This is a genomic window from Pseudomonas sp. PA15(2017) (genome assembly GCF_001945395.1).
Classification (GTDB): domain Bacteria; phylum Pseudomonadota; class Gammaproteobacteria; order Pseudomonadales; family Pseudomonadaceae; genus Aquipseudomonas.
The window spans coordinates 362,415-472,544 of record NZ_MSXV01000058.1 but is presented as its reverse complement, the minus strand read 5'-3'; the positions used below and the strand labels follow the sequence as shown (position 1 = coordinate 472,544).

92 protein-coding genes, 2 pseudogenes and 1 riboswitch are annotated in these 110,130 nt (G+C 61.5%); of the genes and pseudogenes, 58 read left to right on the top strand and 36 right to left on the bottom strand.

Translation table 11 applies throughout. The annotated features are described in order from the left end of the window. Positions 1 to 897 precede the first annotated feature (897 nt). The 3 genes from BVH03_RS23885 to BVH03_RS23875 form a co-directional block, all read right to left on the bottom strand. The gene (locus tag BVH03_RS23885; protein WP_075963495.1) at positions 898 to 2,280 is read right to left on the bottom strand and encodes an aspartate aminotransferase family protein; all 1,383 of its coding nucleotides are present in this window, start codon (positions 2,278 to 2,280) and stop codon (positions 898 to 900) included. Between the two features lie 53 nt (positions 2,281 to 2,333). After that, complete coding sequence (locus tag BVH03_RS23880; protein ID WP_075963571.1) at positions 2,334 to 3,695, bottom strand: APC family permease; 1,362 nt, start codon at positions 3,693 to 3,695, stop codon at positions 2,334 to 2,336. Between the two features lie 132 nt (positions 3,696 to 3,827). Next, on the bottom strand, positions 3,828 to 5,321 hold the full coding sequence (locus BVH03_RS23875) for an aldehyde dehydrogenase (RefSeq protein ID WP_075963494.1): 1,494 nt from the start codon (positions 5,319 to 5,321) through the stop codon (positions 3,828 to 3,830). 1,201 nt (positions 5,322 to 6,522) lie between these two features. On the opposite strand from BVH03_RS23875, the gene BVH03_RS23870 reads away from it, so the two are divergent. Beyond that, a complete protein-coding gene (locus BVH03_RS23870; protein ID WP_075963493.1) occupies positions 6,523 to 7,845 on the top strand; it encodes an OprD family porin in 1,323 nt (440 codons plus the stop codon). A 718-nt stretch (positions 7,846 to 8,563) separates the two neighbouring features. Here the strand turns inward: BVH03_RS23870 and BVH03_RS25775 are convergent. From BVH03_RS25775 to BVH03_RS23845, 4 genes and pseudogenes are all read right to left on the bottom strand, one after another. Then, a pseudogene (locus BVH03_RS25775) lies at positions 8,564 to 9,546 on the bottom strand (IS5 family transposase). A gap of 117 nt (positions 9,547 to 9,663) precedes the next feature. Next, on the bottom strand, positions 9,664 to 9,993 hold the full coding sequence (locus BVH03_RS23855) for a DUF2790 domain-containing protein (RefSeq protein ID WP_075963492.1): 330 nt from the start codon (positions 9,991 to 9,993) through the stop codon (positions 9,664 to 9,666). Between the two features lie 109 nt (positions 9,994 to 10,102). Beyond that, positions 10,103 to 11,482 (bottom strand): heavy metal sensor histidine kinase, encoded by a 1,380-nt coding sequence (locus tag BVH03_RS23850; protein WP_075963491.1) that lies wholly within the window; start codon positions 11,480 to 11,482, stop codon positions 10,103 to 10,105. Beyond that, the gene (locus BVH03_RS23845; protein ID WP_075963490.1) at positions 11,479 to 12,153 is read right to left on the bottom strand and encodes a heavy metal response regulator transcription factor; all 675 of its coding nucleotides are present in this window, start codon (positions 12,151 to 12,153) and stop codon (positions 11,479 to 11,481) included. Before BVH03_RS23845 ends, BVH03_RS23850 begins: the two co-directional genes overlap by 4 nt. A 466-nt stretch (positions 12,154 to 12,619) precedes the next feature. On the opposite strand from BVH03_RS23845, the gene BVH03_RS23840 reads away from it, so the two are divergent. From BVH03_RS23840 to BVH03_RS23830, 3 genes are all read left to right on the top strand, one after another. After that, positions 12,620 to 13,768 (top strand): TolC family protein, encoded by a 1,149-nt coding sequence (locus BVH03_RS23840; protein ID WP_143486053.1) that lies wholly within the window; start codon positions 12,620 to 12,622, stop codon positions 13,766 to 13,768. Positions 13,769 to 14,287: 519 nt separating this feature from the next. Then, positions 14,288 to 15,367, top strand: a complete 1,080-nt coding sequence (locus tag BVH03_RS23835; RefSeq protein ID WP_256574807.1) for an efflux RND transporter periplasmic adaptor subunit — start codon at positions 14,288 to 14,290, stop codon at positions 15,365 to 15,367. A gap of 12 nt (positions 15,368 to 15,379) precedes the next feature. Further along, a complete protein-coding gene (locus tag BVH03_RS23830; protein ID WP_075963488.1) occupies positions 15,380 to 18,553 on the top strand; it encodes a CusA/CzcA family heavy metal efflux RND transporter in 3,174 nt (1,057 codons plus the stop codon). Between the two features lie 62 nt (positions 18,554 to 18,615). On the opposite strand, the gene BVH03_RS23825 is transcribed toward BVH03_RS23830, so the two are convergent. The 11 genes from BVH03_RS23825 to miaB form a co-directional block, all read right to left on the bottom strand. Next, entirely contained in the window at positions 18,616 to 19,563 is a 948-nt protein-coding gene (locus tag BVH03_RS23825) for a cation diffusion facilitator family transporter (RefSeq protein WP_075963487.1), read from the bottom strand. Between the two features lie 27 nt (positions 19,564 to 19,590). After that, positions 19,591 to 20,964, bottom strand: coding sequence for a heavy metal sensor histidine kinase (locus BVH03_RS23820; protein WP_075963486.1), 1,374 nt, complete (start codon positions 20,962 to 20,964; stop codon positions 19,591 to 19,593). Continuing rightward, positions 20,961 to 21,635 carry a heavy metal response regulator transcription factor gene (locus tag BVH03_RS23815; protein ID WP_075963485.1) on the bottom strand — a complete coding sequence of 225 codons (675 nt, stop codon included), beginning with the start codon at positions 21,633 to 21,635 and terminating at the stop codon, positions 20,961 to 20,963. Before BVH03_RS23815 ends, BVH03_RS23820 begins: the two co-directional genes overlap by 4 nt. A gap of 256 nt (positions 21,636 to 21,891) precedes the next feature. Continuing rightward, positions 21,892 to 23,409 carry a PepSY domain-containing protein gene (locus BVH03_RS23810; RefSeq protein WP_075963484.1) on the bottom strand — a complete coding sequence of 506 codons (1,518 nt, stop codon included), beginning with the start codon at positions 23,407 to 23,409 and terminating at the stop codon, positions 21,892 to 21,894. A 5-nt stretch (positions 23,410 to 23,414) separates the two neighbouring features. Beyond that, positions 23,415 to 25,568: a TonB-dependent siderophore receptor gene (locus BVH03_RS23805; protein WP_075963483.1), complete on the bottom strand. Its 2,154-nt coding sequence runs from the start codon at positions 25,566 to 25,568 to the stop codon at positions 23,415 to 23,417. Positions 25,569 to 25,649: 81 nt separating this feature from the next. Next, a complete protein-coding gene (locus BVH03_RS23800; protein ID WP_075963482.1) occupies positions 25,650 to 26,048 on the bottom strand; it encodes a DUF2946 family protein in 399 nt (132 codons plus the stop codon). A 1,028-nt stretch (positions 26,049 to 27,076) separates the two neighbouring features. After that, positions 27,077 to 28,594: an apolipoprotein N-acyltransferase gene (gene lnt, locus BVH03_RS23795; protein ID WP_075963481.1), complete on the bottom strand. Its 1,518-nt coding sequence runs from the start codon at positions 28,592 to 28,594 to the stop codon at positions 27,077 to 27,079. Between the two features lie 55 nt (positions 28,595 to 28,649). After that, positions 28,650 to 29,486, bottom strand: a complete 837-nt coding sequence (locus BVH03_RS23790; RefSeq protein WP_075963480.1) for an HlyC/CorC family transporter — start codon at positions 29,484 to 29,486, stop codon at positions 28,650 to 28,652. 25 nt (positions 29,487 to 29,511) lie between these two features. After that, entirely contained in the window at positions 29,512 to 29,970 is a 459-nt protein-coding gene (ybeY, locus tag BVH03_RS23785; protein ID WP_075963479.1) for an rRNA maturation RNase YbeY, read from the bottom strand. A 2-nt stretch (positions 29,971 to 29,972) separates the two neighbouring features. Next, on the bottom strand, positions 29,973 to 30,986 hold the full coding sequence (locus BVH03_RS23780) for a PhoH family protein (RefSeq protein WP_075963478.1): 1,014 nt from the start codon (positions 30,984 to 30,986) through the stop codon (positions 29,973 to 29,975). A gap of 300 nt (positions 30,987 to 31,286) precedes the next feature. Further along, entirely contained in the window at positions 31,287 to 32,621 is a 1,335-nt protein-coding gene (gene miaB, locus BVH03_RS23775; RefSeq protein ID WP_075934434.1) for a tRNA (N6-isopentenyl adenosine(37)-C2)-methylthiotransferase MiaB, read from the bottom strand. Between the two features lie 150 nt (positions 32,622 to 32,771). Between miaB and BVH03_RS23770 the strand changes: the two genes are divergently transcribed. Further along, complete coding sequence (locus BVH03_RS23770; RefSeq protein WP_070884132.1) at positions 32,772 to 33,098, top strand: DUF1820 family protein; 327 nt, start codon at positions 32,772 to 32,774, stop codon at positions 33,096 to 33,098. A gap of 27 nt (positions 33,099 to 33,125) precedes the next feature. Here the strand turns inward: BVH03_RS23770 and BVH03_RS23765 are convergent, their stop codons facing one another. From BVH03_RS23765 to BVH03_RS23750, 4 genes are all read right to left on the bottom strand, one after another. After that, positions 33,126 to 33,674: a tetratricopeptide repeat protein gene (locus BVH03_RS23765; protein ID WP_075963477.1), complete on the bottom strand. Its 549-nt coding sequence runs from the start codon at positions 33,672 to 33,674 to the stop codon at positions 33,126 to 33,128. 244 nt (positions 33,675 to 33,918) lie between these two features. Continuing rightward, entirely contained in the window at positions 33,919 to 35,208 is a 1,290-nt protein-coding gene (hemL, locus tag BVH03_RS23760) for a glutamate-1-semialdehyde 2,1-aminomutase (protein ID WP_075963476.1), read from the bottom strand. A gap of 22 nt (positions 35,209 to 35,230) precedes the next feature. Continuing rightward, the gene (thiE, locus tag BVH03_RS23755) at positions 35,231 to 35,872 is read right to left on the bottom strand and encodes a thiamine phosphate synthase (RefSeq protein ID WP_075963475.1); all 642 of its coding nucleotides are present in this window, start codon (positions 35,870 to 35,872) and stop codon (positions 35,231 to 35,233) included. Then, on the bottom strand, positions 35,872 to 36,705 hold the full coding sequence (locus BVH03_RS23750) for a bifunctional hydroxymethylpyrimidine kinase/phosphomethylpyrimidine kinase (protein ID WP_075963474.1): 834 nt from the start codon (positions 36,703 to 36,705) through the stop codon (positions 35,872 to 35,874). Before BVH03_RS23750 ends, thiE begins: the two co-directional genes overlap by 1 nt. Before the next feature lie 214 nt (positions 36,706 to 36,919). On the opposite strand from BVH03_RS23750, the gene BVH03_RS23745 reads away from it, so the two are divergent. The 8 genes from BVH03_RS23745 (at position 36,920) to BVH03_RS23710 (ending at position 47,779) form a co-directional block, all read left to right on the top strand. Beyond that, a complete protein-coding gene (locus BVH03_RS23745; RefSeq protein ID WP_075963569.1) occupies positions 36,920 to 38,110 on the top strand; it encodes an MFS transporter in 1,191 nt (396 codons plus the stop codon). A gap of 89 nt (positions 38,111 to 38,199) precedes the next feature. Then, on the top strand, positions 38,200 to 38,958 hold the full coding sequence (locus BVH03_RS23740; RefSeq protein ID WP_075963473.1) for a siderophore ferric iron reductase: 759 nt from the start codon (positions 38,200 to 38,202) through the stop codon (positions 38,956 to 38,958). Continuing rightward, the gene (locus BVH03_RS23735) at positions 38,952 to 39,719 is read left to right on the top strand and encodes an ABC transporter ATP-binding protein (protein ID WP_075963472.1); all 768 of its coding nucleotides are present in this window, start codon (positions 38,952 to 38,954) and stop codon (positions 39,717 to 39,719) included. Before BVH03_RS23740 ends, BVH03_RS23735 begins: the two co-directional genes overlap by 7 nt. Before the next feature lie 2 nt (positions 39,720 to 39,721). Continuing rightward, positions 39,722 to 41,737 carry a Fe(3+)-hydroxamate ABC transporter permease FhuB gene (gene fhuB / locus BVH03_RS23730; RefSeq protein WP_075963471.1) on the top strand — a complete coding sequence of 672 codons (2,016 nt, stop codon included), beginning with the start codon at positions 39,722 to 39,724 and terminating at the stop codon, positions 41,735 to 41,737. Continuing rightward, positions 41,734 to 42,612, top strand: coding sequence for an iron-siderophore ABC transporter substrate-binding protein (locus BVH03_RS23725; RefSeq protein WP_256574798.1), 879 nt, complete (start codon positions 41,734 to 41,736; stop codon positions 42,610 to 42,612). Before fhuB ends, BVH03_RS23725 begins: the two co-directional genes overlap by 4 nt. A gap of 154 nt (positions 42,613 to 42,766) precedes the next feature. Then, positions 42,767 to 45,172, top strand: a complete 2,406-nt coding sequence (locus BVH03_RS23720; protein ID WP_075963470.1) for a hybrid sensor histidine kinase/response regulator — start codon at positions 42,767 to 42,769, stop codon at positions 45,170 to 45,172. A 256-nt stretch (positions 45,173 to 45,428) separates the two neighbouring features. Next, the gene (locus BVH03_RS23715; RefSeq protein ID WP_075963469.1) at positions 45,429 to 46,805 is read left to right on the top strand and encodes an iron-containing redox enzyme family protein; all 1,377 of its coding nucleotides are present in this window, start codon (positions 45,429 to 45,431) and stop codon (positions 46,803 to 46,805) included. Between the two features lie 17 nt (positions 46,806 to 46,822). After that, positions 46,823 to 47,779, top strand: coding sequence for a class I SAM-dependent methyltransferase (locus tag BVH03_RS23710; RefSeq protein ID WP_075963468.1), 957 nt, complete (start codon positions 46,823 to 46,825; stop codon positions 47,777 to 47,779). Between the two features lie 44 nt (positions 47,780 to 47,823). Here the strand turns inward: BVH03_RS23710 and dapC are convergent, their stop codons facing one another. Further along, positions 47,824 to 49,020: a succinyldiaminopimelate transaminase gene (dapC, locus tag BVH03_RS23705; RefSeq protein WP_075963467.1), complete on the bottom strand. Its 1,197-nt coding sequence runs from the start codon at positions 49,018 to 49,020 to the stop codon at positions 47,824 to 47,826. Between the two features lie 252 nt (positions 49,021 to 49,272). Here dapC and BVH03_RS27360 point away from each other — a divergent pair. Both BVH03_RS27360 and BVH03_RS27355 read left to right on the top strand, forming a co-directional pair. After that, a pseudogene (locus BVH03_RS27360) lies at positions 49,273 to 50,403 on the top strand (cache domain-containing protein); the annotation flags it as partial. Between the two features lie 90 nt (positions 50,404 to 50,493). After that, positions 50,494 to 51,258 carry a methyl-accepting chemotaxis protein gene (locus BVH03_RS27355; protein ID WP_371915390.1) on the top strand — a complete coding sequence of 255 codons (765 nt, stop codon included), beginning with the start codon at positions 50,494 to 50,496 and terminating at the stop codon, positions 51,256 to 51,258. A 39-nt stretch (positions 51,259 to 51,297) separates the two neighbouring features. Here BVH03_RS27355 and BVH03_RS23695 read toward each other — a convergent pair whose 3' ends face one another. Next, positions 51,298 to 53,991: a [protein-PII] uridylyltransferase gene (locus tag BVH03_RS23695; RefSeq protein ID WP_075963465.1), complete on the bottom strand. Its 2,694-nt coding sequence runs from the start codon at positions 53,989 to 53,991 to the stop codon at positions 51,298 to 51,300. A gap of 37 nt (positions 53,992 to 54,028) precedes the next feature. After that, on the bottom strand, positions 54,029 to 54,829 hold the full coding sequence (gene map, locus BVH03_RS23690) for a type I methionyl aminopeptidase (RefSeq protein ID WP_075963567.1): 801 nt from the start codon (positions 54,827 to 54,829) through the stop codon (positions 54,029 to 54,031). A 262-nt stretch (positions 54,830 to 55,091) separates the two neighbouring features. Here map and rpsB point away from each other — a divergent pair, with 262 nt between their 5' ends. The 18 genes from rpsB (at position 55,092) to tilS (ending at position 75,741) form a co-directional block, all read left to right on the top strand. Continuing rightward, positions 55,092 to 55,835 (top strand): 30S ribosomal protein S2, encoded by a 744-nt coding sequence (gene rpsB / locus BVH03_RS23685; protein ID WP_075929927.1) that lies wholly within the window; start codon positions 55,092 to 55,094, stop codon positions 55,833 to 55,835. A 128-nt stretch (positions 55,836 to 55,963) separates the two neighbouring features. After that, positions 55,964 to 56,827, top strand: a complete 864-nt coding sequence (gene tsf, locus BVH03_RS23680; RefSeq protein WP_070884114.1) for a translation elongation factor Ts — start codon at positions 55,964 to 55,966, stop codon at positions 56,825 to 56,827. Positions 56,828 to 57,063: 236 nt separating this feature from the next. Beyond that, positions 57,064 to 57,807: a UMP kinase gene (gene pyrH, locus BVH03_RS23675; protein WP_013792516.1), complete on the top strand. Its 744-nt coding sequence runs from the start codon at positions 57,064 to 57,066 to the stop codon at positions 57,805 to 57,807. Continuing rightward, entirely contained in the window at positions 57,804 to 58,361 is a 558-nt protein-coding gene (frr, locus tag BVH03_RS23670) for a ribosome recycling factor (protein WP_075963464.1), read from the top strand. The genes pyrH and frr overlap by 4 nt, the downstream gene beginning before the upstream one ends. 16 nt (positions 58,362 to 58,377) lie before the next feature. Then, the gene (uppS, locus tag BVH03_RS23665) at positions 58,378 to 59,142 is read left to right on the top strand and encodes a polyprenyl diphosphate synthase (RefSeq protein ID WP_075963463.1); all 765 of its coding nucleotides are present in this window, start codon (positions 58,378 to 58,380) and stop codon (positions 59,140 to 59,142) included. Then, complete coding sequence (locus BVH03_RS23660; protein ID WP_075963462.1) at positions 59,142 to 59,957, top strand: phosphatidate cytidylyltransferase; 816 nt, start codon at positions 59,142 to 59,144, stop codon at positions 59,955 to 59,957. Before uppS ends, BVH03_RS23660 begins: the two co-directional genes overlap by 1 nt. Then, positions 59,954 to 61,147 (top strand): 1-deoxy-D-xylulose-5-phosphate reductoisomerase, encoded by a 1,194-nt coding sequence (gene ispC / locus BVH03_RS23655; RefSeq protein ID WP_075963461.1) that lies wholly within the window; start codon positions 59,954 to 59,956, stop codon positions 61,145 to 61,147. Before BVH03_RS23660 ends, ispC begins: the two co-directional genes overlap by 4 nt. After that, on the top strand, positions 61,144 to 62,496 hold the full coding sequence (gene rseP / locus BVH03_RS23650) for a sigma E protease regulator RseP (protein WP_075963460.1): 1,353 nt from the start codon (positions 61,144 to 61,146) through the stop codon (positions 62,494 to 62,496). Before ispC ends, rseP begins: the two co-directional genes overlap by 4 nt. Before the next feature lie 73 nt (positions 62,497 to 62,569). Further along, positions 62,570 to 64,930 (top strand): outer membrane protein assembly factor BamA, encoded by a 2,361-nt coding sequence (gene bamA / locus BVH03_RS23645; RefSeq protein WP_075963459.1) that lies wholly within the window; start codon positions 62,570 to 62,572, stop codon positions 64,928 to 64,930. A gap of 48 nt (positions 64,931 to 64,978) precedes the next feature. Continuing rightward, on the top strand, positions 64,979 to 65,482 hold the full coding sequence (locus BVH03_RS23640) for an OmpH family outer membrane protein (RefSeq protein WP_075963458.1): 504 nt from the start codon (positions 64,979 to 64,981) through the stop codon (positions 65,480 to 65,482). Continuing rightward, positions 65,482 to 66,543, top strand: coding sequence for a UDP-3-O-(3-hydroxymyristoyl)glucosamine N-acyltransferase (lpxD, locus tag BVH03_RS23635; RefSeq protein WP_075963457.1), 1,062 nt, complete (start codon positions 65,482 to 65,484; stop codon positions 66,541 to 66,543). The genes BVH03_RS23640 and lpxD overlap by 1 nt, the downstream gene beginning before the upstream one ends. Positions 66,544 to 66,587: 44 nt before the next feature. Continuing rightward, entirely contained in the window at positions 66,588 to 67,028 is a 441-nt protein-coding gene (gene fabZ, locus BVH03_RS23630) for a 3-hydroxyacyl-ACP dehydratase FabZ (RefSeq protein ID WP_075963456.1), read from the top strand. Continuing rightward, on the top strand, positions 67,025 to 67,801 hold the full coding sequence (gene lpxA, locus BVH03_RS23625) for an acyl-ACP--UDP-N-acetylglucosamine O-acyltransferase (RefSeq protein WP_075929935.1): 777 nt from the start codon (positions 67,025 to 67,027) through the stop codon (positions 67,799 to 67,801). Before fabZ ends, lpxA begins: the two co-directional genes overlap by 4 nt. Before the next feature lie 3 nt (positions 67,802 to 67,804). Continuing rightward, on the top strand, positions 67,805 to 68,938 hold the full coding sequence (lpxB, locus tag BVH03_RS23620) for a lipid-A-disaccharide synthase (RefSeq protein WP_075963455.1): 1,134 nt from the start codon (positions 67,805 to 67,807) through the stop codon (positions 68,936 to 68,938). Further along, complete coding sequence (gene rnhB / locus BVH03_RS23615; protein WP_075963454.1) at positions 68,938 to 69,546, top strand: ribonuclease HII; 609 nt, start codon at positions 68,938 to 68,940, stop codon at positions 69,544 to 69,546. Before lpxB ends, rnhB begins: the two co-directional genes overlap by 1 nt. 77 nt (positions 69,547 to 69,623) lie before the next feature. Continuing rightward, positions 69,624 to 73,163 (top strand): DNA polymerase III subunit alpha, encoded by a 3,540-nt coding sequence (gene dnaE, locus BVH03_RS23610; protein WP_075963453.1) that lies wholly within the window; start codon positions 69,624 to 69,626, stop codon positions 73,161 to 73,163. Positions 73,164 to 73,404: 241 nt separating this feature from the next. Continuing rightward, positions 73,405 to 74,355 carry an acetyl-CoA carboxylase carboxyl transferase subunit alpha gene (locus tag BVH03_RS23605; RefSeq protein WP_075963452.1) on the top strand — a complete coding sequence of 317 codons (951 nt, stop codon included), beginning with the start codon at positions 73,405 to 73,407 and terminating at the stop codon, positions 74,353 to 74,355. 75 nt (positions 74,356 to 74,430) lie between these two features. Further along, positions 74,431 to 75,741, top strand: coding sequence for a tRNA lysidine(34) synthetase TilS (gene tilS, locus BVH03_RS23600; protein ID WP_075963451.1), 1,311 nt, complete (start codon positions 74,431 to 74,433; stop codon positions 75,739 to 75,741). Between the two features lie 222 nt (positions 75,742 to 75,963). Here tilS and BVH03_RS27055 read toward each other — a convergent pair whose 3' ends face one another. Further along, positions 75,964 to 76,149 (bottom strand): hypothetical protein, encoded by a 186-nt coding sequence (locus tag BVH03_RS27055; protein ID WP_236101343.1) that lies wholly within the window; start codon positions 76,147 to 76,149, stop codon positions 75,964 to 75,966. On the opposite strand from BVH03_RS27055, the gene BVH03_RS23595 reads away from it, so the two are divergent. From BVH03_RS23595 to ispD, 5 genes are all read left to right on the top strand, one after another. Further along, positions 76,076 to 77,665 carry a CTP synthase gene (locus BVH03_RS23595; protein ID WP_256574805.1) on the top strand — a complete coding sequence of 530 codons (1,590 nt, stop codon included), beginning with the start codon at positions 76,076 to 76,078 and terminating at the stop codon, positions 77,663 to 77,665. The genes BVH03_RS27055 and BVH03_RS23595 overlap by 74 nt on opposite strands. Positions 77,666 to 77,668: 3 nt before the next feature. Beyond that, entirely contained in the window at positions 77,669 to 78,514 is an 846-nt protein-coding gene (kdsA, locus tag BVH03_RS23590; protein ID WP_075963449.1) for a 3-deoxy-8-phosphooctulonate synthase, read from the top strand. 141 nt (positions 78,515 to 78,655) lie between these two features. After that, a complete protein-coding gene (eno, locus tag BVH03_RS23585; RefSeq protein WP_075963448.1) occupies positions 78,656 to 79,945 on the top strand; it encodes a phosphopyruvate hydratase in 1,290 nt (429 codons plus the stop codon). A gap of 157 nt (positions 79,946 to 80,102) precedes the next feature. After that, a complete protein-coding gene (gene ftsB / locus BVH03_RS23580; RefSeq protein WP_075963447.1) occupies positions 80,103 to 80,381 on the top strand; it encodes a cell division protein FtsB in 279 nt (92 codons plus the stop codon). Further along, positions 80,378 to 81,088 (top strand): 2-C-methyl-D-erythritol 4-phosphate cytidylyltransferase, encoded by a 711-nt coding sequence (gene ispD, locus BVH03_RS23575; RefSeq protein WP_075963446.1) that lies wholly within the window; start codon positions 80,378 to 80,380, stop codon positions 81,086 to 81,088. Before ftsB ends, ispD begins: the two co-directional genes overlap by 4 nt. A gap of 15 nt (positions 81,089 to 81,103) precedes the next feature. On the opposite strand, the gene BVH03_RS23570 is transcribed toward ispD, so the two are convergent. Continuing rightward, the gene (locus BVH03_RS23570) at positions 81,104 to 81,418 is read right to left on the bottom strand and encodes an HPF/RaiA family ribosome-associated protein (RefSeq protein WP_256574804.1); all 315 of its coding nucleotides are present in this window, start codon (positions 81,416 to 81,418) and stop codon (positions 81,104 to 81,106) included. 137 nt (positions 81,419 to 81,555) lie between these two features. Beyond that, the gene (locus BVH03_RS23565) at positions 81,556 to 82,443 is read right to left on the bottom strand and encodes a LysR substrate-binding domain-containing protein (protein ID WP_075963445.1); all 888 of its coding nucleotides are present in this window, start codon (positions 82,441 to 82,443) and stop codon (positions 81,556 to 81,558) included. A gap of 123 nt (positions 82,444 to 82,566) precedes the next feature. Between BVH03_RS23565 and BVH03_RS23560 the strand changes: the two genes are divergently transcribed. Both BVH03_RS23560 and fghA read left to right on the top strand, forming a co-directional pair. Further along, positions 82,567 to 83,679, top strand: coding sequence for an S-(hydroxymethyl)glutathione dehydrogenase/class III alcohol dehydrogenase (locus BVH03_RS23560; RefSeq protein WP_075963444.1), 1,113 nt, complete (start codon positions 82,567 to 82,569; stop codon positions 83,677 to 83,679). 59 nt (positions 83,680 to 83,738) lie between these two features. Then, entirely contained in the window at positions 83,739 to 84,584 is an 846-nt protein-coding gene (gene fghA, locus BVH03_RS23555; protein WP_075963443.1) for an S-formylglutathione hydrolase, read from the top strand. 174 nt (positions 84,585 to 84,758) lie between these two features. Here the strand turns inward: fghA and BVH03_RS23550 are convergent, their stop codons facing one another. Further along, positions 84,759 to 85,316, bottom strand: a complete 558-nt coding sequence (locus BVH03_RS23550) for a Dps family protein (protein ID WP_075963566.1) — start codon at positions 85,314 to 85,316, stop codon at positions 84,759 to 84,761. Between the two features lie 249 nt (positions 85,317 to 85,565). Between BVH03_RS23550 and ispF the strand changes: the two genes are divergently transcribed. The 7 genes from ispF to rpoS all read left to right on the top strand — a co-directional run bounded on the left by ispF (position 85,566) and on the right by rpoS (position 91,481). Continuing rightward, positions 85,566 to 86,039 carry a 2-C-methyl-D-erythritol 2,4-cyclodiphosphate synthase gene (ispF, locus tag BVH03_RS23545; RefSeq protein WP_075963442.1) on the top strand — a complete coding sequence of 158 codons (474 nt, stop codon included), beginning with the start codon at positions 85,566 to 85,568 and terminating at the stop codon, positions 86,037 to 86,039. After that, positions 86,036 to 87,094 (top strand): tRNA pseudouridine(13) synthase TruD, encoded by a 1,059-nt coding sequence (gene truD / locus BVH03_RS23540; RefSeq protein ID WP_075963441.1) that lies wholly within the window; start codon positions 86,036 to 86,038, stop codon positions 87,092 to 87,094. Before ispF ends, truD begins: the two co-directional genes overlap by 4 nt. Further along, positions 87,082 to 87,834 carry a 5'/3'-nucleotidase SurE gene (gene surE, locus BVH03_RS23535; protein ID WP_075963440.1) on the top strand — a complete coding sequence of 251 codons (753 nt, stop codon included), beginning with the start codon at positions 87,082 to 87,084 and terminating at the stop codon, positions 87,832 to 87,834. Before truD ends, surE begins: the two co-directional genes overlap by 13 nt. Positions 87,835 to 87,863: 29 nt before the next feature. Next, positions 87,864 to 88,499 (top strand): protein-L-isoaspartate(D-aspartate) O-methyltransferase, encoded by a 636-nt coding sequence (locus tag BVH03_RS23530; protein WP_168175671.1) that lies wholly within the window; start codon positions 87,864 to 87,866, stop codon positions 88,497 to 88,499. A 22-nt stretch (positions 88,500 to 88,521) separates the two neighbouring features. Next, positions 88,522 to 89,451, top strand: a complete 930-nt coding sequence (locus BVH03_RS23525; RefSeq protein ID WP_075963438.1) for a DUF368 domain-containing protein — start codon at positions 88,522 to 88,524, stop codon at positions 89,449 to 89,451. A 91-nt stretch (positions 89,452 to 89,542) separates the two neighbouring features. Further along, positions 89,543 to 90,361, top strand: coding sequence for a peptidoglycan DD-metalloendopeptidase family protein (locus BVH03_RS23520; RefSeq protein WP_075963437.1), 819 nt, complete (start codon positions 89,543 to 89,545; stop codon positions 90,359 to 90,361). Positions 90,362 to 90,470: 109 nt separating this feature from the next. After that, positions 90,471 to 91,481 (top strand): RNA polymerase sigma factor RpoS, encoded by a 1,011-nt coding sequence (gene rpoS / locus BVH03_RS23515; RefSeq protein ID WP_075963436.1) that lies wholly within the window; start codon positions 90,471 to 90,473, stop codon positions 91,479 to 91,481. Between the two features lie 316 nt (positions 91,482 to 91,797). On the opposite strand, the gene mqo is transcribed toward rpoS, so the two are convergent. After that, on the bottom strand, positions 91,798 to 93,300 hold the full coding sequence (gene mqo, locus BVH03_RS23510) for a malate dehydrogenase (quinone) (protein WP_075963435.1): 1,503 nt from the start codon (positions 93,298 to 93,300) through the stop codon (positions 91,798 to 91,800). Between the two features lie 480 nt (positions 93,301 to 93,780). Continuing rightward, the gene (locus BVH03_RS23505) at positions 93,781 to 93,975 is read right to left on the bottom strand and encodes a hypothetical protein (RefSeq protein WP_075963434.1); all 195 of its coding nucleotides are present in this window, start codon (positions 93,973 to 93,975) and stop codon (positions 93,781 to 93,783) included. A gap of 143 nt (positions 93,976 to 94,118) precedes the next feature. On the opposite strand from BVH03_RS23505, the gene BVH03_RS23500 reads away from it, so the two are divergent. Further along, positions 94,119 to 94,703, top strand: coding sequence for a YajG family lipoprotein (locus tag BVH03_RS23500; protein ID WP_075963433.1), 585 nt, complete (start codon positions 94,119 to 94,121; stop codon positions 94,701 to 94,703). Between the two features lie 57 nt (positions 94,704 to 94,760). Here the strand turns inward: BVH03_RS23500 and BVH03_RS23495 are convergent, their stop codons facing one another. Then, the gene (locus BVH03_RS23495) at positions 94,761 to 95,924 is read right to left on the bottom strand and encodes a 1-acyl-sn-glycerol-3-phosphate acyltransferase (protein WP_075963432.1); all 1,164 of its coding nucleotides are present in this window, start codon (positions 95,922 to 95,924) and stop codon (positions 94,761 to 94,763) included. Between the two features lie 145 nt (positions 95,925 to 96,069). Here BVH03_RS23495 and BVH03_RS23490 point away from each other — a divergent pair, with 145 nt between their 5' ends. The 4 genes from BVH03_RS23490 (at position 96,070) to BVH03_RS23475 (ending at position 98,053) form a co-directional block, all read left to right on the top strand. Then, positions 96,070 to 96,252, top strand: coding sequence for a CPXCG motif-containing cysteine-rich protein (locus BVH03_RS23490; protein ID WP_075963431.1), 183 nt, complete (start codon positions 96,070 to 96,072; stop codon positions 96,250 to 96,252). Further along, positions 96,252 to 96,512 (top strand): DUF2007 domain-containing protein, encoded by a 261-nt coding sequence (locus tag BVH03_RS23485; protein WP_075963430.1) that lies wholly within the window; start codon positions 96,252 to 96,254, stop codon positions 96,510 to 96,512. The genes BVH03_RS23490 and BVH03_RS23485 overlap by 1 nt, the downstream gene beginning before the upstream one ends. Before the next feature lie 36 nt (positions 96,513 to 96,548). Further along, positions 96,549 to 97,166, top strand: coding sequence for an SOS response-associated peptidase (locus BVH03_RS23480; RefSeq protein WP_075963429.1), 618 nt, complete (start codon positions 96,549 to 96,551; stop codon positions 97,164 to 97,166). Positions 97,167 to 97,234: 68 nt separating this feature from the next. Next, the gene (locus tag BVH03_RS23475; protein WP_075963428.1) at positions 97,235 to 98,053 is read left to right on the top strand and encodes a M48 family metallopeptidase; all 819 of its coding nucleotides are present in this window, start codon (positions 97,235 to 97,237) and stop codon (positions 98,051 to 98,053) included. A gap of 108 nt (positions 98,054 to 98,161) precedes the next feature. On the opposite strand, the gene BVH03_RS23470 is transcribed toward BVH03_RS23475, so the two are convergent. The 3 genes from BVH03_RS23470 to BVH03_RS23460 all read right to left on the bottom strand — a co-directional run bounded on the left by BVH03_RS23470 (position 98,162) and on the right by BVH03_RS23460 (position 101,081). Beyond that, positions 98,162 to 98,749, bottom strand: coding sequence for a TMEM165/GDT1 family protein (locus BVH03_RS23470; protein WP_168175670.1), 588 nt, complete (start codon positions 98,747 to 98,749; stop codon positions 98,162 to 98,164). Positions 98,750 to 98,839: 90 nt separating this feature from the next. After that, a riboswitch (yybP-ykoY riboswitch) is annotated at positions 98,840 to 98,986 on the bottom strand. Between the two features lie 58 nt (positions 98,987 to 99,044). Further along, positions 99,045 to 100,043: a class I SAM-dependent methyltransferase gene (locus BVH03_RS23465; protein WP_075963427.1), complete on the bottom strand. Its 999-nt coding sequence runs from the start codon at positions 100,041 to 100,043 to the stop codon at positions 99,045 to 99,047. Between the two features lie 72 nt (positions 100,044 to 100,115). Next, positions 100,116 to 101,081 carry a 2-hydroxyacid dehydrogenase gene (locus tag BVH03_RS23460; RefSeq protein WP_075963426.1) on the bottom strand — a complete coding sequence of 322 codons (966 nt, stop codon included), beginning with the start codon at positions 101,079 to 101,081 and terminating at the stop codon, positions 100,116 to 100,118. 133 nt (positions 101,082 to 101,214) lie between these two features. Here BVH03_RS23460 and BVH03_RS23455 point away from each other — a divergent pair, with 133 nt between their 5' ends. Beyond that, entirely contained in the window at positions 101,215 to 101,844 is a 630-nt protein-coding gene (locus tag BVH03_RS23455; protein ID WP_075963425.1) for a LysE family transporter, read from the top strand. A gap of 29 nt (positions 101,845 to 101,873) precedes the next feature. On the opposite strand, the gene BVH03_RS23450 is transcribed toward BVH03_RS23455, so the two are convergent. After that, the gene (locus tag BVH03_RS23450; RefSeq protein ID WP_075963424.1) at positions 101,874 to 103,049 is read right to left on the bottom strand and encodes an acetyl-CoA C-acyltransferase; all 1,176 of its coding nucleotides are present in this window, start codon (positions 103,047 to 103,049) and stop codon (positions 101,874 to 101,876) included. 183 nt (positions 103,050 to 103,232) lie between these two features. Between BVH03_RS23450 and BVH03_RS23445 the strand changes: the two genes are divergently transcribed. The 5 genes from BVH03_RS23445 to BVH03_RS23425 all read left to right on the top strand — a co-directional run bounded on the left by BVH03_RS23445 (position 103,233) and on the right by BVH03_RS23425 (position 110,062). Beyond that, positions 103,233 to 104,915, top strand: a complete 1,683-nt coding sequence (locus BVH03_RS23445; protein WP_075963423.1) for a fatty acid--CoA ligase — start codon at positions 103,233 to 103,235, stop codon at positions 104,913 to 104,915. Between the two features lie 212 nt (positions 104,916 to 105,127). Further along, positions 105,128 to 107,074, top strand: coding sequence for a DUF1302 domain-containing protein (locus BVH03_RS23440; protein WP_075963422.1), 1,947 nt, complete (start codon positions 105,128 to 105,130; stop codon positions 107,072 to 107,074). A gap of 28 nt (positions 107,075 to 107,102) precedes the next feature. Beyond that, on the top strand, positions 107,103 to 108,470 hold the full coding sequence (locus BVH03_RS23435; protein WP_075963421.1) for a DUF1329 domain-containing protein: 1,368 nt from the start codon (positions 107,103 to 107,105) through the stop codon (positions 108,468 to 108,470). A gap of 166 nt (positions 108,471 to 108,636) precedes the next feature. Further along, entirely contained in the window at positions 108,637 to 109,281 is a 645-nt protein-coding gene (locus BVH03_RS23430; RefSeq protein WP_075963420.1) for an MBL fold metallo-hydrolase, read from the top strand. A 124-nt stretch (positions 109,282 to 109,405) separates the two neighbouring features. After that, positions 109,406 to 110,062 (top strand): OmpA family protein, encoded by a 657-nt coding sequence (locus BVH03_RS23425; protein WP_083640149.1) that lies wholly within the window; start codon positions 109,406 to 109,408, stop codon positions 110,060 to 110,062. Positions 110,063 to 110,130 lie beyond the last annotated feature (68 nt).

The following is a 110,130-nucleotide window of genomic DNA, read 5'->3' as shown; positions in this document are numbered from 1 at the left end:
TAGCGGCGCCAGCACCCACACCCAGCATGGCGCCACCCACTGCGCCAGCAGCGGTCGTCGTGCTGGCCAGGCCAGCCCCGGAAACAAGCTCGATTTCAACCAGATTGAGTTCTTGCATAAGAAAGTTTTCCTTAGCTACATAATAGAGTGTATCAGGCTGGAGGTTAGCTACGACTTCCATGGAGCTATTTAATTGCCTGCCTGGCACTTTGATATTATCTCGTTGGATGGCAGATGTAAACGTTAAGGTTGATCGATTTTGCGCCGTCGTATGGGAGCTATCGAGCTTGAGCCGAGTGGATTTTTGAACTCATAGTTTAAAATGAGACAGCTAAGCCCTTTCTAAAATGAGTGTTATCGAATTTACCCCGGCCGTTAGGATTTACGGTCGCAAGGGGAATGGCCGATCGCTGTTAGTTGCAGACCCGCGCAAGCCTTTATCGATGAAGGTTTTAGATGGATGTACATTCTCGGCATGTCTACAGAGATTTTCAGAGCGTGTAGCTTTACATGCAGCGCAAAGCAAAGCTTGCACCTTACACAGATCCACTTATTGCAAGTTTGAAGATCGATCTAGAACCCAAGTACGCGATTTATAGACCTAGGGTGGGCTCCTGTAAAACTGAATATGTAACCTTATCATTCGCCATGGGTTGTCCGATGTCTTCCAGTCTCACACCGAGACAGTGTCGTGAGGGTTCCAACCCTCTCGATCAGTTTCAAACTAAGACCACATAATATGTGTAGATTTTCGATAGCTTCGGGCCCTTTGCACCATGGGATAGGTGTCATGATGTTGGCTGACGAGCTCTGAAGGCCCTCAGAAAACAAGCTTAATGGGGGCCCGCGTATACGTGCCGGCTCCCGATACACCTCTTTCGTTGCAGCGAGTCGTATTTAAAGAAGTTTCAGTTCACGGCCCGTACGGTCGACCGCACGACTGGTCTTCTCAACCATTTCATCCAGCTCTGCATGAGTGGCGACTAGCGCTGGTGCCATGATCATACGACCGAGAGTAGAGCGGATGATCACGCCCTCATCGAAACCAACCGTTCGGCAGTGCCAGGCAATGTCGTTCTCGTTGGAGAAACGTTTGCGCGAGGCTTTTTCTTCAGCGAACTGAAGCGCAGCGACCAAGCCGCTACCCTGGACATCACCGATCAGCGGGTGGTCGGCGAAGGTGTCACGCAGCAACTTTTGCAGGTACGGGCCAGTGTCGGCTTTCACCGTCTCGACGATCTTTTCGTCGCGCAGTGCTGTGAGGTTTGCGATGGCTACGGCAGCCGCAACGGGGTGTCCCGCGTAGGTCAGGCCATGGGCGAACACCCCACCCTCTTGCACCAGTGCATTGGCGATGCGGCTCGACAGTACCAGGCCACCCATGGGGATATAGCCGGAAGTCAGACCTTTGGCGATGGTCAGGGTGTCCGGCTGGAAACCGAAGTGTTGATGGGCGAACCATTCGCCGGTGCGACCGAAGCCACCTATCACTTCGTCCGCGCACAGCAGTACGTCGTACTGGCGGCAGATTCGCTGTACTTCGGCCCAGTAGCTGGCTGGTGGAAAGATCATGCCGCCTGCACCTTGGAAGGGCTCCGCGACGAAAGCAGCGACATTCTCTGCACCCAGCTCGAGGATTTTTGTCTCCAACTCGCGAGCAGCCTTGATGCCGAATGCCTCTTCGCTCAGCTCACCACCTTCGACGAAGTAGTATGGCTCGCCGATATGGGCAAAGTCTGGAAGCATACCTCCCATATCATGCATGAAGCCCATGCCGCCCAGTGCGGTGCTGCCCAGCGTAGAGCCGTGATAGCCGTTCCAGCGACCGATCATGATCTTCTTCTGAGGTTTGCCGACCACCTGCCAATAACGACGCACACTACGGATCAACACCTCATTAGCCTCGGACCCGGAGTTGGTGTAGATGGCGTGGCTATAGTGTTTCGGTAGCAAGCTGAACAGCAGCTCGGATAATTCCACCACCCGCGGGTGTGTGGTTTGAAAAAAGAGGTTGTAGTACGGAAGCTCTTCCAATTGGCGCGCGGCTGCAGCATTAAGGTCGGCACGGCCGTAGCCCAACGCGGTGCACCACAGGCCGGACATACCATCGAGGTAGCGTTTACCTTCAGTGTCCCACAGGTTCAAACCTCGGCCTTTGGCGATCACCAATGCGCCCTTTTCATTAAGTACTTTCTGATCGAGAAAGGCATGGATGTGGTGGGCGGCATCCAAGGCCTGATAAGCAATGGTGGAGCGTGCAGGATTGTTGGAGAGAGTCATGGCAACAGCCTCGCATTTAGCATGGATGAACGGGGTTAACCCCTGAGCAGACTTCATTGACGATTGAGAACGGTGCTCAGCGGTTCGGGTTTGAATAGCGGCTTGCGCATCACAAATTTGATCCAAATCGCCGCGATCACGGACACCAGAACCAGCACTACACCGGCGCTGGTAAATATTGCTTTGGTCATTTCCGGCGACGGTGAAGCGTAGTAAATCGAGATCAGCATGCCCGCTATACCCAGCAACTGCGGCAGCGGGTAGAACGGCGTGCGGAAGGGGCGCCTCATACCGGGATAACGGCGGCGCAAGGCAATCACGTCCAGGTGGCACACGATGTAGGCCAGCAGCCAGGCAATCGCGGCGGCGATCAGCAGCATGCCGACGACACCCGGGTCATCGCCCATGAACAGGATCGGTAGCCCGGTAATCGCGGCCACGAACAACACCGCGACCCAGGGCGTGTTGAAACCGCGGCTTAGCAGTTTGAATTGAGGGAAGGCTTGCCCATTGTTGGCCATGCCGTAGAGCATGCGCGGAATAGCCGCTAGGGATGTATTGAGTGTGCTGCAGGTAGCCGTGATGGCTGCGATAACCAATACGTGCTTGCCGGCTTCGCCGAACAGTGCTGTGGCATATAGGTAGTGGGGCAGTGAAGCGCTGGCCAGTTGCTCCTGCGGGACGTAGTACAGAGAGCCGATGGCATATAACGCGATGGTCACGAAGATGATCGTGATGCCCAGGATCATCGCCCAAGGGATATTGCGCTCAGGGCGACGTGACTCTTCGACCAGCGGGCAGACGAATTCGGCTCCAACGAAGCCCCAGATGGCCATAGCCACTAGGGCCAGAACACCAACGCCCATTGGGTTCCATTCCGTTGGCAAGCCACCGCTTAGCGCCGGTTCGCTACCGCTGCCGCTGATAGCGGAAAGCCCCAAGGCGAGCAACATGATCAACATCACCGAAGCGAGTGCTGTCTGCAAACGGGCGAAGATGTCGATGCCAAGTAGATTGAGCAGCGTGAACAACACCAGAACACCGATCGCCACGCTCATATTGGGAAACAACCCCGGATAGACATGGGTGATGATCTGGTCGAGTAGCAGAAGCTCGGCGGACAGGGCGAACATAGCCACGACAACGTAGCCGGAAAATGTCGAGACGATCGCCGCGAAATGCCCTAGAGCTACTTCCGTATAGCTGCTTAGGCTGCCGGCGCGGGGAATCATTAACGATAGTTCCGAGAACGAGAGCGCATAGGTAAGCGCTAGCAGGAAAGCCAGCGACAGCGGGATTAGAAACGCGGGCCCGGCAATCCCCGCACCTTGCAGCATGAGAACCATCACGCCCTGGGAGATGACGAGGCCGACTGAAACGGACAGCAGCGCGGTGAGTCCGAGTGCTTTTTTCATTTTGCCGGTAGACGTTGGCGCGTCCGTGAGGGTGGATCCGGGTGAGAGATCAGCGTCAGTCATTTCAAGCTCTCCTGCGATTTTGTTGTTGTGCTTGGAGAAAAACAGCGCACGCAGCCAACCCGCTTACCTTCAGGAGCGCAGCTGGAACCAGGTCGTTTTCAATTGGGTGTACTTATCGAAGGCGTGCAGAGATAGGTCACGACCGAAACCAGATTGCTTGCCGCCTCCAAACGGAGTGGTGACATCCAGCGCGTCGACGGTGTTGACGGATACGGTTCCGGCCTTCAGTCGACGAGCAACACGATGAGCGCGATGCAAATCGTCACTCCACAGCGAGGCCGCCAGCCCGTAGACGCTGTTGTTGGCCAGTTGCACGGCCTCGTCCTCGCTGTCGAAGGGCATGACCGCCAGCACCGGACCGAAAACCTCTTCGTGGGCCAGACGGCTACTCGGCGCTACGCCGGTGAACAGGGTAGGGGTGATGAAATTGCTAGAACCGTTGAAGGTTAGTTGCCTGCCGCCACAGGCCAGGCGCGCGCCCTCGGCTTCGGCGCCACGGATAAAGCCCATGATCCGCGTGGTCTGGCGGGCCTCAACAATCGCGCCCGCACCGCTGGCTGGGTCGAGCGGATCGCCCGGCATCCAGGTATGCGCTTTATCGACAAGGCGTTCGACGAACTCATCGTGTATCGAACGTTGCACCAGCAGACGCGAGTTGGCCGAGCAAACCTCGCCCTGATTGAAGAAAATCCCGAAGGCAGCTTTTTCGGCGGCTAGGTCGAGATCCTGACAGTCGGCGAACACAAGATTGGCACTCTTGCCGCCGCATTCCAGCCACACCTGCTTGAGGTTGGATTGCGCCGAGTAACCCATAAAGTACTTGCCCACTTCAGTCGAGCCGGTAAAGGTCAGGCAGTCGACGTCCATGTGCAGGCCAAGGGCCTTGCCGGCATGCTCTCCTAAACCCGGCACCACGTTCAGCACGCCTTCCGGTAGGCCGGCTTCAAGGGCTAGTTCGGCCAGGCGCAGGGCGGAGAACGGCGACTGTTCGGCCGGTTTGAGTACCACCGAGTTGCCAGCAGCCAGGGCTGGTGCCAGTTTCCAGGCCGCCATGTCCAGCGGGAAATTCCACGGCACCACCGCAGCGACCACGCCCAGCGCCTCTCTGGTGATGGTGGCCAGTACGTTCGCTGAAGACGGGGCGACTTCGTCGTAGAGCTTGTCTAGGCTTTCGGCGTACCAGCGGAATACCCTCGCGGCGCCAGGCACGTCGATGTTCCAGGCATCCATTACCGGTTTGCCCATATTCAGCGAATCGAGCAGCGCCAATTCGTCACGATGCGCCAGGATCAGCTCGGCTAGACGCAGCAGTACCTGCTTGCGCTCGACTGGCGAGCGCAGCGACCACACACCATCCTCGAAGGTCTGCCGAGCACTACGCACGGCTTGCTCGACATCGGCCTCGCCGCACGCTGCGACTTTAGCCAGCTCCTGGCCGGTCGCCGGATTGATCGCCGCGAAGGTTTCGCCGGATTGCGCCGACACAAGGCGTCCGTGAATGAGCGCATGTTTGATGAAGCCCTGATTGCGGGCGCGGCGCTGCCAGTCGCTTAGTTCGTTCATCGCTGTCCCCTTCTGCCGTTTTGGCTTTAGCGGACTGATGGTGGCGCAACCTCGTAGATAGGAAAAATATTAAAAATATGGGCGAGACATAAAAAAAAGATATTCACGTGCCATAATTTCGCGCCCACCGGCTAGTATGGGGGCTTCGGCCAATACGCCGCAGGTCTGCGTACTGATGTCGCGCCCATGGCTTTTGCCGGGATAGTGCCACGAGCATACTGGCGCGCCGCCTGCCTAGCAGCTCCTCAAGTTCGCGCTTGGCGCGCTGATGCAATATTGAAGCTGTCGATAACCGCCATACGCGGCGCGTCGCAGACCAGCGGGGCCGTCATCCGATCCGACATTGGCGCACCTTCACGTCTCTTGCGGGCTTCACGCAATTAGGCATCCAGCGCCTGGCCGTTATGCATTCGCGTGCTGGGTTGCGTCCATGCCAGTCGTAGTAGCCGCTCAGTGACACCGACAACGCGCGATAAATCATGCTCACCCCGAATTGACCTTCATGCGCTTTCATCATGGCATACGTTACTTCGGTTGCTTCGCGAAGTACGCCGCCGTTTTTTCAAGAAGGCGACCTCTTTTCCACTCGCGCCAACTTACACTTGAGCCGAGCCTGTTCCGACCTCGTCAGCTGCTGCTCCTCAACATCCTGGCCGCTCTCGCCAATGCCTGATGCTTTAACTTGGCAGTGAAGCGCTGCCTCGTCGCCCTATTTCCTGCCTGTTTCTTGGTCATCTTGCTCACTCCGGATTGCAATAGCAGGTCGCTCATCCGGGTGTCCGTGATGCACGGACAAGATCAGTCGGGATTAGTAGACCGCTGCAGGCATCTTGAGCATGAGTGGAAGTTTGCCCAAAGCAAGGCACGCCATTCAGGGTGCGCAAATCAAGTAGTGCGAGCCTGATGGCCGGGAAATAACAACAGAATCGCGTAGCTATTGCTGTTTTGTTATGCCGCAGAAGATCACTATTGCACTTGAATGGCTTGCTTTATCGGTAAATTGCCGATTTTCGGCGCTTGGGTATGCAATGCGTACCTGTGCGAATGATTAACACGCTGCAGCGTAAGATTTCAATATTGTAATTATTTAGTCATCTTGCTGTTAGCCGCTGAAGGTAAGGATAACGTGCGGAAAAAGTATTCGCTCAAAAATATAAAACCGCCACTTCTATAAGAGTCTGCCCGCCCACCTGGAGCTAACATGAAGAGAAAAACTGTACTGTCCCTTTCCATCTTTTCGACCCTCTTTGGCGTTGCCTTGGCTGCGCAGGCCGATGAGCAGCAGGAAGGATTTATCGAAGGCAGCAGCCTGAACATTCTCAACAGAAATTTTTATTTCAACCGTGATCATCGCAATGGTGCAGTGGCTCCAGGCGGCGCTGGTTATTCGGAGGTATGGGCGCACGGGATTATCGCCAAGTTCGAATCAGGTTTTACTCAAGGCACCGTGGGTGTTGGTGTGGACGCATTCGCCATGCTGGGGATCAAGCTTGATACCGGCGGTGGGCGTAATGGCGCGCGCAGCTCCGTTGATTTGCTTCCGGTTAAAAGTAATGGTGAAGCACGTGATGATTACTCCAAGGTCGGCGGTGCGCTTAAAGCGCGAGCATTCGATACGGTCATCAGGGTTGGTGACGTTTTTCCAACCACGCCTGTGGTGCACTTCGGTGACTCGCGCCTGATGCCGGAGTCATTCCGTGGTGTCACGCTGGTTAACAGCAGCTTTGAAGGCCTGACGCTGCAAGGTGGCCGTCTCCACTCCATGAGTCAGCCGGTATCCAGCAACATGCGAGATGACTTCGTCACATTCTACGCGGGTAGTGTTGATTCGCCCTGGGTAGGCTACTTTGGTGGCGATTATACCCTGAATGAAAGCGTCAGCTTTAGCGCCTACAGTGGCCGTCTCAAGGATGTATGGGACCAGTATTATCTGGGAACTTCTCTGCGCTACCCGTTGAGCGAGACTCTGGCGTTGATCGGTGGCGTCAACTACTACAAGGCAGTTGACCAAGGCTCTCGGCAGCTGGGTGAGTTCAATAACAATATCTGGAGTGGCAAGATCGGAATCCAGTTCGGTGCTCATGCCGTCGCGCTTACGCATCAACGTAACAATGGCAGCGATGTTTTCGATTACTTGCGCCAGTCCGATTCGATCTACCTGGATAACTCAATTCAATATTCTGACTTCAACTCGCCGAAGGAGAAGTCGTGGATGGTTCGCTATGATCTGAACATGCAGTCTTATGGCATTCCTGGGTTGTCTTTCATGACGCGGTACGGCCGTGGCAGTGACGCCGACTACTCCAATGCCAACAGCGTTTATATGATCCGTGACGCAGCGGGCAACCCGCTGACGAATCAGAAGCGATGGGAGCGCGATATAGAGGCCAAATACGTGGTGCAGAGTGGATCGATGAAGGATTTGTCATTCCGTATTCGCCAGGCGACTACCCGGGCGACTCAGTTTGAGTCGGATTTGGATGAGGTTCGTCTAATCGTTGAATATCCGCTGAGCGTGCTATAAGTGCCTGGAAGGGTTCGCCAAGCGCAAACCCTTCTTACCGAATTGTAATGTTTCGCTCATCATCGTGTTATGCGAACTGGCGTACTCTAGCTCTGCAGATTATTGATTCTCCGCTGTGATGCTCAAGTTTTCTTGTGCATGTCCTTATTCACCTTTGAAGCATTATTGCTCCTTTGGAAGAGGTGAATCCTAGCGCCCTTCATGGGCGCTTTTTTTGAATTTTATTTGTGCGAAAAAGCCATTCGCGGAGGTCGCCTGCCGTCCTGTTTTTGTCTCCTGGTTTGGGCGGCAGTTTTTCATTGCTTGCCAGGCTGACGTGTAATTCCATAAAAAAAGCCGCCCATCACAGGGCGTGCGAAAACGTTCTTTCGGTAGGCAAAAACCAACGCCCCGACAGGTTCGGGGTGTTGGCGTTTTTGGCACTTGGAAAACGAAGTGCGATTTATCCCATCAATGCGATCAGTCGACGTGCACCGAGACGCTACGAGCGCACTTTGACCGCTAGGGCCATTGGTGCGTATGCCGTGCAATTGGCGGAGCAGGAATCGATCATTGCCTTCAGGTTGCCTAAGGATGGTCAGAAATAGGCTGCTATTTCTGACCGACTCCAGTCGCTATCGATTTTGAAAGAGGCCACCTGATCAATAAACGCTCAGATCACCTGCTCATTTCTTCGCTTCTGATCTCCGCCAGCAGCCTGCGGAGGTCATTTCTCATCTCACGCGCACACCTCTGTTGCGCTCGCCAACAAATATCGGCTCGCCATCCACAGATTCGATAGCGCGAACAACGTCACCATTTGTACCGTGTTCTTCGCCAAGCCACGAAACCGCACCTCGTGTAACCAAACTGGCGTTTGATCACCCACAACGGGTGCTCGACCTTCGAGCGTGTTTGTGCTTTGGCTTTCTCAATGCTTCGCTATGCCTTGTACAGGCCGCTTTTCTTACCGTACTTCTCGTACGTGCTGCCTCGAGCCGCGATTTGCCAGATCACTTCGCGCCCCATATGCTCGACACGCTCTTCGACACCGGTGTAACCCGCATCGGCAGCCACACCATACCTTCTTCGCCATGCAGCAATTTGTCCGCCTGCGTGACGTCAGCGACATTGACAGACGTGACGTGTACGTGGTGCACCAGGCCTGACTCGACATCGACGCCGATGTGCGCCTTGGCGCCAAAGTAGTACGGGTTACCCTTCTTGGTCTGGTGCATTTTTGGATCACGCTTGCCTTCCTTGTTCTTGGTCGGACTCGGCGCATGGATCAATATGGCATCGACAATCGTGCCCTGAAGCAACGACAGTCCACGGTCGCCCAGATAGTTGTTGATCACGCCAAGGATGCCAACAGCCAACTCATGCTTCTCCAGTAGGCTACGCAAGTTGAGGATCGTGATTTCGTCGGGAATACGCTCAAGGCTCAAACCGGCGAATTGTCGTAGGAAGTTTGTCTCGTACAGCGCTTGCTCTACCGCCGGATCGCTGTAGCCGAACCCGTTTTGAATCAGATGTAACGCGCCGCATCGCCATCAGCGGATAGGCCGGGTGGCCACCTTCACCCTCTGGGTAGTGGGGCTCGATCAAGGCGATCAATCGTTTCCACGGAACCACCTGATCCATCTCGATCAGGAACAGTTCCTTACGGGTCTGCTTGCGCTTGCCGGCGTACTCGGGGTCGGCGAAGGTCATCTGTTTCATCGGAAAATTCGACGGCTGGAATCCAGATATCTCGCCAAAATCGGGAAGTCTTCTTCAGGATTTCCTTAGGTTCTGTACGCAGCCTGATCAGTGCGGCTGTTTTTGAAAGCAAGTGGCTTATCGCTGATTGACGCATTCGCCTTGCAGCGTGTAACGAACGGCATTAAGGTTACCGGCCGAGTCCTCGTAGCTCATGATTTTCTTGAAGTTGCCACAGGTTTTGATATCTCGGCTGGTGTGAATCAGCTTGGCAACGTCAATTTTCATACCGTACTTGTAGTCGACAATTTGCGGTGCCGGCTTGCCAACTTTCTCGGCATACTGGCGGGTTCTTTCAACGTTTTCCTGTTGATGTTTTTCGGTCAATTTTTCTACGGAAGAGGTGGCTTGTGCCAAGGAAGCGCTGCTGAGTAAAGCAATGGATAACAGGACGATTTTGATTTTCATGGTGCAACTCCGGTTGAAGTGATGAGCCTATTTTAAGGGCGCCATGCTGTCGCGGCAGTTGCGATCAGATTACATATTTGTCAGGCTTTGAATTATCGTTCTTATCAATCTACAGTGGTTTGAACTGCAGGTAAAAGACTGTACCTGCTTCAGGTGTCGAGGCCACTCTTACTTTACCGCCGTGCACGCTCATGATTGAGCGTACGATCGACAATCCCAGACCAGTGCCGCCTTCGGCCCTCGAGCGGCTGGCGTCCACCCGATAGAAGCGCTCGAAAACGTGCGGCAGGTGCACCGCTGCTATGCTGCTGCCTGGGTTGCGAATCGATAGTGTCGTGGCTGCTGAATCGCTCTGGATATCGAGATAGACCCGTTGCCCCTGCGGAGTATGGCGGACGGCATTGGAGAGCAGGTTGGACAGTGCGCGTTGCACCATCAGCCGGTCGCCATGTATTACACCTTTGCCACTGAGGCGAAGCTCAATCTGTTTATCCTCGGCGGTGATCTCAAAGAGATCCATCACCTTGCGGGCCTCATCCTCCAGGTGCAGCTTTTCAAGCTGAGCGATCAGGGTCGGGTGGCTGACCTGGGCCAGAAACAGCATGTCGGTAACGATGCGGCTGAGCCGTTCCAGTTCTTCCGTGCAGCTTTCCAGCGCTGATTTATACGCATCAGTTGATCGCTCTCTGGACAGTGTCACTTGCGCCTTGCCCATCAGGTTGGAAATGGGCGAGCGCAGCTCGTGGGCCAGGTCGTCGGAGAATTGCGAGAGTTGCTGTACGCCTGTATCGAGCCGATCGAGCATCAGGTTGATGCTCTTGGCCAGATCAGCCAGCTCGCGTGGCAGGTCGTCATCGGCCAATCGGTGATTGAGGTCTTGTGCGGAAACCCGCGAGGCCACCTCTCGGAACTGTCGCAGCGGCTGCAGCCCTTGTTGCGCGATCCACCAGGCGGCGGCACCAATGAGCATTAGCACCAGCGGTAGGGCCAGCAGTGTGGAGCGAAAGTAGGCCGCTATCAGGGCTTCGTCTTCGCTGCGATCCAAGGCCAGTTGGATCAGCACTTGCTCGCCCGATGCCAGTGTCATCGTGGTACTGGTCACCAGCATGTTGTGCCCGGCACTGTCGACGGCCTCGATAAAGCGGTTCTGCGGGCTGCGCTCGGGAGAAGGGTGGGCAGAGCTGCCATTGATGTTGAGCATCAAGCGACCGTTGGCGCCCGGCTCAAAGATCGACAGGCGCAGGTTGTCATGCCCCAGCACCAGGTCGAGCAGTCCATGGGGTTGCTCGCCAATTTGTTGTGGCGTCAATCGATCCTCGAGCAGGCGATGTTCGAGTTGTCCCCGCTTGGCCAGCAGGTCGCTTTGCGCAGTTTTTGTTAGCTCATGGTTGAGAGCGATATAGGCAAGGGCAGCCAGCACGATCACTAGCGCTGCGCCCATGGCGGCAACCGCCATGGCCAGGCGTACCGATAAACTGGCCGGCTTCACGCGCGCTCCTCCAGTACATAGCCAACACCGCGCAGGGTATGAATCAGTTTGCTGTCAAAAGGATCGTCGATTTTCGCGCGCAGGCGACGTATCGATACTTCCACCACGTTGGTGTCGCAGTCGAAATTCATATCCCAGACCAGAGAGATGATTTGCGTGCGTGATAGTACCTCGCCGCTGCGGCGCATCAGCAGATGCAGCAGAGCGAATTCCTTGGTCGTCAGGTCGATACGCTGCGCTTTGCGGAAGGCGCGGTGCCGCCCAGGATCGAGCTCAAGGTCGGCAACACTCAGCACCTCGGGCGTCATTGCCTGCTCGGTGCGCCTGAGCAGCGAGCGGATGCGTGCCAGCAACTCAGGGAACTCGAAGGGTTTTACCAGGTAATCGTCAGCCCCCAGATCAAGCCCCTTGATCTTGTCTGCCAGGCGACCGCGTGCCGTCAGCATCATGACTCGGGTGCTACTGACCAGACGAATATTTTCCAGAACGCTCCACCCGTCCATTTCGGGCAGGTTGACGTCGAGAATCACCAGGTCGTAGATATGCTGTTTTACAAGATGTAACCCATCCACTCCTGATGCGGCGCGGTCAGCGATATATCCGCTTTCGGTAAGTCCTTGCTGAAGATATTCGGCAGTTTTAGGTTCGTCCTCAATAATCAGGATTCGCATGGTCTTTCACCTAGTAGTGCAAATAGTCTGATTGTTGTTTTATTGCAAGCAAAGAAAGCACCCGAGGCTAAGCGGGGATTAGTGGAATGAATTCCACCTGCAAAAGGTAGTCGCGGTGTTCTATGTCGTATGAGCAATAAAGCCACGCGATGTGTGCGGGCTCTCTAGCTGCAAACATCGATAGGGCTGGCTGTCGGATGGTAATACAAGCTGTTTTGTTCTGGTGCTGTCTTACATATTTGTAATGTCGCGGTCACCTTGGTGATAGGCCGCAATTATTAGATTTAGCCCAATCACTGTTATTCAAATAACGAGTTGGCTCACGGCTACAGCGGCTAATGAGCTGATTGAGGGCTTTTACTTGTCTTTTAATTTCGGAATTTTCACGCTTTCGCGCGGCTTGGTGCCGGCAATCGCTATTGCCGGATACCTGTTGGGTGGGCATAGCTATGCGGCAGGCGCGTCGTTGACTTTGAATCAGGCACTACAGCAGGCGCAGGCCAATAACCCGGAAATGGCGGCCGCCAACTGGCAGGTGGATATCAGCCAGGCCGAGCGGCGCCAGGCTGGCTTGATCCCCAACCCGGAACTGTCCTGGGAGGTCGAGGACACCCGCAGCGATACTCGTACCACTACCGTGCAACTGACCCAGCCGCTGGAATTGGGCGGCCAGCGCGGTGCACGGGTTGAAGTGGCCGAGTGGGGTATGGATATCGCCGCCCTCGGTGTCGAGCAGTATCGCAATGCGCTGCGCGCCGAGGTGATTCAGGCGTTCTATGGCTCATTGCAAGCGGGGATGCGGGTAGAACTGGCCAATCAATCCCGTGAGATTGCGCAGCGTGCTCTGACCATCGCCGAGGGGCGTGTAAAAGCTGGCAAGGTGTCGCCCATCGAGCTGACCCGTGCTCAGGTGCAACTGGCTGAACTGGAACTAGAAGCCAGTCGCGCGCGAAAGGATCAAAATTTGGCCAACGCCACCCTGCAACTGGTGCTGGGTGAAGACGGAAACGCGCGTCTCCAGCCCGAGGGGGACGCGACCCAATTACCAGTCGTGCCATCGACGCCAAGCTTGTTGATGGCGCTGAGCCGCAGTGCGGAGCTGCGCTCGGCCAAGTCGAGTATCGAGCAGCAGGAGGCCTCGTTCGAACTGGAAAAGGCCCAGCGCATTCCGAATCTGAACGTCAGCCTGGGCAGCCAATACAGCGCCGCTGACCGGGAGCGGGTGAATGTGGTGGGGCTGTCCATGCCACTGCCGTTGTTCAACCGTAACCAGGGCAACATCCTGGCGGCGGCGCGCCGTGCTGACCAGAGCCGTGACCTGCGCAATGCTACCGAGCTGCGCCTGCGTAACGAGATCCAGGCCGCTGCCGAGCAGTGGCTGATGGCCAAGGCTGAAATAGAGGCTTTCGAATCGACCATCCTCCCGTACGCGCAGAACGCAGTCGATAAGACCGCCCGCGGCTTCGAGCTGGGCAAGTTCGCTTTTCTCGACGTACTGGATGCCCAGCGCACTCTGATTCAGTCCCGTGCCAAGTATATCCAGGCGCTGACCGAGGCAACCGCTTCTTGGGTGCAACTGGAGCGCATTCTGGGCGACCTCTCCGCCATCAAGTAGCGGGCCGCCGCTCGATTCTGTTTGCCAAACCTTAGCCCGTAATCGACCGGGCTCTGATCGACTTATCCGGGAGTATTCATGAGCAAGAAATTAGCTGTGGCGATCAGCCTCGCTATTGGGGTTTGCCTTGTTGGCGGAGGCGTCTGGTACATCAACGAAAAGGGTGACGAACATGGTCATGGGCCATCCACTGCGCACGCCAAAGGAGGCCATGCTCATGGTGACGAGCATAGCCACGGGCACGAAGAAAGTATCGAGCGTGGGCCCAACGGCGGCGAGTTGCACAGTCAGGGCTCACTGAGTCTAGAGTTGGTGGCGCCGGAAAGCCAGGACGGCTACAAGCCCATTTCGCTCTACCTGAAGGAGGACGGAGAAAGCCTTACGCCTTCAGCTGATGTTTCTATCAGCCTGGAGGTGAAACGTCCCTCTGGAGAATCGATCAGCCTGGCGTTCGCGCCCAAGGGAAACGCCTTTGTCAGCCCGCATGGAATTGCCGAGCCGCACTTTTTCGAAGGCCAGGTGATCGTGCGCAAAGGCGGCCAACGCATAGTTTTTCCCTACGCTAAAGTCGAAGGCTTACTTGAACTCAACGAAGAGCAAATTCGCATTGCTGGCATCGAATTGGCACAGGCGCAGGCGCGTGTCATCGATTCGAGCGTGCGCCTGCCAGGCGAAATCCGTTTCGACGAGGACCGTACGGCTCATGTGGTGCCGCGCATCTCTGGGGTGGTGGAGAGCGTTCCGGTCAACCTGGGGGATACCGTGAAAAAGGGCCAGACACTGGCCGTCATCGCCAGCCAGGAAATCTCCGAGCAGCGCAGCGAACTGGCCGCTGCGCAACGCCGTAGCACGCTGGCCAAGACCACCTTCGAGCGCGAGCGGCAGTTGTGGAAGGATGGCATCTCCGCTGAGCAGGACTACCTGCAGGCGCAACAGGCCTTTCAAAAAGCCGATATCGCGTTGAGCAACGCCAGGCAAAAAATGAACGCCCTAGGCGGTCAGGCTGCCATGGCGCAAGGTAATCGCTATGAATTGCGCGCACCTTTCGATGGCACCGTGGTGGAGAAGCATTTCGTGCTGGGTGAGGTGGTCGGTGAAACCAGCAATGCCTTCACGGTGGCCGACCTGAATCAGGTCTGGGCCACCTTTAGCGTGGCGCCCAAGGATCTACGCGTCATCCAGATTGGCAAGAAGGTCAAGGTGGCATCTGCCGAGCTGGAGACCGAGGTCGAAGGTAGCGTTTCCTATATCGGCAGCCTGCTCGGTGAGCAGACGCGGACGGCCAATGCCCGCGCCGTGCTGGCCAACCCTGACGGCTCATGGCGGCCTGGGTTGCCGGTGACCATCGAAGTGGTCACCTCATCCACTGAGGCCAAGGTCAGCGTGCCGGCCAGCGCCGTGCATAGCATCGAGGAAAAGCCGCAGGTGTTCGTGCGTGTCGACCACGGTTTTGTTGCGCAACCGGTCACGCTCGGTGCTTCTAGCGGCGGTTATGTTGAGGTTACAGAGGGGCTGAGTGCCGGCATAGCGGTCGCGGCGCAGGGCAGCTTCACCCTCAAATCCGAGCTTGGCAAAGGTTCTGCCGACCACGCCCACTGACGAGTAGATCTCATGTTCGAGCGCATCATCCAATTCGCTATCGAGCAGCGCTTTGTCGTGCTGCTTTTCGTGCTGGGCATGGCCGGCCTTGGAGTCGCCAGCTTTCAGAAGCTGCCGATCGACGCCGTACCCGACATCACCAACGTACAGGTGCAGATCAATACCGCTGCGGCGGGCTTCTCACCACTGGAAACGGAACAGCGAGTTACGTTTCCCATCGAGACGGCCATGGCGGGTCTACCTCACCTGCAGCAGACCCGCTCACTGTCTCGCTCGGGCTTCTCCCAGGTCACGGTGATTTTTGAAGATGGCACCGACCTGTACTTCGCCCGCCAGCTGGTCAACGAACGTTTGCAGGGCGTGGCAGGGCAATTGCCGGCCAACGTGCAACCGGCCATGGGGCCGATTTCTACTGGTTTGGGTGAAATCTTTCTGTGGACGGTGGAGGCAGAGCCGGGCGCCTTGAAAGAGAACGGCACTGAGTACACGCCCACTGATCTGCGGGTGATTCAGGACTGGATCATCAAGCCACAACTGCGTAACGTCCCTGGTGTCGCCGAGATCGACACCATCGGCGGTTTTGCCAAGGAGTTCCAGGTCGCCCCGGATCTCAAGCGCATGGCCGCTTACAAGCTGACCCTGAGCGACCTGATCACCGCTTTGGAACGCAACAACGCCAACGCTGGCGCTGGCTTTATCGAGCGCAATGGCGAACAGCTGGTGGTGCGTGCACCAGGCCAGGTGGCTGATGCCCAGGACATAGCCAACATCATCGTCAGCAACTTCGATGGCACGCCGATCCGTGTGCGCGATGTGGCCGATGTGCAGATCGGACGCGAGTTGCGCACCGGTGCGGCGACAGAGAACGGCCGTGAGGTGGTGCTCGGCACCGTGTTCATGCTGATCGGTGAAAACAGCCGCAGCGTTGCCCAGGCTGTTTCTGCCAAACTCGTCGAGGTCAATCGTTCGCTGCCCGAGGGCGTGGTTGCCATTCCGGTTTACGACCGCACCAACCTGGTCGACAAGGCCATCGCCACGGTGAAGAAAAACCTCATCGAAGGCGCGATTCTGGTCATCGTGGTGTTGTTCCTGTTCCTCGGCAACGTTCGTGCGGCACTGATTACCGCCATGGTGATTCCGCTGTCCATGCTGTTCACCTTTACCGGCATGTTCAGCAACAAGGTCAGCGCCAACCTGATGAGCCTGGGGGCGCTGGACTTCGGCATCATCGTCGACGGCGCCGTGGTGATTGTCGAAAACTCGATTCGCCGCCTGGCACACGCTCAGCAGCAGCAAGGGCGCCTGCTGACCCGCGCAGAGCGATTCCGCGAGGTGTTCGCGGCTTCCAAGGAAGCACGCCGACCACTGATTTTCGGTCAGCTGATTATCATGGTGGTCTACCTGCCGATCTTTGCGCTCACCGGCGTGGAAGGGAAAATGTTCCACCCCATGGCTTTCACTGTAGTGATCGCCCTGCTGGGCGCGATGATCCTCTCGGTGACCTTCGTGCCGGCAGCCATCGCACTGTTCATCACCGGCAAGGTCAAGGAAGAAGAGAACCTGGTCATGCGTTCGGCCCGTCGTGGTTACGAGCCGGTGCTGAATTGGGTGATGGGCAACCGTGTACCGGTGTTCAGCGGTGCGCTGATCATTGTGCTGCTTTCCGGTGTACTGGCCAGTCGCATGGGCAGTGAGTTCATTCCCAGCCTTAGCGAGGGTGATTTTGCCCTGCAGGCATTGCGGGTGCCTGGCACCAGCCTGACCCAATCGGTAGAAATGCAGCAGCGTCTGGAAAAGACCCTGATGGAGAACATGCCGGAGATCGAACGAGTATTCGCCCGCACCGGTACTGCCGAGGTCGCTGCCGATCCGATGCCGCCGAACATTTCCGATGCCTACGTGATGCTCAAGCCCAAGGAGCAATGGCCAGATCCAGGCAAGTCACGCGAAGCGCTGATTTCCGATATTCAGCGGGTGAGCGCGTTGGTGGTTGGCAGCAACTATGAGCTGTCGCAACCGATTCAGCTACGCTTCAACGAGCTGATCTCCGGGGTGCGCAGCGACGTGGCGGTGAAGGTGTTTGGCGATGACATGGACGTGCTGAACAAGACCGCTGCCGAAATATCGGAAGTACTTGAGTCGGTCAGCGGCGCTTCTGAAGTCAATGTAGAGCAAACCAGCGGTCTGCCCATGCTGACCATCAACGTCGACCGCGATAAGGCTGCACGCTATGGTCTGAACGTCGGTGATTTACAGGATGCGGTGGCCGTCACCATTGGCGGCCAACAGGCTGGTACGTTGTTCGAAGGCGATCGCCGTTTCGATATCGTTGTGCGATTGGCCGACGAAGTCCGCACCGATGTGGAAGAGTTGTCACGTCTGCTAATTCCGGTACCGCCGCGACCTGGTAGTGGCGCTGATCAGATTGCCTTCATCAACCTGGCCGAGGTCGCCAGCCTGGATATGGTGCTCGGCCCGAACCAGGTGAGCCGGGAAAATGGCAAGCGTCTGGTGGTGGTGAGCGCCAACGTGCGTGGCCGTGACATGGGTTCCTTCGTGACCGAGGCCAGCCGACGCCTGCAGCAGGATGTGCAGATTCCAACTGGCTACTGGACGACGTGGGGCGGCCAGTTCGAGCAATTGCAATCGGCGGCCAAGCGCTTGCAGATAGTTGTACCGGTGGCCTTGCTGCTGGTATTTACGCTGCTATTCATGATGTTCAACAATCTCAAGGATGGTCTGGTGGTGTTTACCGGTATTCCGTTCGCGCTGACCGGAGGCATAGTGTCGTTGTGGCTGCGTGATATTCCGCTGTCGATTTCCGCCAGCGTTGGCTTTATCGCACTGTCAGGCGTGGCGGTACTCAACGGCCTGGTGATGATTTCTTTCATCCATAACCTGCGTGAGGAAGGCAGGCCACTGCACACGGCAATTATCGAGGGGGCGTTGACCCGTCTGCGGCCCGTATTGATGACTGCGCTAGTGGCGTCCTTGGGCTTCGTGCCGATGGCTCTGGCAACTGGCACCGGCGCTGAAGTACAGCGCCCGTTAGCCACGGTGGTGATCGGTGGGATCATTTCCTCAACCGCCCTGACGTTGCTAGTTCTGCCGGCGCTGTACCACTGGATTCACCGGCATGAGGATGAGGATGAGGATGAGGATGAGCCGACACTCGCTAAATCCTAGATAGGCAAGCTACAAATAACTACGCCCCTGTATAGGGGCGTAGTTGTCTCTGACTCGGGGGTTCAGTGCTGCTGCAGGCTACCAGGAGGATCGACCTGCACGGTGACGTGGCTCAGTCCATAACGCTTGCGCAGGTAATCACCGACGATGGCTGGCAGGGTGAGGCTGTCGGTACCTGCTGCAGGGGTCACATGCACCGTCGCGACACTGGCATCATCGGTCAGCGTCCAGGCATGAAAGTGGCCCACTTCGGCCACGCCAGGTAGTTCGGTCAGTGCCTGCTCGGCCTGTTGTGCGTCGATGCCGGACGGGCTGGCCTGCAACAGCACTTGGATCGACTCGGCGATCAGCCGCCACGCCGAGCGCACTACCAGCAGAGCGACGACCACCGAGAGAATAGGGTCGAGCAGCGTCCAGCCAGTCAACATGATGCCGATCGCGGCAGCAATGGCGCCTACCGAGCCGAGCAAATCGCCCATGACATGCAGCAGCGCACCGCGCAGGTTGCTGTCGCCCTTGTTGCCACTGTTGAGGATCAGTGCGCCTGCAATGTTGACCAGCAAGCCAATACTGGCAACGATCAGCATCGGCCAGGCCATCACCTCGACAGGTTCGCGAAAGCGTGCGATGGCTTCCCAGGCAATCCACGCGACCAGCAGCAGTAGCGTGACGCCATTGGCCAGTGCAGCGAGCACACGAACACGATGAAAACCGTAGGTACGTCGTCCGTCTGGCGCACGCGCTGCGACCTGATAGGCGATCAGCGCCAGGAGCAGGGCGGCGGAGTCGGAGAGCATATGGCCAGAGTCGGCGATCAGCGCCAGAGAGCCGGATAGCCAGCCGCCGACGGCTTGAATCACGGCATATAGCGTGGTGATGATAAAAACTAAGCGAATGCGCTTGGCGTTATCAGCGGTTACAGCAGGCGTATGGTCGTGATCTGTGTGATTGTGCGAATGGCTATCGCCATGCTCGTGATCATGCTCATCGTGCTCGTTTGAGTGATTCATCAGTTGACATTCCGTAGTTCGAAAGGACTATCTCGTGTAGGCAAAGGTCAGGGTGAAGCAGGTTTTGCCAGCAGCACTCGTCACCGAGGCTTGCCCCCCGTGTAGGCTCATGATCGAGCGCACTATGGCCAGACCCAGCCCGGTGCTGCCGCTGGCTCGTTTACCGATCCGGTAAAAGCGCTTAAACAGATGGGGCAGGTGTTCGGCCTCGATGTCTTCACCTGTATTGCAAATCGATAACGCAGCCCCGTACTGAGCCGCAGGCGTAATGGACAGGCGAACCGTCGAGCCCGGCGCTGCATGGCGTAGAGCATTGGACAGAAGGTTCGAAATCGCTCGCTGAATCATCAGGCGATCACCTTTCACAGAAGCGACGCCTTCGATGAGCAAGTTGATTTCGCGCTCCTCGGCGAGCATCAAAAAGAAGTTGCTAACACGATCCGCTTCATCTCTGAGCGATATTTCTTCAAACGCCAACTGCATGTCCGCGTGACTGACTTGAGCCAGAAAGAGCATGTCGCTGACGATGAGGCTCAGTCGTTCGAGTTCCTCTACCGACGAGGCTAGGGCATCCTTGTACTCTTCATCAGCGCGCTCACGGCTGAGCGCTACCTGCGCGCGCACCATCAAATTATTCAGTGGGGCACGCAGTTCGTGAGCGGCTTCATCAGAGAAGTCCGATAGTTTCTGTACGTCGGTATCAAGACGGTGCAGCATCAGGTTCAGGCTCTGCGCGAGTGCTTGCAGCTCAGGCGGCAGGCGATCGGTCGGGATACGAGGGGATAGGTCACGAGCCGAGACCTTAGCAGCCAGGGCACTAAAGCGCCGCAATGGCTGAAGGCCTTGCTGAGCCACCAGCCACCCGGCGAGTCCAGTCAGCAGCAATATTACCGGCACTGCTCCCAGCGCTGAACGGAGAAAGGCCTTTACCAGGCGCTGTTTGGCGCTGAGATCTTGGGTCATCTGCAGTACCATGGGCGGTAGTCCTGGTAATTGGATGCTGCGACGAACCGTCAGCATTTCAATGCCGTCAGAACGCTTCCAAGGGTATAGAGCCCCGTCATCTAGGGAAGCCGTTAGCGGAGCCTGCGAAGCACCCAAAAAGCCTACGCTGAGCAGCGTTTCGCCGGTTTCGACGTGTGTGACCCGAACGGATAGATCCTCGTGGCCGGCGACAGCGCCAGTTATTTCATGCTGCCAGGAGCGCCACTTGCGAACCGTCAGGTCTTCGCTCAGGCCATTGACGATCTGCGCCGCTTTAGTGGTGAGCTCTTCGCGCGTTTGCGCATCAGCCTCTCGTAGCAATACCCAGTAGCACATGGCGATCAACAGCGTGATCAGCAGAGCGCCAACAATAACTACGTTCAGAGCAACTCGCAGTGCCAGGCTGAAGGGCTTCACTTGCGGATCTCCAACGTATAGCCGACACCACGAATGGTGTGAATCAGGCGCTGCTTGAATGGCTCGTCGATCTTGACCCGCAAACGCCGGATAGCAACCTCGACCACATTGGTGTCGCAGTCGAAATTCATATCCCAGATCAGCGAGGTGATTTCTGTGCGCGTCAGCACCTCGCCACGACGGCGCATCAAAAGATGCAACAGGGCGAATTCCTTACTGGTGAGATCGATACGCTGGCCGTTGCGATAAGCTTTATGACCGCTGGGATCGAGTTCCAAATCGGCGACCTGCAGACTGTCGTTGACCGTGACGGTTTCGCCGCGCCGCAGAAGCGTGCGTATACGAGCCAGCAACTCGGGAAACTGGAATGGCTTGACCAGATAGTCATCGGCGCCCATTTCAAACCCGCGCACTTTTTCTTCGAGCCGCCCATGGGAAGTCAGCATGATCACCCGCGTCTGCTTGCGCTTGCGGATTAGCTCCAGCACTTCCCAGCCATCCATAATTGGCAGGTTCACATCCAGCAGAATTAGCGAGTAGTCCGTCTGTAACGCCAGGTGGAAACCATCAATGCCAGTGCTGGCCCGATCCACGACATAACCGCTTTCGGTCAGGCCCTGGCGCAGGTAGTCCGCCGCTTTGTCTTCGTCTTCAATAATCAGGATGCGCATTTTAGCCAGTCTCTGCTTGGCGATGTTGAATGCGACAACGATAAACCCTATAGCTACTAGAGGGTCAAACAGTGGTTAGGAGGCAGTCCCAGAATCAGGTCAATAATATCTGTTGATGAGTGGCAGCTTTTGGCGGCGGATTTAATCGGTCAACGCAACGTGCTGATTTAAAACACTCGGCCGGAGTCACAAAGTCGAGAGTTTCAAGAAACTAAGGGCGATTCAGTAAAGATCTTATAGGAGCGGCTGATTTCCATCACTGCTGGCCCTGATCCACGGTTGCAGCACGAGCGGTCTCGGCATTTGTAATCACTGATTTTCTGCGAGGACGCAACCGACGCCACGCCAGAACAATCCCGGTCAAGCTGATCAGCAGTCCACCAAGGCTGAACAGGACGATCAGCCCCTCACGCAGCCACGGCCGCTCTAGTAACGGAAGCCAGTCCCAGCTATGCAGCAGATTGAACAGCCAGCGTTCCGTTCGCTGGCGTCGATCCAATTGCTCGATGACTGCCCCCGTATATGGATCAAGGTGAAGCCAGGTTGCAGCAGGGTCCTGAAAGCGTACGCGCAGCATGGGTAGGCGCTTTCGGTAAGCGCCATACATGCTTTGCTCGCTGCGTGAGAAGTAGTAGAAGTCGTAGGTATCCAGCCATTGGACCTCTAAAACATCTTGCGGGCGGATAGTGCGTGCTGCCCTCTCCAGAGTGATCGATGGTAGCTGCTTGATCACTTGAGCCTCCATGCTCTCGGGAAGAATGCGACTCTCGCCAGCGCGGTCATAGGCCACGCGATATCGCGTCCCACCAATGAACTGCCAGTGCAGTTCGACGGGTTCAAAGCCGCTGGCTTGAAACCGCGCTACTGTCTCGGTGATGGGGTCAGCGTCGGTTTCGCTATCAAAATTGGGTGCTCGATAACTCGATACATCGAGCCGATTCGGGCTATCGAAAATGCCCCAAGGCCGCATGGACATCAGCCCGCTGAAGATCCAGGCAATCGCCAGGGTACCAAATAGCAAGCCGCCAATATGGTGCCAGCGGCTGGAAAAGCTCTGATAGGGGGAGCGCGAACCACTGCGATACGGTTTGGAAAAACGCCAGCGCATGATGCCAACAACCTGACCGAGCAACGCCATAAGCGTTGCCGTAAGAGACAGGTAAATGACGATCTGTGCCCACCAGGGGCTATCGCGAAATGGGTAAAGCCAGTGCAGCCAGGAGCCGACCCAGTTCCATACTCGCTCCGTATGGTTTGCGTCGCGCACCACAGCACCGGTTTGCCCAGAAATGTACAACAGGCGTGCCTCTGGCTCCTCCAGCTGAACGACATGCAGAGGACGATCTCTGTCGAGCCCGCGTGAGCGCGTCCAGGCATCCTCCTGAACAGTGCCCCGATAATCACTGGGCAATTGGGCAAACTGCGCCGCACTGGCTAGAGCTGCCTCCTTATCCACCTTGTCGATACGCAAACCACTGCGTGCATCAATTGCCACCCGCACATTGCTGGAGTAGTCCAAGATGTAGCGCGGTTGTCCCGCAACAGTGGTTAACCGCACTGCAGAAGGCATAGGCCCTGCAGCCTCAATAGCCTTGCCAGGCCCGATGCAGCAGTCATTGGTAGCTAGGGCTGGCAGGTGCGCAAAGTGCTCTGCCGGCGTCAGTTTCGGATAGCCAACGAACAGCATCACCACGCCTGAAAAGAACCAGGTCGCCATGAATAGGCAGAGTCCGATGCCTAACCAACGGTGCCATAGGTATAAATAGCGTTTCATAGCAGTTAGAAACGCATATCCAGCGCCACGTCGACGCTTCGCGGCGCCCCCATGTAGTACTGGCTACCGTAGGCCTGCTTGGCGTACACCTCATCTGTAAGGTTGCGCACTCTGGCGGTGATCGACGTGTTGTCATCGACACGGTAACGGGCAAAGGCGCCAAAGAGCGTGTACGAAGGCGCCTTGATAGTGTTCGCATTGTTGGCATATACCGAAGCCACATAGCGGCTATCAACGCCGAAGTACCAATCCGGTGTCAGACTGTAGGTCAGCCATAGGTTGGCCACGCTGTCTGGAATATTGATCGGGTTGTTTCCCTCGCGGGAAACGGAGGCGCCGCCCACTGCTTCGTTGAACTCGTCATATTCAGCCTCAACGTAGGCATAGTTGGCTTCGGCCAGAAGTTTCGGGGTGAGTTGGAACTTGCCCGCCACCTCAATGCCGCGAGAGGTCTGCTGACCTGCCTGCACGGTGAGGTTGGGATTGACTGAATCACGTACCGCGAAATCTCGGCGTACGATCTGGTACAGGGCAATGGTCGCAGAGCCGCGTCCATCGATAAAATCGAACTTGCTGCCGACCTCCCATTGTTCCCCCTTGGAAAGATCGAACAGCCCGACATTCGAGTATGTTGCGGACGCTAGGGCTCCTGCCGGCAGGTCCGCCGAGGTGCTGTACTGCAAATACAGATTAGCGTCTGGGCTTAGCTCATACATCAAACCTATGCGCCCACTGAGCGGCTCCCAGGAACGTTTGAAGAATGCAGGGCTGGTGGCCGAAACAGCACCGTAATTGGTGACCTCCATTTGCAGATGGTCGTAGCGCAAGCCCGTCAGCAGGGATAAGCGATCTGTCAGGCTCAGCCGGTTCTCAAGGAACAGCGCGCGCGTGGTAATTTCATGCCCGCGCTGTTTGCGATAACCGCCGCCCATGCCCGACACATCATAGAAGCTGCCAGGATCGAAGACTTTTGGATCAACGGCCTCAGAAAATGTGCCGCCGGTTGGATAGAGTGCTTGCTTCATCAGAGAGTAATCGACTCCGACAGCCCATTGGCTGCCTAGACCGAACAGCGAAGTGCCGTGAGTCAGCTCCAGGCGATTGCCCAACAGTTGCTGTTCATGGCGCTGCATATAGGCGCCTGATCGAACGACTTGACTGTTATCCGAGGTGTAGCGATAACTCTCCAGGTTCCGATAATCACGCTGGGCGTCGTAGTTATACAGCGTGTTCTGCAAGCTGGTATCGCTACCCAATTGATAGTCGACGATGGACCGAACCCAGCGAACGCGCTGTTCATATCGTCCATCAGCAGAGTTGTAATTTTCGAATCGGCGGCTCTTGTCGATCTTCATGGTGCGGCTGCCAGTATCGAGAACCGGCGATCCCCAATACGGTGATTCATCTCTGTCTTCAGGATGCTCAACCGCCAGGGTGTGGCTCAGATCAGGCGTCAAATCGCTGAGTAGCGATATCGCGAAACTGTTGGTCTCACGCTCATTGCGGTCGATGTAGCCATTGCTCTGACCTCGGCTGTAATCCAGTCGCAGAAAATGCTTTGCGTTGACTCCTCCCAAAGCCTGATTCACGCCTAAGGAAACCTCGGATTCATCGAAGCTACCGTAGCGTAATCGGCCCTCGAACAGCTGCTGCTCTCGATTGGCCAGCTTGCTGATGTAGTTGATTGATCCACCTACTGCACCAGCACCGTAGAGGAACGTCGAAGGGCCACCAATAAGCTCGACGCGGTCAATCATCCAGGAATCGACCGGGCGGGACGCGCTGCTGTAACCCAGATTGATGCCGTTGAATAGCTGAGTAATCTGGTTTTGGGTAAAGCCGCGATAGGCAACGAATCCGCCGTAGCCGGGGTTGGCTGAGGCGTTGATACCGGTCATGCCGTTGATTACTTCCTGGGTGTCCTTGGCGCCGCGTTCCTCGATCACAGAGCGATCCGAAATACTGACGGAGGCAGGCGTTTCACGGGCGGTAAGGCCAAGGCGAGAGCCCGTCTTGATCGGTTGGTCGAGGCTGATCCCCGAGGGCTGCTGATACTCCGCTTGAATGTTAAGCGTATCTAGTTCGACGGACGCATCCTGCGCCCAGGCAATATTGCAGGCGCCGAGTAACAGCACCAGAGAGGTGTCTCTTGTTTTCATGAGCAGCAACTTCCACGCATATAGATAACGCTGCTTCCAAGCCACGCACATGCGCAGGCAGGTGGAATCAGTCTGTCAGGTTCACACTGCGGAGAGGTTGAAAGGGGATGCGCGAGGATTGAGCGATGGCCACGAATAGCGACATGGCGGTTGTGCAAAGCTACGCTCCGCTAACGGTGAGAGCGAGTTTTTCGGAAGGTGATTCAGGTTCCAGTAGTGACCACTGGCAGCCAGAACCAGTGCCGTGGATGAACAGAGCGGACAGCTCAAAGGCGGCAGCGCCTGCTGTTGCTGGTCGGCGCTCCCAATATCGACACCCGGGCCAGTCTCGCTGCTCAAGCCGCAGTAGCCACTACCCAAGCCGCTGAGCGCCAAACCGCTCATTTGGCCGTGGTGAATACCGCAGGCGAACAGACTGAACAGGATGCTGGCATAAAGCATCCATGCAATCAGTGAGCGGTCACCACGAGCGAGTTTCATGGACGGAACTTTACCATCTGGGCAAAGATAGGCGCACGATCTTAATGCGGTGGATTGCCACACTACGAGGGCGGTGCATGCGACAGACGCCAACGCTCTAACATTCTTTCTTCACGCGCTAGCGTGACGCGGCTTATAGGCAATTCCGCCGTGACCGCATCTATCGGCGCATAGTCGATTTTCGCAATTTGGTGCAATGGACCGTCCAACCAGATTGGAAAACTGCCCATCCAGGCATGGCCGAATAATCGCTACGAGCGACGCATGTGCCTGCGTTTACGCGGCTAATTCAGGCTGCATGGAAGTAGCCATCGGTTTCCTTTCCAACAGACGATAACCATGAAAACAGCAGCAGGCCTGTGCTGCTATGCCACCCTAACGCAGATGACTCCAGAACGTCTCACTCAGAAAGTACGTCCAGCTGGACGCTGGAGTCTGTAATGTTATCTGGGTAGCGCAACAGCCATAGCGAGCCCAATTCGTCATCGACCGTCCGCACCAATACGCCCGTGAAGAAATCCCGCAATCAGTCCAGGCCATCACCCGCTCATCGATCGAAGAACAGGGCAGCGCGACAATCGGAAACACGCTGCTCAGTATCTCCGGCGTACGTCCGCCCAAACCGGAAGAAATCCGGTTCACCTAACCTCAGGTGCGCAGTTTTCCGGCTGAGATTTACATGGAACGGTATACCGGCATTTGGAGGTACCGCTAACCTATATCGACCCGAGCAGCATGATCGGCGTAGAACGTGTTGAAGTGCCGAGGACACCGACATCAAAGCTTAACGGTGGCGCGCCATTGGGGGATTGATCAACGTGCAGAGCAAGCGCTCTACGTCGGCAGCTCGATTAGAACGATGCCTTTACCTGTATGCCGGATCAGCTTTACAACCCCTGGGAGCGTGCCATGCGCGCGACATGGCCCGTTCCCACATGACTAAGCGGCGATGGCCGGCTTACCGGCCAATCTGCAGCCTGCATTCCGCTAAGTAGGGCGGGCTTTAACGCGCAGCAGGCCCAAGTCGGTTACTTCGTTTCTCTCCGACGGCGCAGCAGCGCCCAGCCGGCCAGCAGGCTGCAGAGCGCGATCAACGGCCACGAGCGCCATTGCAGGTAGGGCGTCAGGTGCTGCATCGGTTGCACCTGGCCGTAGAGCGTGGACTGTTCGAATTGCGGCAGGCGTTCGGTGATGCGCCCGAAGGGGTCGATCAGCACGGTCACACCGTTGTTGGTGGCGCGGATCATCCAGCGGCCGGCCTCCAGGGCGCGCATCTGCGCCATCTGCAGGTGCTGCAACGGGCCGATCGACTTGCCGAACCAGGTGTCGTTGCTGACCGTCAGCAGCAGGTCGCTATTGGCGGCCATCTCGGCGGCGAACTCCGGGTAGACCACTTCGTAGCAGATGAAGGTGGCGATGCGGTGCCCCTTGGCTTCGAGCAGCGGCTGGTCGTGCTCGCCGCGAGCGAAGTCGGACATCGGCAGGTCGAAGAAGGCGATCAGCCCGCGCAGCATGTCCTGCAACGGCACGTATTCGCCGAATGGCACCAGGCGTTGCTTGAGGTAATCGCCGCTGCCCTGACCGATCACGCTGACGGCGTTGTAGTAGCGCATGTCGCCATCGGCATTGGCCTGGCGGATCGGCACACCGGTGATCAGCGCACTTTTCCGGTCGCTGGCGAAGCGATCCATCATGCTCAGGTAGCCGATGGCCTGTTCCTTGAGCACCGGTACCGCGGTCTCTGGCCACACCAGGATGTCCACCGGCTTGCTGGCGAAACTCATGTCGCGGTACAGCGCCAGTTGGGCGTTGAGCTGGGCGGGGTCCCACTTGAGGTTCTGTTCCACGTTGCCCTGGATCGCCGCTACGCTGAGCGGTTCGCCAGCCGGTGCGGTCCAGGCGTGATCCTTGAAGGCCACGCCGAGCAGCCAGGGTGCGATCAGCAGCACCAGCGCTTCGGCCAGCTGCGGTTTGTTGCCGAGCAGGCGCGGCAGGTTGACCAAGAGCGCCGCGCTCGATGCCAGCGCGAAGGACAGCAGCCACACGCCGCCAATCGGCGCCAGGCCGGCCATGGGGCCGTCGAGCTGGCTGTAGCCGGCGTAGAGCCACGGGAAGCCGGTGAGGAACCAGCCGCGAAACGCTTCCTGGGCCACCCACAGTGCGGCGAACGCCAGGGCATCGCCCAAAGGCGCGCTGTCGCGGCGCAGGCACAGCGCCCACAGCCAGGTGGCGAGGGCGAAGAACAGGCCCAGGCCGGCGACGAAGCCCAGGGTCAGGAGGGCGGCCAGCGGCGGTGAGGCCGCGCCGTAGTCGTGGATGCTCACGTAAACCCAGCTGGTGCCCGAGGCGAACAGCCCGAACCCGTACCACCAGCCGCGCCACGCCGCCTGGCGCGGCGTCAGCGCCCGCAGGCCACGGTAGAGCAGGGCGATGGACAGCAGCGCCAGCGGCCAGATGCCATAGGGCGCCAGCGCCAGGGTGGTCAGCGCGCCCGCCAGCAGGGCGATCAGGTTGCCGGCCCAGCCGGATTGGAACAGTCGGTTCATCGAGAGACTCACGATAAGGGAGAGCAAACACCCCGCCAGATGGCGGGGTGTCGGGTCAGCGGGCCAGCGGCGTCAGGCGTAGCAGATGCACGCGGCGGCTGTCGGCGTTGAGTACGCGAAAGCGGAACTCGCCGATCACCGTCACTTCGTTGCGCTTGGGCAGGTGGCCGAAGGCGCTCATCACCAGGCCGCCAACGGTGTCGAACTCGTCGTCGGAGAAATCGGTGGTGAAGGTTTCGTTGAAGTGATCGATGGGCGTCAGCGCCTTGACCAAGAAGTCGCCGCTGGGCAGCGGCTTGACGTAGCTGTCTTCCTCGACGTCGTGCTCGTCCTCGATATCACCGACGATCTGCTCCAGCACGTCTTCGATGGTCACCAGGCCGGCGACGCCACCGTATTCGTCGATCACCACCGCCATGTGGTTGTGGTTGGCGCGGAACTCGCGCAGCAGCACGTTGAGACGCTTGGACTCGGGCACGAAGGTAGCCGGGCGCAGCATGTCGCGGATGTTGAAGTCGGGCTGGTCATTGAGCAGCAACGGCAGCAGATCCTTGGCGAGCAGGATGCCGAGCACGTCGTCGAGGGTTTCGCCGATCACCGGGTAGCGCGAGTGCGCCGCGTCGATGATTACCGGGAGGAATTCCTTGGGAGGTTGGTTGGCCTTGATGGTCACCACCTGGGAGCGCGGCACCATGATGTCGCGAACCTGCAGGTCGGCGACCTGGATGGCGCCTTCGACGATGGCCAGGGCCTCGCTGTCGAGCAGTTTGTTCTGGTGGGCATCGCGCAGGACTTCCAGCAGTTCCTGGCGGTTTTTCGGCTCATGAGCAAAAGCCTGGGTCAGTTTGTTCAACCAGGACTTCTGCTCGTTGCTCGATCGGTCTTCGCTCATGGCGTTTTACTCGGGATCCCTATAGTCATTCGTCGCCGGCATACGGGTCGGGATGACCCAGCTCGGCGAGCAGTATTCGTTCCAGGCCTTCCATCTCCTCGGCTTCCGCATCAAGGATGTGGTCATAGCCCAAAAGATGCAAACAGCCGTGAATCACCAGATGCGCCCAGTGCGCATCCAAGGTCTTGCCTTGCTCGACGGCCTCGCGCTCGACCACTGGCACGCAGATCACCAGATCGCCGAGCAGTGGAATATCGAGTAATTCGTCGGGTACATCGGCCGGAAAGGACAATACGTTGGTGGCGTAATCCTTGCCGCGCCAGGTGCGATTGAGCTCGCGGCCTTCCTCTTCGTCCACCAGGCGGATGGTCAGTTCCGAGTCGGCGCTGCGCTGGCGCAGAGCGATCGCGCACCAGGCCTGAAAATCGGCCTGCGCGGGCAGGCGGCCAGCTTCGCTGGCGACCTGCAGATCCAGTTCGATCATGGCTAGGAGCGCGCTCCCGGATCGTTGTCCGCCGGGCGGCGGTCAAACGGCTGGTGCTCGGCATCGAAGCGCTCGTAGGCCTCGACGATGCGCTGCACCAGTGGGTGGCGCACCACGTCCTTGGGCAGGAAGTGGGTGAAGCTGATGCCTGGCACATCCCTGAGCACTTCGATGACGTGCTTGAGGCCGCTCTTGGTGCCGCGCGGCAGGTCGACCTGGGTCACGTCGCCGGTGATCACCGCAGTGGAGCCGAAACCGATACGGGTCAGGAACATCTTCATCTGTTCCATGGTGGTGTTCTGGCTCTCATCGAGAATGATGAAGCTGTTGTTCAGCGTGCGGCCGCGCATGTAGGCCAGTGGCGCGACTTCGATCACCTGCTTCTCGATCAGCTTGGCCACCTGCTCGAAGCCGAGCATTTCGTACAGGGCGTCGTAGAGCGGACGCAGGTACGGGTCGATCTTCTGCGACAGGTCGCCGGGCAGGAAGCCGAGCTTCTCGCCGGCCTCGACTGCCGGGCGCACCAGCAGGATGCGGCGGATCTGCTCGCGCTCCAGGGCGTCCACGGCGGCGGCCACGGCCAGGTAGGTCTTGCCGGTACCGGCCGGGCCGATGCCGAAGTTGATGTCGTGCTCGAGGATCGCCTTGACGTAGCGCTGCTGGTTGGCGCCGCGCGGACGAATCATGCCCTTGCGCGTGCGCAGGGCGACGTCGGTGTGGCTGCTGGGGCTGTTGAGTTCCTCGATACCCGATTCCTGCAGAAACAGATGCACCAGGTCCGGCGACAGCTCGGTGCTGTCGGCTTCACGGTACAGGCGCCGCAGCAGATTTTCGGCAGACAGGGTCTGCCCGGGCTCGCCAAGCAGCTCGAACTGGTTGCCGCGGTTGCGGATCTCGATGCCCAGGCGCGATTCGATCAGGTGCAGGTGCTCGTCGAATTGTCCGCTGAGGTTGGCGAAGCGTTTGGCTTCGAAGGGTTCGAGGGTGAAACGATGAGGTGTCGAGGTGGTATTCAAGGTCGTTTTATGGCCGCCGTCGGCTGAATGGAAGGGAGAGAATAGCGCTAGCCAGGGACGAGTGAAAGCGCGGCCGACCGCCGCGCTCAGAGCAAATATCGGGATGATCTTGCGAGCTAGAGCCATGCAAGGCAAAAACAGGCGAGGAACGGTCGGAGTCGCGGGCGACTTTACGAGTTTGTAAATGAGCATTACTCGCTCCGCTCGCCCTTCGGGCCGCACTGAAGTGCGTTAGCCGCAAGCGGCTTGCCGAGCCTGTTTTTAACGCAGCAGGGCCGACGCGCAGCTGATCATGGAATATCAATGGCGTTCGATGAGTGTGCCGCGTAAGGAGTGCGGAAGCGCCTCGTCGATATGCACGTCGACGAACTGGCCGATCAGGCGCGGGTTGTCGCACGGGAAGTTGACGAAGCGGTTGTTCTCGGTCTTGCCCTGCAGCTTGCCCGGGTCCTTCTTCGAGAAGTCGCTGACCAGGATGCGCTGCACGCTGCCGACCATGCGCCGGCTGTTCTCGAAACCCTGCTGGTTGAGGCGGTTCTGCAGAATCTGCAGGCGCTGCTTCTTGACCTCCTCCGGAGTGTCGTCGACCAGATCGGCTGCCGGCGTGCCCGGGCGCGAGCTGTAGACGAAGGAGTAGGAAAAGTCGAAGCCGACGTCCTGCACCAGCTTCATGGTCTGTTCGAAGTCTTTCTCGGTTTCGCCGGGGAAGCCGATGATGAAGTCCGAGCTGATGACGATGTCCGGCACCGCCGCCTTGAGCTTGCGGATGCGCGACTTGTATTCCAGTGCGGTGTGGTTGCGCTTCATTGCCGCCAGGATGCGGTCCGAGCCCGACTGCACCGGCAGGTGCAGGAATTTCACCAGCTCGGGGATTTCCGCGTGGGCCTTGATCAGCGCGTCGGAGAATTCCAGCGGGTGGCTGGTGGTGTAGCGGATGCGGTCGATGCCGTCGACGGCCGCCACCAGATACAGCAGCTCGGCGAAGTCGGCGATGCCGCCATCGCGGGTTTCACCGCGGTAGCCGTTGACGTTCTGGCCCAGCAGGGTCACTTCACGCACGCCGTTCTCGGCCAGGTGGATGATTTCGCCGAGCACGTCGTCCAGCGGGCGGCTGACTTCCTCACCACGGGTGTAGGGCACCACGCAGAAGGTGCAGTACTTGCTGCAGCCTTCCATCACCGAAACGAAGGCGCTGGGGCCGTCCACGCGCGGCTCGGGCAGGCGATCGAACTTCTCGATCTCGGGGAAGGAGATGTCCACCTGGGCGGTCTTGGTCACCCGTGCGGCGTCGATCATCTCGGGCAAGCGGTGCAGGGTCTGCGGGCCGAACACCACGTCGACATAGGGCGCACGGTCGCGGATCGCCGCGCCTTCCTGGCTGGCCACGCAGCCGCCGACGCCAATCACCAGATCGGGGTTCTCCAGCTTCAGCTCGCGCCAGCGGCCAAGCTGGGAGAACACCTTGTCCTGGGCCTTTTCGCGGATCGAGCAGGTATTGAGCAGGATGACGTCGGCATCCTCCGGCCGATCGGTGACTTCCAGGGCCTGATGCTCGCCCAGCAGGTCGACCATGCGCGAGCTGTCGTACTCGTTCATCTGGCAACCGTGGGTTTCGATATAGAGCTTCTTGGTCATGGCGATTCGTCGGCGGTGAAAAAATGACCGAGGATTATAGGGGGGTTGGCCGTTCGAGGCCACAGGCGCAGGACGGGAGGGGCGACGAGGCGATGCAGCGGCATGCTAAGATTCGCGCCCTTTCATTGCACAGCCAGCCGTTCGTTATCCATGACCAAGCGCGACCCCATCTACAAGGTGATCTTTCTCAATCAGGGCCAGGTGTACGAGATGTACGCCAAGCAGATCTTCCAGAGCGATCTGTGGGGGTTCCTGGAAATCGAGGAGTTCGTATTCGGTGAGCGCTCGCAACTGGTGGTCGACCCCAGCGAAGAGAAGCTCAAGGCGCAGTTCGACGGTGTGGTGCGCAGCTTCGTACCGATGCATTCGATCGTGCGTATCGACGAGGTCGAGCGCCTGGGCACGCCAAAGATCAGTGAAGCCAAGGGTGGCGGCAACGTCATGCCATTTCCGATGCCGCCCCTGCCGGAAAAGTGAGTGGCCGAAGCGCCGCTGAGCCGTTGATTACTTGAGCGGGGCGAAGGGCGACAGGCTGTCGGCGGCCTGCAGTTCCTGCAGGTAGTTACGGAAGATCTGCCCCAGCACCTGGGTGGCGACTTCCTGCTCGGCGCGGGGCATCTGCATGGCCACTTCGTCGGCGCCGTCCATCGCTTCGTCCGAGCCATTGACCGCGGCCATCTTCAGCACGATGTAAGCCTGCACGTTGTTGGCTGCCACGCCTTCGCCACGAAAGAACATCATGCCCAGGCGATATTGCGCCTGGGCATGGCCCTGCAAGGAGGCGTGTTCGAACCAGTTCAGCGCCTGGGGCAGGTCGCGCTCGCCGGAGCGGCCCTCGTAGAAGAACTCACCCAGCTCGTACTGAGCCTGCGCATCGCCACTTTCGGCACTCTGTTGGCAGGCTTGCAGGGCGGCGGGCAAGTCTTCGGCGGCGACGTTGAGCGAACAGCTCCCGGTCGCCGGGATCAGCAATGAGTTTCCATCCGCCACGCCGAGCGTTGGCAGCAGGAGCAACAGGCAGCCCAGGGACAGGGTGCGGCCGGTGCGCTTCATGAAGATCCGGATACCTCGACAGGCTGACAGGTGGATGGATGACGAGGCCAATCGGGCTCGGCATCACATTATGAAATAAGCGGTACCGTTCTTACAAAGTGTTTGCCGGCTTTTCTGCCCCGAGCTGGCGCAAGGGCGATCTTTATCGGTGCCCGATAGCGCGCGGCGGTAGCGGCGGTGGCCTATCAGAGAACCGTTAGGGCCACCCGCCGTTCACCTCGGGCGCCGAACGGCGCCCCTTCGCTCACGCCTGCTTGAGTGCCGCGAAGGCGCGCTCGGCCGCGTCCAGGGTCAGTTTCAGCTCGGCTTCGCCATGGGCGATGGAGGTGAAACCGGCTTCGAAGGCGCTTGGCGCCAGGTACACGCCGCCGTCGAGCATCAGGTGGAAGAAGCGCTTGAAGCGCTCGGCGTCGCTGGCCATTACGTCATCGAAAGTAACGATATCGTCGGCGCCACTGAAGTACAGACCGAACATGCCGCCCGCCTGGGTGGTGACGAACGGAATGCCGGCGGCATCGGCGCGATCCTGCAGGCCCTGCAGCAGGCGACTGGTGTAATCGGTGAGTTCGGCGTGAAAGCCCGGGCGGCTGATCAGCTTCAGGGTGGTCAGGCCAGCGGCCATGGCCAGCGGGTTACCCGACAGGGTGCCGGCCTGGTAGACCGGGCCGAGCGGGGCGATACGCTCCATGATCGCGCGCTTGCCACCGAAGCAGCCCACCGGCATGCCGCCACCGACGATCTTGCCGAAGGTCGACAGATCCGGGGTAACGCCGTAGTGGGCCTGAGCGCCGCCGAGGGCGACGCGGAAACCGGTCATCACCTCGTCGAAGATCAGCACCACGCCGTGCCGGTCGCACTGCTCGCGCAGGCCTTCGAGAAAGCCCGGCGCCGGCGGGACGCAGTTCATGTTGCCGGCCACCGGCTCGACGATGATGCAGGCCACGCTCTGGCCGACTTCGGCGAGGGTTTCGGCGACTGCGTCGATGTCGTTGAACGGCAGGGTCAGGGTGTGTTTGGCAAAATCCGCCGGGACCCCTGCAGAGCTGGGTACGCCCTGGGTCAGCAGACCGGAGCCGGCCTTGACCAGCAGGCTGTCGGAATGGCCGTGGTAGCAGCCTTCGAACTTGATGATCGCGTCGCGGCCGGTGTAGCCGCGGGCCAGGCGGATGGCGCTCATGGTCGCTTCGGTGCCCGAGCTGACCATGCGCACCATCTCCATCGACGGGACGATCGAGCAGACCAGGTCGGCCATCTCGGTTTCCATGGCGGTCGGCGCGCCGTAGGACAGGCCGTGGTCGAGCTGGCGGCGTACGGCATCGAGCACGTCCGGGTGGCTGTGGCCGAGGATCATCGGGCCCCAGGAGCCGACGTAGTCCACATAGCGCTTGTCGTCTTCATCGGTGAAGTAGGCGCCCTCGGCGTGCTTGAAGAACAGTGGCGTGCCGCCCACGCTCTTGAAGGCGCGCACGGGCGAGTTCACACCGCCGGGAATGTGTTTCTGGGCGTTGGCGAATAGCGTTTCGGAGCGGGACATTGGGGTCTCCTGAAAAGGTCAGTCAGTTCGATTCGAACAGGGCGCTGAAGGCGCGCGCGCGGTGCTCGACCTCGGTGGGTGAATCGGCGGCGAACAGCGCATGGATCACCGCGATCATGCTGGCGCCACGTTCGATCAGTGGGGCGGCGTTGTGCAGGTCGACACCACCGATGGCGACGATCGGCAGGGCCATGCGGGCCTTGGCGGCCTCGAGCAGATCCAGCGTGGCGGTTGGGGCGCCGGGTTTGGTCAGTGAGTTGAAGAAGCGGCCGAAGGCCACGTAGCTGGCACCTTCGCCGGCCGCCCGTTCGGCCAGGGCGAGCTGAGCGTGGCAGGTGCCGCCGATGATCGCCTGGCGGCCGAGCAGGGCGCGGGCCGCGGCCAGCGAGCCATCTTCCTGACCGAGGTGCAGGCCGACACCCAGGCGCGCCGCCAGCTCGGCGTCATCATTGATGATCAGCGTGGCGCGGTAATTCTCGCACAGCGCGCGCAGGGCCTCGGCCTCACGCAGGCGGCGCGCTTCGTCGGTGGATTTGTCGCGGTACTGCACGAGATGTGCGCCACCGGCCAAGGCGGCTTCTACGTAGGGCAGCAGCTTGCCGCCGGCGAGTAATTGGCTGTCGGTGATGGCGTATAGGCCTCGCAGTTTGCCGTGCGTGGCCATCAGCTGAGGTCCAGTGGCAGGCGGCGCGGCACGAACTGGCCGCGGCCTGGCTGTTCGGCATCGCGCAGGGTGCGCCAGGTGTAGTCCAGGGCGGTCTGCACGGCGCCGATCAGGTCCTGGCCGAGCGCCAGGCGGCCGGCCAGGGTACTGGCCAGGGTGCAGCCCGAGCCATGGTAGCTGCCGGGCAGGCGCGGGCAGGTGAAATCGTGGCGGCTGCCGTCGCGCAGGTAGAGGCGGTTATGGACCTCGCTTTCATCGCCGTGACCACCGGTGATCAGCAGGTGCTCGATATAGGGCAGCAGCTTTTCAGCGCACTGGTCAGCGCTGCCATCGGGCAGCTCGGCGAGAATGCGTGCTTCGGGCAGGTTCGGCGTGGCGATGGTGGAGGCGGCGAACAGGCGTTCGCGCATGGCGTAGCCGACGTCCTCCTTGCCCAGGGCACCGCCGCCGCCGGCGCGCAGCACTGGATCGCAGACCAGCGGGATACCGGGCAGCAGGGCCATGATCATCAGCACCGTGTCGACCATCTCGACCGAACCGAGCATGCCCAGCTTGACCGCAGCCACCGGCATGTCGGCGATCACCGCATGGGCCTGGGCCAGTACCCAGTCGCGGTCGAGCACCCGGAAGTCGCTGACGTCGACGGTATCCTGCACGGTCAGTGCGGTCACGGCCGCAGCGGCGTGGCAGCCCTGGGCGATCAGCGCTTCGATATCGGCCTGCAGGCCGGCGCCGCCACTCGGGTCATGGCCGGACAGGCACAACACGACCGGGCGCGAAGGCGCGAGGCGGGCGGTGCTGCGTTCGTAGTCGGGAAGGCCGAAATCGATCATCTGTGAGGCAGGTTCCGGTTGGCGGATGCCGCGGCTCACGCAGCACCTGATGGATCGGGCTCGCCGCAGCCAATGGCCGGCAGCATGCGGGTGGGGCGCGAGTTTACCATTGTATCGGCTGTTTCTGGGCCGCCTTGCCACCCGGCATGCCAGTTCGCTTTTCTGGCCACGGCCATGCATCATGCTGCGCCCAGCCCGCCAGCCGCCGCCCGCCATGAACCTGCGTTTCTATCTGATCGCCATGACCGCCCTGGCGGTGGTCACCGACAACCTGATCATTCCCTTCTACCCGCAGTATTTCGCCGAGCGTTTCGACAATCCGCCGCCCGAGCATGTCGGCCTGTACCTGGCGGCGATCAGCCTGACGGTGATGGCAGTGTTTCCGCTCTGGGCGCGGCTGGCCAAGCGGGTACACCCGGTGCGTATCCTGATCGGTGCGCAGTTTATGGCTGGCACCCTGACGGCGGCGCTGACCTTTATTGATTCGCTGCCACTGTTCTGGGTGGTGTCGCTGGTGATGGTGGTGTTCAAGGGCAGCTACCTGCTGATGTACCCCTATGTGATGAGCCTGCAGCAGCACGACAATCACACCCAGACTATCGGTACCCTGTCGGTGGTGGTGCACTTCGGCGCGATTCTCGGTGCGGCAGCGGGCGGGCTGGTGCTGCAGGTGATGGGCATTGGCGATGTGTTTCTGATCATGGCCGCCGGTGACTTCATCCAGATGGCCATCTGCATGCACCTGGTGCGTGGTCACCTGCCGCGCAGTGGCGAAGCCGAGACGCAAACCGATCAGGCCGCGCCGGCCAACCCGGCGGCCACCCGTAGCCGCAGCCTGATGGCGATCTACAGGTTGTGCGTGGTAATGCTGCTGTTCTACTTCGTCGCCTACGTCACCCGGCCATTCTTCGCGGTGTACTGGCAGCAGGTGGCAAGCTGGAACAGTGAGCTGATGGCCGGCTTCGTGTATGCCCTGCCGGGCGCAGTGGCGGTGTTCGCCTTGTGGTGGAGCAAACGCTCGGCAGCCAAGGGCGCGACCCGCGACGGCATTCTTGCCGGCTTGCTGCTCGGTGCGGCGGCGACCTTCATCCAGGGCTTCGACGATCAGTGGCTGATCCTGCTCGGCCGCGTGCTGTTCGGCTGGGCGCTGTACCAGATCACGGTACGCCTGGATGCGCTGCTGTTCGAATTGAGTACACCGGACAACTACGGCGTGGACTTCAGCAAGATCAACATCTTCCAGTGCCTGGGTAGCATGGGGGCGGCCTACGGCGCCGGGTTGTTGGTCAGCCATTATGGCCAGCACATGCCATTCTGGGTCGGGGCGGCCGGGCTGGTACTGACCGCAGCGGTATTTCCGCTGTTGATTCGCACGTCACCGCAAAAATCGCCTGTACGCGAATGATAATTTGATGCGTTCTCGATGGGCGTGGTTAAATTCGTGATCTGCCGCCTTGTCGTGCGGCCGTTACCCATGCTCTCCGGGGCCGCCAGATGTATCAGGCCAACAGCGATCTCAACCATCTGCTCGATGTCACCGCACGCACCCTGCCGGGCATTCCCGCGCGGGTAGGCGTCAGTGCGCACCACGAGCTGGCCTGCGGCGCGGCGGGCAACCTGGAGCGGGTCGCTGCCCTGTATGCGTCGCTGCAGCAGAGCTTTCCCGAGGCTGGCGTGCATTACTGGACGGTGCGCACCTGGACGCTGTTGATCTGGCAGCCCATCTACCTGAGCCTGTTCGGCGTACACCTGGCCGATCGTGTGCCCTGCCTCGATGGCATGGGGCAGACGGTATGCGACAACATGGTCTATGGCTTCTGCCTGCCCGAGCACTGCCCGCGGCGGGCCAGCCAGGCGGTGCTGATCGACTTCGCTGCCGAGCAGATGCAGGCCCTGGTCGAGCGCCAGTGGCAGGAGTTCGATGCCGTGGCCGGCATTCACCGTAAGCTGGCGCGGCGCCTGCAGGCGGATTGCGTATTGGGCGCGTTGCTGATGATCCAGCGCCAGCAGTCGCTGGCCAATGACCGCCTGCAGCAGCTGGAAAGCCGCTGGCTGGACGCCCTCGAGCTGCGCGGCGACAGCTCGCTCATCGGGGTGTGTCTGGACGATGGCCGCGAGCGCCTGGCCCTGGGGCGCAAGGTCTGTTGCCAGCACTTTCGCCGCGCCGACGGCAACTTTTGCAGCACCTGTCCGAAACTCAAGCAGGAAGAGCGCCTGGCGCGCCTGCGTCAGGAACTCAGTCTCGAATGCTGAAACTCGAAGCGATCCAGGTGCGCCGTGACGGTCGCCTGACTCTGGCGGTGGACGAACTGCAGCTGGCCGGTGACCAGTTCACGGTGATTCTCGGTCACAACGGCTCCGGCAAATCGACGCTGATGAACCTGATCGCCCGCCAGTTGCTGCCCGATACCGGCACCCTTCATCTCGATGGCAAGGCGCTGGGCCGTTTCAGTCAGCGTGATTTCGCCCGTCTGGTGGCCTTTCTGCCCCAGCGTCTGCCGGATGTCGCCGGGCTCACGGTGCGTGAACTGGTGCGCCTGGGGCGCTTTCCCTGGCGCGGTTTGCTGGGCCGCTGGCAACGTGAAGACAGCGAGACCATCGAGCAGGCCATGCAACAGACCGATGTCGCTCGGTACGCCGATCACCTGGCCGATACCCTCTCCGGTGGCGAGCGCCAGCGGGCCTGGATCGCCATGCTGCTGGCCCAGCAGTCACCGCTAATTCTTCTCGACGAGCCGACCTCGGCCCTTGACCTGGCGCATCAGTACGAGCTGATGACCCTGCTGCGCGAGCTCAACCTGAGCACCGGGCGTGGCATCGTCGCCATCCTGCATGACATCAACCTGACCTGCCGCTACGCCGACCGCATCGTCGCGCTCAAACAGGGGCGGATCTTCTTCGACGGCACGCCGGACGAGCTGCTGCACAGCCCGCTGCTCAGCCAGCTGTACGATATCGACATCGAGCTGATCGAGCAGCCGGGTTCGGCGCGCAAGATTGCCGTGGTCGCTTGACCATGGGGGTTACCGAGGCGCGACCGAGCGCGCTGGCCAACGAGCTGAGAGGGCAGTTGTTGCGTTATGGGCTGACCTTCCTGGTGCTGCTGATCTTGCTGATGCTGCACCTGCAACTGAGCACCGCCTTGCCGCTGGCGCAACAATGGGCGGTGATCAGCGGGGCGGCGCACAATGATTTCGATGCCCTGCAATTCAACCTTTCGGCCCTGCCGCGGCTGTGCATGGCAATACTGGTTGGCGCCGCCCTGGGGCTGTCCGGCAGCGTGCTGCAGCAACTGACGCAGAATCGCCTGGTATCGCCGATGACCATTGGTGCCTCGTCCGGCGCCTGGCTCGGCCTGGTGTGTGCGACCTTGCTGGTGCCGACCTTCGCGGCCAGCCATGGCCATTGGGCGGCGCTGTGCGGTGCACTGCTGGCGGTGGGCCTGGTGGTGCTGATCGCCGGGCGCAACGGTATCGCCGGGCTGCCGGTGGTGCTCGCCGGCATGGCCCTGAACCTGCTGCTTGGTGCTCTGGCCTCCGGCCTGGTGCTGCTCAACAACCAGTACACCAGCGGGCTGTTCGTCTGGGGCGCTGGCGACCTGGCGCAGATCGACTGGCACTGGGTGGGCTGGCTATGGCCCAAATTGCTCGTTGGCGTGCTGGTCATCGCCCTGGCGCCACGCCCGCTGACCCTGCTGCAGCTCGGCAGTGAAGGTGCCCAGGCCCGCGGCCTGAACCTTTGGCCGATCATGCTCGGGCTGTTCGTGGTGTCGATCTGGATGACGGCGGTATCGATCACCGCCGTGGGGCTGATCGGTTTCATCGGCCTGCTGACGCCGAACCTGGCGCGCCTGTTTGGTGCCCGCCGGGCTCGGGACGAACTGCTCTACAGTGTGTTGCTCGGCGCCGTGCTGCTGCTCGCCACCGATGCCCTGGCGCTGCTGGCCAACCGCTGGACCGCCGACCTGGTGCCCAGCGGTGCGGCCGCCGCGCTGATCGGCGCGCCCGCCTTGCTGTGGCTGTCGCGGCGCAAGCTGTCCGCCGAGGATGCCCGTGGCCTGCAGTTGCCCGAGGGGCCGGAGCGTCTGCGCCGACGCTATGCCCTGCTGGTCGTGCTGCTGGCCCTGGGCGCGGTGCTGCTGAGCGTCTGTCTGGGGCGCACCAGCACGGGCTGGCAGCTGCAATGGCCGTCGGAGCTGATCTGGGCGCTGCGCTGGCCCAGGGTGCTGACCGCTGCTGCCGCTGGCTGCGGCCTGGCGATTGCCGGCGTGCTGCTGCAGCGGCTGTTGCGTAACCCGCTGGCCAGCCCGGACATTCTCGGTCTGTCCGCTGGCGCCACGTTGGCGGTGATGCTGGCGCTGATGGTGTTTGGCGGCTCGCTGCTCGGTTTTGTGGCGCCGATAGCGGCCTTTGTCGGCAGCCTGGCGGTGCTCGGCATTCTGCTGTTGCTGGGGCGCAGGCACCAGTATTCGCCGGCGCTGATGGCGCTGGTCGGTATATCCCTGACCGCCTTGCTCAATGCTGCACTGCAGTTCGGCCTAGCCAAGGGCACCGCAGACTCTTTTGCATTGCTCGGCTGGCTGGCCGGCTCGACCTATCGGGTGTCTGCCAGCCAGGCACTGTGGCTGTCGTGTGGCGTGCTGCTGCTTGGCGTGCTGAGCATACTCTGCCACCGTGCCCTGACGCTGATCTCGATTGGCGACGGCGTGGCTCTGAGCCGCGGCCTGGATGTGCGCAAGGCACGCCTGGCGTTGCTGGTGCTGGTGTCGCTACTCTGTGCGCTGGTCACCAGCCTGATGGGGCCGGTGGCCTTTCTGGGCTTGCTGGCACCGCATATGGCGGCGATCCTCGGCGCCCGCCGCGTGCTGCCGCAACTGTTGCTGGCGGCGGCGCTGGGCGGTGTGCTGATGTTGCTGGCTGACTGGTTCGGCCGCGTGCTGATATTCCCGCTGCAACTTCCGGTGGGTATCGTCGCTTCGGTCGTGTGTGGCAGTTATTTCGTTTATCTGTTGGTCAAGAGGCGTTTGGCATGAACGGATGGTTGCGGGCCTGGCTGGTGCCGTTGCTCTGCCTGCTGCCGCTATGGGCGCAGGGGCAGGGCACGGCCGAGCCCCGGGTGGTGGCACTGGGCTGGGAGGCCGCCGAGCATCTGCTCAAGCTGGGTATCACTCCGCTGGCGGTAGCCGATGCCGAGGACTACCGCACCTGGGTGGTACGCCCGGCCTTGCCAGACGACGTACCCAGTGCCGGTTCGCGCACCGAGCCGAATCTGGAATTGCTGGCGCAGCTCAAGCCGCAGCTGATCGTCATTCCACCGCTGCTGGAGGATATCCGCGGCAAGCTCAAGCGCATTGCTCCGGTGTTGTCGTTCAGCAGCTTCAGCCAGGCCCACGACAACTACCTGACCTCGCGAGACAACTACCTGGAACTGGCGCGCCACTTTGGCCGTGAAGAACAGGCGCTGACCGAGCTGGCCGCCATGCAGGCCCGTGTTGATGAGCTGCACCGGCGGCTGGTGGCGCATTTTCAAGGCACGCTGCCCAAGGTCACGGTGATCCGCTTCTCGTCGCCCACCGCGGTGTTCATCAATGGCGAGAACTCCATGGCCGACCACGCGATGAACATGCTGCACCTGCAGCCGGCCTACCCGTTACCGCGCAGCCCATGGGGCATCGTTCAAGTCCCGGTGACGACCCTCGGGCGAATCGACGATGGCGTGATTCTGCATATCGAGCCATTTGCCCAGCAGGAGCAATTGTTCGCCACCGCACTGTGGCAGGCGATGCCCTTCGTGCGAGAGGGCCGCTTCGGGGCCATGCGCTCGACCTGGACCTACGGCGGGGTGTTCTCCATTGAATACCTGGCAGAAGCCATTACCGAGGCGTTACTGCGCATCCCTTCAAAGTGATATATTGACGCCCGCGTTTTGTCGTCATCTGGCCTGCGACGGCAGGCTGACAGCCATAAAGAATGGCCGGCATTCCTATATCCGAGCTGTGCAGGGGTATAAGCTCGGAGAGGCACCCTGCGGTGCAGCTCAGCCTGACTATTCGTGGTGGCGCATGCGTGTTTTTCTGATTGTTCTTCTGGCGCTCTGCCCGTTGTTGGCCAGTGCTGCCGAGCCGGTGGTATTCGACGAGCGCACTCGCGTCTTGCCGCTCGGCGAGCACATCGCGGTATTCGAGGACGTACGCGGCGACAAGGGCATCGACGACGTGACTTCCAATGCCCTGCAAGGCAGCTTCCGCCAGCACGACAAGGCGGTGCTGAACGCCGGCTACTCGCGTTCGGCGTTCTGGTTGCGCATTGATCTGCAGTTTCGGCCTCGCGGCGCGGCCAGCGTCAATCCGCAGAGCTGGTTGCTGGAGCTGGCCTACCCACCGCTGGACCATCTGGAACTCTATGAAGAAGGCGCCGATGGCCGCTTCCAGCTCAGTCATCGCACCGGCGACGCATTGCCGTTCTCCAGCCGCGAGATCCGCCAGAACAACTACCTGTTCGCCCTCGAGTTCCAGCCCGAGCAGGTACGCCGTGTCTACCTGCGCCTGGAAAGCCAGGGTTCGATCCAGGCACCGCTGAGCCTGTGGTCGCCAGCCGCCTATCTGGAAGAACAGCCGGCGCGTATCTATGTGCTGGGCATCATCTACGGCGTGTTGCTGGTGATGGCGATCTACAACCTGTTCATCTTCATCAGCGTGCGGGACACCAGCTACCTCTACTATATCCTCTACATCGCCTCGTTCGGCCTGTACCAGGTGTCGGTCAATGGCGCCGGCATCGAGTTCTTCTGGCCGGACAACCCTTGGTGGGCCAACGCCGCGACGCCGTTTCTGATCGGCGCCACGGCGCTGTTCGGCTGCCAGTTCGCGCGCAGCTTCCTGCATACCCGCGAGCACAGCCCTTGGATCGACCGCAGCTTGTTGCTGCTGATGCTCTGGGGCGCGCTGGTGATGGTCCTGGCGCTGTGCGTCAGTTACGCCCTGTCGCTGCGCCTGGCCACGGTGCTGGCCCTGGTGTTCACCCTGGTGGTGCCGATCGCCGGCGCGTTGGCCTGGTGGCGCGGCATGCGTGTGGCGCGGTATTTCCTGATCGCCTGGGCGGCGTTCCTGCTCGGTGGAGTGGTCAACACGCTGATGGTGCTCGGCTACCTGCCCAACGTGTTCCTGACCATGTACGCCAGCCAGATTGGCAGTGCCATCGAGGTGGCGCTGCTGTCCCTGGCCCTGGCCGACCGTATCAATGGCATGAAGGAGGAGCGTGCGCGCATCCTGCAGAGTGCCAGTGCCAAGCTGGAGATGCTCAACCACGAACTGGCCGACAGCAACCGTCTCAAGGACGACTTCCTGGCCACCGTCACCCACGAGCTGCGTACGCCGATGAACGGCGTGATCGGCTCGCTGGAGCTGATGCAGACCCTGCGCCTGGACCCCGAGGTCGAGCAATATCAGAAGACCGCGACCCGTTCGGCGCGGGACATGATGCAGATGGTCAACGATATCCTCGCATTGACCGAACTGCAGGCCGGCCGGCTCTATCCGCGGCGGGAAACCTTCAGCCTGCGCGGGTTGCTCGACGGCCTGTGCGCGAACTTCGAGGGCCGGGCCCGCGCCAAGGGGCTGGACTTCAAGCTGGATCTCGACGAGCGTCTGCCCGATACCGTCGAGGGCGATGGGCAGAAGCTGGCGCAGGCGCTGGGCTACCTGCTCGACAACGCCATCAAGTTCACTGCGGTGGGTAAGGTTCGCCTGCGCGTGCGCAGCAATGCTCAGGCCGCGGTGGACAGCCTGCCGCTGAGCTTCGAGGTGATCGATGCTGGCATCGGCCTGGAGAACGTCCGCGAGACCGACTTGTATCGGCGTTTTCATCAGCTCGATACCTCGTTGACTCGCGAATACGGCGGCTTGGGCATCGGCCTGAGCATCTGCCGGCAACTGGTCGACCTGCTGGGCGGCACTCTCGCCTACGAGCCCAATCGCGCCGGAGCGGGCGGCAGCATCTTCCGTCTCGACCTGGCACTGGCGCTACCCGTAAAGACGCTCGCCGAAGAACCCACCGTGCGGCGCAGCGCTGGCACGGCTGTGCGTGCGCCCGAGCAGTGCACGGTGCTGGTGGTCGAAGACAATGCCATCAACCAGTTGGTGATTCGCGGCATGCTGCTCAAGCTCGGTTATCGCGTACGCACTGCAGACAACGGCAACGAGGCATTGGAATGCCTGCAGCGTGAGGCCGTCGACGCGGTGCTGCTCGATTGCCAGATGCCGGTGATGGATGGTTTCGCCACCTGCCGCGCCATACGCCAGTTGCCGGCGTGCATCGACTTACCGGTGCTGGCGATCACTGCCCACAGCCAGTCTGGGGATCGTGAGCGCTGCCTGGCGGCCGGGATGAGCGATTACCTGGCCAAACCGGTGAAGTTCGACGAACTGCGCGTACTGTTACATGACTGGGTGCTGTGCCGCACGGTTTGACTGGGCCAATTACCCGCTCATAGCTGAAGGTCCCCAAACCCTCGATGAAGCCAGGCGAGCACTGCTCGACCTGGCTTTTTCGTGCCTGAGGCAATGGGTTGGCTGCCGCTGATCCTTCAGATTGAATCTTTTATCGCGCGCCATTCTCCCTATTCCATAAGGCCTTGGCGCGGCATTCGCGTCGGCCATTCCAAGAATCGCTTGAGCGCCGCCTCGTTTCACGGCGCCTCCGAACTGCCCACGCAAGGCCCCGACCATGACGACTTTGATGCCGATCTTCACCACGCCCAGCCAGAGCTGCAATTTTCTGCAGGCTGGTCCGGCGCGCACGCTGTACGAGCGACTGATGCAACCCGAGCTGGACGAGGGGGCGTTGAACGAGGCGCGCAGTTTTCTGGATGGCCAACTGGCCAAGGCCCAGGAGCTGCCTTGTGACGTACCCACCCAGCCCGAGGCGTTGCTCGACTGGATGCGGACGGCCGCCCAGCGCACCACCGAGGCCTATGGGCAGTACCTGCAGGCGAGGCGTCAGGGGGCGCCGCGGCGCTATTTCAGCAATCGTGCCCATGCCCTGTATTTTCTGCGTCATGTCGCGCCTACCAAACTGGTCGACGGCGCCTGGCTATACGGGCTGCTCCGGCATTGGCAGGAACAGCGCCTGCGGCCATTGCTGCGCACCTATCTCGAAGAGCTGGGCGACGGCGTTCCGGTCATGAACCATGTGGTGCTGTACAAGCAGCTGTTGGCCCAGCACGGCTGCGACGAGTTGGCCGAGCTGGAAGACGAGCATTTTCTGCAGGGCGCTCAGCAACTGGCGCTCGGTCATCTGGCCGATGATTACCTGCCCGAAGTGATCGGCTACAACCTGGGCTACGAGCAATTGCCGCTGCACCTGCTGATCACCAGCTATGAGCTGACCGAGCTGGATATCGACCCTTACTATTTCCAGCTGCACGTGACCATCGACAATGCCAGCACCGGCCATGCCCAGAAGGCCGTGCAGGCCGTGCTGGAAAATCTGCCGCTGGTCGGTGATCGCGAGGACTTCTACCGCCGCGTGATTCGTGGCTATCAGCTCAACGATCTGGGCATTGGCTCCACGGCAGTGATCGCCGCCTTCGATCTCGAGGACGAAGTCTGTGCGATGCTCGAGCGCAAGCGCGAAGTGGCTACCCAGGTGCACTCCGACTACTGTCGGATCGAGGGGCGTACCGTCAACGAATGGCTCAGCGAGCCCGGTCAGGTGCGTGCCTTTCTCGAGGCTCTGCAGAAACGCGGCTGGATTCGCCGTGACGAAGACCCGCAGAACAGTCGTTTCTGGCAACTGGTGCAGGGCGATCGCGCCGCCATGTTCGGGGTGTTCAGCAGCTATGAACAGCAACTGCTGCACGACTGGATTGCCGGTAACTGGGCACCCGCACGGAGTCGCGGCCGACTGCGTCGCCGCTCGGCAGTGGCCAGTACCGAGCAGGCCGTGGGCCTGGACGATGAAGCGCAGGCACTGCACGCCGCGCTTCGCGCGCTGCCGCCCCAGCAGCAGGCCGACAAGCTCATCGGGCTGATGTCACCCGCCAGCCACTTCACACCGGCCGGCTTGCTGGCCACACGGCTGTTCAACGCTTATCTCCAATAACCATGTCCGGGGCATCGATGCATAGCGAGCAGAACACCGCGCAACAGCAGGCACTATTGAGCCTTGGTCAGGCCCTCGAGCAGCAGGGCTATCGATTCACCACCGGTACGCCGTTGACTCACGAGCGGGTCAACGCCCGTGGCGAAAGCCAGCAGGCGCGGGACCTGATTGGTGTATTCGGCTGGAGCAGGCCGTTCGAGGCACAGGTGGTGGATGGCGAGTTGCTCGAGCTGATGCGCGTGGGCGGCGTCTTGCAGCAGCAGGGCCAACAGCTTTGCAGCGCAGTGCGTTGGTCGAGCCTCGGTGACAACCTGTTCGTGCATTCACGCTATCCGACCGTACAGGCCGACGCCGTGTTCTTCGGGCCCGATACCTATCGTTTCGTGCGTGCCATCGACGCCTTTTTCGCCACGCCATCGGCTGCGGCCGTGTCGCGGGCCGTGGATATCTGCTGCGGCGCCGGGCCGGGCGCCCTGTGCATCGCCCAGGCACGGCCCGCCGCCGAAGTGCTGGCGGTAGACATCAACCCGCAGGCGCTGGCGTTCACCCGCATCAACGCAGCGCTGGCTGGGGTGAACAACGTCGAGGCGCGATACAGCGATCTATTGAAAAACGTCGACGGCCAGTTTGACCTGATCGTTGCCAATCCGCCCTACATGCTCGACGCTGATAGCCGTGCCTACCGCGATGGCGGTGGTGAGCTGGGCGCCGGGTTGTCCGAGGCGATCGTCGAAGCATCGATTGGCCGGCTGGCGCCGGGTGGCAGCCTGTTGCTGTACACCGGTGTGGCGATGACGGCGGCGGGCGACCCGTTCCTGGCCTACGTCAGGCGCACCCTGGGCGATGCGTCGCTGGCCTGGCGATATGAGGAAGTGGATCCGGACGTGTTCGGCGAGGAATTGCTCAAGCCCGGCTACGAGCAGGTCGAGCGCATCGCGGCGGTGGTGCTGACCGTTACCCGTACGGCAGGTTGACGACGTGGCGCTGAAGGCCGTTGCGGGCCCTCGGCGCCCGGGCGTCAGGCGCTTTCGATAAAGCGGCGAATGCGCTGCGCCGCTTCCACGCATTCTGCCAACGGTGCGACCAGCGCCATGCGTACACGGCCTGCACCGGGGTTGAAACCCTCCACGTCGCGAGACAGGTACGAGCCCGGCACCACGGTGACGTGTTCCTTGGCAAACAGCGCGCGGGTGAATTCGGCATCGTCGCCTGGCGTCCTGGCCCACAGGTAGAAGCCGCCGTCGGGGCGCTGCACGTCCATCACGCCTTCGAGTATCGCCAGCACGGCGTCGAACTTCTCGCGGTACAGGTCGCGGTTGGCGCGCACGTGCTCTTCGTCCTGCCAGGCTGCGATGCTGGCCAGCTGGGTCTGCACCGGCATGGCACAGCCATGGTAGGTGCGGTACAGCAGGAAGGCCTTGAGAATTTCCGCATCACCGGCCACGAACCCCGAGCGCAGGCCCGGCAGGTTGGAGCGCTTGGACAGGCTGTGGAACACCACGCAACGCTTGAAATCGCTGCGGTCCAGCTCGGCGCAGGCGGTCAGCAGGCCGGCGGGTGGATTTTCCTCGTCGAAATACAGCTCGCTATAGCACTCGTCGGCGGCAATCACGAAGTCGTACTGGTCGGCCAGGGCGATCAGCTTCTTCAGGGTATCCAGCGGGATCAGGGCGCCGGTCGGGTTGCCCGGCGAGCACAGGAAGAGAATCTGGCAGCGTTGCCAGACTTCAGGCGCCACGGCGTCGAAGTCCGGATTGAAACCATGTTCCTGCAGGCACGGCAGGTAATGGGGCTGGGTGCCGGCGAGCAGGGCCGCGCCTTCGTAGATCTGGTAGAACGGATTGGGGCTGACCACCAGGCCGCCCACATCGCGCTGCGCCACGGTCTGGGTGAAGGCGAACAGCGCCTCGCGAGTGCCGTTGACCGGCAGCACGTGGCGGGCGGCGTCCAACCAGCCAGCCGGTACCTTGAAACGCCGCTCGCACCAGGCGGCGATGGCTTCGCGTAGCGCCGCGATACCCAGGGTGGTCGGATAGACCGCCATCTGGTCGAGGTTGTCGGTCAGGGCCTGGGCGACGAAAGCCGGCGAGCGGTGCTTGGGTTCGCCGATCGACAGGGCGATGGGCGAGCGATCCGCAGCGGGGGCGACGCCAGCGAGCAGGGCGCGCAGTTTCTCGAAGGGGTAGGGCTGCAGCTGGGCGAGGGCGTGGTTCATGATGATCCGACGGGTCCTTTGTGAGGCGACGACAAATTTGCCGACACTAGCACGTGGGCCGGCCGAGGAAAATTGCTTATCGGTGTGACAGGCGTTATCGGCGCAGTGAGCCGCAGACGCGCAGCGGGCTGGCTGATAGCAGGCGAAAGGACTGGCAGCTATCGAACCGAACGAAATGGCTAATTGAAAACCCACGTTTGCCGCTCAAGAACGCGCTTTTCAGTCGCCATTATTTTGGCTGACGCATTGGTCATGTTTTTCATGAAACAGGCTAAAGACGCTCCGCTTCGGGTCGATAGCCTGTGGGTAATCCCTCCCGGCATCCCTTTCAGCGAGAGCTCCCTCATGCGCACCCTCAAATTCAGCCACAAGATCATGCTGGCTGCTTCCCTGGTGGTCATTGCGGCCTTCGCATCCTTCGCGCTGTACAACGACTACCTGCAGCGCACGTCGATTCGCGACAACCTGGCCAACTACCTCAACGATGTCGGCCAGGTTTCCACTGGCAACATCCAGCACTGGCTCTCCGGGCGCATGCAGTTGCTCGACAACCTGGCCGAGTCGGTACAGGACGACAGCTCGCCAGCGCCGCTCGCCAGAAACCTGCAGCACCGCAGCGTCGCCTCGGCTTTTCTATATGCCTACTACGGCCAGAACGACGGCACCTACACCCAGTTTCCACCCAGCGAGCTGCCGGCCGGCTACGATCCGCGTCAGCGCCCCTGGTACAAGAGCGCCGCAGGCAGCAGCGGCCCGGGCCTGACCGAGCCGTATCTGGCGGCCGACCCGCGTGACGGTCTGCTGATCACCATCACCCGTCCGGTCAGCGTCGGCGGGGCCCTGCAAGGCGTGGTCGGCGGTGACCTCAAGCTGCAGACCATCGACGACATCCTCAACTCCTTCGACCTGGGCGGCATGGGTTATGCCTTTCTGGTCGACGACAAGGGCACGGTGTTCGTGCACCCGGACAAGAGCCTGGTGCTGAAGAAGCTCGCCGACCTGTTCCCGAGTGGTGCGCCGCGCCTGGAGCCAGGCCTGCAGGACGTTTCGGCAGCCGATGGCAGTGCGCGCATCGTCACTTTCCTGCCGGTGCAAGGCCTGGCGGGCGTGCGCTGGTACGTCGGCCTGTCGGTCGACGAGGGCCAGGCGTTCGCGGCGCTGCGCGAGTTCCGTGTCTCGGCGCTGACCTCCACGGTCATCGGGGTGATCGCCATCCTGCTGCTGCTCGGTGCGCTGATTCGCATTCTGCTGCGCCCATTGCACGTGATGAGCGGTGCCATGAGTGGCATCGCCGAAGGCGAGGGTGACCTTACCCAGCGTCTGAAGATCGACTCCGGCGACGAGTTCGGCGAATTGGCCGGCGCCTTCAACCGCTTCGTCGAGCGCATTCACGAGTCCATCCGCGAAGTGGCTTCGACCACCCGCGAAGTGCATGCCCGGGTCAGCACCGTGGTACAGGCGTCCAACGCGTCCATGGGCAACTCCAGCGAGCAGGCGGCGCGCACCGACAGCGTCGCTGCGGCGATCAACGAACTGGGTGCCGCTGCCCAGGAAATCGCTCGAAATGCCGCCGATGCATCGGTGCAGGCCAGCGAGGCGCGCCGCGATGCCGAGGAAGGTCAGGGTATGGTCGAGCGCACGCTGGGCTCGATGGGCGACCTGTCGGACAAGATCCAGGCGTCGGGCAGCCACATCGAGTTGCTGAGCGAGAAGAGCAACGACATCGGCCAGATCCTCGACGTCATCAAGGGCATTTCCGAGCAGACCAACCTGCTGGCGCTCAATGCCGCCATCGAAGCGGCACGTGCTGGCGAGGCGGGCCGCGGTTTCGCCGTGGTGGCCGACGAAGTGCGCAACCTGGCCCAGCGCACGCAGAGCTCGGCTCAGGAAATCCAGCAGATGATCGAGCAGCTGCAGGCCGGGGCCCGCGATGCGGTGGCGACCATGGGCGAAAGCCGCCGGTTCAGCGACGACAGCGTGCGCATTGGCGGCCAGGCCGGTGAGAACCTGCGCGGCGTGACCCGCCGCATCGGCGAGATCGATGGCATGAACCAGTCCGTGGCCACCGCTACCGAGGAGCAGACCTCGGTGATCGAGAGCCTGAACATGGACATCACCGAGATCAACACGCTGAACCAGGATGGTGTGCGTAACCTGCAGGCCAGCCTGAGTGCCTGTACCGAGCTGGACCGGCAGGTCGGGCGGCTCAAGCAACTGGTGGACAGCTTCCGGATCTGACGAATACGGTGCGGGCCCCAGGCGGAGCGCGCACTGCATTCAGATGCTGATTTGCAACGGGCTGGCGCTGCTTGCCGATAGCTTGGTGATGATGGTCTGCTGCAGGCGCGCGCACAGCTCGGGGTCGGACAGCGGCAGGTTGTTGGCGTCGGTGACGAAGAACACGTCTTCCACGCGCTCGCCCAGGGTGGCGATCTTGGCGTTCTGCACCGACAGGTCGAAGTCCAGGAAGATGCGCCCGATCTTGGCCAACAGGCCCGGGCGATCCGGAGCGGTCAGTTCCACCACGGTGACCGGCCGCTGGGCATCGTTGTGGATGGTCACCTGGGGCGCGAAGGCGAAGTGCTTGAGCTGGCGCGGTACGCGGCGCTGGATGATGTTCGGGTATTCGTCCGGGTGCATCAGGGTGTCGACCAGGCTCTGGCGGATCTGCTGAATGCGCTTGGGGTTGTCACCGATCGAGCCGCCTTCGGCCTCGAGCACGATGTAGGTATCGAGGGTGAACTGGCTGGTGGAGGTGAGAATCCGCGCGTCGTGGATGCTCAGGTTCAGTTGCGCCATGGCCGCCACCGTCACTGCGAAGAAGTCGTGCTGGTCCGGCGCGTAGATGAATATCTGCGTGCCACCCTCGAACTCGCGCTGGGTGGTTTCCTTGATCAATACCAGTGGGCCGCCATCGTCGGGGTGCTGGAGGATCGCGTCGGTGTGCCAGGCCACATCGCTGGCGGTATGGCGCAGGAAGTAGTCATCGCCCAACTGCGACCACAGTTGCTCGACGTCGTCCGCGTCGGTGCCGCCATTGACCAGGGTGTCGAGCGCGGCGCTCTGGGTCAGGCGGATCTGCTCCTCGCGCTCCACCGGGTTCTCCAGGCCGCGGCGCAAAGCGCGCTTGGTCTCGGTGTAGAGCTGGCGCATCAGGCTGGCACGCCAGGAATTCCAAAGCGTCGGGTTGGTGGCGTTGATGTCGGCCACGGTCAGCACGTAGAGGTAATCCAGGTGCGTCTGGTCGCCCACGAAGGCAGCGAAGTCGTTGATCACCTGCGGGTCGGACAGGTCCTTGCGTTGGGCGGTGGTCGACATTGCCAGGTGGTTCTGCACCAGCCAGACGATCAGCCCGGTGTCCCAGGCGGGCAGGTGATGGCGCTGGCCAAAGGCTTCGGCGTCCAGGGCGCCGAGCTCCGAGTGGTCGCCGCCGCGGCCCTTGCCGATGTCGTGGTACAGCCCGGCCAGGTAGATCAGCTCGGGTTTGGGCAGCTTGTCGATGAGCTTGCTGGCCAGCGGAAACTTCTCCGCCAGTTCCGGCCACTTGAACTTGCGCAGGTGCTTGATCAGGTTGAGGGTATGGGCGTCGACCGTATAGATGTGGAACAGGTCGTGCTGCATCTGCCCGACGATATGGCCGAACTCGGGCAGGTAGCGGCCGAGGATGCCGTAGCGGTTCATGCGCCGCAGGTTGCGGTGGATGCCCTGCTCGCACTTGAACAGCTCGATGAACAGGCTGGTGTTACGGATATCGCGGCGGAATTCGTCGTCGATCAGGTAGCGGTGGTCGCGCAGCAGGCGAATGGTGTCGGCGCACACGCCATTGAGCTCTGGATGCTGGGCCATCAGCACGAAGATCTCGATGATGGCGAACGGCGTGCGCGTGAAGACGTTGGCGTGGGTCACTTCGATGTAGCCGTCGCGCACCTGGAAGCGACTGTTCAGCGGTTTGGCCGGCGTGCTGTCGCCAGCGCGGAGGATCTCTTCCTCGAAGTGCTGGTTGATCAGGTCGCTCAGCTCGGCGATGGCCATCACCACGCGGTAATACTTCTGCATGAAGCGCTCGATGGTGCGCTTGGTGTCGCTTTCGTTATAGCCGAGCAGCTCGGCGACCTTGCTCTGGTGATCGAACAGCAGGCGGTCCTCGGCGCGCCCAGCGAGCATGTGCAGGGCATAGCGCACCTTCCAGAGAAACTCCTGGGAGGAGGCGAGCAGGGCGTATTCGCTTTCCAGCAGAAAGCCCTGGCCGACCATGGCATGCAGGTTGAGGGTGCCGAAGTGCCGGCGCGCCACCCACAGGATGGTCTGGATGTCGCGCAAACCACCCGGCGAGCCCTTCACGTTGGGCTCCAGGTTGTACTCGGTGTCGTTGTACTTGGCGTGGCGGGCCGTCTGCTCTTCGCGCTTGGCCAGATAGAACGCCTTGCTCGGCCACATGTGGGCGCTAGCGGTCGCTTCCTGCATGCGCTCGCGCAGGTACTCGGGGCCGGCGATGGTGCGGCTTTCCATCAGGTTGGTGATGACGGTCAGGTCGGCGCGGGCCTCGATGCCGCACTCGGCCACCGAGCGCACGCTCTGGCCGACCTCCAGGCCGATGTCCCAGAGCAGGGTGAGAAAACCTTCGATGGGCTCGCGGAAGGTTTCCTGATCGTCACCGCCCAACAGGATCAACAGATCGATATCGGAATAGGGATGCAGCTCGCCGCGCCCGTAACCGCCCACCGCCAGCAGGGCGATTTCCGCCTCGCTGCTCCAGGTGAAGCGGTTCCAGGCTTCGAGCAGGATCTGGTCGGTGAAGCGCGCGCGGTCTTCGACCAGCCGACGCACGTCGCGGTTGTCGCGAAAGCGCGCATCCAGCACCTCATGGGCGCGGCGGATGGCTTTCTTGAAGGCGCCGATGGGGCTGGACTTGAGGGCCAGTTCCGCCTGGAACTGGCCGCGATCGAACAACTCGGCGTCTAGCAGCGACATGCGGCGGCCTTCCTTCATCTACAGGTGGATGCTCGTATCAGGCTGAGGTGCGGGCGATGGTGTCGTCGCCGCGCAGGGTGAAGATTTCGTAGCCGTCGGCGGTGACCAGCAGGGTGTGCTCCCATTGGGCGGACAGCTTGCGATCCTTGGTGATCGCGGTCCAGCCGTCGCCCAGCACGCGGGTTTCCGGGCGACCCTGGTTGATCATCGGCTCGATGGTGAAGGTCATGCCCTCCTTGAGTTCCATGCCGGTGCCCGCGCGGCCGTAGTGCAGCACTTGCGGGTCTTCGTGGAACACCGAGCCGATACCGTGGCCGCAGAACTCGCGAACCACCGAGAAGCCATTCTTCTCGGCGTGCTTCTGGATCACTTCGCCGATATCGCCGAGGCGCGCGCCGGGGCGAACCGCTTCGATGCCTTTATAGAGGCATTCCTGGGTGACGCGCGACAGGCGCTCGGCCCATTCCGGCACCTTGCCGACGTGGAACATGCGGCTGGTGTCGCCGTAGTAGCCGTCCTTGATCACGGTGATGTCGATGTTCATCACATCACCTTCCTTGAGCGGCTTGTCGTTGGGAATGCCGTGGCATACCACGTGGTTGAGCGAGGTGCAGATGGATTTCGGAAAGCCCGGGCGACCCGGTGCCGCGCCATAGTTGAGCGGGGCGGGGGTGGCCTTCTGCACATCGACGATATAGTTGTGGCAGATGGTATTGAGTTCGTCCGTGGTGACGCCGGGTTTGACATGCTCGGCGATCATCTCCAGCACGTCGGCGGCCAGGCGACCGGCGATGCGCATTTTCTCGATTTCGTCGGGCGTCTTGAGGGTGACGGTCATGGTGATCTCGGTAGCTCTGTAAAGGGCGGCATGGTAACAGTTTGCGCCGCCAACCTTGAAGCGCCCATGGATGGCGGGGCGGTCATCGATACCGAACATGCATGTAGCCCAAGAGCGGTTTCTATGGTATAAAACGCGCCGCTTTGCGGGGTAGACCCCGAAAGCCTAACCCCACACACGTATCGACACGATTTCCTGGGTGCCCGCAAGGGTTGGAAATTGGGATGCGTGGAGGCCTAACCCGACTTATCAAGGAACTATCATGTCCCAAGTCAACATGCGCGATATGCTGAAGGCCGGTGTGCACTTCGGCCACCAGACCCGTTACTGGAACCCGAAAATGGGCAAGTACATTTTCGGCGCGCGTAACAAGATTCACATCATCAACCTGGAAAAGACCCTGCCGATGTTCAACGACGCGCTGTCGTTCGTTGAAAAGCTGGCTGCTGGCAAGAACAAGATCCTGTTCGTCGGCACCAAGCGTTCCGCTGGCAAGATCGTTCGCGAAGAAGCGGCTCGTTGCAACTCGCCGTTCGTCGATCACCGCTGGTTGGGCGGCATGCTCACCAACTACAAGACCATCCGTGCCTCGATCAAGCGTCTGCGTGATCTGGAAGTGCAGTCCCAGGACGGTACCTTCAGCAAGCTGACCAAGAAAGAAGCGCTGATGCGCACCCGTGATCTGGAAAAACTGGATCGCAGCCTGGGCGGTATCAAGGACATGGGCGGCCTGCCGGACGCACTGTTCGTCATCGACGTCGATCACGAGCGCATCGCGATCACCGAAGCCAACAAGCTGGGCATCCCGGTTATCGGCGTTGTCGATACCAACAGCAGCCCGGAAGGCGTTGACTACATCATTCCGGGTAACGACGACGCCATCCGCGCCATCCAGCTGTACATGGGTGCCATGGCCGACGCCGTTATCCGTGGTCGCAGCAACACCGGCGGCGCTACCGAAGAGTTCGTCGAAGAAGCTCCGGCTGCTGAAGCTGCCGAAGGCTAAGCGGTAACGCAGAGCATCTAGTGTTATGCGCTGCGCAAAAAGGGGGCTAGGCCCCCTTTTTGTCACTCAAAGATTTGATCGCCCGCCTCGCGGGTGATGGTTGAAGACCTACCAAGAGGATTTTCAAGATGGCAGAGATTACTGCAGCACTGGTCAAGGAACTGCGCGAGCGTACCGGCCAAGGCATGATGGAGTGCAAGAAGGCACTGGTTGCCGCTGGTGGCGACATCGAGAAAGCGATCGATGACATGCGTGCTTCGGGCGCCATCAAGGCTGCCAAGAAGGCTGGCAACATCGCTGCCGAAGGCTCCATCGCCGTTCGCGTCGAAGGCAATCGCGGCCTGATCATCGAAGTCAATTCGCAGACCGACTTCCTGGCTCTGCAGGATGACTTCAAAGCCTTCGTCAAGGAGAGCCTGGACGAAGCCTTCGAGAAGAACCTGACCGAAGCCGCTCCGCTGATCGCCTCGCGCGAATCCGCTCGTGAAGCCCTGGTTGCCAAGTGCGGCGAGAACGTCAACATCCGTCGTCTGACCGCTGTTTCCGGTGACACCGTTGGCGCCTACCTGCACGGCCACCGCATCGGCGTTCTGGTCGTCCTGAAGGGCGGCAACGACGAGCTGGCCAAACACGTTGCCATGCACGTTGCTGCGTCCAACCCGGCCGTTGTTTCCGCTGACCAGGTTTCCGAGGAACTGGTTGCCAAGGAAAAGGAAATCTTCCTGCAGCTGAACGCCGAGAAGATCGCCGGCAAGCCGGAAAACATCGTCGAGAACATGGTCAAGGGCCGTATCGCCAAGTTCCTCGCCGAAGCCAGCCTGGTCGAGCAAGCCTTCATCATGGATCCGGAAGTCAAGGTCGGTGACCTGGTGAAGAAAGCCGGTGCCGAAGTCGTTTCCTTCGTTCGTTACGAAGTGGGCGAGGGCATCGAGAAGGCCGAGACCGACTTCGCTGCCGAAGTTGCTGCTCAGGTTGCTGCCAGCAAGCAGTGATAACTGTTAGGGGCTGTTGCCGTTTCACGCACGGCTCGCGTTGAAATGGCAACAGACCCTAGTTAGCGCCCCAGAAGAGGCTGCCCGCTCACGCGCGCGGCCTCTTTTTCAAAGGGGATTTTTTTCGAAACGATGGTCGGTGCCCGTGGCACTCACGGTCGTGAGCGCTGTCGAAGCGCTCGATATGCGAGCCACTCGGTTCGCAGGTTTTTCTTACGCCGCAGGAGAGAATGGTAATGGCTCAGCAGGTGAGTGGTCGTCAACCGCGCTACAAGCGCATTCTGCTCAAACTCAGCGGCGAGGCCCTGATGGGCTCGGAAGATTTCGGCATCGATCCCAAGGTGCTCGATCGCATGGCGCTGGAAGTCGGCCAACTGGTCGGTATCGGCGTACAGGTGGGTGTGGTGATTGGCGGTGGCAACCTGTTCCGTGGTGCAGCGCTCAGCGCCGCCGGTATGGATCGGGTCACCGGTGACCACATGGGCATGCTGGCCACGGTAATGAACGCCCTGGCCATGCGCGACGCCCTGGAGCGCTCGAACATTCCTGCGCTGGTCATGTCGGCCATCTCCATGGTCGGCGTTACCGACCACTACGATCGCCGCAAGGCGATGCGCCACCTGAAAACCGGTGAGGTGGTGATCTTCGCCGCTGGCACTGGCAATCCGTTCTTCACCACCGACTCGGCCGCCTGCTTGCGCGGTATCGAGATCGACGCCGATGTGGTGCTGAAGGCAACCAAGGTGGATGGTGTGTACACTGCCGATCCATTCAAGGATCCGCACGCGGAAAAATTTGATCGTCTCACCTATGACGAGGTGCTGGATCGCAAGCTGGGCGTGATGGACCTGACGGCCATCTGCCTGTGCCGTGATCACAACATGCCGCTGCGTGTTTTCAATATGAACAAGCCCGGTGCCCTGCTCAACGTCGTGGTGGGCGGCGCCGAAGGAACTTTGGTCGAGGAAGGTAAAGAATGATTAACGAAATCAAGAAGGACGCCCAGGTTCGCATGCAGAAGAGCCTGGAATCGCTGGCTCACGCATTCAGCCGCATTCGTACCGGTCAGGCTCACCCCAGCATCCTCGGCGGCGTGATGGTGCCTTACTACGGCGCGGACACCCCGCTGAACCAGGTCGCCAGCGTAACCGTCAAGGATTCGCGCACCCTGCAGGTCGTGGCGTTCGAGCGCAGCATGCTGAGCGCGGTCGACAAGGCCATCCAGAGCGCCGGCCTGGGCTTCAACCCGACCAACCTGGGCGAGTTGCTGCTGGTCACCATGCCGGCACTGACCGAAGAAACCCGCAAGGGCTTCACCAAGCAGGCCCGTGATGCCGCCGAAGACGCCCGCGTTGCCGTGCGCAACATTCGTCGCGACGCCATGAGCCAGCTCAAGGATCTGGTCAAGGAAAAGGAAATCAGCGAAGACGAAGAGCGTCGCGCTGCTGACGACGTACAGAAGCTGACCGACAAGTTCGTGGCCGAGATCGACGTCGCCGTGAAGCAGAAAGAAGCGGACCTGATGGCCGTCTGACGGCCAGGAAGTCGCCATGGACAATTCCAAAGTCGGTGCCGTGATGGCCGTTCCACGGCACGTGGCGATCATTATGGATGGTAACAACCGCTGGGCGCGCAAGCGCCTGCTGCCCGGTGTGGCCGGGCACAAGGCGGGCGTTGATGCGGTACGAGCGGTCATCGAGGTCTGCGCCGATTCGGGCGTGGAAGTGCTGACCCTGTTCGCCTTCTCCAGCGAGAACTGGCAGCGCCCGGCCGATGAGGTCGGTGCGTTGATGGAGCTGTTCCTCAGCGCCTTGCGCCGCGAGGCACGCAAGCTCGACGAGAACGGTATCAGCCTGCGCATCATTGGCGACCGCTCGCGGTTCCATCCCGAATTGCAGGCTGCCATGCGCGAAGCCGAAGCGGCGACCGCTGGTGCCGCCGGCGAAAAACGCTTCATCCTGCAGATCGCCGCCAACTACGGTGGTCAGTGGGATATCGCCCAGGCCGCGCAGCGCCTGGCGCGTGAGGTGCAGGGCGGTCACCTGCAGCCCGAGGACATCACCCCGCGCCTGCTCCAGGGCTGCCTGGCCACCGGTGAGTTGCCGCTGCCGGATCTGTGCATTCGCACGGGCGGCGAGCATCGGATCAGCAATTTCCTGCTCTGGCAGATGGCCTACAGTGAACTGTACTTCTCCGACCTGCTGTGGCCGGACTTCAAGCACGACGCCATGCGCGCAGCGCTGGCGGATTTCGCCAAGCGTCAGCGACGTTTTGGCAAGACCAGTGAACAAGTCGAAGCCGAGGCCCGCGCCTGATGCTCAAGCAACGAATCATTACGGCGCTGATCCTGCTGCCGATCGCCCTGGCAGGGTTCTTCCTGCTCGAAGGTGGCGCGTTCGCGCTGTTCATCGCCGTCGTGGTCGTACTCGGTGCGTGGGAGTGGGCCCGTCTGGCGGGCTTCGAAGCTCAGCCGTTGCGTGTCGCCTATGCCGCCCTGGTGGCGGTACTGCTTTATCTGCTTTATAGCGCCCCCGTGCTGGCGCCCTGGCTGCTGTCCGCCGGCGTGCTGTGGTGGGCCTTTGCGACCTTTCTGGTGCTCAACTACCCGGATAGCAGCCGCTACTGGGGCGGCCTGCCGGGGCGCCTGGCGATTGGCCTGCTGATTCTGCTGCCAGCCTGGCAAGGGCTGGTGGTGATCAAGCAATGGCAACTGGCCAACTGGCTGATCCTGGCGGTGATGGCGCTGGTCTGGGTCGCGGACATCGGCGCCTATTTCTCCGGCAAGCGTTTCGGCAAACGCAAGCTGGCGCCGCGGGTCAGCCCCGGCAAAAGCTGGGAAGGCCTGGTCGGCGGTCTGCTGCTCAGTCTACTGTTGACGGTAGTGGTGGGCTTTTATCGCGAGTGGTCGTTCACGCAGTTTCTTCTCGCGCTGCCGGCCGCTGCGCTGGTGGTGCTGATCTCGGTGGTCGGTGATCTGACCGAGAGCATGTTCAAGCGCCAGTCCGGCATCAAGGACAGCAGCAACCTGTTGCCTGGCCATGGTGGTGTGCTCGACCGCATCGACAGCCTGACGGCGGCGGTTCCCGTATTCGCCATGCTGCTGTGGCTGGCTGGTTGGGGCGCATTGTGAGCCAGGTTCAACAGATCACCGTTCTGGGCGCTACCGGTTCGATCGGCCTGAGCACTCTCGATGTCATCGCGCGCCATCCGTCGCGCTACCAGGCATTCGCCCTGACCGCCTTCAGTCGCCTGGCCGAGTTGGAAGCGCTTTGCATCATTCACCGCCCGCGTTTCGCCGTGGTTGCCGATGCCCTTGCAGCAGCCGCTGTGCAAGCACGCCTGCAGCAGGCTGGGCTGGATACTCGCGTATTGTCTGGCGAGCCCGGATTGTGCGAGGTCGCCGCCCATGCCGAGGTGGATGCCGTGATGGCGGCCATCGTTGGTGCAGCGGGGCTCAAGCCGACCCTGGCAGCGGTCGAAACCGGCAAGAAGGTGCTGCTCGCCAACAAGGAAGCATTGGTGATGTCCGGCGCGCTGTTCATGCGCGCGGTGCGTCAGAGTGGTGCTGTGCTGCTGCCGATCGACAGCGAGCACAACGCGATCTTCCAGTGTTTGCCGCAGGATTATGCACGCGGTCTGCAGCCGGTCGGCGTACGACGTATCCTGCTCACCGCTTCCGGCGGGCCGTTCCGTCAGTCCTCGCCCGAGGCGCTGCACGCGGTAACGCCCGAGCAGGCCTGTGCCCATCCCAACTGGTCGATGGGTCGCAAGATTTCCGTCGACTCGGCCAGCATGATGAACAAGGGGCTGGAGCTGATCGAGGCCTGTTGGCTGTTCGACGCACGGCCCGAGCAGGTCGAGGTGCTGATCCATCCCCAGAGCGTCATCCATTCTCTGGTCGATTACGTCGACGGCTCGGTGCTCGCCCAGTTGGGCAACCCCGACATGCGCACGCCCATCGCCCATGCCCTGGCCTGGCCGCAGCGTATCGACTCGGGCGTCGCGCCGCTGGATCTGCTCGCCGTGGCGCGCCTGGATTTCCAGGCTCCGGACGACGTCCGCTTTCCCTGTCTGCGTCTGGCCCGTGAAGCGGCAGAGGCGGGCGGCAGCGCACCGGCGATGCTCAATGCCGCGAACGAAGTGGCGGTAGCGGCATTTCTCGAGCGGCAGATTCGCTTTACCGATATCGCGCGTATCATTGGCGGCGTTCTCGAGGCCGAACCGGTGGTTGCGGTGGATTGCCTCGATACCGTGCTCGAAGCCGACCGCCGTGCGCGGGAGCTGGCCGGGCAGTGGTTGAATCGCGGAGAGGTGGCATGAGCGCACTCTATATGATCGTTGGCACCCTGATCGCGCTCGGGGTGCTGGTGACCTTCCATGAATACGGTCACTTCTGGGTAGCACGCCGCTGCGGCGTCAAGGTACTGCGTTTCTCCGTGGGCTTCGGCACGCCGCTGGTGCGCTGGCACGACCGCCAAGGCACCGAGTTCGTGATCGCCGCCATCCCGCTGGGCGGCTACGTGAAGATGCTCGACGAGCGCGAAGGCGACGTGCCGCCGGGGTTGGCCGAGCAGTCGTTCAACCGCAAGACCGTCAAGCAACGCTTCGCCATCGTGGCGGCGGGCCCGGCGGCCAACTTCGCCTTGGCGCTGGTGTTCTTCTGGCTGGTGGCCATGCTCGGCAGCCAGCAGGTGCGGCCGGTCATCGGCGCGGTGGAGGCGGGGAGTCTCGCTCAGGTCGCCGGCCTGCAGGCGGGTGAGGAAATCGTCGCGGTCAATGGCAAGGCCACTACCGGCTGGTCGGCGGTCAACCTGCAGTTGGTACGTCGTCTCGGTGAAAGCGGTGAGCTGCTGATCACTACGCGGCATCCCGATGGTGGTGCAGATATGGCCCATCGTGTCGAACTGGACAACTGGCTGCGTGGCGCCAACGAGCCTGATCCGATCGCCTCGTTGGGTATTCGCCCGTGGCGCCCGAGCCTGGCGCCGGTGCTCGCCGAGTTCGACCCGCAGGGGCCTGCACAGGCCGCCGGTTTAAAGCTCGGCGATCGCCTGCTGGCGCTGGACGGGCAACCGCTGAATGATTGGCAGAATCTGGTCGATCGTGTGCGCGGGCTGCCGGGCAAGTCGGTGAGCATTGCCCTGGAGCGTGACGGTCAGCGCCTGGATGTGCCTGTGACCCTGGCCTCGAAAGGCGAGGGCGAAGCGGCCACCGGCTACCTCGGCGCCGGTGTGGCGCCGGCACAATGGCCGGCGCAGATGCTTCGCGAAATCAGCTACGGGCCACTCGAAGCGATCAGCGAGGCTGGCGCGCGAACCTGGACAATGAGCCTTCTGACCCTCGATTCACTGAAGAAAATGCTGTTCGGTGAGCTCTCGGTAAAAAACTTGAGCGGGCCGATAACCATTGCTAAAGTGGCGGGCGCTTCGGCCGAGTCGGGCCTTGGGGACTTTTTGAATTTCCTCGCCTACCTGAGTATCAGCCTCGGCGTTCTCAATTTGCTGCCCATTCCGGTTCTGGATGGCGGACATCTGCTTTATTACCTGGTCGAGTGGGTGCGAGGCCGCCCACTGTCCGAACGGGTGCAGGGTTGGGGGATGCAGATTGGCATCAGCCTGGTGATCGGGGTGATGCTGCTGGCGCTGGTCAACGACCTTGGTCGCCTGTGAGCTCAGCTGAATTATATATCTTTCGTCTCGAACGACTGATTTCTTATCGTTAGTTGGAATAAGAAAGGACTTCATGAAACGTCTGCTGCTACCTGCGGTTCTTTCCGCATTGATGATCGCCGAAGTTCACGCCGAGTCCTTCACCATCTCCGATATCCGCGTTAACGGCCTGCAGCGCGTCTCCGCGGGCAGCCTGTTTGGCGCGCTGCCGCTGAACGTCGGCGAGGCGGCCGATGACCGTACGCTCACCGAGGCGACGCGCGAACTGTTCAGGACCGGCTTCTTCCAGGACATTCAACTGGGTCGTGACGGCAACGTGCTGGTCATTACCGTGGTCGAGCGCCCGTCGATCTCCAGCATCGAGATCGAAGGCAACAAGGCCATCAGCAGTGACGATCTGCTCAAGGGCCTGAACCAGTCGGGCCTGGCCGAAGGCGAAATCTTCCAGCGTGCGACCCTGGAAGGCGTGCGTAACGAACTGCAGCGCCAGTACGTGGCCCAGGGCCGTTACTCCGCCGAGATCGACGCCGAAGTGATTCCTCAGCCGCGCAACCGCGTTGCGCTGAAGATCAACATCAACGAAGGCAGCGTCGCGGCCATTCAGCACATCAACGTGGTCGGCAACAAGGTTTTCTCCGACGAAGACCTGCAGGACCTGTTCGAGCTGAAGACCACCAACTGGCTGTCGTTCTTCCGTAACGACGACAAGTACGCCCGCGAGAAACTCTCCGGTGATCTGGAGCGCCTGCGCTCCTATTACCTGGATCGCGGCTACATCAACATGGATATCACCTCCACCCAGGTATCCATCACCCCGGACAAGAAGCACGTCTACATCACCGTCAATATCGATGAAGGCGAGAAATACACCGTTCGTGATGTGAAACTGTCCGGCGACCTCAAGGTGCCGGAAGAGGAAGTGCGCGCGCTGCTGCTGGTCAAAGAGGGCCAGGTGTTCTCCCGCAAGGTGATGACCAGCACCAGCGAGCTGATCACCCGTCGCCTGGGTAATGAGGGTTACACCTTCGCCAACGTCAACGGCGTGCCTGAGCCACACAACGACGACAACTCGGTATCGATCACCTTCGTCGTCGATCCGGGCAAGCGCGCCTACGTCAACCGCATCAACTTCCGCGGCAACACCAAGACCGAAGACGAAGTGCTGCGCCGCGAAATGCGGCAGATGGAAGGCGGCTGGGCATCGACCTACCTGATCGACCAGTCGAAGACACGTCTGGAACGTCTGGGCTTCTTCAAGGAGGTCAACGTCGAGACTCCGCAGGTGCCGGGTACCGACGACCAGGTCGACGTCAACTACAGCGTCGAGGAGCAGGCGTCCGGCTCGATCACCGCGAGCGTGGGTTTCGCCCAGAATGCCGGTCTGATCCTCGGTGGCTCGATCACCCAGAACAACTTCCTGGGTAGCGGTAACCGCGTCAGCCTCGGCCTGACCCGTAGCGAATACCAGAGCCGCTACAACTTCTCGTTCACCGATCCGTACTGGACCGAGGATGGTGTGAGCCTGGGCTACAACGCCTTCTACCGCACCACCGACTACGACGAGCTTGATGTCGACGTATCCAGCTACTCGGTCGACAGCCTTGGTGCCGGCGTCAACATCGGCTATCCGATCAGTGAAACGTCGCGCCTGACCTACGGCCTGACCGTTCAGCAGGACGAAATCAAAACCGGTCGCTATACCGTCGACGAGATCTTCGACTTCACCCGTCAGCAAGGCGAGAAGTACCTTAACTTCAAAGCCTCCGTCGGCTGGTCCGAGTCCACCCTCAACCGTGGCGTACTGGCCAACCGGGGGCATTCCCAGAGCCTGGTCCTCGAAACCACCGTGCCGGGCAGTGACCTGTCGTTCTACAAACTCGATTACCGCGGCCAGGTCTTCAAGCCGCTGACCGATACCTACACCATGCGCTTCCACACGCAGCTGGGTTACGGCGGCGCTTTCGGCTCCACCGACAAGCTGCCGTTCTACGAGAACTACTACGCAGGCGGTTTCAACTCGGTGCGTGGCTTCAAGGACAGCAGTCTGGGCCCGCGCAGTACGCCAAGTACCGGTACCAATCCGGGTACGCTGCGCGATCCGGACCAGGATCCGCTGCCGTTCGGTGGTAACGTGTTGATCCAGGGCGGCGCCGAGTTGCTGTTCCCGCTGCCCTTCGTCAAGGATCAGCGCTCGCTGCGTACTGCGCTGTTCTGGGACGTGGGTAACGTGTTCGACACCGACTGCAGCGCTGGCCAGAAACGCCGTGGCGACAGCTGCGACATCAGTTTCGGCAACCTGGCCAGTTCGGTGGGTGTCGGCGTTACCTGGATCACGGCACTCGGCCCGCTGAGCTTCAGCCTGGCGATGCCGGTCAAGAAGCCGGATGACGCCGATACCCAGGTATTCCAGTTCTCCCTCGGCCAGACGTTCTAAGCGTCTGCTCACGAATCACCAAGACAGTTTTTCTGCAGGAGTTGCACCGTGCGTAAGTTGACTCAATTGGTTCTGTTAAGCGTCACCATGCTGGCCACCCCGGCCTTCGCCGAAATGAAGATCGCGGTGCTCAACTACCAGATGGCCCTGCTCGAGTCCGACGCGGCCAAGCGCTACGCCGTCGACGCCGAGAAGAAATTCGGCCCGCAACTGAACAAGCTCAAGACCCTGGAAAGCGATGCCAAGCGCATTCAGGATCGCATCGTCAAAGACGGCGAGAAGATGCAGACCGCCGAGCGCGAGCGTCTCGAGCTGGATTTCAAGCAAAAGGCCCGTGACTTCCAGTTCCAGTCCAAGGAGCTGAACGAAGCCAAGGCCGTGGCTGATCGCGACATGCTCAAGAAGCTCAAGCCCAACCTGGACAAGGCCGTCGAAGACGTCATCAAGAATGGCAACTTCGACCTGGTGCTCGAGCGCGGCGCGGTCATCGATGTCAAACCGCAGTTCGACATCACCCGCCAGGTCATCGAGCGCATGAACCAGATGCGTTGATGATGTCCACACCGGTATTCACGCTCGGCCAGTTGGCCGAGCAGCTGGGCGCCACCTTGCGTGGCGCCTCTGAGCTTCGGGTCGACGGGCTGGCAACCTTGCAGGATGCCGGCCCGTCTCAGCTGACGTTCCTGTCCAATGCGCAGTATCGCAAGCACTTGGGCAGTTGCCAGGCGGCGGCGGTGCTGCTCACGGCGGCGGATGCGGAAGGCTTCACCGGCAATATGCTGATCGTCGCCAATCCGTACCTGGCCTACGCCTCGCTATCCCACCTGTTCGATCGCAAGCCCAAGGCTGCGCCGGGTGTTCACCCGACGGCAGTTGTCGCCAGCGATGCGCAGGTCGACCCGAGCGCGGCGATCGGCCCGTATGCGGTGATCGAGGCAGGCGCGAAGATCGCTGCCGGGGTCACCGTCGGTGCCCATTGCGTGGTCGGCGCGCGCTCCGAAATCGGCGAGGGTGGCTGGTTGGCGCCGCGGGTCACCCTGTATCACGACGTGCGCATCGGCAAACGCGTGGTCATCCAGTCCGGTGCGGTGATCGGTGGTGAGGGCTTCGGCTTCGCCAACGAGAAGGGCGTCTGGCAGAAGATCGCCCAGATTGGTGGCGTGAGCATTGGTGATGACGTCGAAATCGGCGCCAACACCACCCTCGATCGCGGTGCCCTGTCCGACACACGTATCGGCAACGGCGTGAAGCTGGATAACCAGATCATGATCGCGCACAACGTGCAGGTCGGCGACAACACGGCGATGGCTGCCTGTGTCGGGATTTCCGGCAGCACGTCGATCGGCAAGAACTGTATGATCGCCGGCGGCGTGGGGATGGTCGGTCATATCGATGTATGTGATGGCGTATTCGTGACCGGCATGACCATGGTCACGCGCTCGATCACCGAGCCTGGTGCCTATTCGTCGGGCACCGCCATGCAACCTGCGGCCGAGTGGAAGAAAAGCGTGGCGCGTATCCGCCAGCTGGACGACATGGCGCGGCGTGTGAAGCAGTTGGAAAAACAGCTCGCTGCCGTGACCTCGAGCGGGAATGCCTCATCTGATGCCTGAGCCAATGGCTGGCTCTCTTCTTTTTATTACGGGCTTCTCTGGAAATGATGGAAATCAACGAAATTCGCGAGTACTTGCCGCACCGTTATCCGTTCCTGCTGGTGGATCGGGTCACGGATCTGGATCTTGATGGCAAGTGCGTTCGTGCCTATAAGAATGTCAGCGTCAACGAGCCATTCTTCAACGGCCATTTTCCCGAGCACCCGATCATGCCGGGCGTTCTCATCATCGAGGCCATGGCCCAGGCAGCCGGTATCCTCGGTTTCAAGATGATGGACGTGAAGCCTGCCGACGGCACGCTCTACTACTTCGTCGGCTCCGATAAGCTACGCTTTCGTCAGCCGGTTGTGCCCGGTGACCAGCTGATCCTCGAGGCCAAGTTCCTCAGCAGCAAGCGCAGCATCTGGAAGTTCGAATGCAAGGCCACGGTCGACGGTAAAGAAGTGTGCTCGGCCGAAATCATCTGTGCGGAACGCAAGTTATGAGTTTGATTGACCCTCGCGCCATCATCGATCCCAGCGCCAAGCTGGCAGACGACGTCGTCGTCGGCCCTTGGTCGATCATTGGGCCCGACGTAGAAATTGGCGAGGGCTGTGTGCTGGGTCCCAACGTGATTATCAAGGGCCCTACCCGGATCGGGAAGCACAACAAGATCTACCAGTTCGCCTCCCTGGGTGAAGACACCCCGGATCGCAAGTACAAGGGTGAGCCTACGCGCCTGGTCATCGGTGATCACAACATCATCCGTGAAGGCGTGACCATGCACCGTGGCACTATTCAGGATCGTGACGAAACCACCATCGGTGACCACAACCTGATCATGGCCTATGCCCATATCGGCCACGACAGCGTGGTCGGCAATCACTGCATTCTGGTCAATAACGTGGCCCTGGCCGGACACGTGCACATCGGCGACTGGGCCATCCTGTCCGGTTATACCCTGGTGCACCAGTTCTGCCATATCGGCGCGCATGCCTTTGCTGGCATGGGCGCGGCGATCGGCAAGGACGTCCCAGCTTACGTGACGGTATCGGGCAACCCGGCCGAAGCGCGCAGCATGAACTTCGAGGGCCTGCGCCGTCGTGGTTTCAGCGCCGAGTCGATGCAGGCGCTGCGCCGCGCCTACAAGATCGTCTACCGCCAGGGCTTCACCATCGAAGAAGCGTTGGTCGAGCTGGAAGAAGTGGCTGCTCAGTTCTCCGAAGTAGCGGTTTTCCGCGATTCGATCCTGACCTCCAGTCGCGGCATTACTCGCTGAACCATGGCTGAGGTATTGCGTGTCGCGCTGGTTGCCGGCGAGGCATCCGGCGACATTCTCGGCGCAGGCCTGATGCAGGCGCTCAAGATCAAGCACCCCAACGTGGAGTTCATCGGCGTAGGCGGCCCGCGCATGCAGGCCGAGGGGCTGGTCAGCGATTTTCCCATTGAGCGCCTGGCGGTCATGGGCCTGGTCGAAGTACTGGGTCGGCTGCCCGAGCTGTTGTCGCGTCGCCGTCGGCTGATTGCCAGCCTGATCGAGCGCAAGCCCGATGTGTTCATTGGCATCGACGCGCCGGATTTCACCCTCGGTGTCGAGCTCAAGTTGCGCCAGGCCGGCATTCGCACCGTGCACTACGTCAGCCCCTCGGTATGGGCGTGGCGGCAGAAGCGTGTGTTGAAGATTCGCGATGCCTGCGACCTGATGCTCACCCTGTTTCCCTTCGAGGCGCAGTTCTACGAGGCGCACCAGGTGCCGGTCTGCTTCGTGGGACATCCGCTGGCCGATGCGATTCCCCTGCAGGCTGATCGCACTGCAGCCCGTGAACAGCTCGGCCTGCCGCTCGATGCAGCCGTGGTGGCGTTGTTACCAGGCAGCCGGGGCGGCGAGGTGTCGCGCCTGGGCGGCCTGTTTCTCGATGCTGCCGAGCGATTGCGTGCGCTGCGGCCGGGCGTGCGTTTCGTACTGCCCTGTGCCAGTGCGGAACGTCGCCAGCAGCTCGAACAGATGCTTGGCGGTCGTGACCTGCCACTGCAATTGCTCGACGGCCGCTCCCACGATGCGCTGGCTGCTTGCGATGCGGTGCTGATCGCTTCCGGCACCGCGACCCTCGAGGCGCTGCTCTACAAGCGGCCGATGGTGGTGGCCTATCGTGTCGCGCCGCTGACCTTCAGTATTCTCAAGCGTCTGGTGAAGAGCCCGTACATCTCGCTGCCCAATCTGCTCGCCCAGCGGCTGCTGGTCCCCGAGCTGATCCAGGATGCGGCCACCGCCGATGCCCTGGCGCAGGCGGTCGCGCCGTTGCTGGTGGACGGTGAGGTGCAGACCGAAGGCTTCGATGCCATCCACCGCACCCTGCGCCGCGATGCCTCCGAGCGCGCGGCTACGGCGGTGCTCGACCTGTTGGGGCGCAGCTGATGCAGTTGGGCCTGGATTTCGCTACCGTCGAGGAGCTGGTTGCCGGCGTCGATGAAGTGGGCCGCGGGCCGCTCTGTGGTGCGGTGGTGACCGCGGCGGTGATTCTCGATCCGGCGCGGCCGATTCTCGGGCTCAACGATTCCAAGAAGCTGACCGAGGCGCGGCGCGAAAAACTCTTCGATGAAATTCGCGAAAAGGCGCTGGCCTGGTGCATTGCCCGCGCGGAGGTGGAAGAGATCGATCGCCTCAATATTCTGCACGCCACCATGCTGGCCATGCAGCGCGCGGTCGAAGGCCTGAGCGTGACACCGAAACTGGCGCTGATCGACGGCAATCGCTGCCCGAAGCTCTCGGTGCCCAGCGCACCGGTGATCGGGGGTGATGCCCAGGTGCCGGCCATCGCCGCCGCTTCGATCCTCGCCAAGGTCAGTCGAGACCGCGAAATGCGCGAGCTGGACGCACTCTACCCAGGCTATGGCATCGCGCTGCACAAGGGCTATCCGACGCCCGTTCATCTCGAGGCCCTGACCCGTCTGGGCCCGACGCCCATCCACCGGCGCTCCTTCGCGCCGGTACGCCGCCTGCTGGAAGCCATGAGCGACAACTGAGCGTAACTCAGGCCGCTGTCCATCCTTCCAGTTACGGTACAATCCGCGTTTTGTCGCTTTTCCTGCAGGGCTTCTTCATGGCTGTTTCCTTCGTTCATCTTCGCCTGCACACCGAATACTCCCTGGTCGACGGACTGGTTCGCGTCAAGCCGCTGGTCAAGACCGTGGCCGGGGCCGGCATGCCCGCCGTCGCGGTCACCGACATGAGCAACATGTGCTCGCTGGTGAAGTTCTACAAAGCCGCCATGGGCGCCGGCATCAAGCCGATCTGCGGCGCCGATATCTGGCTGGCCAGTGCCTACGAAGATGGCCCGCTGACGCGCATGACCCTGCTGGCGATGAATCCCAAGGGTTACCGCAACCTCACCGAGCTGGTCTCGCGCGGCTGGAGCGAGGGGCAGAGCAACGACCTGGTGATCATCCAGCGCGATTGGGTGAAAGCCGCCAGCGAAGGGCTGATCGCCCTGTCCGGTGCCAAGGAGGGCGAGATCGGTCACGCGCTGCTCGATGGCGAGCCGGCCAAGGCCGAAACGTTGCTGCGGGAATGGCAGGCGGTGTTTCCCGAGCGCTTCTACCTCGAAGTGCAGCGCACCAGCCGCGTCAATGACGAGGAGCACCTGCATGCCGCCGTGGCCCTGGCCGACAAGACCGGCGCACCACTGGTGGCCACCAACGATGTGCGCTTTCTCAAACAGAGCGATTTCGAGGCCCATGAAACCCGCGTGTGCATCGGTGAGGGGCGCATCCTCGACGACCCACGCCGCCCGCGTATCTACTCCGATCAGCAGTACCTGAAATCGCCAGAGGAAATGGCCGAGCTGTTCGGTGATCTGCCCGACGCCCTGCAGAACACCGTCGAGATCGCCAAGCGCTGCAACATCGAGGTTCAGCTGGGCAAATACTTCCTGCCGGACTTCCCGGTGCCGGAAGGCATGACCATCGACGAGTATTTCCGCAAGGTGTCGTTCGACGGCCTCGACGAGCGTCTCGAAGTCCTGCTGCCCAAGGACACGCCGGATTACGACGCCAAGAAGCAGGTGTACATCGACCGGCTGAATTTCGAGCTGGATATCATCATCCAGATGGGTTTCCCCGGGTACTTCCTGATCGTTATGGACTTCATCCAGTGGGCCAAGAGCAACGGTGTGCCAGTGGGGCCGGGCCGTGGTTCAGGTGCCGGTTCGCTGGTGGCCTACGTGCAGAAGATCACCGACCTCGATCCGCTGGCCTATGACCTGCTGTTCGAGCGCTTCCTCAACCCCGAGCGGGTGTCCATGCCCGACTTCGACGTCGACTTCTGCATGGACGGTCGCGACCGGGTCATCGATTACGTGGCCGAGAAGTACGGGCGTAACGCGGTGAGCCAGATCATCACCTTCGGCTCCATGGCGGCCAAGGCGGTGGTGCGCGACGTCGCGCGGGTGCAGGGCAAGTCCTACGGGTTGGCGGATCGCCTGTCGAAGATGATCCCCTTCGAAGTGGGCATGACGCTGGAAAAGGCCTTCGAGATGGAAGAGCCACTGCGCGACTTCCTCAAGGTCGACGAAGAGGCCGCCGAGATTTGGGACATGTCCCTCAAGCTCGAAGGCATCGTGCGCGGCACCGGCAAACACGCCGGCGGCGTGGTGATCGCCCCGACCAAGCTGACCGATTTCGCGCCGATCGCCTGTGACGAGGAAGGCGCCGGCCTGGTGACCCAGTTCGACAAGGACGACGTCGAGCAGGCCGGTCTGGTGAAGTTCGACTTCCTCGGCCTGCGCACCCTGACCATCATCAAGTGGGCACTGGAAACCATTCACCGCGACCAGCGCGCGGCCGGCGTCGCCGAAGAGGATCTGGTCAACGTCGACTTCATTCCGCTCGACGACAAGCCGACTTATCAGATGCTGCAGAAAGCCGAGACCACGGCCGTCTTCCAGCTCGAATCGCGCGGCATGAAGGAGCTGATCAAGAAGCTCAAGCCCGACTGCCTGGAAGACATGATCGCACTGGTGGCGTTGTTCCGCCCCGGCCCGCTGCAGTCGGGCATGGTGGACGACTTCATCAACCGTAAGCACGGCCGTGCCGAGCTGTCCTACCCGCATCCGGATTACCAGTATGCAGGTCTGGAGCCGGTGCTCAAGCCGACCTACGGGATCATCCTTTACCAGGAACAGGTCATGCAGATCGCCCAAGTCATGGGCGGTTATACCCTCGGTCAGGCGGACATGCTGCGCCGGGCCATGGGCAAGAAGAAACCCGAGGAAATGGCCAAGCAGCGTGGCGGTTTCATCGAGGGGTGTGCCAACAACGGCATCGATGCCGATCTGGCGGGTAACATCTTCGACTTGGTGGAAAAGTTCGCCGGTTACGGCTTCAACAAGTCCCACTCTGCCGCCTACGGCCTGGTGTCCTACCAGACCGCCTGGCTGAAGGCCCACTATCCTGCGCCATTCATGGCTGCGGTACTGTCGGCGGATATGCACAACACCGACAAGGTGGTCATTCTCATCGAGGAATGCCGCAGCATGAAGCTGCGCATCGATCCGCCGGATGTGAATGCCTCGGAATTCAAGTTCACCGTCAGCCAGGATGCGAAACAGACCGAGCGAATCCTCTACGGCCTCGGTGCGGTCAAGGGCGTGGGCGAGGGTCCGGTAGAGGCCATCGTCGAGGCCCGGCAGGATGGTCCGTTCAAGGACTTGTTCGATTTCTGCTCGCGCGTCGATCTCAAACGCATCAACAAGCGCACCATGGAAGCGCTGATCCGCAGCGGTGCGCTGGATCGCCTCGGCCCGCACTTCCATGACGAGATCAAGGCCTACCAGGCCAACATCGACCGCAATCGTGCCGTGCTGCTGGCGGCGATGGAAGAGGCGGTGCAGGCCGCCGAGCAGACCGCGCGGAGCCACGACAGTGGGCATATGGACCTGTTCGGTGGCGTGTTCGCCAGCCCCGAAGCGGACGTCTATGCCAACCATCGCAAGGCCCGCGAGCTGTCCCTCAAGGAACGCCTCAAAGGCGAGAAGGACACTCTGGGCCTGTATCTGACCGGCCACCCGATCGATGAATACGAAAGCGAGGTGCGGCGTTTCGCCCGCCAGCGCATCGTCGATCTCAAGCCGGCCCGCGATACCCAGACCATCGCCGGCCTTATCGTCAACCTGCGGGTGATGAAGAACAAGAAGGGCGACAAGATGGGCTTCATCACCCTGGACGACCGCTCCGGGCGCATCGAGGCCTCGCTGTTCGCCGATGCCTTCGCCAGCAACCAGGCTTTACTGCAGAGCGACGCCCTGGTGGTGGTGGAGGGGGAGGTCAGTAACGACGACTTCTCCGGTGGTATGCGCCTGCGCGCCAAACGGGTGATGAGCCTGGAAGAAGCGCGCACCGGCCTGGCCGAAAGCCTGCGGGTCAAGGTGCAGGCCACGGCGCTCAAGGGCGACCGGCTACGCTGGCTGGGCGAATTGTGCCAGCGCCATCGCGGCGCCTGCCCGATCACCCTGGATTACACCGGTGCCGACGCCAAGGCCCTGCTGCAGTTTGGCGAGGACTGGCGAATCGATCCGGCCGACAGCTTGATTCAAGTTTTGCGTGACCAGTTCGGGCGAGAAAACGTCTTCCTGCAATACCGCTAGAATAGCGGCGCTGAAAGTCCGGGCTCAGGCCCTGTCTTCCAGCCCTGACACCGCATGCTTGCCTCCGCCGCAACCCGATCCGCGTGATCGGGTTGCCGAGCGAATGCCTGGCGCATTTGCCGGCATTTTCGCCCGAAGTGCACAGCAGGTGTCGACCTGAAGGCGCCTGTTCCTATAAGGTAGGCGCCAATTGGATACACGCTCCCCGGCCTTTTTGGCCGTCGACGCATGACGGATGCCTATGAACCCGAATTATCTCGATTTCGAACAGCCGATTGCCGACCTGCAAGCCAAGATCGAAGAGCTTCGTCTGGTCGGTAACGACAACTCCCTGAACATCGGCGACGAAATCGCCCGCCTGCAGGACAAGAGCAGCACGCTCACCGAGAGCATCTTCAGCAATCTGACCAGCTGGCAGATCGCTCGCCTCGCGCGTCATCCGCAGCGTCCGTACACCCTGGATTACCTGCAGCACATCTTTACCGAGTTCGACGAGCTGCATGGCGACCGCCATTTCTCCGACGACGCGGCCATCGTCGGTGGCGTCGCGCGCCTGAATGGCCAGCCAGCGATGGTCATCGGCCACCAGAAGGGCCGTGAAGTTCGCGAGAAGGTACGCCGCAACTTCGGCATGCCGCGCCCGGAAGGCTACCGCAAGGCCTGCCGCCTGATGGAAATGGCCGAGCGCTTCAAGATGCCGATCCTGACCTTCATCGACACCCCGGGCGCCTATCCGGGTATCGACGCCGAAGAGCGTGGCCAGAGCGAGGCGATCGCCTGGAACCTGCGCGTCATGGCACGCCTGAAGACGCCGATCATCTCCACCGTGATTGGTGAGGGCGGCTCCGGCGGCGCACTGGCCATCGGTGTGTGCGATAACCTCAACATGCTCGAGTACTCGACCTACGCGGTGATCTCGCCGGAAGGCTGCGCTTCGATTCTGTGGAAGACCGCCGAGAAGGCGCCGGAAGCCGCCGAAGCCATGGGCATCACCGCCGAGCGCCTGAAAGGCCTGGGTATCGTCGACAAGGTGATCGCCGAGCCGCTGGGTGGCGCACACCGTGATCCGGCCGCCACTGCCGAATCGATTCGCCAGACGTTGGCCGCTCAGCTCGAGGACCTGCGCAAGCTCGATACCGACGGGCTGCTGGCTCGTCGCTACGAGCGCCTGATGAGCTACGGTATCGCCTGATGCCGCTTCCCCCCGCAAGCAGGCCAATCGCCCCGATGGCCGCCATGCTTGCGGGGTCGCTTCACTGACCTCTGCATGTCTCTTGAATCTGCCGTGCTTGCACGCCTTGCGGCGTGTCGCCATGCGCCGCTGTGGCGGGTAGCGTTTTCCGGCGGGCTCGATTCCACGGTGCTGCTGCACCTTTTGGCCAGCGCTGCCCGGCGCCATGATCTGCCACCCATCCGCGCTATCCATGTTCATCATGGGTTGCAGGCGGCCGCCGATGAGTGGCCTGCGCATTGTCAGCAGGTGTGCGACAGCCTGGGTGTCGCCCTGGACGTCCGTCACGTGCAGGTCGAGCCGGGCGCCAGCCTGGAACGCGCCGCCCGCGAGGCGCGCTATGCGGCGTTTTCCGCGCTGATGGTGCCGGACGAGGTGCTGGTGCTGGCCCAGCATCAGAATGATCAGGCGGAAACGCTGCTCTATCGTCTGTTGCGCGGTGCCGGGGTGCGAGGGTTGGCGGCCATGGCCCATAGCCGTCCGCTGGGGCGGGGGCATGCCGTCAGGCCGCTGCTGGACGAGCCTCGCAAGACGCTGGAAGCCTATGCGTCGCGTCATGGGCTGCACTGGGTGGAAGATCCTTCGAACGGCGACAGTGGCTTGGCTCGCAACTTTCTGCGTCAGGACATCCTGCCGCGTCTGGCTGGCCACTGGCCCGGCGCGTGCGCGGTGCTGGCCCGTGCGGCAGCCCACCAGGCCGAAGCTCAGGCGCTCCTGGACGAGCTCGCTGACATCGACCTGCAGCGCTCGCACGCTGCGCTCGGTCTTCCATGGTTGAGCATCCCCAGCCTCGATTTACGGATACTTCGCCAGCTCTCCGAGGCACGCCAGCGCAATCTGCTCAGGCGCTGGCTGGGCGACCGTACTCGCCTGCCGGACAGCCGGCATTGGCAGGGCTGGGCGGATTTGCGCGATGCTGCCGCGGATGCGTCGCCAATCTGGCGACTGGAAAGCGGCGAGCTGCGTCGCCATGGTGAACGATTGTCGTGGCTGGAGGCTGCGTGGAGCGCTCCCTGGGAGAGCCAGGAGCAGCCCTGGCCAGATGGTCGACAGCCGCTCCCGCTGCCTGGCAACGGCATGGTCGAAATGGCCGGGCAGGTCCCCGATGGGCGGCTGAGCATTGCTTACCGGCAAGGCGGCGAAGTGCTCGACGTTCCGGGCCGTGGTCGGCGTGATCTCAAGCGCTTGCTGCAGGAGGCCGGCATACCCGAGTTCATCCGGCCTCGGCTGCCGCTGTTGCGGCGCGATGGCCAGTTGGTAGCGGTCGCCAATTTGCCGCTCGATCCGGCGTGCGGTGAATTGCGTTGGCACTTTTCCTCGTGGGTGCGACCGGTTGCGCCAGGCTGATCACGCAACAACTCGCTGTCGATATGCAAGGTTTTGATTCGGCGGGTATTTTCTGCGAAACCCGTATTCTGTCGGCAGCCGTTTTCGCGCTGCACTGGCTTGCCGTTCTTCCCCCCTCAGCACGTTTCCGGTAGACTACGCTCCCGTCTCTATTCAGGTATTCGCTGCTTCTTCCAGAAGCGGTGGATGTTTGCTATTTGCCGGCATGGTTCGCCATGTTTGCTAAGGTGAACCAAGGCCTTCTCTGCTCCCCGGCGGCTCGACCGCCACTGCTGACTTCTTAGGGTTTTTCATGACGCGCTTCATTTTCGTCACGGGTGGTGTTGTTTCTTCGTTGGGGAAAGGCATCGCCTCGGCATCCTTGGCGGCAATCCTGGAGGCGCGGGGCCTGAAGGTCACGATGCTCAAACTGGATCCGTACATCAACGTCGATCCGGGCACCATGAGCCCGTTCCAGCATGGTGAGGTATTCGTCACCCACGATGGCGCCGAGACCGACCTCGATCTGGGTCACTACGAGCGTTTCATCCGCACCACCATGACCAAGAGCAACAACTTCACCACCGGCCGCGTGTACGAAGACGTGCTGCGCAAGGAGCGCCGTGGTGATTACCTGGGTGCGACCATCCAGGTCATCCCGCACATCACCGACGAGATCAAGCGCCGCATCATCAAGGGTGCTGGCGACGCCGACGTGGCCATGGTCGAGATCGGCGGTACGGTCGGTGACATCGAGTCCCAGCCGTTCCTCGAAGCCATCCGCCAACTGCGCGTGGAAGTGGGCGCCAAGCGCGCCATGCTGATGCACCTGACCCTGGTGCCGTACATTGCCACCGCCGGCGAGACCAAGACCAAGCCGACTCAGCACTCGGTCAAGGAGCTGCGCTCCATCGGCCTGCAGCCCGACGTGCTGGTGTGCCGCTCGGATCACCCGATCGACGTATCGTCGCGCCGCAAGATCGCTCTGTTCACCAACGTCGAAGAGCGTGCGGTGATCAGCCTGGAAGACGTCGACACCATCTACAAGATCCCGGGTGTGCTGCATGCCCAGGGCCTGGATGACTTCGTTGTCGAGCGTTTCGGCCTGGATTGCCGCGGCGCCGATCTCTCCGAATGGGACCGCGTGGTGGATGCCAAGCTGAACCCTTCGAGCGAAGTCACCATCGCCATGGTCGGCAAGTACATGGAACTGCTGGACGCCTACAAGTCGCTGATCGAAGCGATGAGCCACGCAGGCATCCAGAACCGCACCAAGGTCAACCTGCGCTACATCGATTCCGAAGACATCGAGAATCAGGGCACCGACCTGCTGCAAGGCGTCGACGCGATTCTGGTGCCGGGCGGTTTCGGCCTGCGTGGCGTGGAAGGCAAGATCACCACGGTCAAATATGCCCGCGAGAACAAGATCCCCTACCTGGGTATCTGCCTCGGCATGCAGGTGGCGGTCATCGAGTTCGCCCGTAACGTGCTGGGCTGGAGTGATGCCAACTCCACCGAATTCGACATCGCCAGCGGCCACCCGGTGGTCGGCCTGATCACCGAATGGCAGGACGCGACCGGCGCCACCGAGTCGCGCACCGAGGCCTCCGATCTGGGCGGCACCATGCGCCTGGGTGCCCAGGATTGCCAACTGCTGCCGAACTCGCAGGTGCACGCCTGCTACGGCAAGGACGTGATCGTCGAACGCCATCGCCACCGCTACGAAGTCAACAACAACCTGCTGCCTCAGCTCATCGAAGCGGGTCTCAAGGTGACCGGCCGCTCCGGCGACGGCGCTCTGGTCGAAGTGGTGGAGAGCGCTGACCATCCGTGGTTCGTGGCCTGCCAGTTCCACCCGGAATTCACTTCCACGCCCCGTGACGGTCACCCGCTGTTCAGCGGTTTCGTCAACGCGGCGCTCGCCCATCAAGCGAAGAAGGTCTGACCCATGGCACAGAAGACCGTTCGTGTCGGCAAGATCGACGTCGCCAACGACAAGCCTTTCGTGCTGTTCGGCGGCATCAACGTGCTGGAGTCCCGTGATCTGGCGATGCGGGCCTGCGAAGAATACGTACGGGTGACCGACAAGCTCGGCATCCCTTATGTTTTCAAGGCCAGCTTCGACAAGGCCAACCGCTCTTCGGTGACGTCCTTCCGTGGCCCTGGCCTGGAAGAAGGCATGAAGATCTTCGAGGACGTGAAGAAGACCTTCGGCGTGCCGGTGATCACCGACGTTCACGAACCCGACCAGGCGCAGCCGGTGGCCGAAGTCTGCGACATCATCCAGCTGCCGGCCTTCCTGTCCCGGCAAACCGACCTGGTCGTCGCGATGGCCAAGACTGGTGCCGTGATCAACATCAAGAAGGCGCAGTTTCTCGCTCCCCAGGAGATGAAACATATTCTCGCCAAGTGTGTCGAAGCCGGGAACGATCAGTTGATCCTCTGCGAGCGCGGCTCCTCTTTCGGGTACAACAACCTGGTGGTGGACATGCTCGGCTTCGGCATCATGAAGGCCTTCGAATACCCGGTGTTCTTCGATGTTACCCACGCCCTGCAGATGCCGGGCGGCCGAGCGGACTCCGCCGGCGGCCGTCGCGCCCAGGTCACCGAGCTGGCCAAGGCCGGTATGAGTCAGGGGTTGGCGGGCTTGTTCCTCGAAGCGCATCCGGATCCGGAAAACGCCAAGTGCGACGGCCCTTGTGCGCTGCGCCTGGACAAGCTGGAACCCTTTCTCGCTCAGCTCAAGCAACTGGATGATCTGATCAAGAGTCAGGAACCGATCGAAACCGCCTGATGGCGTTTTCCGGTTCCGCCTGTTCCACCGCCCGGCCTGTTGTCCGGGTTTGTATGTCCGCCTTACCGCTATCGAGCATGGCCGGTGGTGGGCGCCGAATGCTGCAGTGCTTTTTCGATAACTTCTGGAGAGCTTACAAGAATGGCAAAGATCGTCGACATCAAGGGTCGTGAGGTTCTCGACTCCCGTGGCAACCCCACCGTGGAAGCGGACGTAATCCTCGACAATGGCATCGTTGGCAGCGCCTGTGCGCCGTCTGGTGCCTCCACCGGTTCGCGCGAAGCGCTGGAACTGCGTGATGGCGACAAGAGCCGTTACCTGGGCAAAGGCGTACTGAAGGCGGTGGCCAACATCAATGGCCCGATCCGCGACGCACTGCTGGGCAAAGACCCGGTCGACCAGAAAGCCCTCGACAAGACCATGATCGAGCTCGATGGCACCGAGAACAAGGCCAAGCTGGGCGCCAATGCCGTCCTCGCCGTGTCCCTGGCCGCTGCCAAGGCTGCCGCCCAGGATCAGGACCTGCCGCTGTACGCGCACATTGCCAACCTCAACGGTACGCCGGGCCAGTACTCCATGCCGGTGCCGATGATGAACATCATCAACGGCGGCGAGCACGCCGACAACAACGTCGACATCCAGGAGTTCATGGTGCAGCCGGTCGGCGCCAAGACCTTCTCCGACGGCCTGCGCATGGGTACCGAAATCTTTCATCACCTCAAGGCGGTGCTCAAGGCTCGCGGCCTGAACACGGCAGTGGGTGACGAGGGCGGTTTCGCGCCGAACCTTGCTTCCAACGAAGACGCCCTGTCCGCCATCGCCGAGGCCGTGGCCAATGCTGGCTACACGCTGGGCAGCGACGTGACCCTGGCCCTGGACTGCGCGGCCTCCGAGTTCTACGAAGACGGCAAATACAACCTCTCCGGCGAAGGTAAATCGTTCGATGCCGAAGGGTTCGCCGAGTACCTCAAGGGCCTGACCGAGCGCTTCCCGATCATTTCCATCGAAGACGGCCTGGACGAGTCCGACTGGGCTGGCTGGAAGATCCTCACCGACAAGATCGGCGCCAAGGTTCAGTTGGTCGGCGACGACCTTTTCGTGACCAACACCAAGATCCTCAAGGAAGGCATCGACAAGGGCATCGGTAACTCGATCCTGATCAAGTTCAACCAGATCGGCTCGCTGACCGAAACCCTGGAAGCCATCCAGATGGCCAAGGCAGCCGGCTTCACCGCGGTGATTTCGCACCGTTCGGGTGAAACCGAAGACAGCACCATCGCCGACCTGGCCGTTGGTACTGCCGCTGGTCAGATCAAGACCGGTTCGCTGTGCCGCTCCGACCGCGTTTCCAAGTACAACCAGCTGCTGCGTATCGAAGAGCAACTGGGTGCCAAGGCGCCGTACCGCGGTCGCGGCGAGTTCCGCGACTGAGTCGGGGTCGCGCGGCGCAGATGAACATCTGCCGCCGCGCGGGCTTCTCTGGAGCACCGCCGGTTTCGCTGGCGGCCTTGCCGGATATCGATGACGCAGGGAGAATCCACGGATGTCCGTCGCAGCGACCCCTTCCTACCCGAGTGCCTCACCTGCCATGCGTAGTCCTTACTGGCTATTTCTCGTTCTGATCCTCGTGCTTGCAGGCCTGCAGTATCGCCTGTGGGTGGGCGAGGGCAGCTTGGCGCAGGTGACCGAGCTTCAGCAGAACATTGCCGATCAGCAGGGCGAAAACGAACGCCTGCTCGAACGCAACCGTATCCTCGAAGCCGAGGTGATGGAGTTGAAGAAAGGTATGGAAACCGTCGAGGAGCGTGCCCGCCATGAGCTGGGGATGGTCAAGGACGGCGAAACCCTCTATCAGTTGGCTGAATGAACAAACCTGATCTGCCGTCGTTCTGGGCGGTGATTCCGGCCGCCGGCATCGGTAGCCGCATGCGTGCCGACAGGCCAAAGCAGTATCTGCAACTGGCCGGCAAGAGCATTCTGGAGCACACCCTTCACTGTTTTCTCGATCATCCGTGCCTGCGTGGCGTGGTGGTCAGCCTGGCCGAAGACGACCCCTTCTGGCCATCGCTCGCGTGCGCCCGTGACGGGCGAATCCATACGGCCGCCGGCGGTGCCGAACGCGCCGACTCGGTGCTCAACGCCCTGTTGCGCTTGACCGAGCTGGGCGCCGGCGAGCAGGACTGGGTGCTGGTGCATGACGCCGCACGGCCCAACCTGGCGCAAGCCGACCTCGACCTGCTGCTCGCTGAGCTGGCAAACGATGCCGTGGGCGGGCTGCTCGGCGTGCCGGCCCGCGACACGCTCAAGCGTGTGGGTAGCGATGGCCGCGTGCGTGAGACCATTGATCGTTCGGTTATCTGGCAGGCCTATACACCGCAGATGTTCCGTCTCGGTGCCCTGCATCAGGCGCTGGCTGAAGCCTTGGTGTCGGATGTGGTTGTCACCGACGAAGCCTCGGCGATGGAGTGGGCCGGGCATTCGCCGCGGCTGATCGAAGGCCGGGCGAACAACTTGAAGGTTACCCGCCCGGAAGACTTGCATTACCTGGAGCGCCTCTGGCGAGGCCGCCACTGAGTCACCGTCTGGGGTTCAGTGAATCCACTTCTTGGCATTCCTGCCGATGTTGCGTTCCAGCACCGATGTCAGCTTGTTCATGGCGCCGTCGATGGCCTGCTGCAGTTCGCAGGCGTCATAGGAAACCGACATCGGGTCGCGCCCCTTCATCCGTGCTTCGACCTTGCAGCGTTTGTCCTGGGGGCCGCTCTTGAGGGCGTTCTCGTCCGACAGGTGGATTTCCACCCGGGTGAGATGCTCTTCGTAGCGCTGGAGTTTGTCGCGCACTCGACTGCGAATGTCAGTCTTAAATGCCATTGAGGTGTCGACGTGCTTTCCGCTGTTGACCATGACTTGCATAACCATGTCCTCATGCTGGGGGTTCGCATCGACCCGAACAGGGGCCTCATGGATTACGACGGAACCTCACCGGCAGGGTTCGCAGACGGTTGTGACATTCTATGAGCGCCGTGCGCGAAATCAGGCTTTCAGGCGTATTCCGGGCGCAGGGCGAGACCGTAACGTAATGCGTCGATCAGTTGCCTGACCTTGGGCGACAGGTGCCGCTGTTGCGGATACAGCGCCCACACCGCGGTGTTGGGCGGTTGGTGATTGTCGAGCAGCGAAACCAGGGCGCCGCTGCGCAGATGCTCGAGGACGTAGTAATCCGGCAACTGGCACAGACCGAGCCCGGCCAGGGCAGCGTCCAGAACGGCCTGGCCGCTGTTGCAGCGCCAGTTGCCATTGATCCGCTGCGAAGCTTCGCGGCCTTCGAGCTGGAAGGTCCAGACGTCGCTGCTGCCGATCAGACAATTGTGCCGAGCCAGTTCCGACAGGCTGTGCGGACGCCCGTAGCGTTGCAGGTAGTCTGCCGACGCGCACAGGTACATGCGCCTTGGCGCCAGTCGGGTCGCCAGCATGCGCGAGTCCTGCAGGCGACCCAGGCGAATGGCGACGTCGAAACCGTCCTGCACCAGGTCGAGCGTGCGATTGCTCAGCTCCACTTCCACGGAGAGCCGCGGGTGACGCGCCATGAACGCCGTCACCAGCGGCACGATGAAGCGCTCGCCGTAGGCCACTGCGCAGGTCATGCGCAACAAGCCTTTGGGTTCACTGCCCAGATCGCCGATGGCGTTCAGCGCTTCTTCGCGAGCATCCTGCAGACGCTGGCAGTGTTGCAGAAAGGTCTGACCGGCCTCGGTCAAGGCGACCTTGCGTGTGGTGCGGTAAAACAGGCGGGTGTGCAGGCGTTCCTCGAGGCGGGCGATCTGCCGGCTCACTTGTGAGGATGACAGGCCCAGGCGCTCTGCCGCTGCCGTGAACTGGCCACATTCGGCCACGGCGACGAATTCGTCGAGCCCTTCCCAGCGATTCACGGCATCACTCGCGACATGGTGATTATCCCTATAGAGCAATAATGTTTTGCATTCTGCCTGATTATCTCAATCGTTGGCTCAACTACACTCGTCGCCATCGCAATTCATCAGGAGAGCCGAAACATGATCAAGTCGCGCGCCGCTGTAGCCTTTGCCCCGAATGAGCCGCTGAAAATCGTCGAAGTGGATGTCGAGCCGCCAAAGGCCGGCGAAGTGCTGGTGCGCATCGTCGCCACCGGCGTGTGCCACACCGACGCCTACACCCTGTCCGGTGCAGACTCCGAAGGCGTGTTCCCGTCGATTCTCGGCCACGAGGGCGGTGGCATCGTTGAAGCCATTGGTGAGGGCGTGACCTCGGTGGCCGTCGGTGATCATGTGATCCCGCTGTACACCGCCGAGTGCCGCAAGTGCAAGTTCTGCCTGTCCGGCAAGACCAATCTGTGCAGTTCGGTGCGCGCCACCCAGGGCAAGGGGCTGATGCCCGATGGCACCACGCGTTTCAGCTACAACGGCGAGCCGATCTATCACTACATGGGCTGCTCGACCTTCTCCGAGTACACCGTACTGCCGGAAGTATCCCTGGCCGTCATCCCGAAAGAAGCGCCGCTGGAAAAGGTCTGCCTGCTTGGTTGCGGCGTGACCACCGGCATCGGCGCCGTGCTCAACACCGCCAAGGTGGAAGAGGGCGCCACCGTGGCGATCTTCGGTCTGGGTGGCATCGGCCTGGCAGCGATCATTGGTGCGAAGATGGCCAAAGCGTCGCGCATCATCGCCGTCGACATCAACCCGGCCAAGTTCGACGTGGCCCGGGAGCTGGGTGCGACCGATTTCGTCAATCCGAAGGATTACGACAAGCCGATCCAGGACGTCATCGTCGAACTCACCGACGGCGGTGTGGACTACAGCTTCGAGTGCGTCGGCAACGTGCAACTGATGCGCGCCGCGCTGGAATGCGCCCACAAGGGCTGGGGCGAGAGCGTGATCATCGGTGTGGCCGGCGCTGGCCAGGAGATCAGCACCCGCCCGTTCCAACTGGTGACCGGTCGCGTCTGGCGCGGCAGCGCCTTCGGGGGCGTCAAAGGCCGTACCGAACTGCCGAGCTACGTCGAGAAGTCGCAGAGCGGCGAGATTCCGCTGGACACCTTTATCACCCACACCATGGGCCTGGGCAAGATCAACGAGGCCTTCGACCTGATGCATGAAGGCAAGAGCATCCGCACCGTCATTCACTACTGATCAGTAGGGTGGGCAACGCCGTTGCAGGACGGCTTGTCCACCGCCCGTGAGGATTTGTCATGACTTTGGAAATCGTATCCAGCAACAAGAGCTTCGGCGGCTGGCACAAACGCTACAAGCATCGCTCTTCCAGCCTCAACTGCGACATGGTATTCGCCGTCTATCTGCCGCCCCAGGCCGAGCAGGGCGCCAGGTTGCCGGTGCTGTACTGGCTGAGCGGCCTGACCTGCACCGACGAGAACTTCATGCAGAAGGCCGGTGCCCAGCGCATGGCCGCCGAGTTGGGCTTGATCATCGTCGCGCCAGACACCAGCCCGCGGGGCGAGGGCGTGCCGGATGACGCCAATGGCGCTTATGACTTCGGCCTCGGCGCCGGCTTTTACATCAATGCCACCCAGGAGCCCTGGGCCCGTCATTACCGCATGTACGACTATGTCGTGCAGGAGTTACCGGCGCTGATCGAGGCCAACTTCCCCGTTTCGGACAAACGCGCAATCGCTGGTCATTCCATGGGCGGCCATGGTGCGCTGATCTGCGCGCTGAAGAACCCGGGGCGCTATCGGTCGGTTTCGGCGTTTTCACCGATCGCCAATCCGGTCAATTGCCCGTGGGGCGAGAAAGCCTTCAGCAACTACCTGGGCGAGGACCGTTCGCGCTGGCGCGAATGGGATGCCAGTGTGCTGATCGCTGAGGCCTCGGAGAAGCTGCCGATTCTGGTCGACCAGGGGGACCGCGACGATTTTCTCGATGGCCAGCTCAAACCCAAGGCTCTCGAGGCGGCGGCCAAAGCGGCGGGGCATCCGCTCGACTTGCGCCTGCAGCCGGGTTACGACCACAGCTATTACTTCATCGCCAGCTTCATAGAGGATCATCTGCGCCATCATGCCGAGGCGTTGGCTGGCTGAAGTAGTTCTTCGACAGGAGGGGCTTTCGCGGGTATGAACTAGGCGTCCCGGCTCGCTCCCTCAGGTTCCCGCTCATCGTGTGGGAGCGCGCCATGCGCGCGAAGCGATAGTGAAAGCATGGAAAAAGGGCGCTGCAGATCGTATCCGCAGCGCCCTTTCTGTACCATCGGACGGTTATTCGCCCAGGCTGGAACGCAGCATCCAGGCGTTCTGCTCATGCACGCCGATGCGCGCCACCAGCATGTCGTGGGTGAACAGATCGCCAGCCTCTTCGGCCAGCTCCGCGAACTCGCTCATGCGTCGGGCAACGGTCTCGTTGTCCAGCACCAGTTGCTTGATCATCTGCGGCGTGGTGCCGTGGGGCGCCTCGTTGTCGATCACCGTCAGCGCGCGGAAGGTTTCCCCGCCAGTCGGCACCAACTTGCCCAGCGCACGGATGCGCTCGGCGATTTCGTCGGCAGCCTGGTGCAGCTCGTTGTACTGCTCGTCGGTCAGCTTGTGCAGGCCATAGAAATTGCCGCCCTGCACGTTCCAGTGCACACCCAGCGTCTTCACGTACAGGGTGTAACTGTCGGCCACTGCCTTGGTCAGAGCCTCGGCGACTTTTTCGCGGGCGCCACGATCGACGCTGGTGTTGATACTCAGGCCATCGCCCTTGAGTTTCGACGCTGCGGTTTTCGGTGCTGTTTTTGCCTTGGGTTTAGCTACTGCCGGTTTCTTTGCGACGGCCATGATGTTCTCCATGGTTGCGGGAAGTCTCTGTTACTCCTTGTCGACTCCTGCAAGCGCAAAAACATTCCCACGTTTTTCATCGGAGCCCGTTCGCGGTGTGCAGCCTAGTACCCGCTGACAGCGCCGCGTTAGCCGCCAGATCGCCGGCGGCCGGAGGTTTCCAGGCTCATGGCCTCCTCGCTCGCCGGGCAAGCCCGCTTCGTCTCGCGCTTTCGGGTAGAATCGACCTTTTTGCGAGGGCAACGGCTCATGCGGATCGGCCATGGTTACGATGTGCATCGCTTCGGCGACGGGGATTTCATCACCCTGGGCGGCGTACGCATTCCCCACAAGTTCGGTCTGGTCGCCCATTCCGATGGCGACGTGGTGCTGCACGCGCTGAGCGACGCTTTGCTTGGCGCCGTGGCGCTGGGTGACATCGGCAAGCATTTCCCCGACACCGACCCGAACTTCAAGGGCGCCGACAGCCGCGTGCTGCTCCGTCATGTGCTCGGCCTGGTACATGCCAAGGGCTTTAAGGTGGGCAATGTCGACGCCACGATCGAAGCCCAGGCACCGAAGATGGCGCCGCACATCGAGGCCATGCGTGCGCTGATCGCCGAGGACCTGCAGGTCGAGCTCGATCAGGTCAACGTCAAGGCCACCACGACCGAGAAGCTGGGCTTCGTCGGTCGCGAGGAAGGCATCGCCGTACACGCGGTCGCGCTGCTGGTCAGCGCATGACGGAAATGCAATTGCTCGGCCCGCGCGCCCACGGCAATCCCTGCGGGCATGCCATGCTCAAGGCCAGCGCCGAGGATTTTCAGGTCGACGAGGTGCTCGACATCGAGCTGTCCGGGGTGGGTGAGCACCTGTGGCTGTGGGTCGAGAAGCGCGGGCTGAATACCGAGGATGCTGCGCGTCGCCTGGCGCGCGCAGCTGGTGTGCCGGTCCGGATGATCAGTTACGCCGGTTTGAAGGACAAACAGGCGCTGACCCGGCAATGGTTCAGCCTGCACCTGCCAGGCAAGCAGGATCCCGACCTGACGGCGGCTCAGGACGACACCTTGGCGATCCTCAGGCAGGTGCGACATACCCGCAAGCTGCAGCGCGGTGCCCATGCCGCCAATGGCTTCACTCTGCGCCTGACCGGGTTGCAGGCCGACAAGGCCACCCTGGATCAGCGCCTGCACATCATTCGCGAGCAGGGCATTCCCAACTACTATGGCGCCCAGCGCTTTGGTTTCGAGGGCGGCAACGTGGCCCATGCCCGGCATTTCGCCGAGCGCGGTGAATTGCCGGAAAAGCGTAACGTGCGTTCGCGGGTGCTCTCGGCGGCGCGCAGCTTCGTGTTCAACCAGGTGCTGGCCGAGCGCGTTGCAGCCGGCACCTGGAACCAGGCGCTGCCTGGCGATCTTCTGGCGTTCACCGACAGCCGCAGTTTTTTCGCCGCTGGCGAGGCCGAATGCGAGGATCCGCGCCTGGATGCGCTCGATCTGCATCCCACCGGGCCTCTGTGGGGCGAAGGCGCTTCGCCTGCGCAGGGCGCGACGGGCGATCTCGAGCAGCGTGTCGCCACTGCCGAGGCACAGCTGACGCACTGGCTCGCACAAGCGGACATGGCGCACGAACGGCGTATCCTGCGCCTCCCCATTAGCGGTTTGACGTGGCATTATCCCGAGCCTGACATTCTGCAACTGGAATTCGTCCTGCCGGCTGGATGTTTCGCCACCGCTCTGGTGCGCGAAATCGTCGAGCTTTTGCCGGTAGGGCAGACGGACAACCCATGCGTATTCTGATTTCTAACGATGACGGCGTGGCCGCACCGGGCCTCGCCGCGTTGCACGCTGCGCTGGCTGATTACGCCGACTGCACGGTGATCGCCCCTGACGGCGACCGTAGTGGCGCCAGCAGCGCGCTGACCCTGGATCGCCCGCTGCACCCCTGCACCCAGGCCAATGGCTACATCAGCCTCAATGGCACGCCCACCGATTGCGTACACCTGGGCATCAACGGGCTGCTGCCCGATGTGCCGGATCTGGTCGTGTCGGGCATCAACATGGGCGCCAACCTGGGCGATGACGTGCTGTATTCCGGTACCGTCGGCGCCGCGCTCGAGGGCCGCTTTCTGGCGCGCCCGGCATTCGCCTTTTCGCTGGTCTCCCGTTCGGCCGAGAATCTGCCCACCGCGGCCCACTTCGCCCGCAAGCTGGTCGAGGCTCACGAACAGCTCGACCTGCCGCCGCGCACGGTGCTGAATGTCAACGTGCCGAACCTGCCGCTCGACCGTATCCGTGGCGTGCAACTGACCCGCCTGGGCCACCGTGCCCGCGCCGCCGCGCCGGTGAAGGACGTCAACCCGCGAGGCAAGGCCGGTTATTGGATCGCTGCCGCCGGGGATGTCGAGGATGGCGCCGAAGGCACCGACTTCCACGCCGTCATGCAAGGCTACGTGTCGGTCACACCGCTGCAGCTCGACCGCACCTATCAGGATGGACTCAACCGCCTCAAACCCTGGTTGGAGGGGTTGATGACATGAATCGGGAGCATGACCGCCACGGGATTGGCATGACCTCGCAGCGCACGCGCGAACGCCTGATCCAGCGACTCTATGAAGAAGGCTTGTCCAACGCCGGCGTGCTCGAGGTGATCAGGCGCACGCCACGTCATCTGTTCGTCGACGAAGCCCTGGCTCATCGCGCCTATGAAGATACCGCGCTGCCGATCGGCCACAACCAGACCATCTCGCAACCCTACATGGTGGCGCGCATGAGCGAGCTATTGCTCGCTGCCGGCCCGCTGGACAAGGTGCTGGAAATCGGCACGGGCTCCGGCTACCAGACGGCCATCCTGGCGCAACTGGTCGAGCGAGTGTTCACCGTCGAGCGCATTCAGGGGCTGCAGGAACGGGCGAAGGAACGATTGGTCAAACTCAGCCTGCGCAACGTGGTCTTTCGCTGGGGCGATGGCTGGGAAGGCTGGCCGGCCCTGGCGCCCTACAACGGTATCATCGTCACTGCTGCCGCCTCGCAAGTGCCCCAGGCGCTGCTGGATCAGCTGGCTCCAGGCGGCCGATTGGTGATTCCCGTCGGTTCAGGTGACGTTCAGCAACTGTTATTGATCATTCGCGAGGAACAGGGTTTCTCTCGGCACGTACTCGACGCAGTACGGTTCGTGCCCCTGCTTAACGGCCCGCTGGCCTGACTCGAATCGAACGGAAGGATGCATGAAGAAGACCTTGCTGCTGTATACCAAAGGAATGGCGATGGGCGCGGTCGATGTGGTGCCTGGTTTCTCCGGCGGCACCGTTGCCCTGATCACCGGTATATACGACAAGCTTCTCGCCTCGTTCGCCGCCATGCCCCAGGCCTTGATGCTGCTCGTGCGCGGGCGCATCGCCGCGGCGTGGCAGGCTTGCAATGCCAGCTTTCTGCTGGTGGTTCTGCTGGGCATTCTCAGCAGTATCTTCACCCTGGCGCGGGCCATCAGCTACCTGATGAACGAGCACCCGGTGCCGCTCTGGGCGTTCTTCTTCGGGCTGGTACTGGTGTCCGTCTACCTGGTGGGGCGCGAGGTGCAGGCCTGGCGCGGTAACCGGCTGATCGGCTTTGCCGTCGGCCTGGCATTCGCATTGTGGATTACCCTGGCAGTGCCCATGCAACTGTCCGCCGACCCGTTGATGCTGTTCTTCGCCGGTGCCATCGCCATCAGCGCGATGATCCTGCCGGGTATCTCGGGCAGCTTCATCCTGGTGCTGCTGGGACTTTATCCGGTAGTGCTTGGGGCGGTGAAGAATTTCGATCTGGCCGTGCTGGCGGTGTTCTGCGCCGGTTGCCTGCTTGGTCTGCTGACCTTCTCGAAGGTACTGAGCTGGCTGCTCGCCAACATGCGCGACCTGACCATGGCCTTTCTGGCCGGCCTGATGCTCGGCTCGCTGGTCAAGGTCTGGCCCTGGAAACAGACCCTGACATGGCAAACCAATCGTCATGGTGAATCGTTTCCACTCGAGCAGGTCAATCTATTGCCATGGCAGTTTGCCGAGGTGAGCGGCGAAGATGCGCAACTGCTGCTGGCCATCGTGCTGAGCCTGTGCGCCATTGCTCTGGTATTGGGCGTCGAGTGGCTGGCGCGACGCCGCCAGGTTGAAGAGGTATGACGTCTCGGCGCTTGTTACCGGTTGCTCGGGGCCGTCTGCAGGGGAGATTGGGGTGAGTTCCACAGCCAAACAAGGACATCGTTCCTCGGGCATGCTGCGCAACCTGTTGGTGATGACCGCCGTGGGTGCGCTGCTGGCCGGCTGCGCCAGTTCGCCATCGGGTGGTGTGCAGGTCGTCGATCGCAATAACGCTGCTTCGCAGCGCCAGCCGGTCACCTCTGGCCAGTACCGAGTGCAACGTGGGGACACACTTTACTCGATCGCCTTCCGCTACGGCTGGGACTGGAAAGCACTGGCTGCGCACAACGCCATCGCGCCCCCGTACATGATCCGCATCGGCCAGGTGATTCGTTTCGGTTCCGGCAGTTCGGGCAGGCCCGTCACCGCCTCCGCGCCTCCTGCCTCGAGGCCCGTCGTGACCACGCCCAGTCGGGCTTCCACGCCAGTACAGGCACCTCCGGCACAAACCACCACTCGTCCGATAACACCGATCGTGACGACACCTGCCACCACCCCTGTGGAGCCGGTGCAGCGTTCTGCAGCAGGCTGGGCGTGGCCGGCGAGTGGTGCGATTATCGGCCGTTTTTCCTCAAACAGTAGTTTGAATAAAGGCATTGATATAGCAGGTGAATTGGGACAGCCTGTCCTTGCTGCGTCTGGAGGATCCGTTGTCTACGCCGGGAGTGGGTTACGGGGCTACGGCGAATTGGTGATCATCAAGCACAGCGATACCTACGTGAGTGCCTACGGCCACAACCGCAGGCTGCTGGTACGTGAGGGGCAGCAGGTCAAAGTCGGGCAACAGATTGCCGAGATGGGTTCCACGGGAACTGACCGGGTGAAGCTTCACTTCGAAATTCGCCGCCAGGGTAAGCCTGTAGATCCAATGCAATACCTGCCACGTCGTTGATCTGTCGCTCGTTCGCCCGCTCGCGTGGGATGGACGGGCTCCGATGTTGCCAAGGATAAGTGCACATCGGAGCTTGCTGGTCGAACTCAGCAAGGGACGGAACAATAAAATGGCACTCAATACCAAGGCAGCGCCGGAGTTTGACATCGATGACGAAGTGCTCCTGATGGAGCCGGACATCGATCTTGACGAGGCTGACGACAAGGCGGCCACTGCCAAGGTCGCCACGCGGAGCAAGGCCAAACAGCCTAGCGGCAGCAAGCAGCACAAGTACATCGACTACACCCGGGCGCTCGACGCCACGCAGCTGTACCTCAACGAAATCGGCTTCTCGCCACTTCTCAGCCCGGAAGAAGAGGTGTTCTTCGCGCGTCTGGCGCAGAAGGGCGATCCCGCCGGGCGCAAGCGCATGATCGAAAGCAACCTGCGGCTGGTGGTAAAGATTGCCCGTCGCTACGTGAACCGCGGGTTGTCACTGCTGGACCTGATCGAAGAGGGCAATCTCGGCCTGATTCGTGCCGTCGAGAAATTCGACCCGGAGCGCGGCTTCCGCTTCTCCACCTATGCCACCTGGTGGATCCGGCAGACCATCGAACGGGCGATCATGAATCAGACCCGCACCATTCGTTTGCCCATTCACGTCGTCAAAGAACTCAACGTCTACCTGCGCGCTGCGCGGGAGCTGACCCAGAAGCTCGATCACGAACCCTCCCCGGAGGAAATCGCCAACCTCCTGGAAAAACCGGTTGGCGAGGTCAAGCGCATGCTCGGCCTCAACGAGCGCGTGTCTTCGGTGGATGTGTCCCTGGGGCCAGACTCCGATAAGACGCTGCTCGACACCCTTACCGATGATCGCCCGACGGATCCTTGCGAGTTGCTGCAGGACGACGATCTGTCCCAGAGCATCGACCAATGGCTGTCGGAGCTGACCGAGAAGCAACGCGAGGTGGTCGTGCGACGCTTCGGCCTGCGTGGCCACGAAAGCTGCACGCTCGAGGAGGTTGGCCAGGAAATCGGCCTGACACGTGAGCGCGTGCGGCAGATTCAGGTCGAAGCACTCAAGCGGTTGCGCGAGATACTCGAGAAGAACGGCCTTTCCGCCGACTCGCTGTTCCAGTAACACCCGGCCTGCCAGGCCCTCGGCCAGTCAGCTTGCTGACTGGCTTTTTTATCGTCTCGGGCCTCTAGCGCCTGCTCATGATCTTTCGGCCCAGGTTCACCAATTTTGGCCGCCAGGTGGCGCGGGCGTACATCGGTGCAGCGCCTGTGGGAGCGGGTGAGGACGCTCGCGATTTTTTGCGCGCATGGTGCGCTCCCACAGTAGCTCGGCGAGCTGCCTTGTAGTTGCCGCTTCAGGCGCATGAAGATCGTGAACAGGTTCTTGGACGGAGAAATGAAAACAGCGCCACGCGGGCGCCGTCTTCGACAGGCCTTGATCAGGCCGGCAGGGCATCTCGCAGCTGCAGCAGCTTATCCGACTGAGCCTGAACGGCGCGGTATTGTTCGGCGTCACTGACCAGCGTCGCCGCGGGTACCGGGAACATCTCGTTCAGCTTGCTACTCCATTCGACCGACGCCGATTGCTCAGGGAAGCAGCGGCGGATCAGGTCGAGCATGATCGAAACGGTCACCGAGGCGCCCGGGGAAGCGCCAAGCAGGGCGGCAATGGAGCCATCCTGAGCAGCCACCAGCTCGGTGCCGAATTGCAGGATGCCGCCTTTCTTGGCGTCCTTCTTGATGATCTGCACGCGCTGGCCGGCAATCTCCAGGCGCCAGTCACTGGCCTTGGCCTGCGGGTAGAAGCCGCGCAGGGTATCCAGGCGCTGCTCCTGGGACTGCATGACTTCCTTGACCAGGTAACGCGTCAGGTCGAAGTTGTCGCGGGCCACCGCCAGCATCGGGCCGATGTTGTTCAGGCGCACCGACATTGGCAGGTCGAGGAACGAGCCCTTCTTCAGAAATTTGGTAGTGAAACCGGCATAAGGCCCGAACAGCAGTGATTTCTTGCCGTCGACCACGCGCGTGTCCAAGTGCGGCACCGACATGGGTGGCGAGCCAACTTCAGCCTGGCTGTACACCTTGGCCTGATGCTGGTTCACCACTTCCGGGTTGTCGCAGCGCAGCCACTGGCCGCTGACCGGGAAGCCACCAAAGCCCTTGCCTTCGGCGATGCCGGACATCTGCAGCAGGGGCAGGGCGCCGCCACCAGCGCCGAGGAACACGAAGCGCGCCTGGATCTGGCGGTGATTGCCGCTCTTCTGATCCTTGGTGCTCACGCGCCAGCCGTGCTCGTTGCGAGTGAGGTCGGTAACGCGCTGGTTGAAAGTTACCCGAGCCTCGTTCTGCTGAACCAGATGGTCGAGCAGGCTCTTGGTGAGTGCGCCGAAATTGACGTCGGTACCGTTGGCTACACGGGTTGCTGCAATGGGCTCGTTCGGGTCACGGCCAGGCATCATCAGCGGCATCCATTCGCTCATGGTGGCGCGATCTTCGCTGTACACCATGTCTTCGAAAGCGTGGTGCACATGCAGCGCCTCGAAGCGCTTCTTGAGGTAGTCGATGCCTTTTTGGCCACGGACGTAGCTCAAGTGCGGAACGGGATTGATAAAGGACTTGGGCGAGCCGAAGGTGCCTTTCCTGACCAGGTAGGCCCAGAATTGCTTGGATTCCTCGAACTGGGCGTTGATGCTCACCGCCTTCTTGATATCGATGGAACCGTCGGCAGACTCGGGGGTGTAGTTGAGTTCGCACAGGCCGGCGTGACCAGTACCCGCGTTGTTCCACGGGTTGGAACTCTCCGCCGCACCGAAGTCCATCGCCTCGACGACCTCCAGCTTGATGCCGGGGTCGAGCTCCTTGAGCAGCACCGCCAGCGTTGCGCTCATGATGCCGGCACCGACCAGCACCACATCTACAGCTTCGTAATCGTTCTGCGCCATCACCACATCTCCAAATAATCAGCGTCCAGTCATAGGCCGTCGGCCTGGGCGTCAAAGGCGCCTGTCAGCGGTTGCCGAGCTGTATTGAGGATTGGGATAACGGGAGGAGGTCGCCGTGTCCTGCCGCAAGATGATTCATATGTTCGCCACACTCTTGTGAAGTTATTGAAACCGTCTTTTCACGTTCTTTTGGAACGCGAACCTCAAAAGTTCATGTGCCTGTTGGGCCGTTCCAGCCGGCAGATGTTCCGCGAAAACGCGGCCATCGCATGGAGGAAAGCCTTCGATATCGAGCAGCACGAAGTGGGCGACTCTCTGTGGCGTTGCCGATGGCATGACTGCATCAGCGGTACGGCGATGCCGATCAGGAGGCGTCCTTATAATCGGGGCGCGATTATAAGGCGAAAGCGAGGGAAGTGATCAGGTGCGTGTGACTTTTATTGCACATGCAATGAGGTGGGCAGATGCCGGCGCTGACGCTCAATGGCGGGTAAATGCGCTTTTCGGCAACGGCGCGCCGAGCCATGCCAGACGCTGCTCCTTGACCTCGTGCCAGCCTGCGGGGCCCGGTGGCTGGGCACTTCGACGAAATGCACGGCAGATGCCGTGCTCATCCAGGCAGGCGTAAATTCTCGGATTCGGGGTGGCGGCAAATTTCTGCAGAAGTGCGCGCATCAAACAAGCTCCGTTCATGCAAAGCGACCAAAGTCTTATACCGCCAGCATGTAACAAGAATGTGACGTGGAACCGTGCTCACCGTTTACAGGTCGATTCGTTATACTTCGCGAGCCTTAAGTGCCTCTCATGGAGAACCGAGTATGAATCGCCTGTTGTTTGGTCTGGTTGCCGTTATCAGTCTGGCTCTTGTCGGTTGTGCCCACAGCCCGCAACAGCTTAGCCCACAGCCCAGGCTGATTGGGTCATTGACTCCCGTAGGCCAAGGCCAGCCAGTGGTGGTGCGCGTGGTGGATGGGCGTCCTTCTCCGGTACTGGGCACCCGCGGCGGCCTGTACCCGGAGACCAGTGCCATCAGCGTATCGGGCCAGGACGTGCTGCCCAAGCTGCAGGCTCAGGCCGAGGCCGCCGTTCGCCTGCTGGGTTTCACTCCGTCGGCCAATGCCTACAACGCCCCGCAACTGACCCTGACCCTGGCCGAGCTGAAGTACCAGTCGCCCAAGGAAGGCATGTACGTGACCGAGGCCGACATGACCGCCAGCTTCCGTGCCGATGTGCAGAACAGCAACCGTCGTTACAGTGGCCGTTATGGCGCTTCGCTGAACCAGCGTTTCGGCATGGCGCCGAACCAGGAAACCAACACCAAGCTGGTCAGCGACGTGCTCAGCGATGCCCTGACCCGCACCTTCAAGGACCCGACTCTGGGGCAGATTCTCAGCGGTCAGTGAGCTGACGGTAGACAAGAAAAAGCCCCGACATGTCGGGGCTTTTTCATCGGCTGTTGATCAGAGTGGCAGCCCGGCCTTGACGCGGTATTGGTTGCGCACCGGCGTCGCGTACTGAAGTATCAGGTAGGGTTGCTGCTCGCTTGGGCAACGGGCCAGGCGCTGCTGCCATTGCTCTCGCGCAGCAGCCAGCTCGGCGGCGTCGAACAGCGTGTCGGCCGTTGGTACTTGCAGTTGCGGATCGCGCTCGCTCCACATGGCGTACGCCAGGTAGTGCACGGGGAACAGGCGGTAGCCGGTAAGGATCTGCGCATCGGTCAGGGCGGCCAGTTGTTTGGCGTCCTCGAAACCGCTGGTGATCGGGTCGCCGAAGTGCACGTGGACACGGCCCTTGTAACCGGTGATGCCCAGGCCAATGCTCTTGTCATCCTCGCCCGGTTGCTTGGTGTAGCTGCCTGTGGTTGCGCGCGTGAACAGCTCGCGGGCCTTGGCCTGGTCGCAGGGATCGTACTCGTAGCTGATCGACACCGGAGTCAGCTTGAGGCTGGCGATGACGTCGGCGAACGGCTCGTCCTTGCGGCTCATATGAAACATCTTGAGGATTGCCGAATCGGTGCGGTCATCACCGTCCTTGGCGCGGCCTTCGGCCTGGGCGATCCAGATCGACTCGCCATCCTGGCGGATCGAATGGCTGATGTAAGCCGAAAGCAGCTGGTAAGCCGCGAGCTTTTCGCGGCGGCCGGTGATCGAGCGATGCACGATGAAACTCTTGTTCAGGCGCATCAGGTCGCTGACGAAGGGCTTCTGCAGCAGGTTGTCGCCAATGGCGATGCGCGGCGTCTGCAGGCCGGCATGGTAAACGGCGTAATTGACGAATGCCGGGTCCATGACGATGTCGCGGTGGTTGGCCAGGAACAGGTACGGGCTGCCAGCCTTCAATGTTTCCACGCCCGAATAGGTCACGCCATCGGTGGCATGCTCGACGGTGCGGTCGATGTACGGCTCGATGGATTCCTGCAATGCGCGAACCGAATCGATGTGGCGGAACTGTGACCGCAGTCGATGGGCTATAAGAGGTTTGAGCAACCAGCCAAACGGGCCAGCCATGCGCGGAAAGCGAAATTGGGTAAGGATGTCGAGAAACGCATCGTCGGCCAACAGGCGCGCCAGAACCGCTGGAATTTCCGCGTCGGCGTAGGGTCGGATGCTGTCGAATTCGCCCATCATGATCTCTTGTGATTATCGCTGCGATTGAAAGGTGGAATGCGCTGCGCCCCGTGCCGTGATTACGCGCCGATACAGCGTGAAGCAACTTTGGGAGCAGTGATAGACCACCCATTATACCCTGCAAGTCACACGGAGGCGCCCCATGTTGGAAACCCAGGATTATCAGTGCCCCTATTGCGGCGAGCCCGTCGAGGCGGTACTGGACTTGTCGGCCGGCGATCAGCACTACATCGAGGACTGCCCGGTATGCTGCAGGCCCATCGTCTTTCTGCTAGAAACCGACGGGCAGAGCTGGCATCTGGACGTGCGCGGGGAGAACGATTGATGAAACGAGTCTACGAGCCCCAGAACCTGATGGAAGGCGAGTTGCTGAAGGCCATGCTCGCCAGCGAGGGCATCCAGGCGCATCTGGTCGGCGCCCATCTGGCCGGCGCGGTGGGCGAGCTGCCGGCGTGCGGGCTGCTCGGCATGCTGGTGGAAGACGGCGACGCCGAGCGCGCCCGCTGGTTGATCGCCGAGTACAATGGCGCGCAACCGCTACCCGGTGACGAGCCGGATCCCCCTCAGGGCGTGCTGCTGTGTTGAGCAGCGGGTGCGCCCACCCATCCTGATGAGTCTTTCATGAGTGGACGCTTTGCGCTGTTTCGCTGGACGCCTGCCTTCGCGGCGCAGCCAGGTTTTCCTGCTGACCAGCAGCCGCACTGGAATCTGGCGCCTGGCTCCCAGGTACTCGTGCTGCGCAGCGAGCATGAGCCGCCGCCGCTGACGCGGGCGCGCTGGGGGCTGACTCCCGCCTGGCTGAAGGATCTGTCGAAAACCCCGGCCCACGCCCGCGCCGAAACCCTCGCCGAACAGCCGATGTTTCGCGACGCGTTTCGCCTGCGCCGTTGCCTCATTCCTGCCAACGGCTTCTATGAGTGGCGCGGCGCGGCGCGCAAACGGCCGTACTGGGTGAGTGGCGAAGATTCGCTGCTGTACTTCGCTGCGGTCTGGGAAGCCTATCCGGTAGAGGGCCATGTTTACCTGAGCACCGCCATGATCACCCAGGCAGCCGCGACGCTACGCCGCCCATTGATTCTCGATGCCGAGCAGCGGCAACGCTGGCTGGCCGCCGACACACCACTCGAGGAGCTGCAGACGCTGCTTGTCGCCAAGCCGACAGCGCTGCGCGAACGAGTATTGAGCAATCTGGTCAATGACCCGACGCTCGACGGGCCGGAGTGTCTGACGCCTGCCTGAGGCTTTGGCTTGCGCTGAAATAGGGGCAGCCCCTAGCATACCTTGCACAGTTACCAGGGAGATCCAGCATGAAACCGTCGTTGTCCATTACCACGCTGACTGCGGCTCTGCTGCTGGCAGGATGCCAAGCCGTCAACACCACCAGTGGTGGATCGGTCGGCGTCGAGCGCAAGCAATACATGTTCAGCGCATTGTCGACCGATGAGGTCAACCAGATGTACGCCCAGTCTTATCAGAAGACGCTGCAGGAAGCCTCGAACCAGGGCGCGCTGGACAAGAACAGCGCCGAGGCCAAGCGCCTGCAGCGTGTCGCCGACCGCCTGATCAAGCAGGCTCCGCTGTTTCGCCCGGATGCGGCTCAATGGCAGTGGGAGGTAAACCTGATCAGGAGCCCCGAGCTGAATGCCAACTGCGGCCCTGGCGGCAAGATCATCTTCTACACCGGCATCATCGAGAAGCTGGAGCTTACCGACGATGAAATCGCCGCAGTCATGGGCCACGAGATCGCTCACGCCCTGCGTGAGCATGGCCGCGAGGCGATGTCCAAGGCCTACGGCGTGAACCTGGCCAAGCAGGGTGCTGCTGCCTTGCTGGGTGTGAGTTCGGACCAGATGGCGCTGGCCGATGCAGCGGTGAACTATGGCATGACACTGCCCAACAGCCGCAGCAACGAAAACGAAGCTGACCTGATCGGCATCGAACTCGCTGCCCGTGCCGGCTACAACCCCAACGCAGCGATCAGCCTGTGGGAGAAAATGGCCAAGGCCAGCGAAGGAGAGCCGCCACAGTTCATGAGCACGCACCCGTCCTCGTCGAGCCGCATCGCCTCCCTGCAGGCTGCCATTCCGAAGGTCATGCCGCTGTATCAGCAAGCCGGCAAAGGCTGATCACGGGAGCGATGACCTGCTGCCAGGGCGCGTGCATCAGCTGGGTAGCGGGTCAGCCGCGTTGCCCGAGGCCAACGCCGTGCTCTGCGTTGGCCCTGTCACAAGCGATCAGCCGTTCAGAAATCCGCTCAACAGCATGGCCTGATAGGCCGCATAGACCGCCAGCGCGGCGAAGGCGATGGCGGCGAGCCGGCGAATCAGGGTGAGCGGCAGGCGGTCGGCGGCGAAGTTGCCGGCCAGCACCACCGGCACGTTGGCAATCAGCATGCCCAGCGTGGTGCCGAGCACCACCATGATGAAGTGCGGGTACTGGGCGGCGAGCATCACTGTCGCCACCTGGGTCTTGTCACCCATCTCGGCCAGGAAGAAGGCGATCAGCGTGGTCAGGAACGGCCCATAGCGTTTGAGGCTGGAGCTTTCGTCATCGTCGAGCTTGTCCGGGATCAGCGTCCATAGCGCCACGGCGACGAAGGACGCCGCCAGGATCCAGCTCAGCAGTGCCGGCGAGAGCAGGCCCGCCACCCAGTTGCCCACCGCACCGGCGGCCAGGTGGTTGGCGAGCGTGGCGACCACCATGCCCCAGATGATCGGCCAGGGCCTGCGAAAGCGAGCGGCCAGCAACAGGGCGAGCAGCTGCGTCTTATCGCCGATTTCCGCCAGGGCAACGATCAGGGTGGGAACGAAAAGAGATTCCAGCATCAGGCTTCCTAAGGGGCGGGTAGACACGGCTATGACACGTACAGCCTCCCCGCCCCGGGTAAGGTGTTCGTGTCATAGGTCTTGTCAAACCCTGCGCGGCGTTCGAGCCGAACGGCGCAGATCCGTCTGGGCGGATCTTGGGTCGCACGCACCATGGTCTGTCGACCAAGTATGTTGATGCATGCCGGGCGAGCGGGCGCTCGCGGGAGACTACTCCCCTAGGACGCGCGCATTCTGCCCAAACCGAGCTTGCTGGGCAAGGCCTGCGCCGCTGTGCCGCAGGCAGGCTCCGTTATCGGCTGGTGGCCTGGTAGATGCGGAAGCCATCGGCGTCGGCCAGGGTGAGGCAGACGCCGATATGTTGTTCGATCAGCGGTGGATACTTGAGGAAACGGTTGGCCACCAGGCGAATCTGCCCGCCCTTGCGCAGGTGCCGGGAAGCCTGACGTAGCAGGTCTTCACTGGCCTGATAATGGGTGTGCACGCCCTGGTGAAAAGGCGGGTTGCTGAGAATGGCGCTCAGCTGCGCGGGCGCAGCGGCAATGCCGTCACCGCTGATGACATCGGCCTGCAGGCCATTGGCAGCCAGGGTCAGGCGGCTGCTGGCAACGGCGAATGCATCGACATCCAGCATGGTGACGTGGCTGTCTGGATAACGACGTTTGAGCACCGCCCCGAGCACGCCGGCGCCGCAGCCGAAATCGAGTAGGTGGCCGTCTGGCAGTTGATCCAGATGCTCCAGCAGCAGTGCGCTGCCGATATCCAGCCGGCCATGGCTGAAGACGCCGGGCAGGGTGACGACGTCGAGTGAACCATCGGCGAGTGGCAGGCTGTAGCGCTGTGCCAATGAGGCGAGATCAGGTTCAGCCGGCGCCTGATCCACGCGCACCTGCCACAGCTGGCAATGGCGTGCGCTGTCGAGCTTGCGCGGCGTGCCGTAGGCCGCCATCTGCTTGGCGGCTCGCTCGACGCCGGCGCGCTTTTCGCCCACTAGATACAGCAGCTTGCCGGGCAGGCGGGCGGCGAGGGCGTCGAGCAGGTAAGCCGTCAGCTCGCGGGATTTGGGCAGGAACAGCACCGCCGTCTCCAGCGTGGCAGCCGGCGGCGTGACGCCAAAGGTGCTGCGCCCGACGAAGCGCGCGTCGAGCATCGCCTGGTCGCCTGCATGCCAGCTCCAGCCCGCAGCCTGGGGCAGTTGCCCTAGCAGGTCATCGGCCGGCAGACCCGCGAGCAAGGTGGGGCCACCGAATAGCTCGGCCTGACGCAGCAGCACTTCACTTCGCGGATCCATCAGATCTACCCCGGCAAAAGCGCGAAGGGTAGGGGCGTGGGCCCTAAGCTGCAAGCCCGACGCCGCAAAGGTTCAGTTGACCTGGCGCTTGGCTTGTCCGGCGAAAAAGCCCGCTGCGTTTTCCGCCAGCTGCCCGACGATCCGCTGGCGCGCCTCGCGGGCGCCCCAGGCGCTGTGGGGGGTGACGATCAAGCGAGGAATGTCGTCGGCCAGCAATGGATTGCCTTCTTTGGGCGGCTCCTGAGTCAGCACGTCGGTGGCCGCACCGCCGAGCTTGCCCGCGCGCAGGGCATCGGCCAGGGCCTGTTCGTCGATCAGACCGCCGCGGGCGGTATTGATCACGAAAGCGCCAGGCTTGAGCAGGGCCAGCTCTCGGGCGCCGATCAGGTTGCGGGTCTGTTCGGTCAGCGGGCAATGCAGGGTCAGGGCATCGACCTGGGTGAGCAGCTCGTCCAGCGGCAGGCGATCGGCTCGCGGTGGCCGTCCTGGCAGTTGACCGTAGCGCACGCGCATGCCGAACGCTTCGGCCAGCCTGGCGACGGCGCCGCCCAGCTCGCCGTGGCCAAGCAGGCCCAGGGTCTTGCCTTCGAGTTCGACGATCGGGTGGTCGAGCAAACAGAACATGGGCGACTGCTGCCAGCGGCCAGCGCGAACAGCGCGTTGATAGTCCTGCAGGCTGGTGGCCAGGGCGAGCAGCAGCGTAAGGGTATGCTGGGCCACCGATGGCGTGCCATAACCCTGGCAATTGCAGACGGTCACGCCACGGGCTCGGGCCGCGGCAAGGTCGACGTTGTTGGTACCGGTGGCCGCGACCAGCACCAGCTCGAGATCCGGACAGCGCGCCAGCACGGCTGAATCGATCACGGCCTTGTTGCTGATCGCCACGCGGGCACCCTGCAGACGCTCGATGATTTGCGACGGGCTGCTCTGGTCATGCAGCACCAACTCGGCGAAGGATTCGCGCAGCGGCGTCATGTCCAGATCGCCCAGATCGAGTGAGCGATAATCGAGAAACACCGCGCGGCCTGTTTTACTCATCAGCTGTACCTTTCTGGCAGTCTTGTCGGGAAGTAAAGTGCAGCCTATCAGAAGCGCTGTGCCGCCTGCCCGCTGCCGTGGGACAGGTCGGCATCCGCCAGCCTGGGTCAATCAGCCAACTCCTGGAGCCGCCGTGTACTGGATGGAATTTCTTACCGTTGCCCTCATTCATCTCCTGGCCGTGGCCAGCCCAGGGCCTGATTTCGCCGTCGTGGTGCGCGAGAGCGTCGCCCACGGCCGGCGTACCGGCGTGTTCTGCGCCCTGGGTGTGGGCAGCGCGATCTTCCTGCATGTGGCGTATTCGCTGGCAGGCATCGGGCTGATCGTTTCGCAGTCGATCGTGCTCTTCAATGCCTTGAAGTGGCTGGCCGCTGCCTATTTGCTGTACATCGGGTTCAAGGCGCTGCGGGCCAGGCCGGCGGTTCCCGAGGCCGCGCAATCTTTGGCGCTGGCTCCGCTACGAACGCCACGGGCGGCGTTCATCACGGGCTTCGTGACCAATGGCCTGAATCCCAAGGCGACGCTGTTCTTCCTGTCGCTGTTCACCGTGGTGATCAACCCGCACACTCCGCTGCTGGTGCAGGGCGGCTACGGCGTATACCTCGCCGTTGCCACGGCCGCGTGGTTCTGCCTGGTGGCGATGCTGTTCAGTCAGCAGCGCGTGCGCGATGGTTTCGCGCGCATGGGCCACTGGTTCGATCGCCTGATGGGCGCGGTGCTGGTCGGCCTGGGGATCAAGCTGGCGTTTACCGAGCTGAAGTAACGGTCGCGATTGCGCCACCCGCCAGCTTCTTAAAGCACTTCAATCGCGATCGCCGTCGCCTCGCCGCCGCCGATGCACAGCGAGGCGATGCCGCGCTTGCTGCCGGTCTGGCGCAAGGCATTGATCAGCGTGACGATGATGCGCGAGCCGGTCGAGCCCACTGGATGCCCTTGGGCGCAGGCGCCGCCGTAGATATTCACCCTGGCGTGATCGAGGTCGTGTTCGCGTATGGCCAGCATGGTGACCATCGCGAAGGCCTCGTTGATCTCGAACAGATCGACCTGGTTCTTTTGCCAGCCGGCCTTGTCCAGTAGCTTGCTGATGGCGCCGATGGGCGCAAGGGTAAACTCGCTGGGATCCTGGCTCTGGGTCGCGTGGGCGACGATGCGTGCCAGCGGTTGCAAGCCTCGCGCCCGGGCTTGCTCGGCGCTCATCAGCAGCAGCGCGCTGGCACCATCGGAAATCGAGCTGGCATTGGCCGCGGTAATGCTGCCGTCCTTGCTGAAGGCTGGCTTGAGGCCGGCGATGCGATCGATCCGGGCGTTGAGCGGCTGCTCGTCTTCGCTCACCTCGACATCACCCTTACGCGTCGCAGCGTTCACGGGCACGATCTCTTCGGCCAGCGCACCCGACTGCATGGCCTGCTGCGCGCGGCGCAGTGACTCGATGGCATAGGCGTCCATCTGCTCGCGGGTAATGCCATAGCGATCCGCGGTTTCCTGGGCGAAAGAACCCATCAGCCGTCCGGTGCGAGCGTCCTCCAGCCCATCGAAGAACATGTGATCCTTGACCTCGCCGTGGCCCATTCGCAAGCCGCCACGTGCCTTTGGCAGCAGGTATGGGGCGTTGGACATGCTCTCCATCCCGCCCGCTATCACTACCTCGGCGCTGCCGGCCTTGATCAGGTCGTGGGCCAGCATCACCGCCTTCATGCCCGAGCCGCAAAGCTTGTTGACGGTAGTGCAACCCGTCGCGCTGGGCAGGCCGGCGGCGAGCGAGGCCTGGCGTGCCGGGCCCTGCTTGAGGCCAGCGGGCAACACGCAGCCCATGATCACTTCCTGCACGTCGCCGGGGTCGATACCCGCGCGGGCGATGGCGGCGCCAATCGCCGCCGCACCAAGGTCCGTTGCGCTTAGCGAAGACAGGCTACCCTGAAAACCACCCATGGGCGTTCGAGCGCCGCTGACGATAACGATATCCGACATATTTCCACCTCAATCTGCAGTAAAGGGGCGAAACCGCCTGGCTGGTCATAGCGAGCAACACAATCATCCCTTTGGCTGATTGAGTGAGCGCTGGCACCGGCTACTGTTGGGCAAGTTGCCATCTCCGTTTCGGTTTCGCTTCATCTTCGACGCTTTCAACAATAGTCCAGAACAGGTGAGCCCATGTTGCAGACCCGCATCATTCCCCCCGCCGCGAATGCCCACCCATACCCTCTGCTGATCAAGAGCCTGCTGCTGTCCGGCAGTCGCTACGAGAAAAATCGCGAAATCGTTTACCGCGACACCTTGCGTTACAGCTACGCGACCTTCAATGAGCGGGTGGCGCGCCTGGCCAACGTGCTCACTCAAGCCGGCGTAAAGGCGGGTGATACCGTGGCGGTGATGGATTGGGACAGCCACCGGTATCTGGAATGCATGTTCGCGGTGCCGATGCTGGGAGCGGTGCTGCACACCATCAACATCCGCCTGTCGCCGGAGCAAATCCTCTACACCATGAACCACGCCGAAGACCGCTTCGTACTGGTCAACAGCGATTTTGCCGCGCTGTATCAGGGCATCGCCGGGCAGCTCACCACCGTGACCGGTACGCTGCTGCTGACCGACAACGCGGCAGCTGATACCGAGCTTCCCGGGTCGGTCGGAGAATATGAAAGCCTGATGGCGGCGGCCGAGCCGAGCTATGCATTCGCCGACTTCGACGAAAACTCCGTGGCAACCACCTTCTACACCACCGGTACCACCGGCAATCCCAAGGGCGTGTACTTCACCCATCGGCAGTTGGTGCTGCACACCCTATCCATGGCCACCACCCTAGGCAGCCTGGACAGCATCCGCCTGATGGGCAATAGCGACGTGTATATGCCGATCACCCCCATGTTCCATGTACACGCCTGGGGCGTGCCTTATGTCGCCACGATGCTGGGCGTCAAACAGGTCTATCCGGGGCGCTACGAGCCGGAGATGCTCTGCAAGCTGATCAAGAGCGAGCAGGTGACCTTTTCCCATTGCGTGCCGACCATCCTGCAGATGCTGCTGGCCGCGCCTGGCGCTCAGGGTCATGACTTCAAGGGCCTGAAGGTGATCATCGGGGGCAGTGCACTCAACCGCGCGGTGTATGAGGCCGCCAAGGCCAAAGGCATTCAACTGACGGCCGCGTATGGGATGTCCGAAACCTGTCCACTGATTTCCTGTGGCTACATCAACGAAGAGTTACTCGCTGCCGGCGAGGAGCAGCGTACCTCCTTCCGCATCAAGGCCGGGGTTCCGGTGCCGTTTGTAGAGGCTGCGATCATGGACGGCGAGGGCATCCGCTTGCCCGCCGATGGTGAAACCCAGGGCGAGTTGGTGCTGCGCGCACCCTGGCTGACCCAGGGCTACTTTCGTGAGCCGGAAAAGGGGCAGGAGCTGTGGGCTCACGGCTGGCTACACACCGGCGACGTAGCGACGCTGGACGATATGGGGTTCATCGACATTCGCGACCGCCTCAAGGACGTGATCAAGACCGGGGGCGAGTGGCTCTCCTCACTGGAACTCGAAGACCTGATCAGTCGCCATCCGGCGGTTCGCGAGGTGGCCGTGGTCGGCGTGGCCGATCAGCAGTGGGGCGAGCGCCCATTTGCCCTGGTGGTGGCAAAGGAGGGCCAGGCGCTGGACGCGCGTATTGTCAGGGAACACCTCACGCCTTTCGTCGAGCAGGGGGTCATCAACAAGTGGGCAATTCCCTCGCAGATCGCCCTTGTTACCGAAATTCCCAAGACCAGTGTGGGCAAGCTGGACAAAAAGCGTATTCGCGTTGATCTCGCGCAGTGGCAGGACACCGGAAGTGCGTTTTTATCGTCCCTGTAAGGCACGAATTTCAACGCCAAAAATGTGACTGATCAGTCAAACAAACGTTTGGCTTGCTAATTGCTGGTTTCCGGCCATCCTTGGCTTGTCACGGATGGGACTGATCCCTCTAAACTGGCGAGCCAGAGTGTCTCGGGCACTGCAAGCACCACCTGGCAAGGCTCGCTGGCTTTAGTCAATCAGCCATAACAAAAACAAATGGAGTAGTGTCGATGACCAACACAACAAGGCCGTTCTGGCGTCTGGCAAAACTGCCGCTGGCCGTCAGCCTCGCATCAACTCTTGCCAGCCCGGCATTCGCGGTGAACTTCAATATCGGGGAAATCGAAGGTCAGTTCGATTCGTCGCTGTCGGTGGGGGCCAGTTGGTCGACAGCCAAGCGAGATGATCGTTTCATTGGTGAGGCCAATGGGGGGACCGGTTATACCCAGACGGGTGACGATGGCCGTTTGAACTTCAAGCGCGGGGAGACTTTTTCCAAGATATTCAAGGGTATCCATGACCTTGAATTGAAGTATGGCGACACGGGTTTATTCGTGCGCGGCAAGTATTGGTACGATTTCGAGCTGAAAGACGAGTCTCGTCCCTTCAAGGACATCAGCGATGATGGCCGCAAACCTGGCGCCAAATCCTCGGGCGCCGAGTGGCTCGATACCTTCGTTTATCACAATTACTCGATTGGCGATCAGCCCGGTTCCGTGCGCCTGGGTAAGCAGGTGGTGAGCTGGGGTGAAAGTACCTTCATCCAGAACAGCATCAACTCGATCAACCCCGTTGACGTTTCCGCTTTCCGACGCCCGGGCAGTGAGGTCAAGGAAGGTCTGATCCCGGTCAACATGTTCTACGTCTCCCAGAGCATCACCGACCGCTTGTCGATGGAGAGCTTCTACCAGTTGAGCTGGAAACAGACCGTCGTCGATAACTGCGGGACCTTCTTCTCGACCGCCGATGTGGCGGCCAATGGTTGTAACAACAACTACAACATCCTCAACAGCAGTCTGGTTGGCTTGTTGCGTGGCGTCGATGCCCTGGCAGCCGGGGCGCCGGCGCTGGCGCCGATCGGTGCATCGGCCGCCGGTGTGAACTACACCCAGGAAGGCATGGTGGTGCGTCGCGGCAAGGACAACACGGCACGCGACGACGGGCAGTGGGGTCTGGCACTGCGCTGGCAGGGCGATAACACCGAGTACGGCGCGTACTTCATGAATTACCACAGCCGCACGCCGTTCCTCAGTGTGCAGAATGCCGATGCGGCCGCTCTGGCGAGAATTGGCGCGGCAGCTCGCAGTATCTACAACACCCTGGGTGTGGGTGCCGCGGGTAGCCCTGCTGCGTGGGTGGGATCGGGCAATGCATGGCTCGGTGCCGCGCCACCTGCTGGTTTCGCGGGTCCCCTGGGCGCTCAGGCGCGCACGCTTGCCGGTGCTGCGGTGGCCGTGGGTAACGGCAGTTACTTCATGGATTATCCCGAGGACATTCGCCTTTATGGCCTGAGCTTCTCCACCACGCTGCCTACCGGCACGGCCTGGCAGGGTGAAGTCAGCTATCGCCCGAATGCACCGGTGCAGATCAACACCCAGCAACTGACCCTCGCCCTGGCTGGCGCGGCGGCCGGCACGTCTGCGCCGGGAGTGGTGCAGAAGGGCTACGACCGCAAGGAAATTACCCAGATCCAGACCACCTTCACGCACTTCTTCGACCAGGTTCTGGGCGCTGACCGCCTAACCCTGGTGGGCGAGGTCGGCTTCGCGCACGTCGGCGGCCTTGAAGGCAAGAGCAAGAACCGCTATGGCCGTGACCCCATCTATGGCATCACCGGCAGTGCGGTGGACCCTAACGAAACGTCCATCGCTCGTTATGGCGACCATGGTTTCACCACCGCCAACTCCTGGGGTTATCGCATGCGCGGCATCCTCGACTACAGCGATGTGTTCGCCGGTGTGAACCTGCGGCCCAACGTCGCCTTCTCCCACGACGTTGATGGTTACGGTCCCAACGGGTTGTTCAACGAAGGTGCCAAGGCCGCCAGCCTGGGCGTCGATGCCGAATATCAGAACACCTACACCGCGACCATTGCCTACACCAACTTCTTCGATGGCCGTTACAACACTCTGGTTGATCGTGACTTCCTGGCTCTCAGCTTCGGTATGAACTTCTAAGCGCCCGTATTCATAGGAAAACGCATTTATGAAAACAACAAAAAGGCTGTTGCAAACCGGCGCTCTGACGTTGTCGCTACTGGCCACCGGTGTGATGGCTGCGGTGTCAGCGGACGAGGCGGGCAAGCTGGGTAATACCCTGACGCCGATCGGCGCGGAAAAAGCCGGCAATGCCGATGGCAGCATCCCGGCCTGGACCGGCGGTCTGCCGGTCAATGCCGGGGCGGTCGATGCGGGCGGCTTCCTGGCCGATCCGTTTCCCAACGAGAAGCCGCTGTTCACCATCACCGCGCAGAATGTCGAGCAATACAAGGACAAGCTGACGCCCGGCCAGTACGCGATGTTCAAGCGTTACCCGGAAACCTACCGGATGCCGGTTTACACGGCCCACCGTACGGCGACGGTGCCGGACAACATCATCGCCGCGACCAAGCAGAATGCCACTAACACCAAGCTGATTCAGGGCGGTGAAGGGCTGGAGAACTTCCAGCTGGCCAACCCGTTCCCGATTCCGAAGGATGGTCTGGAAGCGATCTGGAACCACATCACGCGCTACCGCGGTGCCAGTGTGCGTCGTCACGTGGTGCAGGTGACGCCGCAGGCAAACGGTTCGTTCAGCCCGGTCAGCCTGGAAGAGGAGTTCGCTTTCCGCAGCATGATGACGGGCGTCGACACCAGCCAGCCGAGCAACATCCTGTTCTACTTCAAGCAGCGGGTAACCGCGCCATCGCGCCTGGCCGGTAACGTGTTGCTGGTGCACGAGACCATCGACCAGGTGAAGGAGCCACGCATGGCGTGGCTGTACAACGCCGGCCAGCGTCGCGTGCGTCGTGCGCCGCAGGTGTCCTACGACGGCCCGGGTACCGCAGCCGATGGCCTGCGCACCTCGGACAACCTCGACATGTACAACGGCTCGCCCGATCGCTACGACTGGCAGTTGCTGGGCAAGAAGGAAATCTACATCCCCTACAACAGCTACCGCCTCGATTCGCCAAAGCTGAAGTACGCCGATATCGTCAAGCCAGGTCACCTCAACCCGGATCTGACCCGATACGAGCTGCACCGCGTCTGGCACGTGACCGCTACCCTCAAGCAGGGTGAGCGCCACATCTATGCCAAGCGTGACTTCTACATCGACGAGGATACCTGGCAGGCCGCTGCCATCGACCACTATGACGGTCGCGGTACCCTGTGGCGCGTAGCGGAAGCCCACGCCCAGTACTACTACGACAAGCAGGTGCCGTGGTACGCCGTCGAGGTCATCCATGATCTGCTCTCCGGTCGCTACCTGGCCCTGGGCCTGAAGAACGAGGAGAAGCGCGCCTACGAGTTCGACTACCCTGCCAAGGAAAGCGACTACACCCCGGCAGCGCTGCGCCAGTCCGGCGTTCGTTGATCGCCGCGTGAGACCAGAAAGCCGGCCTCAGGGCCGGCTTTCCGCTGTCTGATCGACTGGTTTTTCCCGCAAGGCCACGAGGCCAAGATCAGCGAATCCTCCGAGCGGCACCTTGCGGTGGTTACAATTGGTCTTTCGCCCGCCACCTGCGTTACAGGGAACTCCCATGCAACCCACTCCCCCCGCGTTGATCCGTGAAACCTTTCCCGTCGGCCCGCTGCAGTGCAACTGCACCATCATTGGCGATCCCCTCAGCGGCCAGGCCATCGTGGTCGATCCGGGTGGCAATCCCGATCAGATCATGGCGCGTCTGGAGGCTCATGGCTTGAAGGTGGTGAGCATCATCCACACTCACGCGCACCTCGATCACTTCCTGGCTTCGGGACAGATGAAGGAACAGACCGGCGCGACCTTGCACCTGCACAAGGATGACCAGTTTCTGTGGGACAACCTGGAGATGCAGTGCCAGATGTTCGGTGTTCCCTACCGGCCAGTGCCTGCGCCCGATCAATGGCTGGCCGATGACGAGGCCCTCGCCTGTGGCTGTGGAGTGGCCCTGCATACGCCGGGACATACGCCGGGCTCCATGAGCTTCTGGTTTCCCGAGGCCAAGCTGTTGATCGCCGGCGACACGCTGTTTCGCCGCGGCATCGGGCGTACCGACCTGTGGGGTGGCGACTACCCGACCATCGAGCGTTCTATCAAGCAGCGTCTATACCGCCTGGACGAGGACGCCACCGTGGTGACCGGCCATGGGCCGGATACTCGATTGGGTGACGAGATGCGCGAAAATCCATTCGTGCGAGCTTGAGAAACAAGCGTTTACAGATTTTTCGCGCGCTGATTGTTAGCCTTGGTCGGGAACTTGGCGGCGCTGGCTGGCTCGAAGCCGCGAGTAAAACTGCCTCCCTCCGCAACACGACTAAGGATTATCCATGATCAAGTGCCGCTCCCTGATTGCCGCAACGGCCGTTCTCGCTGTCCTGTCCGGCTGTACGGCCAACCCCTATACCGGCGAGAGCCAGGCGGGCAAGGCCGGTATCTACGGCGGTGTGGGTGCGCTGGCTGGTGCAGCCGTGGGGGCTGCCACCTCGAGCAAGAAAGACCGCACAAAGGGCGCATTGATCGGCGCCGCCGTTGGTGGCGCGGCAGGCGGTGGCTACGGCTATTATGTCGACACTCAGGAAGCCAAACTACGCCAGCAGTTGCAAGGCACGGGTGTGCAAGTGCAGCGCAATGGCAATGACCTGACCCTGATAATGCCCGGCAACATCACCTTCGCCAGCAATTCGGCGGACATTTCCAGCAGCTTCTACCCGACGCTGAATTCGCTGGTGCTGACCTTCAAGGAATTCAACAAGAACGGCGTGAACATCGTCGGCCATACCGACAGCACCGGTTCGGCCGAGCTGAACCAGAGCCTGTCCACCCGCCGCGCCCAGAGCGTGGCATCGTACCTGGCCGCCAATGGCGTGGCTTCCTCCCGCATCTCGGCCTACGGCGCCGGCCCAAACCAGCCGATCGCCAGCAACGCCAACGAGGCCGGGCGCGCGCAGAACCGCCGTGTGGAAATCAACCTGCGTCCGTTGTAAGCCGAACCGTGCATCAGAAAACCCCGCCGCGGCGGGGTTTTCATGCCTGCCCCATTCTCGAGCCGGTG

Coding starts and splice junctions, on each gene's coding strand:
- mqo (WP_075963435.1), bottom strand. CDS start 93,300: ATGGCGCAGAACGATTACGAAGCTGTAGATGTGGTGCTGGTCGGTGCC.
- BVH03_RS23525 (WP_075963438.1), top strand. CDS start 88,522: ATGAAGAAGACCTTGCTGCTGTATACCAAAGGAATGGCGATGGGCGCG.
- BVH03_RS23485 (WP_075963430.1), top strand. CDS start 96,252: ATGAAACGAGTCTACGAGCCCCAGAACCTGATGGAAGGCGAGTTGCTG.
- BVH03_RS23815 (WP_075963485.1), bottom strand. CDS start 21,635: ATGCGCATCCTGATTATTGAAGACGAAGACAAAGCGGCGGACTACCTG.
- BVH03_RS23735 (WP_075963472.1), top strand. CDS start 38,952: ATGCTGAAACTCGAAGCGATCCAGGTGCGCCGTGACGGTCGCCTGACT.
- hemL (WP_075963476.1), bottom strand. CDS start 35,208: ATGTCCCGCTCCGAAACGCTATTCGCCAACGCCCAGAAACACATTCCC.
- BVH03_RS23715 (WP_075963469.1), top strand. CDS start 45,429: ATGACGACTTTGATGCCGATCTTCACCACGCCCAGCCAGAGCTGCAAT.
- BVH03_RS23560 (WP_075963444.1), top strand. CDS start 82,567: ATGATCAAGTCGCGCGCCGCTGTAGCCTTTGCCCCGAATGAGCCGCTG.
- uppS (WP_075963463.1), top strand. CDS start 58,378: ATGGACAATTCCAAAGTCGGTGCCGTGATGGCCGTTCCACGGCACGTG.
- tilS (WP_075963451.1), top strand. CDS start 74,431: ATGTCTCTTGAATCTGCCGTGCTTGCACGCCTTGCGGCGTGTCGCCAT.
- truD (WP_075963441.1), top strand. CDS start 86,036: ATGACGGAAATGCAATTGCTCGGCCCGCGCGCCCACGGCAATCCCTGC.
- fhuB (WP_075963471.1), top strand. CDS start 39,722: ATGGGGGTTACCGAGGCGCGACCGAGCGCGCTGGCCAACGAGCTGAGA.
- BVH03_RS23720 (WP_075963470.1), top strand. CDS start 42,767: ATGCGTGTTTTTCTGATTGTTCTTCTGGCGCTCTGCCCGTTGTTGGCC.
- BVH03_RS23495 (WP_075963432.1), bottom strand. CDS start 95,924: ATGGGCGAATTCGACAGCATCCGACCCTACGCCGACGCGGAAATTCCA.
- BVH03_RS23550 (WP_075963566.1), bottom strand. CDS start 85,316: ATGGCCGTCGCAAAGAAACCGGCAGTAGCTAAACCCAAGGCAAAAACA.
- BVH03_RS23490 (WP_075963431.1), top strand. CDS start 96,070: ATGTTGGAAACCCAGGATTATCAGTGCCCCTATTGCGGCGAGCCCGTC.
- lnt (WP_075963481.1), bottom strand. CDS start 28,594: ATGAACCGACTGTTCCAATCCGGCTGGGCCGGCAACCTGATCGCCCTG.
- rpsB (WP_075929927.1), top strand. CDS start 55,092: ATGTCCCAAGTCAACATGCGCGATATGCTGAAGGCCGGTGTGCACTTC.
- ispF (WP_075963442.1), top strand. CDS start 85,566: ATGCGGATCGGCCATGGTTACGATGTGCATCGCTTCGGCGACGGGGAT.
- BVH03_RS23885 (WP_075963495.1), bottom strand. CDS start 2,280: ATGACTCTCTCCAACAATCCTGCACGCTCCACCATTGCTTATCAGGCC.
- BVH03_RS23710 (WP_075963468.1), top strand. CDS start 46,823: ATGCATAGCGAGCAGAACACCGCGCAACAGCAGGCACTATTGAGCCTT.
- BVH03_RS23770 (WP_070884132.1), top strand. CDS start 32,772: ATGACCAAGCGCGACCCCATCTACAAGGTGATCTTTCTCAATCAGGGC.
- BVH03_RS23480 (WP_075963429.1), top strand. CDS start 96,549: ATGAGTGGACGCTTTGCGCTGTTTCGCTGGACGCCTGCCTTCGCGGCG.
- BVH03_RS23880 (WP_075963571.1), bottom strand. CDS start 3,695: ATGAAAAAAGCACTCGGACTCACCGCGCTGCTGTCCGTTTCAGTCGGC.
- miaB (WP_075934434.1), bottom strand. CDS start 32,621: ATGACCAAGAAGCTCTATATCGAAACCCACGGTTGCCAGATGAACGAG.
- BVH03_RS23500 (WP_075963433.1), top strand. CDS start 94,119: ATGAATCGCCTGTTGTTTGGTCTGGTTGCCGTTATCAGTCTGGCTCTT.
- rseP (WP_075963460.1), top strand. CDS start 61,144: ATGAGCGCACTCTATATGATCGTTGGCACCCTGATCGCGCTCGGGGTG.
- lpxB (WP_075963455.1), top strand. CDS start 67,805: ATGGCTGAGGTATTGCGTGTCGCGCTGGTTGCCGGCGAGGCATCCGGC.
- BVH03_RS23800 (WP_075963482.1), bottom strand. CDS start 26,048: ATGAAACTCGCTCGTGGTGACCGCTCACTGATTGCATGGATGCTTTAT.
- BVH03_RS23750 (WP_075963474.1), bottom strand. CDS start 36,705: ATGATCGATTTCGGCCTTCCCGACTACGAACGCAGCACCGCCCGCCTC.
- fghA (WP_075963443.1), top strand. CDS start 83,739: ATGACTTTGGAAATCGTATCCAGCAACAAGAGCTTCGGCGGCTGGCAC.
- kdsA (WP_075963449.1), top strand. CDS start 77,669: ATGGCACAGAAGACCGTTCGTGTCGGCAAGATCGACGTCGCCAACGAC.
- BVH03_RS23830 (WP_075963488.1), top strand. CDS start 15,380: ATGTTCGAGCGCATCATCCAATTCGCTATCGAGCAGCGCTTTGTCGTG.
- BVH03_RS23520 (WP_075963437.1), top strand. CDS start 89,543: ATGCTGCGCAACCTGTTGGTGATGACCGCCGTGGGTGCGCTGCTGGCC.
- fabZ (WP_075963456.1), top strand. CDS start 66,588: ATGATGGAAATCAACGAAATTCGCGAGTACTTGCCGCACCGTTATCCG.
- BVH03_RS23725 (WP_256574798.1), top strand. CDS start 41,734: ATGAACGGATGGTTGCGGGCCTGGCTGGTGCCGTTGCTCTGCCTGCTG.
- BVH03_RS23425 (WP_083640149.1), top strand. CDS start 109,406: ATGATCAAGTGCCGCTCCCTGATTGCCGCAACGGCCGTTCTCGCTGTC.
- ybeY (WP_075963479.1), bottom strand. CDS start 29,970: ATGATCGAACTGGATCTGCAGGTCGCCAGCGAAGCTGGCCGCCTGCCC.
- BVH03_RS23570 (WP_256574804.1), bottom strand. CDS start 81,418: ATGGTCAACAGCGGAAAGCACGTCGACACCTCAATGGCATTTAAGACT.
- BVH03_RS23605 (WP_075963452.1), top strand. CDS start 73,405: ATGAACCCGAATTATCTCGATTTCGAACAGCCGATTGCCGACCTGCAA.
- BVH03_RS23845 (WP_075963490.1), bottom strand. CDS start 12,153: ATGCGAATCCTGATTATTGAGGACGAACCTAAAACTGCCGAATATCTT.
- frr (WP_075963464.1), top strand. CDS start 57,804: ATGATTAACGAAATCAAGAAGGACGCCCAGGTTCGCATGCAGAAGAGC.
- BVH03_RS23475 (WP_075963428.1), top strand. CDS start 97,235: ATGAAACCGTCGTTGTCCATTACCACGCTGACTGCGGCTCTGCTGCTG.
- bamA (WP_075963459.1), top strand. CDS start 62,570: ATGAAACGTCTGCTGCTACCTGCGGTTCTTTCCGCATTGATGATCGCC.
- rpoS (WP_075963436.1), top strand. CDS start 90,471: ATGGCACTCAATACCAAGGCAGCGCCGGAGTTTGACATCGATGACGAA.
- ftsB (WP_075963447.1), top strand. CDS start 80,103: ATGCGTAGTCCTTACTGGCTATTTCTCGTTCTGATCCTCGTGCTTGCA.
- BVH03_RS23855 (WP_075963492.1), bottom strand. CDS start 9,993: ATGAAAATCAAAATCGTCCTGTTATCCATTGCTTTACTCAGCAGCGCT.
- BVH03_RS23790 (WP_075963480.1), bottom strand. CDS start 29,486: ATGAGCGAAGACCGATCGAGCAACGAGCAGAAGTCCTGGTTGAACAAA.
- BVH03_RS23440 (WP_075963422.1), top strand. CDS start 105,128: ATGACCAACACAACAAGGCCGTTCTGGCGTCTGGCAAAACTGCCGCTG.
- BVH03_RS23740 (WP_075963473.1), top strand. CDS start 38,200: ATGTATCAGGCCAACAGCGATCTCAACCATCTGCTCGATGTCACCGCA.
- BVH03_RS27355 (WP_371915390.1), top strand. CDS start 50,494: ATGGGCAACTCCAGCGAGCAGGCGGCGCGCACCGACAGCGTCGCTGCG.
- BVH03_RS23825 (WP_075963487.1), bottom strand. CDS start 19,563: ATGAATCACTCAAACGAGCACGATGAGCATGATCACGAGCATGGCGAT.
- BVH03_RS23875 (WP_075963494.1), bottom strand. CDS start 5,321: ATGAACGAACTAAGCGACTGGCAGCGCCGCGCCCGCAATCAGGGCTTC.
- dapC (WP_075963467.1), bottom strand. CDS start 49,020: ATGAACCACGCCCTCGCCCAGCTGCAGCCCTACCCCTTCGAGAAACTG.
- BVH03_RS23435 (WP_075963421.1), top strand. CDS start 107,103: ATGAAAACAACAAAAAGGCTGTTGCAAACCGGCGCTCTGACGTTGTCG.
- pyrH (WP_013792516.1), top strand. CDS start 57,064: ATGGCTCAGCAGGTGAGTGGTCGTCAACCGCGCTACAAGCGCATTCTG.
- surE (WP_075963440.1), top strand. CDS start 87,082: ATGCGTATTCTGATTTCTAACGATGACGGCGTGGCCGCACCGGGCCTC.
- eno (WP_075963448.1), top strand. CDS start 78,656: ATGGCAAAGATCGTCGACATCAAGGGTCGTGAGGTTCTCGACTCCCGT.
- BVH03_RS23745 (WP_075963569.1), top strand. CDS start 36,920: ATGAACCTGCGTTTCTATCTGATCGCCATGACCGCCCTGGCGGTGGTC.
- BVH03_RS23805 (WP_075963483.1), bottom strand. CDS start 25,568: ATGAAAACAAGAGACACCTCTCTGGTGCTGTTACTCGGCGCCTGCAAT.
- BVH03_RS23445 (WP_075963423.1), top strand. CDS start 103,233: ATGTTGCAGACCCGCATCATTCCCCCCGCCGCGAATGCCCACCCATAC.
- dnaE (WP_075963453.1), top strand. CDS start 69,624: ATGGCTGTTTCCTTCGTTCATCTTCGCCTGCACACCGAATACTCCCTG.
- BVH03_RS23660 (WP_075963462.1), top strand. CDS start 59,142: ATGCTCAAGCAACGAATCATTACGGCGCTGATCCTGCTGCCGATCGCC.
- lpxA (WP_075929935.1), top strand. CDS start 67,025: ATGAGTTTGATTGACCCTCGCGCCATCATCGATCCCAGCGCCAAGCTG.
- map (WP_075963567.1), bottom strand. CDS start 54,829: ATGACCGTCACCCTCAAGACGCCCGACGAAATCGAGAAAATGCGCATC.
- thiE (WP_075963475.1), bottom strand. CDS start 35,872: ATGGCCACGCACGGCAAACTGCGAGGCCTATACGCCATCACCGACAGC.
- BVH03_RS23460 (WP_075963426.1), bottom strand. CDS start 101,081: ATGAGTAAAACAGGCCGCGCGGTGTTTCTCGATTATCGCTCACTCGAT.
- BVH03_RS23870 (WP_075963493.1), top strand. CDS start 6,523: ATGAAGAGAAAAACTGTACTGTCCCTTTCCATCTTTTCGACCCTCTTT.
- rnhB (WP_075963454.1), top strand. CDS start 68,938: ATGCAGTTGGGCCTGGATTTCGCTACCGTCGAGGAGCTGGTTGCCGGC.
- BVH03_RS23450 (WP_075963424.1), bottom strand. CDS start 103,049: ATGTCGGATATCGTTATCGTCAGCGGCGCTCGAACGCCCATGGGTGGT.
- BVH03_RS23430 (WP_075963420.1), top strand. CDS start 108,637: ATGCAACCCACTCCCCCCGCGTTGATCCGTGAAACCTTTCCCGTCGGC.
- BVH03_RS23505 (WP_075963434.1), bottom strand. CDS start 93,975: ATGCGCGCACTTCTGCAGAAATTTGCCGCCACCCCGAATCCGAGAATT.
- BVH03_RS23695 (WP_075963465.1), bottom strand. CDS start 53,991: ATGTCGCTGCTAGACGCCGAGTTGTTCGATCGCGGCCAGTTCCAGGCG.
- BVH03_RS23530 (WP_168175671.1), top strand. CDS start 87,864: ATGACCTCGCAGCGCACGCGCGAACGCCTGATCCAGCGACTCTATGAA.
- BVH03_RS23465 (WP_075963427.1), bottom strand. CDS start 100,043: ATGGATCCGCGAAGTGAAGTGCTGCTGCGTCAGGCCGAGCTATTCGGT.
- ispD (WP_075963446.1), top strand. CDS start 80,378: ATGAACAAACCTGATCTGCCGTCGTTCTGGGCGGTGATTCCGGCCGCC.
- BVH03_RS23765 (WP_075963477.1), bottom strand. CDS start 33,674: ATGAAGCGCACCGGCCGCACCCTGTCCCTGGGCTGCCTGTTGCTCCTG.
- BVH03_RS23810 (WP_075963484.1), bottom strand. CDS start 23,409: ATGAAACGCTATTTATACCTATGGCACCGTTGGTTAGGCATCGGACTC.
- tsf (WP_070884114.1), top strand. CDS start 55,964: ATGGCAGAGATTACTGCAGCACTGGTCAAGGAACTGCGCGAGCGTACC.
- lpxD (WP_075963457.1), top strand. CDS start 65,482: ATGATGTCCACACCGGTATTCACGCTCGGCCAGTTGGCCGAGCAGCTG.